This window comes from Serratia sp. (in: enterobacteria), from assembly GCF_051654945.1.
In the GTDB taxonomy this organism is placed as follows: domain Bacteria; phylum Pseudomonadota; class Gammaproteobacteria; order Enterobacterales; family Enterobacteriaceae; genus Chania.
On the sequence record NZ_JBOFZA010000118.1, the window covers coordinates 173,015 to 287,893 of the forward strand.

General features: G+C 54.2%; 104 protein-coding genes, 7 tRNA genes and 1 pseudogene (2 of these 112 only partly in view). 49 read left to right on the forward strand and 63 right to left on the reverse strand.

Annotated features, from left to right (window positions below):
* Positions 1–212, reverse strand: the 5' end (the start) of a protein-coding gene (locus ACRDCA_RS26140; protein WP_438692116.1) for an SLC13 family permease. Its footprint begins 904 nt before the window's first position; the window shows 212 of its 1,116 coding nt (coding positions 1–212); it begins with the start codon at positions 210–212; its stop codon lies off the left edge, out of view.
* Between the two features lie 145 nt (positions 213–357).
* Between ACRDCA_RS26140 and apbE the strand changes: the two genes are divergently transcribed.
* Entirely contained in the window at positions 358–1,389 is a 1,032-nt protein-coding gene (apbE, locus tag ACRDCA_RS26145) for an FAD:protein FMN transferase ApbE (protein WP_438692117.1), read from the forward strand.
* 16 nt (positions 1,390–1,405) lie between these two features.
* On the opposite strand, the gene ACRDCA_RS26150 is transcribed toward apbE, so the two are convergent.
* From ACRDCA_RS26150 to fabB, 8 genes are all read right to left on the reverse strand, one after another.
* Positions 1,406–1,786: a MerR family transcriptional regulator gene (locus ACRDCA_RS26150; protein WP_438692118.1), complete on the reverse strand. Its 381-nt coding sequence runs from the start codon at positions 1,784–1,786 to the stop codon at positions 1,406–1,408.
* A gap of 87 nt (positions 1,787–1,873) precedes the next feature.
* Positions 1,874–2,341: a carboxymuconolactone decarboxylase family protein gene (locus ACRDCA_RS26155; protein WP_438692119.1), complete on the reverse strand. Its 468-nt coding sequence runs from the start codon at positions 2,339–2,341 to the stop codon at positions 1,874–1,876.
* Between the two features lie 131 nt (positions 2,342–2,472).
* Positions 2,473–5,616, reverse strand: coding sequence for an efflux RND transporter permease subunit (locus ACRDCA_RS26160; protein ID WP_438692120.1), 3,144 nt, complete (start codon positions 5,614–5,616; stop codon positions 2,473–2,475).
* On the reverse strand, positions 5,613–7,055 hold the full coding sequence (locus ACRDCA_RS26165) for an efflux RND transporter periplasmic adaptor subunit (protein WP_438692121.1): 1,443 nt from the start codon (positions 7,053–7,055) through the stop codon (positions 5,613–5,615). The genes ACRDCA_RS26160 and ACRDCA_RS26165 overlap by 4 nt, the downstream gene beginning before the upstream one ends.
* Positions 7,055–8,311 carry a TolC family protein gene (locus tag ACRDCA_RS26170; RefSeq protein WP_438692122.1) on the reverse strand — a complete coding sequence of 419 codons (1,257 nt, stop codon included), beginning with the start codon at positions 8,309–8,311 and terminating at the stop codon, positions 7,055–7,057. The genes ACRDCA_RS26165 and ACRDCA_RS26170 overlap by 1 nt, the downstream gene beginning before the upstream one ends.
* Positions 8,312–8,321: 10 nt before the next feature.
* The gene (locus tag ACRDCA_RS26175) at positions 8,322–8,642 is read right to left on the reverse strand and encodes a copper-binding protein (RefSeq protein ID WP_438692123.1); all 321 of its coding nucleotides are present in this window, start codon (positions 8,640–8,642) and stop codon (positions 8,322–8,324) included.
* Positions 8,643–8,713: 71 nt separating this feature from the next.
* Positions 8,714–9,142: a hypothetical protein gene (locus tag ACRDCA_RS26180; protein ID WP_438692124.1), complete on the reverse strand. Its 429-nt coding sequence runs from the start codon at positions 9,140–9,142 to the stop codon at positions 8,714–8,716.
* A 206-nt stretch (positions 9,143–9,348) separates the two neighbouring features.
* Positions 9,349–10,563: a beta-ketoacyl-ACP synthase I gene (fabB, locus tag ACRDCA_RS26185; protein ID WP_438692125.1), complete on the reverse strand. Its 1,215-nt coding sequence runs from the start codon at positions 10,561–10,563 to the stop codon at positions 9,349–9,351.
* 170 nt (positions 10,564–10,733) lie between these two features.
* Between fabB and mnmC the strand changes: the two genes are divergently transcribed.
* Positions 10,734–12,809, forward strand: a complete 2,076-nt coding sequence (mnmC, locus tag ACRDCA_RS26190) for a bifunctional tRNA (5-methylaminomethyl-2-thiouridine)(34)-methyltransferase MnmD/FAD-dependent 5-carboxymethylaminomethyl-2-thiouridine(34) oxidoreductase MnmC (protein ID WP_438692126.1) — start codon at positions 10,734–10,736, stop codon at positions 12,807–12,809.
* Between the two features lie 236 nt (positions 12,810–13,045).
* On the opposite strand, the gene ACRDCA_RS26195 is transcribed toward mnmC, so the two are convergent.
* The 3 genes from ACRDCA_RS26195 to ACRDCA_RS26205 all read right to left on the reverse strand — a co-directional run bounded on the left by ACRDCA_RS26195 (position 13,046) and on the right by ACRDCA_RS26205 (position 14,781).
* Positions 13,046–13,327, reverse strand: a complete 282-nt coding sequence (locus tag ACRDCA_RS26195; RefSeq protein WP_438692127.1) for a YfcL family protein — start codon at positions 13,325–13,327, stop codon at positions 13,046–13,048.
* 32 nt (positions 13,328–13,359) lie between these two features.
* The gene (locus ACRDCA_RS26200) at positions 13,360–13,905 is read right to left on the reverse strand and encodes an elongation factor P hydroxylase (RefSeq protein WP_438692128.1); all 546 of its coding nucleotides are present in this window, start codon (positions 13,903–13,905) and stop codon (positions 13,360–13,362) included.
* 75 nt (positions 13,906–13,980) lie between these two features.
* Positions 13,981–14,781: a sulfite exporter TauE/SafE family protein gene (locus tag ACRDCA_RS26205; protein ID WP_025120733.1), complete on the reverse strand. Its 801-nt coding sequence runs from the start codon at positions 14,779–14,781 to the stop codon at positions 13,981–13,983.
* 263 nt (positions 14,782–15,044) lie between these two features.
* On the opposite strand from ACRDCA_RS26205, the gene ACRDCA_RS26210 reads away from it, so the two are divergent.
* Positions 15,045–15,785, forward strand: a complete 741-nt coding sequence (locus ACRDCA_RS26210) for an aspartate/glutamate racemase family protein (protein WP_438692129.1) — start codon at positions 15,045–15,047, stop codon at positions 15,783–15,785.
* Here the strand turns inward: ACRDCA_RS26210 and hypT are convergent.
* The 7 genes from hypT to prmB all read right to left on the reverse strand — a co-directional run bounded on the left by hypT (position 15,771) and on the right by prmB (position 22,358).
* Positions 15,771–16,685 (reverse strand): hypochlorite stress DNA-binding transcriptional regulator HypT, encoded by a 915-nt coding sequence (gene hypT, locus ACRDCA_RS26215; protein WP_438692130.1) that lies wholly within the window; start codon positions 16,683–16,685, stop codon positions 15,771–15,773. The genes ACRDCA_RS26210 and hypT overlap by 15 nt on opposite strands.
* A 104-nt stretch (positions 16,686–16,789) precedes the next feature.
* On the reverse strand, positions 16,790–17,953 hold the full coding sequence (iadA, locus tag ACRDCA_RS26220) for a beta-aspartyl-peptidase (protein ID WP_438692131.1): 1,164 nt from the start codon (positions 17,951–17,953) through the stop codon (positions 16,790–16,792).
* 10 nt (positions 17,954–17,963) lie between these two features.
* Positions 17,964–18,428, reverse strand: a complete 465-nt coding sequence (locus ACRDCA_RS26225; protein WP_438692132.1) for a YjiG family protein — start codon at positions 18,426–18,428, stop codon at positions 17,964–17,966.
* 2 nt (positions 18,429–18,430) lie between these two features.
* Positions 18,431–19,111: a nucleoside recognition domain-containing protein gene (locus ACRDCA_RS26230; protein WP_438692133.1), complete on the reverse strand. Its 681-nt coding sequence runs from the start codon at positions 19,109–19,111 to the stop codon at positions 18,431–18,433.
* Between the two features lie 307 nt (positions 19,112–19,418).
* On the reverse strand, positions 19,419–20,246 hold the full coding sequence (mepA, locus tag ACRDCA_RS26235) for a penicillin-insensitive murein endopeptidase (RefSeq protein ID WP_438692134.1): 828 nt from the start codon (positions 20,244–20,246) through the stop codon (positions 19,419–19,421).
* 10 nt (positions 20,247–20,256) lie between these two features.
* Complete coding sequence (gene aroC / locus ACRDCA_RS26240) at positions 20,257–21,342, reverse strand: chorismate synthase (protein WP_438692135.1); 1,086 nt, start codon at positions 21,340–21,342, stop codon at positions 20,257–20,259.
* Between the two features lie 83 nt (positions 21,343–21,425).
* Positions 21,426–22,358 (reverse strand): 50S ribosomal protein L3 N(5)-glutamine methyltransferase, encoded by a 933-nt coding sequence (gene prmB / locus ACRDCA_RS26245; RefSeq protein WP_025120735.1) that lies wholly within the window; start codon positions 22,356–22,358, stop codon positions 21,426–21,428.
* A 171-nt stretch (positions 22,359–22,529) separates the two neighbouring features.
* On the opposite strand from prmB, the gene smrB reads away from it, so the two are divergent.
* Positions 22,530–23,060 carry an endonuclease SmrB gene (gene smrB, locus ACRDCA_RS26250; protein WP_438692136.1) on the forward strand — a complete coding sequence of 177 codons (531 nt, stop codon included), beginning with the start codon at positions 22,530–22,532 and terminating at the stop codon, positions 23,058–23,060.
* A 52-nt stretch (positions 23,061–23,112) separates the two neighbouring features.
* Here the strand turns inward: smrB and sixA are convergent, their stop codons facing one another.
* The 4 genes from sixA to ACRDCA_RS26270 all read right to left on the reverse strand — a co-directional run bounded on the left by sixA (position 23,113) and on the right by ACRDCA_RS26270 (position 28,007).
* Positions 23,113–23,595: a phosphohistidine phosphatase SixA gene (sixA, locus tag ACRDCA_RS26255; protein ID WP_438692137.1), complete on the reverse strand. Its 483-nt coding sequence runs from the start codon at positions 23,593–23,595 to the stop codon at positions 23,113–23,115.
* A gap of 406 nt (positions 23,596–24,001) precedes the next feature.
* Positions 24,002–26,170 (reverse strand): fatty acid oxidation complex subunit alpha FadJ, encoded by a 2,169-nt coding sequence (gene fadJ / locus ACRDCA_RS26260; RefSeq protein WP_438692138.1) that lies wholly within the window; start codon positions 26,168–26,170, stop codon positions 24,002–24,004.
* Entirely contained in the window at positions 26,167–27,480 is a 1,314-nt protein-coding gene (gene fadI, locus ACRDCA_RS26265; protein WP_438692139.1) for an acetyl-CoA C-acyltransferase FadI, read from the reverse strand. Before fadI ends, fadJ begins: the two co-directional genes overlap by 4 nt.
* Positions 27,481–27,710: 230 nt before the next feature.
* Positions 27,711–28,007 (reverse strand): YfcZ/YiiS family protein, encoded by a 297-nt coding sequence (locus ACRDCA_RS26270; RefSeq protein ID WP_021806065.1) that lies wholly within the window; start codon positions 28,005–28,007, stop codon positions 27,711–27,713.
* 407 nt (positions 28,008–28,414) lie between these two features.
* Here ACRDCA_RS26270 and fadL point away from each other — a divergent pair, with 407 nt between their 5' ends.
* On the forward strand, positions 28,415–29,692 hold the full coding sequence (fadL, locus tag ACRDCA_RS26275; protein ID WP_438692140.1) for a long-chain fatty acid transporter FadL: 1,278 nt from the start codon (positions 28,415–28,417) through the stop codon (positions 29,690–29,692).
* Positions 29,693–29,795: 103 nt separating this feature from the next.
* Here fadL and ACRDCA_RS26280 read toward each other — a convergent pair whose 3' ends face one another.
* The 12 genes from ACRDCA_RS26280 to ccmA form a co-directional block, all read right to left on the reverse strand.
* Positions 29,796–31,559 carry a flotillin family protein gene (locus tag ACRDCA_RS26280; protein ID WP_438692504.1) on the reverse strand — a complete coding sequence of 588 codons (1,764 nt, stop codon included), beginning with the start codon at positions 31,557–31,559 and terminating at the stop codon, positions 29,796–29,798.
* A 56-nt stretch (positions 31,560–31,615) separates the two neighbouring features.
* Positions 31,616–32,242, reverse strand: a complete 627-nt coding sequence (locus tag ACRDCA_RS26285) for an OB-fold-containig protein (RefSeq protein WP_438692141.1) — start codon at positions 32,240–32,242, stop codon at positions 31,616–31,618.
* 433 nt (positions 32,243–32,675) lie between these two features.
* Positions 32,676–33,434: a phospholipid-binding lipoprotein MlaA gene (mlaA, locus tag ACRDCA_RS26290; protein WP_438692142.1), complete on the reverse strand. Its 759-nt coding sequence runs from the start codon at positions 33,432–33,434 to the stop codon at positions 32,676–32,678.
* Between the two features lie 34 nt (positions 33,435–33,468).
* Positions 33,469–34,683, reverse strand: coding sequence for a c-type cytochrome biogenesis protein CcmI (gene ccmI, locus ACRDCA_RS26295; RefSeq protein ID WP_438692143.1), 1,215 nt, complete (start codon positions 34,681–34,683; stop codon positions 33,469–33,471).
* Positions 34,683–35,150, reverse strand: coding sequence for a cytochrome c-type biogenesis protein (locus ACRDCA_RS26300; protein WP_438692144.1), 468 nt, complete (start codon positions 35,148–35,150; stop codon positions 34,683–34,685). Before ACRDCA_RS26300 ends, ccmI begins: the two co-directional genes overlap by 1 nt.
* Positions 35,147–35,698 carry a DsbE family thiol:disulfide interchange protein gene (locus tag ACRDCA_RS26305; RefSeq protein ID WP_021178627.1) on the reverse strand — a complete coding sequence of 184 codons (552 nt, stop codon included), beginning with the start codon at positions 35,696–35,698 and terminating at the stop codon, positions 35,147–35,149. The genes ACRDCA_RS26300 and ACRDCA_RS26305 overlap by 4 nt, the downstream gene beginning before the upstream one ends.
* On the reverse strand, positions 35,695–37,665 hold the full coding sequence (locus ACRDCA_RS26310) for a heme lyase CcmF/NrfE family subunit (protein WP_438692145.1): 1,971 nt from the start codon (positions 37,663–37,665) through the stop codon (positions 35,695–35,697). The genes ACRDCA_RS26305 and ACRDCA_RS26310 overlap by 4 nt, the downstream gene beginning before the upstream one ends.
* Entirely contained in the window at positions 37,662–38,156 is a 495-nt protein-coding gene (gene ccmE, locus ACRDCA_RS26315; protein WP_438692146.1) for a cytochrome c maturation protein CcmE, read from the reverse strand. Before ccmE ends, ACRDCA_RS26310 begins: the two co-directional genes overlap by 4 nt.
* The gene (gene ccmD / locus ACRDCA_RS26320) at positions 38,153–38,404 is read right to left on the reverse strand and encodes a heme exporter protein CcmD (protein WP_438692147.1); all 252 of its coding nucleotides are present in this window, start codon (positions 38,402–38,404) and stop codon (positions 38,153–38,155) included. Before ccmD ends, ccmE begins: the two co-directional genes overlap by 4 nt.
* A complete protein-coding gene (locus ACRDCA_RS26325) occupies positions 38,401–39,138 on the reverse strand; it encodes a heme ABC transporter permease (RefSeq protein ID WP_438692148.1) in 738 nt (245 codons plus the stop codon). Before ACRDCA_RS26325 ends, ccmD begins: the two co-directional genes overlap by 4 nt.
* A 117-nt stretch (positions 39,139–39,255) precedes the next feature.
* Positions 39,256–39,915 carry a heme exporter protein CcmB gene (ccmB, locus tag ACRDCA_RS26330; RefSeq protein WP_025120751.1) on the reverse strand — a complete coding sequence of 220 codons (660 nt, stop codon included), beginning with the start codon at positions 39,913–39,915 and terminating at the stop codon, positions 39,256–39,258.
* Positions 39,915–40,547: a cytochrome c biogenesis heme-transporting ATPase CcmA gene (gene ccmA, locus ACRDCA_RS26335; protein WP_438692149.1), complete on the reverse strand. Its 633-nt coding sequence runs from the start codon at positions 40,545–40,547 to the stop codon at positions 39,915–39,917. Before ccmA ends, ccmB begins: the two co-directional genes overlap by 1 nt.
* A 236-nt stretch (positions 40,548–40,783) precedes the next feature.
* Here ccmA and ACRDCA_RS26340 point away from each other — a divergent pair, with 236 nt between their 5' ends.
* The 8 genes from ACRDCA_RS26340 (at position 40,784) to ACRDCA_RS26375 (ending at position 46,834) form a co-directional block, all read left to right on the forward strand.
* Positions 40,784–41,707, forward strand: a complete 924-nt coding sequence (locus tag ACRDCA_RS26340; protein WP_438692150.1) for a formate/nitrite transporter family protein — start codon at positions 40,784–40,786, stop codon at positions 41,705–41,707.
* A gap of 97 nt (positions 41,708–41,804) precedes the next feature.
* Positions 41,805–42,656: a MurR/RpiR family transcriptional regulator gene (locus ACRDCA_RS26345; RefSeq protein ID WP_438692151.1), complete on the forward strand. Its 852-nt coding sequence runs from the start codon at positions 41,805–41,807 to the stop codon at positions 42,654–42,656.
* Between the two features lie 212 nt (positions 42,657–42,868).
* The gene (locus ACRDCA_RS26350) at positions 42,869–43,300 is read left to right on the forward strand and encodes a PTS sugar transporter subunit IIA (protein WP_438692152.1); all 432 of its coding nucleotides are present in this window, start codon (positions 42,869–42,871) and stop codon (positions 43,298–43,300) included.
* An 11-nt stretch (positions 43,301–43,311) separates the two neighbouring features.
* Positions 43,312–43,785, forward strand: coding sequence for a PTS system mannose/fructose/N-acetylgalactosamine-transporter subunit IIB (locus tag ACRDCA_RS26355; RefSeq protein WP_025120756.1), 474 nt, complete (start codon positions 43,312–43,314; stop codon positions 43,783–43,785).
* Positions 43,786–43,823: 38 nt separating this feature from the next.
* The gene (locus ACRDCA_RS26360; protein WP_438692153.1) at positions 43,824–44,612 is read left to right on the forward strand and encodes a PTS mannose/fructose/sorbose/N-acetylgalactosamine transporter subunit IIC; all 789 of its coding nucleotides are present in this window, start codon (positions 43,824–43,826) and stop codon (positions 44,610–44,612) included.
* Complete coding sequence (locus ACRDCA_RS26365; RefSeq protein ID WP_025120758.1) at positions 44,609–45,460, forward strand: PTS system mannose/fructose/sorbose family transporter subunit IID; 852 nt, start codon at positions 44,609–44,611, stop codon at positions 45,458–45,460. Before ACRDCA_RS26360 ends, ACRDCA_RS26365 begins: the two co-directional genes overlap by 4 nt.
* A gap of 11 nt (positions 45,461–45,471) precedes the next feature.
* Positions 45,472–46,524 (forward strand): tyrosine-protein phosphatase, encoded by a 1,053-nt coding sequence (locus ACRDCA_RS26370; protein WP_438692154.1) that lies wholly within the window; start codon positions 45,472–45,474, stop codon positions 46,522–46,524.
* A gap of 235 nt (positions 46,525–46,759) precedes the next feature.
* Positions 46,760–46,834, forward strand: a tRNA-Arg gene (locus tag ACRDCA_RS26375).
* 470 nt (positions 46,835–47,304) lie between these two features.
* Here the strand turns inward: ACRDCA_RS26375 and ACRDCA_RS26380 are convergent.
* On the reverse strand, positions 47,305–48,192 hold the full coding sequence (locus tag ACRDCA_RS26380; protein WP_438692155.1) for a LysR substrate-binding domain-containing protein: 888 nt from the start codon (positions 48,190–48,192) through the stop codon (positions 47,305–47,307).
* A gap of 99 nt (positions 48,193–48,291) precedes the next feature.
* Here ACRDCA_RS26380 and ACRDCA_RS26385 point away from each other — a divergent pair, with 99 nt between their 5' ends.
* The 3 genes and pseudogenes from ACRDCA_RS26385 to cutC all read left to right on the forward strand — a co-directional run.
* A complete protein-coding gene (locus ACRDCA_RS26385) occupies positions 48,292–48,918 on the forward strand; it encodes an NADPH-dependent F420 reductase (protein ID WP_438692156.1) in 627 nt (208 codons plus the stop codon).
* Positions 48,919–49,146: 228 nt separating this feature from the next.
* Complete coding sequence (locus ACRDCA_RS26390) at positions 49,147–49,686, forward strand: DUF2058 domain-containing protein (RefSeq protein WP_438692157.1); 540 nt, start codon at positions 49,147–49,149, stop codon at positions 49,684–49,686.
* Between the two features lie 281 nt (positions 49,687–49,967).
* Positions 49,968–52,346: pseudogene (cutC, locus tag ACRDCA_RS26395) on the forward strand (choline trimethylamine-lyase); the annotation flags it as partial.
* A gap of 225 nt (positions 52,347–52,571) precedes the next feature.
* On the opposite strand, the gene ACRDCA_RS26400 reads toward cutC, so the two are convergent.
* From ACRDCA_RS26400 to ACRDCA_RS26410, 3 genes are all read right to left on the reverse strand, one after another.
* Positions 52,572–53,108, reverse strand: coding sequence for a hypothetical protein (locus ACRDCA_RS26400; protein WP_438692158.1), 537 nt, complete (start codon positions 53,106–53,108; stop codon positions 52,572–52,574).
* A 722-nt stretch (positions 53,109–53,830) separates the two neighbouring features.
* A complete protein-coding gene (locus ACRDCA_RS26405; protein ID WP_438692159.1) occupies positions 53,831–56,032 on the reverse strand; it encodes an AAA family ATPase in 2,202 nt (733 codons plus the stop codon).
* 61 nt (positions 56,033–56,093) lie between these two features.
* Positions 56,094–56,534 carry a hypothetical protein gene (locus ACRDCA_RS26410; RefSeq protein WP_438692160.1) on the reverse strand — a complete coding sequence of 147 codons (441 nt, stop codon included), beginning with the start codon at positions 56,532–56,534 and terminating at the stop codon, positions 56,094–56,096.
* Between the two features lie 507 nt (positions 56,535–57,041).
* On the opposite strand from ACRDCA_RS26410, the gene ACRDCA_RS26415 reads away from it, so the two are divergent.
* The 5 genes from ACRDCA_RS26415 to ptsP are packed head-to-tail and all read left to right on the forward strand — an operon-like array spanning position 57,042 to position 63,351.
* On the forward strand, positions 57,042–57,368 hold the full coding sequence (locus ACRDCA_RS26415) for a PTS fructose transporter subunit IIB (RefSeq protein ID WP_438692161.1): 327 nt from the start codon (positions 57,042–57,044) through the stop codon (positions 57,366–57,368).
* Positions 57,369–57,406: 38 nt separating this feature from the next.
* Positions 57,407–58,648 (forward strand): PTS fructose transporter subunit IIC, encoded by a 1,242-nt coding sequence (locus ACRDCA_RS26420; protein WP_438692162.1) that lies wholly within the window; start codon positions 57,407–57,409, stop codon positions 58,646–58,648.
* A gap of 52 nt (positions 58,649–58,700) precedes the next feature.
* Positions 58,701–59,792: an aminopeptidase gene (gene ypdF / locus ACRDCA_RS26425; RefSeq protein WP_438692505.1), complete on the forward strand. Its 1,092-nt coding sequence runs from the start codon at positions 58,701–58,703 to the stop codon at positions 59,790–59,792.
* The gene (gene ypdE / locus ACRDCA_RS26430) at positions 59,782–60,825 is read left to right on the forward strand and encodes an aminopeptidase (RefSeq protein WP_438692163.1); all 1,044 of its coding nucleotides are present in this window, start codon (positions 59,782–59,784) and stop codon (positions 60,823–60,825) included. The genes ypdF and ypdE overlap by 11 nt, the downstream gene beginning before the upstream one ends.
* A gap of 27 nt (positions 60,826–60,852) precedes the next feature.
* The gene (ptsP, locus tag ACRDCA_RS26435) at positions 60,853–63,351 is read left to right on the forward strand and encodes a phosphoenolpyruvate--protein phosphotransferase (RefSeq protein ID WP_438692164.1); all 2,499 of its coding nucleotides are present in this window, start codon (positions 60,853–60,855) and stop codon (positions 63,349–63,351) included.
* A 200-nt stretch (positions 63,352–63,551) separates the two neighbouring features.
* On the opposite strand, the gene ACRDCA_RS26440 is transcribed toward ptsP, so the two are convergent.
* Positions 63,552–64,400 (reverse strand): helix-turn-helix transcriptional regulator, encoded by an 849-nt coding sequence (locus ACRDCA_RS26440; protein ID WP_438692165.1) that lies wholly within the window; start codon positions 64,398–64,400, stop codon positions 63,552–63,554.
* A 276-nt stretch (positions 64,401–64,676) separates the two neighbouring features.
* Here ACRDCA_RS26440 and ACRDCA_RS26445 point away from each other — a divergent pair, with 276 nt between their 5' ends.
* Positions 64,677–65,561: an esterase/lipase family protein gene (locus ACRDCA_RS26445; protein ID WP_438692166.1), complete on the forward strand. Its 885-nt coding sequence runs from the start codon at positions 64,677–64,679 to the stop codon at positions 65,559–65,561.
* A 106-nt stretch (positions 65,562–65,667) separates the two neighbouring features.
* On the opposite strand, the gene ACRDCA_RS26450 is transcribed toward ACRDCA_RS26445, so the two are convergent.
* Complete coding sequence (locus tag ACRDCA_RS26450) at positions 65,668–65,877, reverse strand: glycogen synthesis protein (RefSeq protein ID WP_438692167.1); 210 nt, start codon at positions 65,875–65,877, stop codon at positions 65,668–65,670.
* A 168-nt stretch (positions 65,878–66,045) separates the two neighbouring features.
* Complete coding sequence (locus tag ACRDCA_RS26455) at positions 66,046–66,954, reverse strand: winged helix-turn-helix domain-containing protein (RefSeq protein WP_438692168.1); 909 nt, start codon at positions 66,952–66,954, stop codon at positions 66,046–66,048.
* Between the two features lie 187 nt (positions 66,955–67,141).
* On the opposite strand from ACRDCA_RS26455, the gene ACRDCA_RS26460 reads away from it, so the two are divergent.
* Together ACRDCA_RS26460 and ypdK are read left to right on the forward strand one after the other, a co-directional pair.
* On the forward strand, positions 67,142–67,588 hold the full coding sequence (locus tag ACRDCA_RS26460; RefSeq protein WP_438692506.1) for a hypothetical protein: 447 nt from the start codon (positions 67,142–67,144) through the stop codon (positions 67,586–67,588).
* A 511-nt stretch (positions 67,589–68,099) separates the two neighbouring features.
* Positions 68,100–68,174, forward strand: a complete 75-nt coding sequence (ypdK, locus tag ACRDCA_RS26465; protein ID WP_115650769.1) for a membrane protein YpdK — start codon at positions 68,100–68,102, stop codon at positions 68,172–68,174.
* 68 nt (positions 68,175–68,242) lie between these two features.
* Here the strand turns inward: ypdK and ACRDCA_RS26470 are convergent, their stop codons facing one another.
* The 3 genes from ACRDCA_RS26470 to ACRDCA_RS26480 all read right to left on the reverse strand — a co-directional run bounded on the left by ACRDCA_RS26470 (position 68,243) and on the right by ACRDCA_RS26480 (position 70,710).
* Positions 68,243–68,767 (reverse strand): cytochrome b, encoded by a 525-nt coding sequence (locus ACRDCA_RS26470; protein WP_438692169.1) that lies wholly within the window; start codon positions 68,765–68,767, stop codon positions 68,243–68,245.
* A 48-nt stretch (positions 68,768–68,815) separates the two neighbouring features.
* Positions 68,816–70,048, reverse strand: a complete 1,233-nt coding sequence (alaC, locus tag ACRDCA_RS26475; RefSeq protein WP_438692170.1) for an alanine transaminase — start codon at positions 70,046–70,048, stop codon at positions 68,816–68,818.
* A 119-nt stretch (positions 70,049–70,167) separates the two neighbouring features.
* Positions 70,168–70,710, reverse strand: coding sequence for a GNAT family N-acetyltransferase (locus ACRDCA_RS26480; protein WP_438692171.1), 543 nt, complete (start codon positions 70,708–70,710; stop codon positions 70,168–70,170).
* A gap of 170 nt (positions 70,711–70,880) precedes the next feature.
* Here ACRDCA_RS26480 and ACRDCA_RS26485 point away from each other — a divergent pair, with 170 nt between their 5' ends.
* From ACRDCA_RS26485 to ACRDCA_RS26495, 3 genes are all read left to right on the forward strand, one after another.
* The gene (locus tag ACRDCA_RS26485; RefSeq protein ID WP_438692172.1) at positions 70,881–72,125 is read left to right on the forward strand and encodes a DUF1479 domain-containing protein; all 1,245 of its coding nucleotides are present in this window, start codon (positions 70,881–70,883) and stop codon (positions 72,123–72,125) included.
* 108 nt (positions 72,126–72,233) lie between these two features.
* Positions 72,234–73,925: a LytS/YhcK type 5TM receptor domain-containing protein gene (locus tag ACRDCA_RS26490; protein ID WP_438692507.1), complete on the forward strand. Its 1,692-nt coding sequence runs from the start codon at positions 72,234–72,236 to the stop codon at positions 73,923–73,925.
* Positions 73,922–74,656, forward strand: coding sequence for a LytR/AlgR family response regulator transcription factor (locus ACRDCA_RS26495; protein ID WP_438692173.1), 735 nt, complete (start codon positions 73,922–73,924; stop codon positions 74,654–74,656). Before ACRDCA_RS26490 ends, ACRDCA_RS26495 begins: the two co-directional genes overlap by 4 nt.
* On the opposite strand, the gene ACRDCA_RS26500 is transcribed toward ACRDCA_RS26495, so the two are convergent.
* The gene (locus tag ACRDCA_RS26500; RefSeq protein ID WP_438692174.1) at positions 74,657–74,998 is read right to left on the reverse strand and encodes a DUF2502 domain-containing protein; all 342 of its coding nucleotides are present in this window, start codon (positions 74,996–74,998) and stop codon (positions 74,657–74,659) included.
* Positions 74,999–75,381: 383 nt separating this feature from the next.
* Here ACRDCA_RS26500 and ACRDCA_RS26505 point away from each other — a divergent pair, with 383 nt between their 5' ends.
* The gene (locus ACRDCA_RS26505; protein ID WP_438692175.1) at positions 75,382–76,608 is read left to right on the forward strand and encodes an L-lactate MFS transporter; all 1,227 of its coding nucleotides are present in this window, start codon (positions 75,382–75,384) and stop codon (positions 76,606–76,608) included.
* A gap of 111 nt (positions 76,609–76,719) precedes the next feature.
* Here ACRDCA_RS26505 and glk read toward each other — a convergent pair whose 3' ends face one another.
* On the reverse strand, positions 76,720–77,682 hold the full coding sequence (gene glk / locus ACRDCA_RS26510) for a glucokinase (RefSeq protein WP_438692176.1): 963 nt from the start codon (positions 77,680–77,682) through the stop codon (positions 76,720–76,722).
* 334 nt (positions 77,683–78,016) lie between these two features.
* On the opposite strand from glk, the gene ACRDCA_RS26515 reads away from it, so the two are divergent.
* The gene (locus ACRDCA_RS26515) at positions 78,017–79,264 is read left to right on the forward strand and encodes an ion channel protein (protein ID WP_438692177.1); all 1,248 of its coding nucleotides are present in this window, start codon (positions 78,017–78,019) and stop codon (positions 79,262–79,264) included.
* On the opposite strand, the gene ACRDCA_RS26520 is transcribed toward ACRDCA_RS26515, so the two are convergent.
* A complete protein-coding gene (locus tag ACRDCA_RS26520) occupies positions 79,261–79,953 on the reverse strand; it encodes an aspartate/glutamate racemase family protein (protein ID WP_438692178.1) in 693 nt (230 codons plus the stop codon). The genes ACRDCA_RS26515 and ACRDCA_RS26520 overlap by 4 nt on opposite strands.
* Positions 79,954–80,022: 69 nt before the next feature.
* Positions 80,023–80,481 carry a multidrug/biocide efflux PACE transporter gene (locus tag ACRDCA_RS26525; protein ID WP_438692179.1) on the reverse strand — a complete coding sequence of 153 codons (459 nt, stop codon included), beginning with the start codon at positions 80,479–80,481 and terminating at the stop codon, positions 80,023–80,025.
* A 99-nt stretch (positions 80,482–80,580) separates the two neighbouring features.
* Here ACRDCA_RS26525 and ACRDCA_RS26530 point away from each other — a divergent pair, with 99 nt between their 5' ends.
* Entirely contained in the window at positions 80,581–81,471 is an 891-nt protein-coding gene (locus tag ACRDCA_RS26530; protein WP_438692180.1) for a LysR family transcriptional regulator, read from the forward strand.
* Here ACRDCA_RS26530 and ACRDCA_RS26535 read toward each other — a convergent pair.
* Entirely contained in the window at positions 81,447–83,108 is a 1,662-nt protein-coding gene (locus ACRDCA_RS26535; RefSeq protein ID WP_438692181.1) for an alpha-keto acid decarboxylase family protein, read from the reverse strand. The genes ACRDCA_RS26530 and ACRDCA_RS26535 overlap by 25 nt on opposite strands.
* Between ACRDCA_RS26535 and ACRDCA_RS26540 the strand changes: the two genes are divergently transcribed.
* The 3 genes from ACRDCA_RS26540 (at position 83,107) to ACRDCA_RS26550 (ending at position 84,986) form a co-directional block, all read left to right on the forward strand.
* Positions 83,107–83,262, forward strand: a complete 156-nt coding sequence (locus ACRDCA_RS26540) for a hypothetical protein (protein WP_438692182.1) — start codon at positions 83,107–83,109, stop codon at positions 83,260–83,262. The two genes, ACRDCA_RS26535 and ACRDCA_RS26540, sit on opposite strands and share 2 nt — an antisense overlap.
* Before the next feature lie 91 nt (positions 83,263–83,353).
* The gene (gene mgrA, locus ACRDCA_RS26545) at positions 83,354–84,343 is read left to right on the forward strand and encodes an L-glyceraldehyde 3-phosphate reductase (RefSeq protein WP_438692183.1); all 990 of its coding nucleotides are present in this window, start codon (positions 83,354–83,356) and stop codon (positions 84,341–84,343) included.
* Between the two features lie 256 nt (positions 84,344–84,599).
* A complete protein-coding gene (locus tag ACRDCA_RS26550; RefSeq protein ID WP_438692184.1) occupies positions 84,600–84,986 on the forward strand; it encodes a DUF2502 domain-containing protein in 387 nt (128 codons plus the stop codon).
* 174 nt (positions 84,987–85,160) lie between these two features.
* On the opposite strand, the gene ACRDCA_RS26555 is transcribed toward ACRDCA_RS26550, so the two are convergent.
* The gene (locus ACRDCA_RS26555) at positions 85,161–86,399 is read right to left on the reverse strand and encodes an Nramp family divalent metal transporter (protein WP_438692185.1); all 1,239 of its coding nucleotides are present in this window, start codon (positions 86,397–86,399) and stop codon (positions 85,161–85,163) included.
* Entirely contained in the window at positions 86,377–86,550 is a 174-nt protein-coding gene (locus ACRDCA_RS26560; RefSeq protein ID WP_438692186.1) for a hypothetical protein, read from the reverse strand. Before ACRDCA_RS26560 ends, ACRDCA_RS26555 begins: the two co-directional genes overlap by 23 nt.
* Positions 86,551–86,779: 229 nt before the next feature.
* On the opposite strand from ACRDCA_RS26560, the gene ACRDCA_RS26565 reads away from it, so the two are divergent.
* The 5 genes from ACRDCA_RS26565 (at position 86,780) to ACRDCA_RS26585 (ending at position 93,023) form a co-directional block, all read left to right on the forward strand.
* Entirely contained in the window at positions 86,780–87,967 is a 1,188-nt protein-coding gene (locus tag ACRDCA_RS26565; RefSeq protein ID WP_025122641.1) for a NupC/NupG family nucleoside CNT transporter, read from the forward strand.
* Positions 87,968–88,151: 184 nt separating this feature from the next.
* On the forward strand, positions 88,152–88,919 hold the full coding sequence (locus tag ACRDCA_RS26570; RefSeq protein WP_438692187.1) for an IclR family transcriptional regulator: 768 nt from the start codon (positions 88,152–88,154) through the stop codon (positions 88,917–88,919).
* A 239-nt stretch (positions 88,920–89,158) separates the two neighbouring features.
* The gene (locus ACRDCA_RS26575) at positions 89,159–90,058 is read left to right on the forward strand and encodes a dihydrodipicolinate synthase family protein (protein WP_438692188.1); all 900 of its coding nucleotides are present in this window, start codon (positions 89,159–89,161) and stop codon (positions 90,056–90,058) included.
* A gap of 18 nt (positions 90,059–90,076) precedes the next feature.
* Entirely contained in the window at positions 90,077–91,387 is a 1,311-nt protein-coding gene (locus ACRDCA_RS26580) for an MFS transporter (RefSeq protein WP_438692189.1), read from the forward strand.
* 40 nt (positions 91,388–91,427) lie between these two features.
* Positions 91,428–93,023 carry a UxaA family hydrolase gene (locus ACRDCA_RS26585; protein ID WP_438692190.1) on the forward strand — a complete coding sequence of 532 codons (1,596 nt, stop codon included), beginning with the start codon at positions 91,428–91,430 and terminating at the stop codon, positions 93,021–93,023.
* 53 nt (positions 93,024–93,076) lie between these two features.
* On the opposite strand, the gene ACRDCA_RS26590 is transcribed toward ACRDCA_RS26585, so the two are convergent.
* The 3 genes from ACRDCA_RS26590 to gltX all read right to left on the reverse strand — a co-directional run bounded on the left by ACRDCA_RS26590 (position 93,077) and on the right by gltX (position 94,927).
* Positions 93,077–93,152, reverse strand: a tRNA-Ala gene (locus ACRDCA_RS26590).
* A gap of 63 nt (positions 93,153–93,215) precedes the next feature.
* Positions 93,216–93,291, reverse strand: a tRNA-Ala gene (locus tag ACRDCA_RS26595).
* Between the two features lie 220 nt (positions 93,292–93,511).
* On the reverse strand, positions 93,512–94,927 hold the full coding sequence (gltX, locus tag ACRDCA_RS26600; RefSeq protein WP_438692191.1) for a glutamate--tRNA ligase: 1,416 nt from the start codon (positions 94,925–94,927) through the stop codon (positions 93,512–93,514).
* Between the two features lie 283 nt (positions 94,928–95,210).
* Between gltX and ACRDCA_RS26605 the strand changes: the two genes are divergently transcribed.
* From ACRDCA_RS26605 to ACRDCA_RS26620, 4 genes are all read left to right on the forward strand, one after another.
* A tRNA-Val gene (locus tag ACRDCA_RS26605) sits at positions 95,211–95,286 on the forward strand.
* 34 nt (positions 95,287–95,320) lie between these two features.
* A tRNA-Val gene (locus ACRDCA_RS26610) sits at positions 95,321–95,396 on the forward strand.
* Positions 95,397–95,434: 38 nt separating this feature from the next.
* Positions 95,435–95,510: transfer RNA gene (locus ACRDCA_RS26615), tRNA-Val, on the forward strand.
* Between the two features lie 32 nt (positions 95,511–95,542).
* Positions 95,543–95,618 (forward strand) — tRNA-Lys (locus ACRDCA_RS26620).
* A 378-nt stretch (positions 95,619–95,996) separates the two neighbouring features.
* Here ACRDCA_RS26620 and dhbA read toward each other — a convergent pair.
* Genes dhbA through ACRDCA_RS26640 form a run of 4 tightly spaced genes read right to left on the reverse strand, consistent with a single transcriptional unit; the run spans position 95,997 to position 100,460 of the window.
* Entirely contained in the window at positions 95,997–96,755 is a 759-nt protein-coding gene (gene dhbA, locus ACRDCA_RS26625; RefSeq protein ID WP_438692508.1) for a 2,3-dihydro-2,3-dihydroxybenzoate dehydrogenase, read from the reverse strand.
* Positions 96,755–97,609 (reverse strand): isochorismatase family protein, encoded by an 855-nt coding sequence (locus tag ACRDCA_RS26630; RefSeq protein WP_438692192.1) that lies wholly within the window; start codon positions 97,607–97,609, stop codon positions 96,755–96,757. Before ACRDCA_RS26630 ends, dhbA begins: the two co-directional genes overlap by 1 nt.
* A gap of 3 nt (positions 97,610–97,612) precedes the next feature.
* Entirely contained in the window at positions 97,613–99,241 is a 1,629-nt protein-coding gene (locus ACRDCA_RS26635) for a (2,3-dihydroxybenzoyl)adenylate synthase (protein WP_438692193.1), read from the reverse strand.
* 10 nt (positions 99,242–99,251) lie between these two features.
* Entirely contained in the window at positions 99,252–100,460 is a 1,209-nt protein-coding gene (locus ACRDCA_RS26640) for an isochorismate synthase (RefSeq protein ID WP_438692194.1), read from the reverse strand.
* 193 nt (positions 100,461–100,653) lie between these two features.
* On the opposite strand from ACRDCA_RS26640, the gene fepB reads away from it, so the two are divergent.
* Positions 100,654–101,613 carry a Fe2+-enterobactin ABC transporter substrate-binding protein gene (gene fepB / locus ACRDCA_RS26645; protein WP_438692195.1) on the forward strand — a complete coding sequence of 320 codons (960 nt, stop codon included), beginning with the start codon at positions 100,654–100,656 and terminating at the stop codon, positions 101,611–101,613.
* Here the strand turns inward: fepB and entS are convergent.
* The gene (gene entS / locus ACRDCA_RS26650) at positions 101,600–102,868 is read right to left on the reverse strand and encodes an enterobactin transporter EntS (RefSeq protein WP_438692196.1); all 1,269 of its coding nucleotides are present in this window, start codon (positions 102,866–102,868) and stop codon (positions 101,600–101,602) included. The genes fepB and entS overlap by 14 nt on opposite strands.
* 160 nt (positions 102,869–103,028) lie before the next feature.
* On the opposite strand from entS, the gene fepD reads away from it, so the two are divergent.
* The 3 genes from fepD to ACRDCA_RS26665 are packed head-to-tail and all read left to right on the forward strand — an operon-like array spanning position 103,029 to position 105,929.
* Positions 103,029–104,102: a Fe(3+)-siderophore ABC transporter permease gene (gene fepD / locus ACRDCA_RS26655; protein ID WP_438692197.1), complete on the forward strand. Its 1,074-nt coding sequence runs from the start codon at positions 103,029–103,031 to the stop codon at positions 104,100–104,102.
* A gap of 1 nt (position 104,103) precedes the next feature.
* Positions 104,104–105,129 carry an iron-enterobactin ABC transporter permease gene (fepG, locus tag ACRDCA_RS26660; protein WP_438692198.1) on the forward strand — a complete coding sequence of 342 codons (1,026 nt, stop codon included), beginning with the start codon at positions 104,104–104,106 and terminating at the stop codon, positions 105,127–105,129.
* A complete protein-coding gene (locus tag ACRDCA_RS26665) occupies positions 105,126–105,929 on the forward strand; it encodes an ATP-binding cassette domain-containing protein (protein WP_438692199.1) in 804 nt (267 codons plus the stop codon). Before fepG ends, ACRDCA_RS26665 begins: the two co-directional genes overlap by 4 nt.
* Positions 105,930–105,958: 29 nt before the next feature.
* Here the strand turns inward: ACRDCA_RS26665 and ACRDCA_RS26670 are convergent, their stop codons facing one another.
* From ACRDCA_RS26670 to fes, 3 genes are read right to left on the reverse strand one after another with little or no spacing between them, the layout of a single operon-like run.
* The gene (locus tag ACRDCA_RS26670) at positions 105,959–109,909 is read right to left on the reverse strand and encodes an enterobactin synthase subunit F (protein WP_438692200.1); all 3,951 of its coding nucleotides are present in this window, start codon (positions 109,907–109,909) and stop codon (positions 105,959–105,961) included.
* Between the two features lie 41 nt (positions 109,910–109,950).
* A complete protein-coding gene (locus tag ACRDCA_RS26675; protein ID WP_438692201.1) occupies positions 109,951–110,157 on the reverse strand; it encodes an MbtH family protein in 207 nt (68 codons plus the stop codon).
* A gap of 10 nt (positions 110,158–110,167) precedes the next feature.
* Positions 110,168–111,520, reverse strand: a complete 1,353-nt coding sequence (gene fes, locus ACRDCA_RS26680) for an enterochelin esterase (protein WP_438692202.1) — start codon at positions 111,518–111,520, stop codon at positions 110,168–110,170.
* Between the two features lie 304 nt (positions 111,521–111,824).
* On the opposite strand from fes, the gene ACRDCA_RS26685 reads away from it, so the two are divergent.
* From ACRDCA_RS26685 to ACRDCA_RS26695, 3 genes are all read left to right on the forward strand, one after another.
* A complete protein-coding gene (locus ACRDCA_RS26685; RefSeq protein ID WP_438692203.1) occupies positions 111,825–114,122 on the forward strand; it encodes a TonB-dependent siderophore receptor in 2,298 nt (765 codons plus the stop codon).
* Positions 114,123–114,257: 135 nt separating this feature from the next.
* Positions 114,258–114,800 (forward strand): nucleotidyltransferase family protein, encoded by a 543-nt coding sequence (locus ACRDCA_RS26690; RefSeq protein ID WP_438692204.1) that lies wholly within the window; start codon positions 114,258–114,260, stop codon positions 114,798–114,800.
* A 57-nt stretch (positions 114,801–114,857) separates the two neighbouring features.
* Positions 114,858–114,879: the beginning of a FlxA-like family protein gene (locus ACRDCA_RS26695; RefSeq protein ID WP_438692205.1), read on the forward strand. 428 nt of this gene lie beyond the right edge of the window; 22 of the gene's 450 nt are visible here — the first part of the coding sequence; it begins with the start codon at positions 114,858–114,860; its stop codon lies beyond the right edge, outside the window.

Here is a 114,879-nt window from a genome sequence, read left to right on the forward strand (position 1 = left end):
ATGAAATCGAAATAACCACTGACTTCAACGCCTTTGGTCAACAGCATCAGCCCCAGCAAGGTCATGATGGTGCGCCAATCGACAAAACCGGATAGTGCCCTCAGCGGCTGTGGCCCAATGGCATACAGCAGCATCCCCATTAACAGCAATGCATGCAGAAAACGATCGTGCAGAAATGGCCGCAACAAACTGGTCACCGCATTTGAACTCATGTATTTACTCTTATTTTCCAAGCGAGGACTGGAAAGTGACGTTAGCCGAACCTCTTGAATTACGCCAGTAAAAACGCACGTTGCCCTTTCCATTTGGCCGATTTTGCTTTATACCCGTCCTCTTTCCCTGCTTTTAGGATTTTCTATGGCCACTTTCATTGCCAAAAGGCTGCTGTTTAGCGCGGCAATTATGCTGCTAGCCGCCTGTAACGATGCCAACACCCGCCCCCAGATCGACATCGAAGGCAAAACCATGGGGACGTTCTACAGCGTGAAGGTCAGCGGCACTATCACCGAGAGCAAGCAACAATTACAGCAGGAGATCGATGCGCTGCTGGAACAGGCCAACGACGACATTTCAACCTACCGCCCAGATTCGGTGTTATCCCGCTTTAACCAGAACACCAGCGCCGAGCCGCAGCCTATTCCCCGTGGAATGGCCGATATCATTCTCACGGCTCAGCGCATTGGCCGCGATACCGGGGGCGCGATGGATATTACCGTCGGCCCTTTGGTTAACCTGTGGGGTTTCGGCCCGGATAAGCGAGTCGTTAAGGTTCCCAGCCAACAACAGATCGACGAGGCACGCAAGCATATTGGTTTGCAGCATCTGAAGTTGCTCAGTGACAATCGGGGTGAATGGCTGCAAAAAGATCTGCCGGGTATGTATGTCGATCTCTCTACCTTGGGCGAAGGCTACGGAGTGGATCAGTTGGTGCAGTTAATGGCGCGTAAAGGCATCACCAACTATCTGGTTTCGGTGGGCGGGGCCGTTTCATCACGCGGCGTGAATGGCCAAAACCAGCCTTGGCGGGTCGCTATCCAAAAGCCAACCGATCGGGAAAACGCAGTACAGGCGTTGGTGGATTTACAAGGCTACGGCATCAGCACGGCGGGGAGTTACCGTAACTACTTCGAGCAGGACGGCCAGCGCTATTCCCATGTGATCGATCCCGTTACCGGACGGCCGATTACCCATAAGCTGGTGTCCGCCACGGTGATCGCCCCTACGGCGCTGGAAGCCGATGGCTGGGATACCGGGTTGATGGTGCTGGGTACGGAAAAAGCGCTCAAGCTCGCCGAAGAGAAAGGATTGGCGGTGTATCTGATCACTAAAACCGATGATGGCTTCAGCGCGGTGATGACGCCACAGTTTAAGGCGTTTTTGGTCAAGTAGGGCCGCAACGTCAGATTTAATCTGACGCCAAATCCTGCTCAGCCTGACGGTAATACTCGATCTTGATATGTAAAGCCTGCGCAGATTGGCGCAGGCTTTCAATTTCGTCCATAACATCTGCCAGATGTTCCTCCAGAATCTGGCTGCGCTCCGCCAGTGTTGAGCTTCCAGCGCTGCGTAATTTTGCAAAACTCTTCATCCTGACAATTGGCATACGCGTCGTTCGCAACCGTATCAGAAATTCGATCCAGGCCATATCCGATTTCGCATAGCGTCTCTGGCCACCGGCAGCCCTCCCCACGGGAGCGATCAAACCGATACGTTCGTAATAGCGCAAAGTGTGAACCGTCAGACCAGTACGTTTAGTGACTTCATTAATACTCAGATGGGATTTCATAAGGTACTCCTAAGCAAGGCGACTGTCCCTGTTAGCCTTTCATTTCGATAGCCCGTACCTAACGTAGGCGTTGATTGCCAGGTCAACTCATAGCCGGGGTTTGACGCCTCGTTTATCAAACACCTCTCTGGCAGCACCGATCCCATTCAAGGCACTCGGAAAGCCAGCATAAACGGCCATTTGATTGATAATTTCAACAATCTCATCCGGCTTGCAGCCCACGTTCAGCGCTCCCTCAATATGAACCTTAAGTTGCGGTTGTGCATTACCCAGCGCCGTCAGAGCCGAAATAGTGGCTAGTTCTCTGGTACAAAGGGAAACGCCAGATCTTGAGAATACATCTCCATAACTGAAATCAATAATCCAGTCACCCAGTTCTGGCGAAATATCTCTGAGCGACTCAACAACCCTCTTGCCTTCCTCCCCCGTTATTTTTGCCAGGGTTTCTTCACCTAAGGAACGCCTGCTCTCAGGTTCGGTTGACCATGCGAATGCCGCAAAAATCAATCCAGAAAATATTAATCCTTTATAAAATAGAGTATTTTTCATTATCATTGCTCTTCTCCTTCCTCATTGTTATATGAAGTGTGCAGCCAAGAAAATATCTGCACACCTCTATCTCAGAGGTAGGCTACAGGTTAGAGCGCGCTCTAAGTCAAGCAAGATAGCAATCGTATTGAAGAGTGTTATTCCGCCGCCACACCTTGCTTTTCATCCTTACGGTGCAACAGCGAATAGACCGCCGGGATCACTAACATCGACAGCAATGGCGCACTGACCATACCGCCAATCATCGGTGCGGCAATCCGCTGCATCACCTCCGAACCGGCACCACCGCCCCACATGATCGGCAGTAAACCGGCCATAATGGTCGCGACCGTCATCACCTTAGGCCTGACACGCAATACCGCGCCTTCGCTTATCGCCGCCATCAGTTGCTGGTGGCTCAACGGTTGGCCCGGTTGACGGTATTTCGCCAGCGCCTGATTCAGATACAGCACCATAATGACGCCAAACTCGGCCGCCACCCCGGCAAGGGCAATAAAGCCCACCGCCCCTGCCACCGACAGATTGTAATCGAGCAGATACAGCAGCCAGACCCCGCCTATCAACGCAAACGGCAGCGTCGCCATGATCAGCAACGCGTCACTCACGCTGTTGAAAGTGACGAACAACAGCACGAAGATGATTGCCAACGTCACCGGCAGCACAATCTTCAACTGGGCGCTGGCGCGTTCCAGATACTCAAACTGCCCGGACCAACTGAGCGAAACGCCGGCAGGCAACTTCACCTGCTGTGCCACTACCTGTTGCATCTCCTCCACCGCCGATTTCAAGTCGCGCCCGCGCAGATCGACATAGATCCAATCGGAAAGCCGCGCATTCTCGCTTTTCAACATCGGTGGCCCTTCGCTGATGCGAATATCCGCCAGCTCTGCTAACGGCACCTGCCCCCCTGCCGCCGTCACCACCGGCAGTTCACGCAGCTTTTGCAGCGAATCGCGGATCTCCCTTGGGTAACGAACATTGATCGGGTAACGCGCCCGCCCCTCAATGGTTTCGGCAACGTTTTCCCCGCCCACCAGCGTGGCGACCACTGATTGCAACTCTTTCACCGATACGCCATAACGCGCCGCACGTTGGCGATCGATATCGATATCCACATAGCGCCCACCAGCAAGACGTTCCGCCAGCGCGGAAGTTACACCCGGAACCCGCTTCACTACCTGCTCGATCTGGCTGGCCGCCTGCTCGATATCGGCAATATTGCTGCCGTTGACCTTGATGCCCACCGGGCTTTTGATGCCGGTCGCCAGCATATCCAGACGGTTGCGGATCGGTGGCACCCAGACGTTGGCAATGCCTGGCACTTTGACCACGCTGTCCAGTTCCGCCACCAGCTTGTCCATCGTCATGCCTGGCCGCCACTGGTCGCGCGGTTTAAAGCGAATGGTGGTTTCCAGCATGGTCAACGGTGCCGGATCGGTCGCCGTTTCCGCCCGTCCAGCCTTACCAAACACCGTGTCCACTTCCGGCACGGTTTTGATCAACCGATCGGTCAGCTGCAGCAGCCGTGCCGCTTCGCGGGCCGAAATCCCCGGTAAAGTCGAAGGCATATACAGCAGATCTCCTTCGTCCAACGGTGGCATAAACTCACTGCCCAAACGGCTGAGTGGGAACAAAGTCAGCACCAACAGCAAGGCAGAAATCCCCAGGGTTGTTTTCGGGCGTGCCAGCACCGCTGCCAGCAACGGCTGATACATGCGGATCAGCCAGCGGTTGATCGGGTTGGCATGTTCGTCCGGAATACGGCCACGGATAAAGTAGCCCATCAACACCGGCACCAGCGTGATGCCCAGCCCGGCGGAGACCGCCATGGCATAGGTTTTGGTAAACGCCAGCGGCGCAAACATCCGCCCTTCCTGTGCCTGTAGCGAAAACACCGGGATAAACGACAAGGTAATGATTAATAGGCTACAGAACAGCGCCGGCCCAACCTCAACCGCCGCCTGCTCTGAAATATGCCAGTAATCTTTCGAGGTCGGCTGTTGGCCGGGATGGCGTTGCCGCCACTGCTCCAATACCTTGTGCATGTTTTCGATCATCACGATCGCTGCATCCACCATCGCGCCGATGGCAATGGCTATGCCCCCCAGTGACATGATGTTGGCGTTAACGCCCTGATAGTGCATCACCACAAAGGCTCCGAGGATCCCCAGCGGCAGAGTCACCATCGCCACCAGCGCCGAACGGAAGTGGGACAGGAACAAGGCACACACCACCGCGACCACCAGGAACTCTTCCAGCAACTTGAATGACAGCGTATCAATCGCGTGCTCGATCAGTTGCGATCGATCGTAAACCGGCACGATCTCCACGCCCGGCGGCAGGGTGTGCTGGAGCTGTTGCAGTTTGGCCTTCAACGCATTGATGGTTTCCAAGGCATTCTTGCCGTAGCGCATCACCACAATGCCCCCCGCCACTTCGCCTTCACCGTTGAGTTCCGCCACACCGCGGCGAATTTCCGGCCCTTCACGCAGTTCCGCCACCTGTGACAACAGGATCGGTACCCCGTCACGCGCGGTGATCACCACGTTATTAAAGTCGGCGAGCTTTTTCAGGTAGCCGGAGGTACGCACCATATACTCCGCCTCCCCCATTTCCAGCAGCGCACCGCCGCCTTCCTGGTTGGCATCCTGAATGGCACTCACCACCTGCTGATGGGTAATATTCAGCGCCCGCATACTTTGCGGGTTTAATATCACCTGATATTGCCGCACCATGCCGCCAACGCTGGCCACTTCCGCCACGTTGGGGACGGTTTTCAACTCAAACTTCAGCGTCCAGTCCTGCAAGGCACGCAGATCCGCCAGGCTGTGCTTGCCGGTGCGATCCACCAATGCGTACTCATACACCCAGCCGACGCCGGTCGCGTCCGGCCCCAGCGCCACCTTCACCTGCGGCGGCAACGAGGACTGCACCTGGCTGAGTGACTCCAGCACCCGCGAGCGCGCCCAGTAAGGATCGGTACCGTCTTCAAACAGAATGTAGACGTAGGCATCGCCGAACATCGAGAAGCCCCGCACCGTGCTGGCCCCTGGTACCGTCAGCATGGTGGTGGTCAGCGGGTAAGTGACCTGATCTTCGATCACCTGTGGCGCTTTGCCCGGATAGGTCGCCCGGACGATCACCTGAACGTCGGAGAGATCGGGCAGCGCATCCAGCGGCGCCTTCTGCAATGCCCAGACGCCCCACCCGGCCAGCAATACCGAAGCCAGTAATACCAACAGCCGGTTGCGTATCGACCAGCGGATCACGGAGGCGATCATTGCTGGCCCCCTTGCGGCATGATCTGGCTGATGTGCGAGCCGTTTTCATCCACGCTAAAGTGGAACATCACCTTGCTGCCGATATTAATCCCGGCAGGCAGCCCACCCGCTGGCAGAGTAAAGTCCATGGTCATCGCGGGCCATTGCAACTCTGCGACCGGCTCGTGCGACAGCGTGACGGTAGCGCCATCCACCGCCTCGACCACGCCCACCGTCTGGTATTGCTTGACTCCCTCCTGCGCGGCCATCTGTGGCAAGGCGCTGCGCATGCTGGCTTCGGAATCAATCAGGAATTGGCCTGAAGTCACCACCTGTTGCCCGGTTTGCAAGCCCTGTTTGATTTCTACCCAGCCGTCCTGTGCCAGCCCGGCGACCACCTCAACCGGGGTAAAATGACCGTTGCCTTCCGCCACCAGCACCCGGTTACGATCGCCGTTGCCGATCAAGGCTTCCTGCGGGATAGCCAGCACCGGCTTGGCCCCGACGTTTTGCGCCAGTTGTACCTGCAAATACATGCCAGGCTTCAGGCGTTGTTGGGGATTTTTCAGCACGATACGCGCTTTAAAGGTGCGGGTCAGCGGATCGACGTTAGGTAACAGTTCGCTGACCTCGCCGGTAAAGCGTTCTCCTGGCCAACTGGCGGAGCTAGCGGCCACGGCATCGCCAACCTGCAACAGCCCGGCCTGCGCTTGCGGGTAGTCAATGACCATCCACACCGGGTCAAGGCTGGCCAATTCAAACAGGCCCTGGGTTGCGGTGACCTGCATCCCCTCCCGCGCATCCAGCTTGTTGATAAAACCGCTCTCCGGTGCGCTAACGGTAATGCGGGTCTGTGGTTGGCCGCTGCGTTCAACCTGCCGAATGATCGCTTCCGGCATAAACTGCAACGCCAGACGCTGGCGGGCTGCCGAAGTCAGTGCGCTATCTCCCAGCTTGCGGATCGCCAGATATTCCTGCTGCGCGGCGCTCCAGTCCGGGATCCACAGCTGAGCCAGTGCCTCGCCTTTCTTTACCTGCTGCTGGCTGGCTCGCACATAGAGTTTCTCCACCAGCCCATTGGCCCGCGCGGCAATCACCTGCACACTACGTTCATCGGTAGCGACGCTGCCATAGGCATCCAACTGCAAATTCAGTTCACGCAGTTGTGCTGCCGCTGTACGAACCCCCAGATTCTGCTGCTGACGGGCGCTGATGGTAACCCCACCATCCTCCTGCTGCTCATCGGCATAGCGTGGCACCAGTTCCATATCCATAAACGGCGATTTCCCCGGCTTATCAAACCGCTGGCCGGGCACCATCGGATCGTACCAATACAGTACCTGCCGTTCAGCGCCGCCGCTGGCAGGCTGGGGTGCGGCCTTTTCCCCGGCAAACCAGTAACCGCCCATGGCACCGCCCAATAAGGCGGCTAACAGCGTCAGGCTAAAACGCATTTTCATTACAGTGCCTCCTGCACGGTGAGATAACGGATGGCGGCCCACAGCTGCGCCAGTTCACGCGCGGCCTTACCGGCACTAAGACGGCTATCGAGCAAGGCCCGACGCGCCTCCAATACTGAGGAGAGATCGCTTTTGCCACTGCGGTATTGCGCCAGTTGCAAGGCCACACGCTGCTGTTGCAAAGGGATCGCTTGTTGCTCCTGACGCTGCCATTGCGCCTGCGCAGCCTGATATTGCGCCAGCAGGGTATCCAGTTGGGCCTGATGATCGCGGATCAATAACGTCAGTTGATCGTTGGCTTCCATCGAACGGGAAACGTCGGCGGCATAGTCCTTGTCCTGGCGCTGAGAGCGGAACAGGGGCAAATCGACGGTAAACATCACGCCCGCCATATCCTCATAGCCATCGGCCCGTTTGCCATACGACACCTCTATGCCCACGTCTGGAATGGCTGCCACCTCTGACTGCGCCGATCTCGCCTTGGCCACATCGGCCTCACGGCTGGCCTGCACCACCTCCGGATGCTGTTTGATCGCTTGCCGCAGCAGATCGCTCTCGGCAGGCAGGCGTTCGAAACGCGGCAACGGGCCACCGATCCCTGCAACCTGCTGCCCGGTCAACTGGGTCAAACGTGCCTGAGCGATGGTGACGTCTCGCTGCGCCTCGCTGAGCCGATCCTGCATCGCCAACAGCGTTAAACGTGCATCAATGACGTTAGCGGCAGGCAAACTGCCGCTGGCAACCCCGGCATGTTGGGCAGCAATTTGCCGCTCACTTTCTTTCAGTAACGCCGTGGCGTCTTTCAGCGTCTGCTGGCTCAACGCCAGTTCCAACCAGGCCTGTGCCGTCTGCTGCTGCAAACGGGCGCGGATAGTCGCACTGCTGGCTTCGGTTTTATTGGCTTCGGCACGCAGAGTGTCGGCCTTGCGTTGCCGCTTGGTGCTGCTGACGTAATCCTGCATGATGCCAACCCGCTCCATGGTCATCCCTTCACGGGTCAGACGCCGGGCGTTACCGCCTTGTACCGGCACGTTTTCGATACCGAATTTCAGCTTGGGATCGGGCAATTCCATCGCCGAATCCGCCATATTTTGCAACGCATTGACCTGGTGCTGATTGGCCGAAAGCTCGGCTGAATAGCGTTCTGCCGCTAGCAACGACTGTTCCAGCGTCAGGTCCGCCGCCTGCGCACTCGCCGTCCAACAGGCGAGCAGCAGCCAGCTCACCCGCAATGGGTGAGAAAGTAATCTGGACATGGTGCCCCCGTTAGTCTTGGCTGGCGCGGATGGCGGTCAGTTGATAACCACCGTCAACCTGACGGAAGCTGAACTCCACCGCAGTTCCGGCAGCCAAGGCCGGCAGTGGCGGTTGGGGTTGCAGGAAATTCATGGTCATTGGCGGCCAGTTCAAAGCCGGAATAGCGGGATGGGCGAGCGACACTTTCTGTTCACCCCAGGCCTTAACGGTTCCCTTGGAGTGATAGACAGCCGCGTCTTGGGTGGCATGTTGGTGATGCTGCATCTCCTCGGCGGAGACGAAAGAAGAGAACAACAGGGAAATGAAAATAGCAGTAATCAGGTTACGCATAACGATAGCTCCATAAATTAGACAAACAACAATTCAAGTCGCCGTGCTGGACGGCAAAGCGATGGGTTTGGCTATTCACGGAAGCGGCAGAAGACGATCTCTGCCGGTGGGCCTGCTATCGGAGGGGTTTGCCAATCGAGGCGTGAGAGCTGAGCCTGGGGCTGCGGATCGGCAACCAACAGCTCACTGCTGGCGGGTAATACCGCCGCCAAGGCCAAGTTCCCGTGATCTTGCTGTGCCGAATCTGGCACGCAGTGCTTTTCACACAGTGGCCCTTCGGCCTGCATCATCTTATCGGCCTGCAGATCGGCGGCCTGCATATGCATCGTATGTTGCGTGGCAGGCGCGGCGCTGGTGAGTTGCAGATTGCAGTTATGGTTGGCGATCGCCAATTGACTGTTGAGCAGTAACCAGCAGACGGCCAATAGCCATACGCCGGCCCGCTTCTTGGCGAAGCGCAGACGATGCATAGATATTGAGATGGACGCCAAAGCCGACATGCAACAATTCCACAGTGAGAAACTGCGTCGAGTATATCGGCAGAAAACCGTGACAGGAACGGAATTTACATCCGCTGACAAAGCGGCCCAAGAACCTTCCTGTAAACGGAAAATTCTTTGATTTTAGTCAATTAGCCTCAGCGAAAAACAAAAAAATCGGGCACCGATTACGGTGCCCGATTGATAATACTATCACGCTCTAACGCTTACTTTTGCAGCTTACGCATTACCAGCGTGGCGTTGGTGCCGCCGAAACCGAAGCTGTTGGACATGACCGTGGTCAGCTCACGTTTGGTTGGTTCGGTGACGATATTCATGCCTGCCGCCTTCTCATCGAGGTTCTCGATGTTGATGCTTGGCGCGATGAAACCGTGCTCGACCATCAGCAGGCTATAAATCGCTTCCTGCACGCCCGCAGCACCCAGTGAGTGGCCGGTCATGGCTTTGGTAGAAGAGATCGCCGGGGTGTTATCGCCAAATACTTCACGAATAGCACCCAGTTCTTTCACGTCGCCCACTGGCGTAGAAGTGCCGTGTACGTTCATGTAGTCGATTGGGGTGTCTACGCCCTGCATCGCCATCTTCATGCAGCGCACCGCGCCTTCACCTGATGGAGCCACCATATCGGCACCGTCGGAAGTAGCACCGTAGCCGATGATTTCCGCATAGATATGTGCGCCACGAGCCAGAGCGTGCTCCAGTTCTTCAACCACGACCATGCCACCGCCGCCTGCGATAACGAAACCGTCACGCGCTGCGTCATAGGTACGGGAGGCTTTTTCTGGCGTGTCGTTGTAGCTGGTAGACAGTGCGCCCATGGCATCGAACTCGCAGGCCATTTCCCAGCACAGCTCTTCGCCGCCGCCAGCAAATACCACGTCCTGCTTGCCCAGTTGGATCAGCTCGACCGCGTGGCCGATACAGTGTGCAGACGTTGCGCAGGCAGAACTGATGGAGTAGTTCACACCGCGAATTTTGAATGGCGTTGCCAGGCAGGCAGACACGCCGGAAGCCATCGCCTTGGTCACCATGTAAGGGCCAACGCCGCGCAGGCCTTTGGCACGCATACCGTCAGAGCCGGCAACCTGGTTACGCGGTGAACCACCACCGGAACCGACCACCAGACCGGTGCGATCGTTGGAAACCTGATCGGCTGCCAGGCCGGAATCCTGAATCGCTTGCTCCATGGAAAGATAGGCATAAACCGACGCGTCGCTCATAAAGCGCATCACTTTACGGTCGATCAGACCGGTCGTGTCCAGTTTAACATCGCCCCATACGTGACTACGCATGCCGGAATCTTTCAGCTCCTGAGAGAAGGTGATCCCAGAGCGGCCTTCCTGCAGACTTGCCAGGACCTCCTGCTGGTTGTTACCAATGCTGGAGACAATTCCCAGGCCAGTAATCACTGCACGTTTCATTCGGTACCTCTTCCACAATTTTACATTCGGGATTTTGCATCGCACTTTAGCGTACAGATGTACGCCGAACAAGTCCGATCAGAACAATTTTGCATTATCTTTATCCAGTTTGCACCTCGGGGCTACCGCCGTTAAAATCGCCCTACCCCTTGAATTACGAGCAACCGACCGTGAGCAACGCCCCCATCCAAACCGCAGCGCTAAGCTGGAATGAACAGGGTACACCTGTTTCGAAACAGTTTGATGACGTCTATTTTTCCAACCAGGATGGGCTGGAGGAAACCCGTTATGTCTTTTTGGGGGCCAACCGGTTACCGCAACGTTTCAGCGATCACCCACGTCCCCTGTTTATTGTGGCAGAAACCGGCTTCGGCACCGGGCTGAATTTTTTGACCTTGTGGCAGGCCTTTGCCCGCTTTCGGCAGGCGACACCGGCGGCAAGTGTGCAGCGCCTGCATTTTATCAGCTTTGAGAAATACCCGTTGCAGTTGGCCGATCTGACGGCGGCCCATGCCCAATGGCCAGAACTGGCTCCCTTTGCCGAGGAGTTGCGCACCCAATGGCCTTTGCCGCTGCCGGGATGCCATCGCCTGCTGCTTGCCGAAGGGCAGATCACGCTCGATTTATGGTTCGGTGACGTTAATACCCTGCTGCCACAGTTTGATGCCAGCATGAACGACCAAATTGACGCCTGGTTCCTGGATGGTTTTGCACCGTCCAAAAACCCCGATATGTGGAGTGAGCCGCTATTTGCCACTATGGCGCGATTTGCCCGCCCAGGCGGCACTTTTGCCACCTTCACTGCCGCAGGCTTTGTCCGCCGAGGGTTACAGCAGGCCGGGTTTGAGGTCACCAGATGCAAAGGCTTTGGCCAGAAACGTGAGATGCTCACCGGCCAGCTCCCCGCCGACACCCCGGCAAGCGTCAATCCAGCCCCGTGGTTCCTGCGCCCCGCAGCAAAAAATACTGACGATATCGCCATCATTGGCGGTGGCGTTGCCAGCGCGCTCACCGCGTTGGCCTTATTACGCCGTGGGGCCAAGGTCACGCTGTATTGCGCTGATGCACAACCAGCCGAGGGTGCATCGGGCAATCGCCAGGGAGCACTGTATCCCTTGCTGAATGGTCGGGGCGACGCGCTGGAAAACTTCTTTAGCGCCGCCTTCCCCTTTGCCCGCCGCCAATACGATGCTCTGTTGCAACAACAGGTCGAATTCGATCACCAATGGTGCGGCGTCAGCCAATTGGCCTATGACGAGAAAAGCGCCGGCAAGATCGCCAAAATCCTGGCCGTTGCCTGGCCGGATATCCTGGCACAACCGGCCGATCGCGCAACACTGACTGCCATGTGTGGGATCGATACGGGGTTTGGTGGCATTCACTATTCACTCGGCGGTTGGCTGTGCCCCGCAGACCTGACGCGCTCCGCCATTGCCCTGGCCGAGCGATACGGGCTGGTTTGTCACTATAACCATACGCTCTCGGATCTGAGCCACAACGCCGAAAACTGGCAGCTGCATTTTGCCGAAGCTGAAATCCGCCAACACGCGACTGTGATCCTGGCTAACGGGCACCAGCTTTCTGCTTTGGCACCTGGCGCAGCATTGCCTGCGTATGCGGTGCGTGGCCAGGTTTCCCATATTCCCACTACACCAACGTTAAGTGAGCTAAAGCAGGTGCTGTGTTACGACGGCTATCTGACGCCAGTGAATCCCAACAACCAACAGCACTGCATTGGTGCCAGCTACCAGCGCGGCGAATCAGGCACGCAATACAGCCAGGCAGAGCAGGAGGAGAACCGCGAGCGTTTACTGCGTTGTTTACCAGAACAGAGCTGGCCGCAACAGGTGGATGTCAGTGGGCAACAGGCTCGCTGTGGCGTGCGTAGCGCTGCGCGGGACCATATGCCAATGGTTGGCGCAGTACCGGACTATCAAGCCACCCTGGCCCTGTACGGCGACCTACAGCGGCAACGCCAGCGCGGTGAAGAGATTGCCCCCGCACCGATGTACCCAGGATTGTTTATGATAGGGGCACTAGGCTCACGCGGCTTATGCTCGGCACCGCTGGCCGCAGAAATTCTGGCTGCGCAGCTATTTGGCGAACCCTTACCTGGGGATAGCAAGATGCTGGCAGCGTTGAACCCCAACCGCATGTGGGTCAGAAAGCTGCTGAAAGGAGGCGCCCCATCCCCTCACCCCAACCCTCTCCCACAGGGCGAGGGAGCTGATCGGTGTCGTGGGTAAGTCTGTGCGGCTTCGGAAAGTGAGGGGAATATCAGCAAGCTCGATCGCTCCCCTCGCCCTGTGGGAGAGGGAGCTGATCGGTGTCGTGAGTGAGTCTGTGCGGCTTCGGAAAGTGAGGGGAATATCAGCTGATCGGCGTTGTGGGTAAGTCTGTGCGGCTTCGGAAAGTGCCGGAATATCAGCGAGCTCGATCGATTCCCTCTCCCTATGGGAGAGGGTTAGGGTGAGGGCCAGGTTTATTCGGTGGGCAACGCGGTCTGATACAGTTTTTCCCACATGCCCAGCACCAGCACCTGATCCGGAGGGGAAAGTTCCCCTGCCTTGATGGCCTTGTCCAGGCTGCTCTCAACCCGGACCTTGAGTTGCTCGGCACTGTGTTCGTCGTGTTCTTCCATTTCTGCCACCGCCAGGGTCAGATGACCGCGCAGGTAGCCACCGGCAAACAGTTCATCATCGCTGGCGTGCTCTACCATGTCATCAATCAGCGCCAGAATGCGCGCTTCAAATTCTGCGATCATCAAATTTCCTCGTTAAAATACAGGTTCTGGCCTCAGAGATCTTCCGGGTAGGGAAAATGCTCGGCCGCCAGCGGAGGCGTATTGTAAAACGATTGCAGCGCCTGAATAAAGCGCGCAGGTCGTGTGGGTATTCCCCGCTCCAGCAATTCCAGCACCCGGGTGCGAACCTTACGCTGGAAACCGATGCGATCCGGCTCGCAGTCCCCGCTGAGATTGTCGCAGCTGACGTTGAACGGGAAACCGGCCGCGACGCAGAACATCCACTCCAGCGCCTGCGGATTGATCTCGACCACTTCAAATTCACTTTGCGTCTGAGCATCGCGCCCGTCCGGGCAATACCAGTAACCGAAGTCCACCAGCTTGCGGCGTTCGGCACCGGCGATGCACCAGTGGGAAATTTCATGCATGCCGCTGGCATAGTAGCCGTGTGCAAAGACGATGCGGTGATAGGGCAACTCATCATCGGCGGGCAGATAGATGGGTTCATCGTCGCCTTTGACCAGGCGGGTATTGAATTCATCGCTAAAGCACTGATTAAAAATTTCAATCAGTTGCGGATACTGGTGTGTGTCTGACATAAAAAACTCGAATAACCACAAAATTAAGGTGGCAATTATACCCGATATCGTTGAGCTTGCCGCGCTTTTGAGATGTTAAAAATGCAACGCCAACCACTGCTGGATTTCCGCGCCATGATTGTCGTACAGCAGTTTGCAGCTCATGATCAAGGAAACCACCACGATCATCGGCCGGATCAGCTTCTGGCCCTTGGTCAGCACCATGTGCGCCCCAAGGCGGGCACCGAACACCTGCCCCACCAACATTACCAACCCAAGGCTCCAAATCACTTTACCACCGATGATAAACAGCACCAGGCTGCCCAGATTGGAGGTAAAGTTCAGCACCTTGGCATGGGCGGTCGCCTTCGCCAGGTTAAAACCACACAGCGTCACATAGGCCAGGGCATAAAACGAACCGGCACCCGGGCCGAAGAAACCGTCGTAGAACCCGACGCAACCCCCGGCAACCAGGCCAAAGGGTAAAGCCGACAACCGGCGTTGGCGATCGCTTTCCCCCAGCCGTGGCGTCAGCAGGAAATAGACACCGATGCCAATCACCAACAGAGGCAGCATTTGGCGCAGGATATCGGCCCGCATATGCTGTACCAGGATCGCCCCGATCACCGAGCCCACCAGCGTCAGGAAGATGGTCAGCTTCTGGGTATTGAGATCGACGGCCCGACGGCGGACAAAATACAGGCTGGCGGAAAACGATCCGCCAACCGACTGCAATTTATTGGTCGCCAGCGCCTGCGTGGGGGGAACCCCCACGGCCAGCAGAGCCGGTACGGTCAGCAACCCACCACCACCCGCGATCGAATCGATAAACCCGGCGAACATTGCTACCAAAAACAGTATCCCGAGCAATTCGGGACCTAACACCAGCCCATCCATAAGTCGTCTGCCTGCAAGAGTGGAGCCATACCAGAGACCAATTGCTAGCAGATTTGCCTAGTTGGTTGGCACTCACGGATCTATCGGTTTTTCTTTGCCGCACACAGTACGCTTTAAACCGGCAAAAATAAACGCCCTGCCCACCCGTGGCCGGCTATGCATTTTACGCATTGACGCTAAGAAATCGGCATTTTTCTTTTAACTTCAGATTGATAGCTTGGAGGTATGGAACCCGTAGCCCGAATTGAAGAGAGCAAAATACGATGGAACACACCATTGGCATATTAGGCGGCATGGGCCCGGCCGCCACCGCCGATATGCTCAGCAAATTTGTCCATTTCCGCCATGCCCATCGAGATCAGCAACACATCCCGGTGATTGCCTGCTCGATCCCGGATATTCCCGATCGCAGTGCCTGTCTGTTGGCTGGAGGCCCTTCCCCTTATGACTATCTGGAGCGCTACCTGCATCTGCTGGAACACGCCGGAGCCGAATGCATCGTTATCCCCTGCAATACTGCACATTTCTGGTATGAGCGTCTGCATGCCGCCGCCAGCGCCGAGATGATCAGCATCCTGGATGCCACAATGAGTGAATTGCCACTCACCAGCAGAGCGGTAGGGCTGTTGGCAACGGATGCCACGCTGGCCACTGGCCTCTATCAGCAAAAGATTGAGCAACGGGGCTTGACCTTACTGGCCCCATCGGGAGCACGGCAACAAGCCGTGATGCAGGCGATTTATGCGTTAAAAGGCGGGGATGAAGCAAGGGCACAGACGCTGTTGTTCCCACAGATTGCGCACCTGATCGCAGCCGGGGCCGATACCTTGATTATGGGTTGTACCGAAATTCCCCTGGTGATTGGCAACCAGACCGCACGGTTTGACTGCCATTTTATCGACTCCACCGCCGCACTGGTCAGGGCAGCCATCCGCTGGTATGAAGGCAAGCAAGGGGAGCTCACCCCGCCAGCTGTTTGCCTGGCCACGTCAACCGTTGGCTGATGCAGTTTCGCATTCGAAGACCTGGCGCAAATCACGCCAGAAGCGTTCGGCGGTCTGGCTCATGCGGGTGTCCATCCGGTAGGCATAAGCATAAATCGGGATCACCAACTCGTTATCATCCAGGCAGATCAACCGCCCTTGTTCCAACTCCTGAGTGATTGCATAGGCCGGCAGCCAGGCCACGCCGGAGCCATCCAGCGCAACCTGCTTTAACAGCTCACTCATCGAAGAAACAAACACCGTGGAGAAGCTCAGGCTGGTCGATTTGGCCAACGCCCGATTGACCAGTCGCCCCATATAGGATGCCTGGCTGTAATTAAGCAGCGGGAAATCGGACTGTTGCAGGGAATAACGCGCCTGCCCTTGTGCATCACAGGCACACACAGGAAACAACGAGGACTCGAACAGCCGGATATGGGCAAAAGGCAATTGCAGCAGGTTTTCATCATGGTAGGACAGGATAAAATCACTCTGCCCTTCGCGCAATTTGTGAACTGCGCTATCGACATCAATCGCCTCAACCGCATAGGTAAAATGATCCGGCATCTGGCGCACCAGCGCAGGCAGCAACCCCAGAGACAACGAATGTGCGGCCGCTATCTTGATTTTATGCTGGATAAAATCGCTGCCGCCGCGCAGTTCGGTCAGATTACTTTCCAGCTGCTGCAACAGATTCCTGACCTGCGAGTGGAACACCTTGCCCTGCTCAGTCAGTTGCAACGGAGAGACAGCCCGGTTGAACAGCTTGACGCCCGCAGCCTGTTCCAACGCAATGATGCGACGGCTAAAGGCCGGTTGCGACACGTTACGCCGCACCGCCGCCTGCGAAAAGTTGCGGCACTCCTCTAGTGTCAGAAAGTCATATAGCCATTTGGTTTCTATATTTTGCACAATATGCATGGCGGATCCCGTTACCGCATCATCAGTGTGGTTATTCTACCTAGACAGGTAAAATAACCACCATCCTATCTGCACAACGATCCGCTATCTCCCAACCAGGAAAGCTATTCGAAGGTCCCCTTCACACAGGCTTTGCCGCCAACCACCATACAACGCCCACCGGCATAAACGCGTTCGAGGGTCAATTCAGGGGTCAACACGATAAAATCGGCATCTCTGCCAACGGCAATTTCCCCTTTATCCGACAGGCCGAGGAAAGCCGCCACGCTGCAGGTAAATGGCTCCAATGCCGCCGCCAGCGAATAGTCATAATGCTGTACCAGCGCTACCAGGGTTGCCAACAGGCTGGCAAATCCGGCGACGCCAATGCCGCTCAGATTACCTTTAGCATCAAACACTGGCTGGCTACCGTTACCGTCTGAACTGACCGTCAACTGCGACATTGGTACCCCTGCCTTGCGGGCCATATCGATGGCCTGAGCGGGGGCAATAGGTTGCGTAATGCCGCTGGTGATATCGATATGGCCGCCCTGACGCGCAAAAGCCAATGCCGCCTCAAATAACGCTTCGCTGCGGTTAACGTGAGTGGGCAACAGTTTGCCAATCGGCACGTCGCCGTTTTCCAGGATCCGGTACAGCGGTTCCAGCAGCTTATTACTGCTGCCCATATGGAACACGCTGATGCCCGCTTTGCCGCCCAGTAGCCCACCCACGCGGGCCTGCGCCGCCATATTGGCCAGAGTATGTTCATCGGGGGCCGATGAACGGTGATCTGATACGGCACATTTCACTCCGATCACCCGGTCGATCAAGGCAACGTCACGTTCAACGCTGCCGGTAATAGTGGGTGAAGGCAGCCGATAGGCACCGGTCAGCATATAGGCGGTGATCCCTTCTTCGTTCAAGGCCCGGGTCTTGGCCAGCAGGCTTTCCGGGTGCCGGGTTACCGCGTCGGTGCCTAGCAGCCCAATCGCGGTAGTAATGCCGGCTTCCACCAGACGTGAAAGAGCGACCTCTGGCGTCCGCGTTGTTGGCCCGGCTTCGCCACCGCCGCCAATCAGGTGTATATGCTGATCGATCAGACCCGGGCAAAGCAGTTGGCCATGTAGCTCGATCACTTCACAATCCGGCACAACATCGCTGGCGATATCAGGCGCGATGGCAATGATCTTCCCTCTGGCAATCAATACATCCTGAACGCCCAGATCTGCCGGGGCATAAAGGTGCGCTCCGCGCAAAAGCTTAAATTCCGCTGCTGAAAAATTCATCGTCAAATCCTTAGCTAACCAACAATTGCATCACCCAGATCGACAGCAATGCGTTCAGGATGCAGACCCCAATGATATGGGGATAATATTTGGCATTCACTTCCGCCGTACCCAGGCAACGACCGACGTTTTGTACCGGGTTCCCCATCAGATAGATAGCGGGCAACAGGACGGTAACATCATGGCCACTTAGCGTTCCCGCCGTCGCCAGGCTGGCTGCTACCCCAACCGCGCCCCCCATGCTCATCAACGAAGCCAACAGCACCGTGGCGGCAACACCAGGCAAACCCCAGACGGCCATCACCGGTTCACAAACCCGACCCACCAGATCCAACAGACCGGTGATCTTGAGCGCCTGAATAATCACAAACGCCATCACCACGTTAGGCAACAGGTTGGTAGTGGCAATGGTGAATCCGCGCCGCGCACCGTCAATAAACAGATCCATGACATTTTTTCTGACTTGAGTTGCCATGATTAATGCTCCTTATTAACAGCGCGGCGTTCAGAAACGGAAATAAATACCCGCAGGAAATTCGCTCCGACAAACTTGAATAACAGAATCACCACCAAAGGTAAGATCACCGAAGTTCCGAGAAAAGCGAATACCGCCACTCCGGAGGAAAAATAGTTGGTAATAATAGCGCTACCGCTGGTTTGATAAGCGGCGAACACTACCTTTTCCCCTTCGGTTATTTTCCCTTCCTGGCCCAGTTCTTTGGTCATCCCTGCCGCTGCATCGGTATTTTGCAGGTTGGCGATCAGCGCCAGCGAGCAGATACCAGGGATGCCCAGCAGGGGGCGCAGGATCGGCGTCATCAACTGTTGTGCCGCTCGCAGGCCGCCCAGGCCGTCGGTTATCGCGATGATCCCCAATGACAGGATCACCGAGGGCGTCAGTTCCAGAGCAAACAGAAAGCCATCTTTGGCCCCGGTACCGCCGGTACCCCGAAACGTCAGGTTAGCCTGACCGGCAACGCTATTCCCATGGCCAAAAGAACCGTTTAATACGGTAAAATCAAATACCCGCCACCAACCTTCGCTGCCGGCAAATATGCCAGAGAAAAACAATATCGTCAGAAAAAAGGAGAGATAGCCCGTCCAGGTGACCTTGGGTTCACCCACCGTTTCCGCTAATGCAGTATCCTGCTGCGCCATAGTTATTATCCCGTCTTAAAAAGTTTTTATCATGGTGCAGAAAATAGCTTTCTGCCCAGGCGTAGTTATTATTCGAAGTAACATCACCTGCTCTGCCAGCAAGTTTTTTGACCATAGCACGGGGGTGATTAGCGGGAAAAATGCAAGAATGTCATTCGCTATGCGTTTTATGCATAACTGTAGAGATGCTTAATTATGGGTGGATTAAAACAATAACGCCTCATTAAGAGGCGTTGATCACACGGCAATATTGCTGAATGGATGTTCAAGCGGGGCACCGTATGCTGCGCCCATCAAGTCAGGATCCTCAGCGGTTGGCGAAGTGGCTATCCAGCAGCGCCTGGCAGGTTGGCGGCAGCGGAGGCGGCTCCTTCTTCACCGGGTTGGCGTTCGGCTGATGCGGTTTGAACCAGCTGGCCAACTCGGCACCACAACCGTCACCTACCGGCGGTGCGTCCTGATCCAGACACTCCAGACTGCCCGCCGGGCAACGCAAGCGTACGTGCATGTGCGCACGATGGCCGAACCAGGGGCGAACCTTATGCAACCAGCCGCGATCGGCACCCGCGTCCTGACATAGACGCTGTTTGATCGCCGGGTTAACAAAGATCCGCGTTACTTCGCTGTCCTGCGCCGCCATCTTGATCAAGGATTCGATCTGCGGTTGCCACTGGCGATCCACCACCTGTTTACCGTCGCCAGACACCAGATCGATCGGCTGCGGCTTCAGGAGTTGCTGCGCGCTCCAACGTTGACGCGGCAGCTGCAACCAGATGTCCACGTCCAGGCCGGATTGATGGCTGGCATGGCCGCTGCTGAAGCGTCCACCGGCTGGCATCGCCATATCGCCGATCAACACCGTGCCCAGCGCTTTCTGGTTGGCCTGACTGCTCAAACGTTGAATAAACGCCAGCAAATCGGGATGACCAAAGTAGCGCCGTTGGTCGGTGCGCATCACCTGATAGTCCGGTGAGTTAAGCGGCAACGGGTGCGCTCCAATGATACAACCGTTGGCGAAACCGCCGACAGCTTGCGCAGTTCCGCTAACCGGGTGGTCGATCTTTTGCCACGGCGTGAGCGCCAAGGCGGAGCTGGAAGCGATCAACGCCACCACGCCGAACATCCATTTTTTCATCGCTATTCCCTTACCAGCGTGGCACATCGGAAATCACATCACCGTTTTGCGCACGCTGGCGCAGCAGATGATCCATCAGCACGATCGCCATCATCGCTTCGGCGATCGGTACCGCGCGGATCCCGACGCACGGATCGTGACGGCCACGGGTGACCATTTCCACCGCTTCACCCTGACGGTTGATCGTGCGGCCCGGCACCATGATGCTGGAAGTCGGCTTCAGCGCCAGATGCGCAATCACCGGCTGACCGCTGCTGATGCCACCAAGAATGCCGCCAGCGTGGTTGCTCTGGAAGCCCTCAGGGGTAATTTCATCGCGGTTTTCACTGCCACGCTTGGTCACCACGGCAAAGCCGTCGCCGATTTCCACGCCTTTGACCGCATTGATGCTCATCAGCGCATGGGCCAGATCGGCATCCAGACGGTCAAATACCGGTTCACCCAAGCCTACCGGGACGTTTTCCGCCACTACGGTCACTTTGGCACCAATGGAGTCGCCCTCTTTCTTCAGCGCGCGCATCAGTTCGTCCAGCGCTTCCAGCTTGTCCGGATCCGGGCAGAAGAACGGGTTCTGTTCCACCTGATCCCAATCTTTCAGCTCGCAGTTCACATCACCGATCTGTGCCAGATAGCCGCGCACCTGTACGCCAAACTTCTGGGCCAGATATTTTTTGGCAATAGCACCGGCGGCAACACGCATCGCGGTTTCACGCGCCGAAGAACGGCCACCACCACGATAATCACGCACGCCGTATTTCTGTTCGTAGGTGTAATCGGCATGACCTGGGCGGAACACATCCTTGATCGCGCCGTAATCTTGCGAACGCTGATCGGTGTTTTCGATCATCAGGCCGATGCTGGTGCCGGTAGTCACACCTTCAAACACCCCAGAAAGGATCCGCACCTGATCCGGCTCACGGCGCTGAGTGGTATAGCGCGAAGTGCCGGGGCGGCGACGATCGAGATCGTGCTGCAAATCGGCTTCTGTCAGCGGAATGCCCGGCGGCACACCGTCTACGATACATCCCAGCGCCACACCGTGAGATTCACCAAATGTGGTGACGCGGAAAAACTGCCCAATACTGTTCCCTGCCATCACGGCTCCTTACCGTTGGTTGTCATCCCGTTCGGCGTGCAAACGGGGCATACAGGCCCGCCAAGGCGGGCCCAGCTTGTTGGTTAGCTGCGATAGAGGCTGAAGTGATCTTTGCAATCAATCAGCTGCTGTTTGGTCAGCATGAATACGCCGTCCCCGCCGTTATCAAACTCCAGCCAGGTGAACGGAATATCCGGATATTGTTCCATCAGATGTACCATGCTGTTGCCCACTTCACAAATCAGCACGCCGTCATCGCTCAGGAAGTCTGGCGCACAGGCCAGAATGCGGCGCACCAGCTTGAGGCCGTCGCTGCCTGCTGCCAGGCCCAGCTCCGGCTCGAAGCGGAACTCTTGCGGCAGGTCGGACATATCTTCCGCATCAACATAAGGCGGGTTGGTGACGATCAGATCGTATTGGATCGCCGGCACATCGCGGAACAGATCGGAGCGGATCGGGATCACCTGATGTTCCACGCCGTGCGCCTGGATATTGCGCTCGGTGACGGCCAGCACGTCGGTAGAGATATCTACCGCGTCCACTTCTGCTTCCGGGAAAGCGTAGCCGCAGGCGATAGCGATACAGCCGCTGCCGGTACACATATCCAGGATATGGCGTGGCGGGTGTGGGATCAGCGCGCTGAAGCGATCGTTGATCAGCTCACCAATCGGTGAACGCGGCACCAGCACGCGCTCATCGACATAGAATTCCATATCGCAGAACCAGGCTTTATTGGTCAGGTAGGCGACCGGGATGCGCTCGTTGACACGGCGGATCACTCGCTCAACGATGCGGTGACGCTCGCTGGAGGTCAAACGCGCGGTGCGCATATCTTCAGGAATATCCAACGGCAGGAACAGGCTGGGCAAAACCAATTGCACGGCTTCGTCCCACGGATTATCGGTTCCGTGGCCATAGTAGATATCGGCGGCGTTAAAACGGCTTACGGCCCAGCGCAGCATATCCTGAATGGTGTGCAGCTCATTCACTGCTTCTTCGACGAAAATTTTGTCCAATTTGCCCTCCGGCAGGCACGATGATTCATGATTTAGCCCTGTAGTTTGCCATGAAGCCTGCGACAAATCAGCAGCTATACCATTCTCGATGCCATTCAGTACCAGTTTTGCGTCGACAGACGCCTTCGAGCAGGTAAACTAGCGCGATAAATGACAGGCGATGAGAGAATAATGAAGAATAAGCACCCTCTGAGCAAAGATGAACTGTTGCTCTTTAGAGAGTCGGTAGCCGGTGCAAAGAAGCTGCCGCAGGACACCATCGTCCACCCAAAACCTAAAATGAAAACCAGGCAGATTGCGCCACAGCGTCTGTTGCAAGAGCAGGTGGATGCCAGCTTTTACTTTTCCGATGAGTTTCAGCCACAGCTGGATGATGAAGGCCCGACGCGCTATGTGCGCCCTGGCTATAGCCATTACGAGTTGAAGAAGCTGCGACGCGGGGATTATGTGCCGGATCTGTTCCTGGATTTGCACGGTTTGACACAGATGCAGGCCAAGCAGGAATTAGGGGCGATGATCGCCGCCTGCAAGCGTGAACACGTGCATTGTGCCTGCGTGATGCACGGCCACGGTAAACACATCCTCAAGCAGCAAACGCCGTTGTGGTTGGCTCAACACCCAGACGTGCTGGCGTTTCACCAGGCCCCTAAAGAATGGGGTGGCAGCGCGGCGGTTTTGCTGTTGGTGGAGTTGCCGGAGTAGAAATGACAAAGGGCGATGATCAACATCGCCCTTTTGCTGTAGCAAGGTTTTTTCAGACCTTGGCCATCACCTGTGACGGGCTGACCTGCCATTCAAACTTGCCGTTACTGCCATCTTCGGCCAGATCGACATTAGCAATGGCCGAGGTAGCAAACATGGGCGGGCATTCCCCAGGGCACAGTTCAGCCACCAGATAACCTACCAGCGGTAGATGGGAAACCACCAACACCGCACCGACACCTTCTTTCGCCAGCGCCTGCAGATAGCAGCTCACCAGCCCGGCATCGCCCCCCGGAGTCAACTCCGGCAGTACTTCTTCGCCTTCAGGTAGCGTTAACGCTTCGCGTACCGTTGCCAGCGTCTGCTCGGCCCGCAAATAGGGGCTGACCAGCACTCGTTCAATATCCACAGACTTGGTGTTCAACCAGGCCGCCATCTGACGTGACTCATCACGGCCACAAACAGTAAGAGGTCTTACCGAATCGCTGGCTGCATCGAGTGCCGCCTCTCCGTGACGCATAATCAAAACTTGCATATTGCACCGCTGTTGTTGACAAAATAACGCTATACAGAAACGCCGAGCGTGCTGTATCGCCGAGTTGTACTCAAGAGCACAGGCCAGCTTCAAACGATAACGCGCCGTCTCTCTATGGCGGCCGGGCATTTTGCCTGAAAGTTGGCGTAAAGAAAACGCTGTTTTTTTACCACGTTTACGCCCTTACCCCCATTCATCGCTGACATAACAACCAATTCAACGGGTTAAAATTTGACCTGGTTGCTATGAAATTTTTGGTAGCGTTGAGTTGTCACTTGCCAAAACGCTACGTTACCCCTCCCCAATCTCCCTGTACAGCCTCCGGGATTGCCCTAATTGCAAGGAGTGATAGCGATCACAGTGCGGCCCTGATCAAACTGTAGCGCAAACCGGGCCGTCATGCTGGTTAACTGCCTTGCGGATAGAAGCGTTCGCCTTGTTCGGCCATGCGCTGCAAGCGTTCGCAAGGAGCAAAATAGTCACCATATTGCTGTTGCAGATAGCGCAGGGTTTTCACCACCTTCTCCGCGCCCAGCTCGTCCATATAGCGGAACGGGCCACCAAGGAACGGCGGGAAACCAATGCCAAATACCGCGCCGATATCGCCATCGCGTGCGCTGCGGATCACGCCTTCATCCAGGCAGCGCGCCGCCTCGTTGAGCATCATCGTTACACAGCGTTGGGCGATCACCGGATGTTGAATATGCGCCTTGGCGGTGATCCCCAATAGCGGATAAATGCTGCTGTCCGCGCTCTTGCGTTTCTGGCGTGTTTTGCTGCCCTCGGCCGGATACAGATAGAAACCACGTCCATTCTTACGCCCTTTGCGGCCATCTTTCAGCACCGCGTCGAACGCCGCCGGAGCGGCGAAACGTGGACCCAGCTCTGCCGTCAGGATCGGGATAATCTTGGTGCCGACGTCGATACCCACTTCATCCAGCAGCATGATGGGCCCCACCGGGAAACCGAAATCGACCAGGGCTTTGTCCACCGATTCGATCGGCTCGCCTGCCAGCAGGCAGCGCGCCGCCTCATTAATATAAGGAGCGAGAATGCGGTTGACGTAAAAGCCAGCACGATCGGCGACCACGATCGCCGTTTTCCCCTGTTTATGGGCCAACGCCACGGTGGTAGCGATGGTTTGTTCGCTGGTGGTGGCATGCGGGATCACCTCGACCAGCGGCATTTTGTCCACCGGACTGAAGTAGTGCAGACCAATAACCTGCTGCGGCCTGGCCGCTTGCGCTGCGATCTGGCCGATCGGCAATGATGAGGTATTGGAAGCAAATACGGTATGCGGCGCAGCATATTGTTCAATATCGGCCACCATTTGCTGCTTGAGGGCGATATCTTCAAATACCGCTTCCACCACGATGTCGACCCGCTCAAAACCGCTGTAATCGGTGCTGCCGGAAATCAACATCATCTGTTTCTGCCGTTCTGCCGGGCGCATGCGTTTGCTGCGTACCCGCTTGCCCAGCAGATCCCAGGTGTACTTCAACGCGTGGTTGATCCCTTGATCGTTCACGTCTTTGATACGCACCGGCAGCCCGCCACGTGTCGCGGTGACGCAGGCGATACCGCCGCCCATCAAACCACCACCAAGCACACCAACACGCTGAATGTCATGGGGCTGAGCATCCCCACCACGCTCTTTTTTCAGCGCCGTGGAGGCAAAGAACAGGCTGCGTAAAGCGGCAGACTGAGATGACATAGCCAGCTCACCGAAGGCACGAGCCTCCGCTTCATAGCCGCTGGCACTGCCCTGATCCAGACCGGTGCGCACCACCTGAATAATGCGTTCCGCTGCCGGGTAGTTGCCGTGGGTTTTCTCCAGGGTCTTCTTGCGTACGATGCTGAACAGCAGGCTTCGGCCCAACGGACCATTGAGCAGGCGTTCCTGCCACGGTAACGCACGGCGCGACTTCCAGCCCTGTTTTACCCGCTCAATAGCGGTTTGCAGCAGAATGGATTGCGGCACGGCCTCATCCACCAGGCCCATACGGAGCGCCTGGCGAGCACGAATGTGCCTGCCCGTCAGCATCATATCCAGCGCTTTGCTGGCCCCAATCAGGCGGGGTAAACGCTGGGTACCGCCAGAGCCAGGCAACAAGCCTAGCTGTACCTCCGGCAGGCCGAGCGCCGTCTTATCATCCAGCGAACAGACTCGGCTATGACAGGCCAAAGCCAACTCCAGCCCGCCGCCAAGGCAAGCGCCGTGGATGGCAGCCACCACCGGCACCGGAAACGCGGCAATCTGTGCCAAAGTGCTCTGCCCTTTCTTCGCCAGCGTCTGTGCCTCTTGCGCCGTATGACACGCGGCGATCATGGTGATATCTGCACCGGCAATAAACGAGTCCGGCTTACCGGACAAGATCACCAAGCCTTCCAGAGTGGCGAGTTGTTGTGCCTTGAGCAGCACGTCGTTGATCTGCTCGACAAACTCCGCCTTCAGCGTATTCACCTTTTCGCCCGGCACATCAATGGTGATCACGCCAATATTGTCCGGACGTAAGGTCAGATGAAAGGCCGAAGGCCTGGCACGCTGTTCGTGCAATGCGTTCTCGAAACTCATTGGTCTACCTCCACGATCATCGCCGCCCCTAAGCCACCCGCCGCACAGGCAGTAGCCAGCCCCAACCCACCACCACGCCGTTTAAGCTCGTGCAGCGTCTGAGTGATCATGCGCGCGCCGGTCGCGGCGAACGGATGACCATAGGCGATAGAGCCACCCAACACGTTGAATTTTTCCATATCGACCTCGCCGATCGCCTGCTCACGCCCCAGCTTCTGTTGGGCAAACTCGGTGCTGGCAAACATTTTCAGGTTGGCCAGCGTTTGTGCGGCAAAGGCCTCATGCATATCGATCAGGGCCAAATCGGCCAGGGTGATACCAGCACGTTCCAGCGCCAACGGCGTGGCATAGGAAGGGCCGAGCAACATATCTTCCCAGACGTCAATGGCGGCAAAGGCAAAGCTACGCAGGTAACCCAGCGGCTCCAGACCCAGTTCTTTCGCACGGGACTCGCTCATCATCAGCACCGCAGCAGCACCATCGGTCAACGGCGTGCTGTTGGCGGCCGTAACGGTGCCGTGGCGGCGATCGAATGCCGGTTTCAAGCGAGCGTAAGACTCCAGGCTGGAATCTTTGCGGACGTTGTTATCCTCGGCCAGCGGCGTTTTATACGGCGGCACATAGGCGGTCATCACTTCATCGCGCAACAGCCCCTGCTCCCAGGCCTTGGCGGCCAACTGATGGGAGCGATGCGCCAGGGCATCCTGCTGCTCGCGCGTAATGCCATGGGTTTTCGCCATTTGCTCGGCGGTATCTCCCATACGCAGGCCGGTCGAGTATTCCGCCACGGCAGGCGGCACTGGCATCAGATCGCGGAACTTGAGCTTGCTGAATAATTTCAGGCGTTGTGACAACGTGCGAGCCTTATTGACGTCCACCAGCGTACGAGCCAGCGCCTTGCTGACGCCGATCGGCAACACGGAAGACGAGTCAGCGCCTCCGGCAATACCGACGCTGATGCTGCCAGCCATGATGCTTTCCGCCACGTTGGCAATCGCCTGGAAGCTGGTGGCACAGGCACGCGAAACGCTGTAGGCATCGGTATGCACGCTCATGCCGGTACCAAGCACGATTTCCCGGGCAATATTGGGCGCCTCCGGCATTTGCACCACCTGGCCGAACACCAGTTGCTCGATCAAGGCAGGATCGATGCCACTACGCGCCAGCAGCTCGCTGACCGCAAACTTGCCAAGATCGACCGCAGGGATGCCGTGATAAGCGGTCGCCTGCTTGGCGAAAGGGGTACGCAGCCCTTGAACAATGGCGATACGGTCGCCGAGACGGGTAACCAGCGGCAATGCCTTACTCATAAACACTCCTGAAGAGAGGCCGTCAATACAACGGACGAAAAGAGGTCTGACCTGATGAGGTCATTGTTAACCAAATGTTTACATTTGGCAAACCAGCAGAAGTGAAAACTGAGAGCAGGAGCAACTTTTGGTGAGGGGTAAAACGGGGCTGATACCAGCAGGGGCGTGTAGCTTGCCCCTGATGGCGAAGGGCGCAGTAAATAAGGCGCCCTTACACGGTCTGACGGGGATTAACGCAGGCCGAGTTGGAAGATCATGGTTTCAGCCTGGCAGGAGAAGGTGAAATCCACATCCAATTGCACGCCGCCGTCAACCGGTTTAATGCTACTGCTGATGTCACAAGGATCGGACTCTACGCCGCGCGCCTTTTCAGTCAGTGCTGCCAGGGTTTGCTCTGCATCCTGTTGATTGGCAAACACTCGGCTGTAGGAAGCGGTGCAATCGGTGTTATCCATCACGGTTCCGACATCGACACAGCAGCAGGCCGCAGTTTCCTGAGCGTTACACTTATTGATTGCATCTGACATAATTGAAATCTCCTCACGGGCCGCCATTACGCTCGCCCAAATAGCCATTTATGATCTGGCGCAAATAAACAAAATTCTGTGTTTATTTTACGCCTCGGGCTTGCCAATCACTAGCCTTACTTTTTGTAAGCATTTTAAGTGACGGAAATCACATAAATAAATCCCCTGTTGGTAAAAAAACATAAGAGTTTTGTTACTCGCTGGTCAATTTTTGTTATGTGGATCTCTTTTCTGATATCAATTTGGAAATATTTCAAAAACAAACTTGCAACATCTTAACAGGTCGGACCTATAATTCAGCCACTGGTCTGATTTGTCAGATTGATAACGGACCCTACAATCGCGCGCTCCATGTTACTTTGTGTAACATTGTTTAAATAATAAACACATAAAATGAGGTTTTGGTCATGAGCCAGAAAAACCTATTCACTAAATCAGCTCTCGCAGCTGCAGTGGCAATTATTTCTTCAAACGTGTATGCCGCAGGATTCCAGCTGAACGAGTTTTCGGCAGTTGGTTTAGGGCGAGCCTATTCTGGTGAAGGCGCAATCGCGGATACCGCCGCATCAGGGAGCCGTAACCCGGCAACCATGATGATGTTTGACCGCCCCTCTTTCTCAACAGGTGTGGTCTTTATCGATCCTGATGTAGACATTTCAGGCACTTCCCCTTCAGGCCAGAGCCTGGATGCAAAGAATATCGCGCCCACCGCCTGGGTGCCGGACCTGCACTATATCCAACCGCTGAACGAACAGTGGGCCGTCGGTGGATCCGTCACCAGCAACTATGGCTTGGCGACCGAATTCAATGACAGTTACACCGCGGGCCCTTATGCCGGGAAAACCGATCTCACCACCATCAACCTGAACCTTAGTACCGCTTACCGTCTGAACCGCCATTTCAGCTTTGGATTGGGCTTTAATGCGGTCAACGCGGATGCCAAACTTGAGCGTTATGCCGGTGAAAGTGGCAAACGTCTGGGACTGCCAGCCGATACACAAATCTCCAAACTGGATGGCAACGAATGGGGTTACGGTTGGAATGCCGGTATTCTGTACGAAGTGGATGATAACAACCGCTACGGTTTCACTTATCGTTCAAAAGTAAAAATCAAGTTTGATGGCGATTACAGCAGTCAGCTGCCTTCAGCCCTGAACCCAGCGCAGCCCGTTACCGGTTTGCCATGGGGCACCAACGGCAACACCATCCCGGGTTCTCTGGATCTCAACTTGCCAGAAATGTGGGAAATCTCGGGTTATAACAAAGTGGACCCACAGTGGGCGATCCACTACAGCATGACTTATACCAGCTGGAGCCAGTTCCAGGAGTTGAAAGCTACGGGTAACAACGGCCAAGTACTGTTCCAGAAGGATGAAGGCTTCCGTGATGCTTACCGCATCGCGCTGGGTACCACTTACTACTACGACGATAACTGGACCTTCCGTGGTGGTATCGCCTTTGATGATAGCCCGGTTCCGGCACAAAACCGCTCCATCTCAATCCCGGATCAGGACCGTACATGGGTGAGCGCCGGGGCAAGCTATGCCTTCAACAAAGATGCTTCTGTTGACGTGGGTATTTCGTACATGCACGGACAAAGGGTCACCATCAACGAAGGGCCATACACCTTCCGCTCTGAAGGTAAAGCCTGGCTGTACGGTGCTGGCTTCAACTACCGTTTCTAATCTGTTTTCCTCTACAGAAAAGCAAAAAGCGGCGGGATTATCCCGCCGCTTTTTTTCTTACCGGGCGCAACATACAGCGCTCCGGTCATGCATCGCTACCCATTCAAGACAAGCTTACCGTGGTGATTGTTGGCTCGTTTGACGGTTCGTACGACAGCACTTTCTGTTCCACACTCTCTTGCTGTAACACCGGTGCGACAGGCTGCGCCTGCGGCAATGCTGCGGTCAGTGCCTGCAACGAACCGCCTGAGATACCGATTTCCTGTAACAGGGAATCGATCACCGGGGCATGCGTACGGTAAGCCAGAGCGGCAGACATCGCCTGCTCGGCCAGATTACCTCCACCGACCGACGCCGTCGAAGCCCCTGCTGCACCGCCAGAACGGTTTAATCCATCCACCTGCATGATCTTGATGCCTTCGATGGCCTTCATTGGCTCAACAGACTTCTCAATAATCGCCGGCAGCGCCTGCAACAGCGCCAGTTTGAACTTCAGGCTGGTCTGATCGTTGGAGAGCATGTTGACCGCTTCGTTCAACGCGCGCTGGGCTTCCGCCTCGGCCAGGCCTTTCTTGCGTGCGGCTTCGGCCAGTTCGATGATGGCGGCGGCTTGCAGCTCGGCGGCTTCTTTTTCCGCACGGGCTTTCAGCGTTAACTGCATCGCCTCGGTTTCCGCTCCCTGGCGGGCTTCGATCAGCGCAACCTGCTTGGCACGATCGGCTTCGGCTGTCTGGCGCGTGGTTTCCACGTTTTGCTCAGCCTTCACCGCTTCCGTCAAGGCGTCATTGGCGCGCGCCTGTGCCTGAGACTGCTGCTCAGACTTGGCGGCAATGGCGATAGCCTTATCCTGTTCGGCGATTTCCGTCACTTTGGTCTGCTCGATGGCGGCCATTTCAGTGACCTTGCTCTGCTCGATCTCTTTGACGCGGATTTCACGGTCTGCCTCTACCTTACGAGTACGTACCGCCTGCTCACGCTCGATTTCCGCTTCCTGGATCTGCCGCTCGGCGGAAATACGGCTCTGTTCGGCCTCGCGGCGACGTTCCGCTTCAAACGTGGCAATACGGGAGCTTTGCTCAGCGGTGCGGGTTTTTACCTGCTGCTCCTGCTCTAGCGACATAAAGGATTCTTGCTGCTCGATCTCCAGCTTGCGTGACAACGCATCGCGGTTTTTCTCGCGCACAGCGACTTCCACGTCTTGCTCTACTTCGTTACGTTCGCGACGGCGACGTTCGGTTTCCTGCGTCAGCTTGGTCAGACCTTCGGCGTCGAAGGCGTTGTTAGGATCGAAATACTCTTTCGACGTCTGGTTAAAGTTGGTCAGCGACACGCTTTCCAGCTCCAGGCCGTTTTTCGCCAGATCTTCCGACACCGTACTCTGCACACCCTGCACGAAGTTTTCGCGCGTATCTTGCAGGTCTTGCATGGTCATCTGCGCCGCGGTGGAACGCAGGGCGTCAACGAACTTGTCTTCGACCAACTGACGCAGATCTTCTGGCGACTGGGTGCGCTGGCCCAAGGTCTGTGCTGCGGTAGAGATCCCTTCAATGGTTGGCTGCACGCGAACGAAAAATGCCACCACCACATCCACACGCATTCTGTCCTTGGTGATCAGGCTGTCGTGCATGGCACGGCTGACTTCCAGCTTCAGGGTCTTCATGTTGATGGCAATAATCTCATGAAACACCGGCAGGGAGATGGCACCGCCGCTCAGCACCACCTTGAGGCCACCCAAGCCGGTACGCACCAAAGATTGTTCCGCAGAAGCACGCCGATACAGGCGCGAGAAAATCAGCCCGATGATCAGCAGGACAACGAAAATGCCACCTGCAATCGAACCCCAAAACGTAAGACCATCATTAATCATCACAAAGGTTACCTCTCCATCAAGGTGGTTAAAATAATTCCGTTAAAAACCGCTTGCTACAATAGGTCCGGCCAAGGGTTGGCACTGCCGCTGAATCGGGATCCGGAGATGCGGGCCGTGACCAGCACTTTAGCCCCACGGGCAAAGGCAACGTCGGCCTCGTCCGGCTCAATCAAAATGTAATGGGTACGCCCATGCTGATCGGTCAACCGGGCTTCTGCCGGGGAGCCAGCGGTAGCCGTTGCGCCGGTCATCACCGCCAGGCGGCCAACAAAGCTATCCGTGGAAACCGCGCTGCTTTCGTCGCGCGGCAAGTAACGGGCAATACCACGCCCGCACCAACGTACGCAGAACAGCGCGGCGATCAAGGCAACCATCACCGCCAGCCACACCGGTAGCTCACCGCCTGCCAGCCACTGCACTATCAGGCCACTCAGGGAAAACCCGCCAAGGAGCAGCACCAGGATGACCAACAGCGGCAAACGCCCGATATGCAACCAGCTCAGAGCATGAGCGAAGACGTTCTCGCCCAGGGTAATATCTGGATGGGAGTCTAAAGCCGCATCAAAATGGCTGGAAAGGGAAGCACCGAGAAACACCGCCAGCGTTTCCAGCACGCCGATAAACAGCAGCAGGAGCAGAGCGATCAAGAAGGGGGCATTGCCTGAAGATAGTATGTCCATAATGGCGTTCTCCGTGCGCATCACAGCGTAAATGTCGCGGCGGCAGAGAACTGGCAGGAAAGAGTCGCGGTAAAAAAGTGATGATGCAATCCGCTATAAACGCTCCCTGTTTCACACAAACTGGCTCTCTGGCCGCAGGCTCTTCCTTCAAGTGACAGGAAGCTGAGTCCTGTCACAGATTTTAACATTTACGGCTCTGTTCGCCCAGATAATCCGTAGTTCTGAGTACTGATATCCCCCGAACGATCTCCCTCACCCCAAGGAGAGGGAGGTGGCACGGTGATGTCATCAAGTTCAGAGATCAGTTTGTTGGTGATGCGATGTCGCTGTCGGGGCCAGTGTCAAATCGTGGCACAAACGATCCCCTCTCCCTGTGGGAGAGGGTTAGGGTGAGGGGCAGAAGCTAATGGGAAACCGCTGCCCAAAGCAGGCCTTAGTTGGCGTCAATCTCGTCCAGATCGCCCTGAATTGCCTTGGCATTCGGGTTTTCCTGCGGCTTGAGCACCCCGCCCTGTGCCAGGAAGTCATGGCGCTGGAAGTAGGCGTCACGCATCATCATGTAAGGATCGGAGGAGTTGCGCAGCAACCCATCGGAATCCAACAGTTGCGCACGGGTTTCGATCCCTTCCACTACCCATTTACCCGCCGACATCCAGAAGGTGAGGTAACTCAGCACCGGATAAACGCTGTCCGCCCAGTCACCGCCGTCTTCACGAATGGTGAAGCTGCCGTAGACCGGTAAGTGAACATACGGGCCGTAACCGACGCCGTAGTTGCCCAAGGTGCCACCGAAGCGACGTGGTTCTTCACGCGCCAGTTTCGGGTTGGCCATACTGGCCACGTCGATCAACCCGCCCATCCCCAACAGGGTGTTCAGGAAGAAGCGGTTGAAGTGGATCATGCCCTGATAGGGGTTACCGCGCAGAAATTCGTTCACCATGCTGGCTGGCTCTTCCAGGTTGGAAGTAAAGTTGCTCAAGCCATTACGCGCAGGCGACGGGACGTAATCGCGCCATGCTACCGCGACCGGGCGCAGCACGTAGGGATCCATCACGTTATAGTTGAAGTTAAACATCGCCCGGTTAAACCCTTCAAGAGGATCGGAACGCCCTTGCTGATCGTCACCAGGCGAACTGGCACACCCCACCAATAACACCGTTGCAAAAGCCAGCCCAGTCAGGCGAAAGTTCATATATTTCTCCATGAAAACCCTTGGATTCTTTTTATCAGGGAACCTGTTTATCTATCTGAACGCTGACCTGCTCCTTGCCGCTATAGGCTTGCAGCGCACTATCGCCAAACCAGTCGCCCGGCTGTGGCGTTGCCAAACCATCCTGTGAAAGCCTGACGTGCACCTTCACCTTCTGCTGAGCCGAAAGCAGGCGCTCAGGCATCATGGCGTTGCTGTCATCCAATGTGAATGCCAGCGGGAAACGGCTAAGAGGCAATTGCTTGACCGCCACCGGCACCGGGTTAGTCCCATCGGTAACCGAAACGATCAGCGTTCCTTGTTGTGGTAATGCTTTTGCCGCCTCTGGCGACAGCGTGACATTGACGGAGAGTTTAACAGTTTCTACGCCCACCTGAACTTTTGCTTGCTCAATGCTGCGCTTTATCACTTCGACACGCTGGTCGTCGGCAGGCAACAGTTTCAGCATCACCTGCCAGGCACCGATCGCCTGTTGGTAATCGCCCTGCTCAAAGGAGTTAAACGCCAACAGGCTCAACACCCGTATGTTGGTGTGATCCTCTGCCACCATGGTGCGCAGCATCGCGGTCGCCTGCTTGTTGTCTTCCGGATCGCCAGAGCGGGTCAGCACTTCGGCATAGCCGAGGCGAACTTCCATATTGCTCGGATCCAGGCTGTAAGCATGGGCAAAAGCCTGCGTCGCCGTCGTCGCGTTATTCAACGCCATACCGACACGGCCAAGCATCATCCAGTCATTCAGATTGCGGTCATCTTGTTGCAGTGAGGTACGTAACCCCAAGCCAAGACGAGCGATCTCTTCCATGCTGAGCGGCTCGGCACGTTCATTGGCCACCCGCGCGCGTAGCTCCGGCATCTGGGATTCTACCTGATGCCAAGCCATAACCTGAGCCAATCCGCCGGTTTTCAGATAAAAGCCAACCGATACCACGATAAGCACCGCGACGCCAGGCACTAAAGCCCAACGATTGATCGGCCGTACAGGCTGCTCATCCGCTTGCCCGGGGATATCGTTCAGCAGGTTCTGTTGCAGCTCTTTGACCAGTTCAGGGCGTTCGGCAACCACCCCTTGATCTTCATCCTGCGCCAGTTCGTCAAGACGATCCTCGTAAAACGCCTTGTTGAGCGTATCGCGGCTGGCCGCCGTGTTTTCTTTGCCTTCGCGCATCGCTGGCACCACCAGTAATGCGGCGGCACCGACCAACAACACTATAATTATCAGCCAAAAAGCCATTAGGGTTTCTTCCTGTCAGTCTCTTTCAACAACGCCGCAAGACGCTGCTGCTCCTGCTCGGAGAATTCCTGGTTGACTGCGCTCGCCCGACGATGACGGGTGCGCAATATCACTACCGCCCCACCAATCAGCACAAACAGCAGCGGCCCGACCCACAAGATCAAGGTTGCTGGGGTCACCGGGGGTTCATAGGTCACAAAGTTGCCGTAGCGCGCCACCATATAGTCGATGACCTGCTGCTTATCCTGCCCCTGCATCATCAGCTCATACACCTTGGTGCGCATATCCGCCGCGATGATGGCGTTAGAATCGGCAATGCTGTTGTTCTGGCATTTCGGGCAGCGCAGCTGTTCGGTCAACTCACGGTATTGCTGTTCCTGCTCTACCGAATTGAACTTGTAGGTATCGATGGCTGCGGCGGCACTGAAGCTGAGCAATGCCGCCACCAGTAAGGTTATCAGCCTCATGCGTCGCCCCCGTATTTACGGTATAGCGGCAGCACTTCCTGCTGCCAGACACGCTCGTTCATGTCCCCGGCGTGGCGGTAGCGGATAATACCTTCACCATCGATCAGGAAGGTTTCCGGTGCGCCATAAACACCCAGATCCAGCCCCAGCATGCCGTCGCCATCGTACAGGCTCAGCGCATAAGGGTTACCTAACTGGTTGAGCCAAACCACCGCCTTCTGACGATCGTCTTTATAGTTAAGGCCTACTACCCGGATGCCCTTGGCCGCCAGCGTATTGAGATACTCATGCTCTGCCCGACAGGTTGGACACCAGGTCGCCCAGACATTGAGCAGGATCGGTTTGCCCGTGCGCAGCACCGCCTGATCGAAGGTTTTACCTGGGTGCTCCAGGGACTCCAGCTTGAAGGTCGGCACCGGTTTACCGATCAGTGCAGACTCCAGCATGGTGGGATCTTCGCCACCGGCGTTACGCGTCAGCTGCACCAACAGGGCCACCACCAACAACAGGAACAGGATTAACGGGATAAATAACAGTTTGCGGTTCATGCCTGCTCCCCTTGTTTGGCTTCACGTTTGAGTTTTTTACTCATGCGATAGCGCGGATCGAGAATACACAGTACGCCGCCGAGCGCCATAAACACCCCGCCGAACCAGATCCAGCGGACAAAAGGCTTGTAATAAAGCCGCACGGCCCAGGAACCATCATCCAGCTCTTCACCCAACGCGGCATACAGATCGCGCGTCAGGCCACCGTCAATAGCCGCTTCCGTCATCATGCTGCGCGCCACGCTGTAATAACGTTTTTCCGCATGTAATGTGGCTTCGGCCTTGCCATTACGGGTGACATCGATAATCCCGACGCCGCCGGTATAGTTTGGCCCACGAATGTCGTGAACATCGCGGAAAACAAAGCGATAGTCATGAATTTCTACGCTATCACCGGCCTTCATGCGCACATCACGTTCTACGCTGTAGTTCTGGCTGAACGCGATACCGATCACCGTAACCGCGACACCCAGATGGCCCAATACCATGCCCCAGTGGCTGCGGGAAAGATGCTTCAGCCCCTGCCAGAAACCGTGGCGATGGGTAGCCCGCTCATGCAGCTCCATCAGGGTCAACAGGATCACCCAGATGGCCATAATCAGCCCGACTACCGTCATGCCGGCGATGCTGTCTTGCAGCAACCAAGGCAACAGGATCGACAGTACCAGCGTGATCACCAGCGCCACACCCAGGCGACGCCAGAGCTTGGTGGGTTCATCACGACGCCAGCGCACCAACGGCCCGATGCCCAACAGCAGCGCCAGCGGTGCCATCAGCCAGGTAAACATGGTATTGAAGAACGGCTCGCCGATGGAAATGCTGCCCAGCCCCAACTGTTTATGCACCAGCGGCAACAACGTCCCCAACAATACCACCAGCGTGGCGGCAATCAGCAGGACGTTATTGCCCAGCAGGAAGGTCTCCCGCGAGAAGGTTTCATGCTGCACCCGGCTACGCACTTGCCCGCCCTTCACGGCGTACAGCAACAGCGAGCCGCCAATCACGATCACCAGATAGGCGAGGATAAACATCCCGCGCGCCGGATCGGAGGCAAAGGAGTGAACGGAAACCAACACGCCGGAGCGTACCAGGAAGGTCCCCAACAGGCATAAGGAGAAAGCAGTGATCGCCAGCAGCACCGTCCAGGCTTTGAACGTGCCACGCTTTTCGGTAACCGCCAGCGAGTGCATCAAGGCCGTACCGGCCAGCCAAGGCATAAAGGAGGCGTTTTCGACCGGATCCCAGAACCACCAGCCGCCCCAGCCCAGCTCATAGTAAGCCCACGCCGACCCCAGCACGATGCCCATGGTCAGGAAGACCCAGGCCGCCGTGGTCCACGGACGCGACCAACGCGCCCAGGCGGTATCGAGCCGCCCGGCCATCAGTGAGGCGATGGCGAAGGCAAAGGCTACCGAGAAACCCACATAGCCCATATACAGCAACGGCGGGTGGAAGATCAGCCCGATGTCTTGCAACAGCGGGTTAAGATCGCCACCGTCGATCGGGAAACTTGGCAAGGTACGGGTAAACGGGTTGGAGGTCATAATGATAAACAGCAAGAACCCGGCGGTGATCATCCCCATCACCGACAACACACGCGCCACGGCATCCTGCGGCATTGCACGGCTACACATGGCAACCGCCAGTGACCAGCAGCTCAGCAACAGCACCCACAGCAGCAGGGAACCTTCGTGCGCGCCCCACGTCGCCGCAATGCGGTAATACACCGGTAGCTTGGTATTGGAGTTGGCGGCCACATAGGAGACCGTAAAGTCATTGGTAATAAATGCATACACCAGGCAGGCAAATGCCAGGGCGATCGCGGCAAACATGCCGTAGGTCAACGGGCGGGCGACCGCCATCATGCGCCTATCCTGGCGCGCCGCTCCCCATTGTGGATAAAGGCTCAGCAGCAACGAAATCGCCAACGCCAGGCACAGCAGAAAACTCCCGAGTTCCGGCATCATGACTTGTTGCCCCCGTCCGGTGAATCGCTATAGGTAGCGGCCGGGTTTTTATGATTTTCTTTCATGGCATCCGCGACTTCTGGTGGCGTGTATTTTTCATCGTGTTTGGCCAGCACTTCACGCGCATTGACCACGTTACCTTCCCCCAGCACGCCCTGTGCCACTACGCCCTGCCCCTCACGGAACAGATCCGGCAAGATACCGTTGTAGGTGACTTCGATGGCTCCGTGGGCGTCATACACCTTGAAGCTCACCTGCAGGCTTTGCTGATCGCGTTTGACCGAGCCCGGCATGACCATGCCGCCAATGCGCAACCGTTGCCCCACCTCCGGCTTTTCATGCTTTTCGCCCTTGCCTTGCAGGATCTCGCTCGGGGTATAGAACAGGTCAATATTGGAGCGCAGGGCATACAACATCAGCGTAGCGGTCAATGCGACACCAATCAGTACGACAATGGCCAGATAGAGGCGGCTTTTACGACGTGGATTCACTGTGATTTCTCCCGCGAGTTAGCAGACTGCGGTATGGCCGCTGTTTTCTTTAGCTGTTGTGACTGACGGATACGCCGTTCCCGCGACTCTTGGCGGCTAACCTCGGCCAGTAGCTGCTTGCGTTGCCATAGTGTGTGAAGCAGCAGCCCGAGCAGGGGAAGCAGGGTTGCGGCTACGGCCAGCCAAACGTAAAACGCGTAACCGCCCATGGCGAAAAACGCCTGCCAGGAACTGAATGCGGTATTCATGACTGACGCTCCTTGTTAACCAATTCGGCGACCCAAGGGCGCTGACGTTCCTGGATCAGTATCAGGTTGCGCAGGCGCATCAAGGTCAGCGTAATAAAGAACAGCAGGTAACCGAAGATGGCCCAACACAGCGGGTAACGCATGCTTGGCGCAATGCTCTGCTGCATATTGGTTGAGCCCTGGTGAAGGGTGTTCCACCATTCGACCGAGAAGTGGATAATCGGAATGTTGATCACCCCCACCAGCACCAGAATACCGGCGGCTCGCCCGGCCAGACGGCGATCGTCAAAGGCGTTATACAGCGCAATAATGCCCATATAAAGGAACAGCAATACCAGCTCGGAGGTCAGGCGCGCGTCCCACACCCACCAGGTGCCCCACATCGGTTTGCCCCAGGCGGAGCCGGTAACCAGCGCAATAAAGGTGAACACCGCCCCCACCGGAGCCATGGCCGCCACGACGGTATCGGACATTTTCATCTGCCAGACCAGGCCGATAAACGCCGCTATCGCCATTGAGCCATAAATGCCCATCGACCAGATGGCCGCCGGCACATGAATGTACATGATACGGAAGCTATCACCCTGTTGATAATCTTTGGGCGCGAAGCCAAAGCCCCACACCCAGCCGACCAGCAGACAGATGGCGCCCGCTATCCCCAACCAGGGGACAAAGCGGCCACAGACATGGTACAGCCGTTCCGGCCTGGCAAATTGATGTAACCATTTCCACATTGTCGTCATTGCTCACGGTAATAAATCATTCGGTTGCCGCCCCCTTCTGGCAGAGCGGCGAAAGTCTTGCGCGCGGAAAAGGCTCTTACAGGCATTCATCCGCGATTAAAAATCCAGCTAGTGTATGCTTACACGCAAGGCAGCTGCGGTGGCAAACGGTGCCAGTGTAATGCTGCCCGCCAACATCGCGCCCAGGATGGCCAGATAGCCGTCGATCGGCATCCCCATCGAGGCGGCATCGATCGCCGCAGTCGCAAATATCAGTACCGGGATATACAACGGCAGCACCAGCAAACTCAGCAGCACGCCGCCCTTACGTAACCCCACCGTCAATGCCACCCCGATAGCGCCAATCAGGCTCAGCGTTGGAGTGCCCAGCAATAGGGTCAGCGCCATCGACAACCAGGTATTCACATCCAGCGACAGCAACAGCGCCACCAGTGGTGACAGGATCAACAGCGGCAATCCGGTCACTACCCAGTGAGCACACACTTTGCCTAACACCGTCATTGGCAGCTGCGTTGGCAATAAGAGGAGCTGTTCCAACGAACCATCGAGGTAGTCATCACGGAACAATCGCTCCAGCGAAAGCAACGAGGCTAACAGCGCCGCGACCCAGATAATCCCCGGCGCAATGCGCGCCAGCAATTGCGGTTCTGGCCCTACGCCCAACGGAAACAGCGTGATCACGATCAGGAAGAACCACAGCGGGTTAACGATCTCGGAACCTTTCCGAAAGGCAATTTTCAGTTCCCGCCGCAGTATGATGAAGAACATCAGGCGATCTCCGCGCTAGTCTGTGTCAGGCGGATTTTCCTTACCGCCTGCTGGGTACCGGTTAAATCCTGATGCGTGGTCAGCAGCACCATGCCGCCCTGTTGCGCATGTTGGCCGAACAGCGCGGTCAGTTCCATCACGCCTTGCTTGTCTATGGCCGTCAAAGGTTCATCCAGGATCCACAGCGGGCTGTTGCTGAGCCAGAGCCGTGCCAGCGCTACCCGCCGCTGTTGCCCGGCGGAAAGCTGCGCCACCGGCAAATCCTCATAGCCAACCAGACCCACATTCTCCAGCGCCTGCCAGATGGCCTGACGATCGGATGACTGCTTAACGGCCTGGTAAAACTGCAAATTCTCAAACGGGGTCAGCATGGACTTAATCCCCGGCTGATGCCCGAGAAACAGTAAATCCAGATGATATTGCTCACGGCGATGGCGCGTATTTTCACCCCGCCACAGCACTTCACCCGCGTCTGGCTGCGCCAGCCCGGCCAAAATGCGCAGCAGGCTGGTTTTGCCTGCCCCATTCGGGCCTTCCACCTGAATAATGTCCCCCGGGTTCACCGAAAAGCTCAACCTGTCAAACAGAGTACGTTCATCTCGTACACAACTAAGATTTCTGGCTTCCAGCATGGAGGACTCATATTTTTCTTTGGGATACCGAATCATAGCATAAGCCACTGTGCGCTCGAAGCCCGCAGCCTAGCTTGAATGTACTCCATTAGGGGTAATATTGCGCATCAGATCAAAATTGCGTAGAAAAAATCAGCAGTGTTAAAATTTGGTTACTTTTTACTGATTTTTCTGTCGCACTTTCTATCGGCCCATCAGCAACTACGCTTAGTTATCAGCCGAAAGGAGAATGACCATTGAGCGAACCCACCCACAGCGATAAAAACAGCGTTAAGGTCGAAAGCGAAGAGCACGATCGGGGCAAATCCACCATCGAGGTCGATGAGGAAAAGCTGCCCTCCCGCGCCGCCGCCGTGCATGAGCAAATCCGCATGGAAGGGGAAAAAGAGCTGGAACGTGATTGGCTGGCGCTGTTGTTGTCGGCCCTGGCGGCGGGTTTGTCGATGGGAGCCTCCCTGGCGGCGAAAGGGATATTCCATGCCCGATTGCCGGACGACCCGAGCCGGTTTTTCATTGAGAATATCGGCTATACCTTCGGCTTTATCATCGTCATCATGGCTCGCCAGCAGTTGTTTACGGAAAACACCGTCACGGCGGTGTTACCTATCATGCATAAACCGACGCCGAAGAACTTCGCCATTCTGTTCCGCCTTTGGGGAATAGTGCTGTCTGGCAATCTGCTCGGCACCGGTCTGGCCGCACTGGCGTTTATCTATATGCCCATTTTTGATGAGAATACCCGCGCCGCCTTCACCAGCCTGTCTGAAGAAATCATGCATAACACGCCCGGCGAGATGTTTGCCAACGGCATCCTTGCGGGCTGGATCATCGCTACCATGGTGTGGATGTTCCCGTCTGCCGGGGCTGCCAAAATCTGGGTGATCGTGCTGATGACCTATCTGGTCGCGATTTGCGATCTTACCCATATCGTGGTTGGCTCCGTCGAGATCCTGTATCTGGTGTTCAGCGGTGCTCTTCCCTGGCAGGAGTTTTTCTACCCGTTCGCCATCCCGACGTTGGCTGGCAACATCATCGGCGGCAGCTTTATCTTCGCCCTGATCAGCCATGCGCAGATCCGCAATGATATGAGTGACAAGACCAAGGCCGAACGCCTGAAGGCACAGCAGAAGGAAAAGCCTGAGGACAAAACGGAACATTAGTATTGCCGACGTCACCGGCGATTCGCCGTTTGATAAGGTGGGTGCGAAATTGTATTATAAACAACGAATAACATTCTTACCCGGCGAAAGGTGTTAGATGTTCGACTTAAAACTCAGAGAAGTTAGCAACGGCTTATCGACCAAAGAGCGTGGCGTAGCCGACTATATTATTGCGAACAAACCCTCGCTGAAAAACATGAGTATCCAGACGCTGGCAAAAGCCAACAACGTCAGCACCACCACCATTCTCCGCCTCTGCCATAAGCTGGGGTATCAAGGATTCAGCGATCTAAAAATCGATTTGATCACCGCGTCAGGCTCTTCCAGACCCGATAATGTGTTGCAGGAAGATATTAACCTGGATGACTCAATAGAAACGGTGAATGGCAAAATTCAGCAGATAGAAAAATCTTCTATTGATGAAACGCACGCCATGATGAATACCGAGCAGTTGGCCAAAGCCAATAAACTTATCAGAAACAGTAACAAAGTGGTGATCTACGGTGCGGGCAGCAGCGGGTTGGTAGGCAAAGAGCTCGAATACCAGCTGATCAAGATAAAGAAAGACGTGAGCTGCCACCTGGACTACAGCATTCAATTCAGCATCGTCAATACGCTGGATCAGCACGATCTGCTGATCATTATCTCTCACTCCGGTGAAAATCAGGACGGCGTCAAGCTGCTCACCCTGGCGCAACAACTGGGTGTTCCCTCTATCGCCATCACCAAGATGGGCCAAAGCCGCATCTCCGGCCTGGCCGACGTGCTGCTGCATACCATCTCCACGGAAAGCGTTTCCCGCCTGATCCCTATCCGCTCCAAGATGTCGCAGCTTTCGGTGATCAACATGTTGGTGACTAATCTGTTCATCCAGCAATATGACGAGCGCCTGCTAAAACAAATCCAAACCCGCGCAGAACGTTTTTACAACCAAAACAACAAGCCTTAACCCTACTGCGCCCGATTGCTATCCACTTCCCGCTAACTATCCCACCACCGCCTCACGCCACAGCCAGCCTGATCACCAAAGGGTGATCGCCTTCTCAGAACGCAGAAAATCCCCTGTTCACGGTGTCCATTTCAGTTTAAAGGTAATAGTATTACTAAAAATTAAAACACAAAAAGTAACAATGTTACTTAACGAGTTAACCAGGAGAGACGATGCAGACTGAAATCCCTGTCATATTAGTGAGTCATGGCCCCTTTGCCCAAGGCGCGCTGACCTGTGCCGAAATGCTGATCGGCAAACAAGACAACGTTGCGGTGGTTTCTATTCAGGAAGATACCAATATCAATGATGCGCGCGTCACGCTGTTTGATACCTATCAATCGATTAACCAGGGCAACGGAGTGGTGATCCTGGTGGATATGATGGGTGGCTCACCGTGTAATTTATCCTGTGAGCTGTTACTGACCCACCAAGACGTGTTGTTATTCTGCGGTTTTAATATTCCCACCCTGCTTGAGGTTTTCAGCAATCGCGATTTGCCATTAAGTGAGATTGGGAAAGTTATCGAGGACGTTTTCCCACATAGCTGCTTTAACGTTGGTACGGCGCTACAGGCCGAACGGGAACAATCAACCGAACTTTAAGGAAAAATACCATGCCAATTAATTTAGCCAGAATTGATGACCGTCTGATCCACGGCCAGGTGATCACCACATGGGTTAAAAACCATGATATTGAACAGATCCTGATTATTAATGACAAGGTTGCCGGCGATAGCGTGCAGCAATCCGTGATCAGCATGTCGGCACCGCCGGAATTAAAGGTTCAGGTGTTTGGCGTGCAGAAATTTATCGAGGTACTGAAAAAGGCAGAAATTAAAAGACGCACCATGCTGTTGTTCACCAACAGCGTCGATGTCAACACGCTGGTCGAGGGCGGGCTGAAAATCGACAAGCTGAACGTGGGCGGTATGAGAATGCAAGAAGGCCGAAAGAGCCTGTCACGGGCCGTGGCGGTCACACCAGAAGAAGAACAGGCATTCAGGTCACTGCTGGCGAGCAATATTGCGGTGGAAATACAAATGGTGCCGAAAGATCCCATTGTAGAGCTGAAAACATTAATCGATTGATTGGGTAACCTTTTACACAATCGCTGGGGGATACAACCATGTTAATTGAAGCAATCCTGGTGGCCATTTGGGCAGGCATCTGCTCAATGGATGACGTCGGGCCACAAATGCTGCGGCGGCCACTGTTAACCGGTACGGTAGCGGGCATTATTATGGGGGACATGGTTCAGGGGCTGGCGATCAGCGCCACGCTTGAACTGATGTGGATGGGTATCGGTAACGTAGGCGCTTACTCTGCCCCCGATATCATTGCGGGCTCGATCATCGGCGTCGCTTTAGGTATCGCCTCCAAAGGCGGGATTGCGGCAGGTATCGCACTCGCCGTTCCGGTCTCCATTCTTTGCCAACAGTTGCTGATCGTCTGGCGCTCTTTCGCCAGCTTCTTGAACGTCTGGGCCGAAAAATCAATTCAATCAGGTGATTATAAAGCCCTGGTCAAGGTCCACTATTTCTCGACGCCGCTGTGGTTCCTGATCCGCGCCGTTCCCTGCTTCCTGGCCATTTACTTTGGCGGTGACCTGGTCAGCAAAGTTCTGGAGGCGATACCGGCCAGCATTTTAACCGGGATGGGCGTCGCGTCTAAAATGATCCCCGCCATCGGCGTGTGTATCTTGTTGCTGATGCTGTTAAAAGGCCGGATGTGGTTCTTCTTCCTGCTGGGCTTTATTCTGACCACCTATTTAAAACTACCGATTATCCCGATTACCTTTATTGCCCTGGCCTTTGCCGTGCTTTATGACATGGCATACACCAACGGCATGAATACTCCAGCCCCAGAACAAAACAAAGCCACCGCCACGGACACCGAAGAAGAGTATGACCTATGAACCAGACAATTTCATATAATGGTGTTAGCCCAACCACTCAGGATAAAAAGCTGACCAAGGCCGATTTAAACCGTATTTTCTGGAATATTCAGACCATGTCGTTCTCATATAACTATGAGAAGCTGCAAACCATTGGTTTTGCACACTGCATGATCCCGGTGCTCGACAAACTCTACGCCGATGCCGATAAAGAAACCCGCGTACGGGCCATGAAACGGCACCTGGAGTTTTACAACTCACAGATTAACACCGGCGCACTGATTCTGGGCGTCACCGCCGCGCTGGAAGAAAAAACCACCGAAGAAGAGAAAGAAGCGGTGGTTTCGGTAAAAGCAGGTTTGATGGGACCCTTGGCCGGTTTGGGCGATAGCCTGTTAAAATTCACCTGGTTACCGATCTGTGGCAGCATCGGTGCCGCCTTTGCCCTACAGGGCAATATCATCGGCCCGATACTGATGTTTATCCTGTTTAACCTGGTCAATATCGGCTCGAAATATTTCTTCATCCATTACGGTTATAACAAGGGCGTTGATTTAATCGAGCAGTCCAAAAACTCCAACATCATCCAACGTATTTCGAACGTCGCCAACGTGGTCGGGGTGATGGTGCTAGGCTCGCTGATAGCCACCACCGTCAAGATATCGACCCCCTTGGTGATCGCCGTTGGCGAACAGTCAATAAAAGTGCAGGAGATGTTTGATAAGGTAGCGCCTAATCTGCTGACTTTGCTGTTTTCCCTGGGCATATTCTTCCTGGTCAAACGGTTTAAAGGAAAATATACGGTATCACTCATCATTGCCATGATGGTATTCGGCGTCATTTGCTCAATGTTTGGCATTTTAAGTTAAAGGGAGTAGTAATGAATTCGCAGACTCAGTTATCCGTCAACAGAAAAAACAACAACCAACTCGAGATAAGCTTTAATTTAACTGCACAGCCCGTATCGCTATATTGGACCAAAGAAAATGATGTCAACAGCCAGGAGCGCTACTTGATTACGGCCAATGCGACCAGCCCCTACCTGTTGGACGATCCGTTAAAAGCCAAACAGCGCGTTTATTTTATTATCGAGCAAGGAGGCCAATCTTATCTTGGTGCTGAAAGAACTCTACCTATTGAGGGTTTAAACAACTTCCGGGATTTTGGCGGCTACGCGGGTGCCGGTGGCAAACGGGTAAAATGGGGTATGCTGTACCGCTCGAACCACTTGCACCGCCTCAGCCCGCAGGCCGTGACGTACATCGAATCGCTGCATATTCAAACCATCATTGATTACCGCAGTGCCAACGAAATAGCCAAAAGCCCCAACGACTTTGTGGGTGAGAGAAGAACCTGCCACCTGGATGCGGCGGCACAAACCGCAGAGCTGGCGGCACAGTTTTCCGCCGAACCCAGTAACGAAGATCGCATGCTGATCGAAAGCGTTATACGCGATATCCCCGCAGAGCTGATCAATGGGCAAGGTGAACAGGTTTTAGAGCAATATCGCAACTTCGTGACCAGCGAAAAATCTAAAACCGCGTTTAAAGCCATGATTGAGGTGTTGCTGGATAAAGACAATAGCCCGCATATTCAGCACTGCCGTGGTGGCAAAGACCGCACTGGCTATGGAGCTTTACTGGTTTTATCTATGCTCGGGGTCGCAGAAGAGGACATCATTGCCGATTACATGTTAACCCAGGCCAACCGGCTGGAGCGTAACGAGGTAAAAATGGCCGCCTATCGCCAAATAACCGACGACCAGAAGGTACTGGATTACCTGCATACGCTGATTGATACGCGCGAGTCGTTTATTGTTGAGGTGTTCAACACCATGAAACAGCACTCTGGTAGCGTAGCGGATTACATCAAGCAGGAGTTAGGTTTTGGCGAGGCTGACTTTATTCGGATGCAGAAAAACTTTTTAATTTAACCCCTTAAAAACCGATAAATCCTTCCTACCACGCGGCAGCTGTGGGGCATTGCTACACGCTTCGTTCCTGCCGCTCGCCCCTCGCCAATCGCTCAACGCTTACCTCCAATACAGGCTGATGGGCGCTCAGCTGGAAAAAATGGGCTAAAAACTGCGAAAACCGATGATATTTCAGACAATCAGGCCAATAACCCCTTAAACCCTGGCGCAAAAATAGGTATACTGCGCCCGCTGTGTCCCCTTAGTTAAATGGATATAACGAGCCCCTCCTAAGGGCTAGTTGCAGGTTCGATTCCTGCAGGGGACACCATTTCACAGTACGTCCTCTTCCATAGCTCCCGTAGAACCTGTTCAAATCCAGTCACTGCCTAACATTGCGGCTCGCTACAGTCCGTTGATAGCACACCATCACGGGTAAATAACGGGTAAAAAATTTCGGCGACCCTTTTTTATCCACACCGGCTGTGAATCAGGTTTGGGCTTCAAGAATTAACGGTGTCGTGGCTTAAATAGCCCCCTCAACCTGAAAATAAATCACTTTGCCATGAAATTGTAGCAAACCAAGAATAAACCCCGGGGTGTTTCTTATTTTACTGGCAATTTTTCTTATATTTGAATTCATCCTTAAATAAAGCAGCGAGTTTCTCCCTAGCGACTTACGCCGTTCCCCCTTATCAAGCCTCGGCTGCGCGCTACCCAGAAGGCTCGAGATGAAGATGTTCCGGATACCGATCTTGTCACGCCTGATGATTTGATGCGGTAAACAACGTTGCATGGAGTTTATCCGTACTCCGCCATCACCGCATCGATAAAACGGCGCAGTTTCTGCGTAGGATAACGATTAGGCGAATACAGCAAATACATTTCGCGCGCAGGTGCCTGGTAATCGGCTAAAACCTGTATCAACTGGCCGGAGGCGATATAGCTACCGAGCACCACTTCCGCCCCCAAAATAATGCCACCGCCGCCAAGCGCAGCGGACAGCAGCGCTGTCGCATTATTTGACTGCAAACGGCTGTTCACCTCGGCGGCATGCTGCTTCCCCCCTTTGGTGAAAGTCCACTCCTTCTCTGACGAACGAGACCAGTAGGTATATCCGAGACATTGGTGATCGATCAGCTCTTCGGGCCTGACAGGAGTTCCAAATTCAGCCAAGTACCTCGGGGATGCGCAAGCAATTAATTGATAAGGTTTGAGTTTACGGGCGATCAAGGCCGAATCCGCCAACGGCCCAATGCGGATGACCGCCTCAAACCCTTCATCGACAAGGTCTACATAGCGATCGCTCAACGTCAATTCAACCTGCACATCCGGATAACGCCGCATGTAATCAACCACTAAAGGTGACATACCGTATGCACCAAATGTGACGGGTGCATTGACCCGTAACACTCCGCGCGGCATGGCGGTCATCTCCTGGGCAACCGCCTCAGCCTCATCCGCTGCGGCGAGCACCACTTTGCAGCGCTCATAAAACATCCGCCCAACTTCTGTCAGGTTTTGCCGCCGGGTTGTGCGGTTTAGCAACCGCGTCCCCAGATGCTCCTCCAGCATGCTGATATGTTTACCCACCATCTGTGGTGAAAGGTTCAACACCTCACTCGCGGCAGCAAAAGAACCGCAGTCCGTCACCTTAACAAACACCAACATGCATTTTAGCCGATCCATGATCCCCTACTTTTACTTTCTAGTGACGCAACTTTCCTTCTATTTATCACGTAAAGATAAGGAATTACAGTAGCCGGACCTAATCAAGGAGTTTACCTCATGAAAATTGGCATCATCGGCGCAGGCCTTATCGCACGTTCACTCGCGGAACATGCATTAGCTAACGGGCATCAGGTCATGCTCAGTAATTCACGCGGACCGGAAACATTGTACAGCCTGAAAGTGGCTCTCGCGTGTGAAACAGGTACGGTGCAGCAGGCCGTGGAATTTGGCGATATCGTCGTGATTGCCATCACGTTCAAACACTATGCGACGGTTCCTGCTGAAGCTCTGCGCGGTAAAATCGTGATCGATACCAATAACTACTATCCCGAACGCGACGGTCATTTTGACGAGCTGGATCAACAGCTCACCACCACCAGCGAAATGCTCGCCCGTCATCTGTACGCATCTCACGTTGTAAAAGCATTTAACTCCATACGCGTCATCGATCTGGATAAAGATGGCCGCCCACAAGGCGATGAGCATCGCCGCGCCCTGCCGATTGCCGGGGACAATGAAAATGCCAAAAGGCAGGTCAGTGAGTTGATCGATCAGTTTGGTTTCGACGTGGTTGATGCTGGTGTACTGAAAGAAGGCTGGCGATTTCAGCGCGGGTCGCCCCTGTATTGCGAATGGTTCAGCCTGCCACAACTGAAAAAAGCGTTGACGGATTTGACTCGATAACAGCAAGGCACTGACAGACCTGGGGAAATCTCGTCATAGTAATGGGCTGGACCTCCAGGTCTGATCATCCATGCAACAGCCACCAGGTTCATGTTGTCAGAAGGAAACAGTGTGCTGACAAAGGGAAGGTAAATATACAATATTATCAGTATGATGCGTCAATCTGGCACAACCCCGCAGGTTAAGGGTATAATCCTGTACATTATTTCACTGATTTCAGAAACCAACATGACAAAACTCACCTTACAAGAGCAACTGCTTAAAGCTGGATTGGTAAACAGTAAAAAACTGGCGAAAGTGGAAAGAACGGCTAAAAAATCGCGAGTTCAGGCTCGTGAGGCCAGAGAAGCGGTAGAAGAAAACAAAAAAGCCCAGGTTGAGCGTGATAAACAGCTCAATGAGCAGCAAAAACAGGCCGCCTTGGCTAAAGAATATAAAGCTCAGGTAAAACAGCTGATTGAAATGAACAGAATTGTTATTTCACATGGCGATATTGGTTATAACTTTACCGATAATAACTTAATTAAAAAAATCTATGTCGATAAAGCGACCCAGGCTCAGTTGATTAGTGGCCGTCTTGCCATTGCTCGTCTGATCACCGATAAAAATCCTGATGGCGAATACGCGATTATACCCGCGGTCGTGGCTGATAAAATTGCGCAGCGTGATGCGAGCAGTATTGTATTAAATGCCGAGCTGAGCAAAGAAGCTAAAGATGAAGAAGATCCGTACGCCGACTTTGTCGTGCCTGATGATTTGATGTGGTAAGCAATACTCAAAAATGAGTCGCTGCTCTTGCGTGGCTCCCTTGCCCTGATCCAGGGCAAGTACCAAACAACTCCCCGTACTTTCACCGGCATCCAGACCATACGGATCGCTAAATATCGCCTCACCCTCAGTGAAAACACATATTCACCGGCGTGATCTTCCCGTTTGTTCAGAACAATACGCTAAATGACCTCGCCAACTGGATTCACCTTCCTTTTAAATCCCTACTATCTATAGTGATTCTCAACGCCTAAGGCCAATTTTCTAGGAGAATCAGTATGACCAGCACGCAAACGGAACTCCCTCATCGGCTTCAACAGCTCAAAAATGCCTATCTGCAAGCAAAACCCTCTATCGTTATCCACCGCGCGCTGGCCTACACCGAGGTCGCCAGGGATTTCCCTCATCTTCCCAAAGATCTACAGCGAGCAAAAGGCTTTCGCCGAGCTTGTGAAACGGCCCCGATACTGATTCAGGATCATGAACTTATCGTAGGGCATCCCTGTGGCAAAGCCCGTGCTGGAGCCTTTTCTCCCGATACGGCATGGCAATGGGTGCGTGATGAACTCGATACTATCACGACCCGCGAGCAGGATCCGTACTTCATCAGCGATGAGGATAAACGGACCATGCGCGAGCAGATTTTCCCATTCTGGGACGGTAAATCCGTTGCTGAAGCCTGTGAAAAACAGCTCAGAGAGGCTGGGATCTGGGAGTTTGGTGCAGAAGCTTGCGTGAGCGACCTCACCTACCACGTCTTCAGCGGCGGTGGCGATGCCAGCCCAGGTTACGACATCATTCTGTTTAAAAAAGGGATATTGGGCATTAAAGCCGAGGCTGAAAGCCGTCTGGCGGCCATTTCATTCGGTGAGAGCGATGAACAATCCATCTCTTTCTATCAGGCGGCAATTGAATGCTGTGAAGGGATCCTGACTTACGCTAGCCGTATCTCAAACCATGCCCGTACTCTGGCAAGCCAAGAGCAGGATCCGCAAAGAAAGGCTGAATTGGCAGCAATTGCCGATATCAACGCACGGGTTCCGGCGCACCCTCCTCAAACGTTCCATGAGGCACTCCAGGCGATCTGGACGATCCAGTCACTCTTTCTGCTGGAAGAGAATCAATGCAGTACCTCACTTGGCCGCCTTGATCAGTATGCCTTGCCTTGCTATTTAGCCGATAAAGAGTCCGGAAGGCTGAGCGAACAACAAGCTTTAGAGCTGATGGGCAGCTTTATTATCAAATGCTCTGAAATGATCTGGTATACGCCCGAAGCCACCGCCACCTATTTTGCTGGCTATATGCCGTTTCTGAACCTGTGCGTAGGGGGGGTGAAGCGTGATGGAGGAGATGGCACCAACGATCTCGCCTATTTGATCATGGACACCGTCGCAAAGATAAAAATGTATCAACCTTCGCTGGCATGCCGTATCCATAATCAATCACCGCAGCCCTATCTGGAAAAAATACTGGATATCATCAAAGCCGGAGCCGGAATGCCCGCCTGCCACTTCGATGATGCGCATATCAAAATGATGCTGCGGAAGGGATTTAACTTCGATGATGCGCGTGATTACTGCCTGATGGGCTGCGTCGAACCACAGAAGTCCGGGCGCATTCATCAATGGACGGCCGGTGGTTTTACCCAATGGCCTATCGCAATCGAGCTGGCACTGCATCGTGGTGTGTTGCCATCCTATGGCAGCATGCAGGGCATAGATACCGGCCCATTAGAAGATTTCAGCGACTATGAGAAATTTGCCGCTGCAGTGAAGCACCAACTGACTAAAATCATCACCACGACGGCCGCAGGCTCCGTGATTATTCAAAAAACCGTGCGTGACCTTGCCCCAACGCCTTATATGTCGCTTTTTGTCGACGGCTGTATGCAAAGCGGCAAAGACGTGCTCGCCGGTGGCGCAGTGCTTTATGACGGGCCGGGGACCATTTTTGCCGGGCTGGCGACCTACGCAGATAGCATGGCAGCCATCAAAAAGCTCGTTTACCAACAGCGGAAATATACGCTCACCGAGCTCAGGCAGGCGCTGGATGCAGATTGGCTGGGCTATGAATCGTTACGCACCGACTGTCTGGCCGCGCCTAAATACGGCAATGACGACAACTACGCCGATCACATTGCGGCGGATATCGTTGATTTTACCGAGAGGACGATGAACCAGTATCCGTCCCTGTATGCCAGGCATATTCACGGTACGCTTTCCCAATCGTTCAATACCCCACTGGGTGGCATGATCGGTGCCACACCTGACGGACGCGCCGCCTATGCTCCCCTTTCTGATGCCATGAGCCCATCCCAAGGTGCAGATCACCAAGGCCCCACGGCCATCATCAAGTCGGTATCGAAAATCAACGTAGAAGCGATGAGCCTCGGCATGGCACATAACTTCAAACTCAGCAGTGGAGCACTGGATACGCCAGAGGGCCGCGCAGGATGGATCACGCTGCTACGTACGGCATCCATTCTGGGGAACGCGCAGATGCAGTTTAACTGCGTGGACAGAGAGACATTGCTGGATGCGCAACAATACCCGGAAAAGCATCGCGACCTGATTGTCCGTGTCGCCGGCTACAGCGCCTTCTTTGTTGAGCTGTGTCAGGATGTACAAAATGAGATTATCAGCAGGACAACATTGCAGTAAGGAACTTTAGACTTGAGACGGGCGCTGCGTGCGGCTAATCGGCGCAGCATTTCCCCGTTGAACATATGTAAATGAAATACTCCATAGATTCCGACATCACTATATATAATTAGCGCATTACCTCTTTCACGTTTAGACAATATATTATGCAAGATAATGCGCTGAGAAAATCGATATCGATTAGATAGCTCAGCCGAAAATTTATTTTGTGTAATAAAACTATTGTTATTTTATTCTTTTAATAGATATCCCCGAGTTTGGGCCTGGGGGGACCCCTAACGCACTCTCCACTCCAGGATTCGAACGCAAATCATTGAGAATTTCTTGAGGAATAAAATACTTTCCAATGATTGCTTCTGACTCTAAACGTGGATTGACAGACGCCCTAGCGCGATACGCTTCAACACGCTCCCCACCTTCAGAAATTACAGCTGCGCATAACCCCCTAGCATACAGTCGATTGAACTCACCTTCAGCTATAGTTTGTGCGGCTGTAATAGGTACTCGCGCCTGCATTAACTCCGTACTTTTAGGTTTCCTTTTCTGGTAAAATTGAGCAAGAATCCCTCTAGCTTTAATCTCATTTTCTAGCCAGACATCATCATATTGAACAGCTTCTTCCAATAATAAAGGCCATGCAGCTTTTCCATGTTCAGACAAGAAATTACTACAATGAAAATTATCATTTACCTTATCAAACACAACCTCTTCTGCCATACACTGCCTAGTTTTCTCATTCAAGTCCATGAAATTAAGCGCCATTTTCTCCTCCATAAAAACATGCCATCACTCTAGTTATTATTAACACACGCCATGATACCTCACCGTGATCAACTTCATATTTTGGGCATATGTAGAATTAATTATTTATCAAACAAATAACTAAGCAGTAATAATTCACTATGACTTTATTGCAATGTAATTCGTTTCAAATAAAATAATAAGCATAAGATAAATAAAAAGCAGGAACTCCCCCCCCAAAGAAAAATAACAGATAGCATCGGACACAGAGCCTTCCTTCTTGTGAAGAGCAATATTTACATTAGATAAACATTCTGAACACTTCTTAAAAACAGCAAATTATGAAGTGTAAAACCAAAATATCAGTAAAAAATAGCCTTTTTCTCTTATAGTAAACCAGAAATTAGCATGTATAATTTACTACAAATTTTATTCCGCCAGTTCAACCAACATTTGTATTTCAAAAAAACATTGACAAACACTCTGTTTAACCATACGATTTCTATGCCATTGAGGCACTCTTTTCCTGCTTGATATCCCATAGAATGCTTGCTTTGCACTTGGGGTGTAAAGGCTATCAATAGTACATTGAGAAAAGATGGAGTAAAGGCCATGTTACGTGAAAAAGTTGTGCTGGTTCGCCAGTACGATCGTTTCCGCAACGGGCAGTGGGAGACAGTGTGCCAGCACCTGCGCTCCCTGCCTCGTAGCTAATTCTGAGCTGCCTCAATGGTAACCCTATCTTAGGTTTCAGTAGCATCCTCTTTATCTATGCCTAACATTTTATTGAAGTGTTGCTCATCGTTAGTTTTCTTAAAAATACTTTCGAACATTTCTAAATATTTACTCACCGAAACCTGCCCAACATTGCTTATATTCACCGAATCGAAGTGTGAGCCTCTATTTATGTATCGATAAAAGGTTTTATAATTTATATCTTTCTCCAAGCTAGCTAATTTATCAAGTTCCTCGCTAAGTTTCTCCATTTTACATGAAAATGAGAAGTAGTATTCCAATATTTTCCTCATCACATTTGGTAATACTACTGAATTAACCCTCCCATTCTTGACGTCTTTCAAAATCATCCAAAGTGATTCATATTCATTCTTTATATCATCATATCCAATAGGTAGTATATTGCTGTATCTATCTTTTACTATTCTGTAAAGTTGATACTTCCTGTAAAACTTTTCTTTTTTTATATTACTAAGTTTTATTAATTCCTGGAAGAAGAAAAGATTATGTGTGAGAATAATCAACTTACTGTCCTTAAGTTTGTTTATTATACGATATTGGATGAGTGATGATATTTCATAGATGTAATCATGAGACAAACTAGAGATTGGATCATCTATAACAATTAGTTTCTCTTTGGTTGAGTCTACCTCATTATCTAAACGACCATCGCATAACTCAAGGAAATATAAGAAAGTAATCAATGTTTTTTCCCCTTCGCTAAGAGTTTTATATACATTACTTACTGAATCATCACTTCGACATATTTGAAATAAATTTCCTTTCGGAGTTTTCTTTATCTTGAAGTGAGATATCCCGAGAGAATTCAACGTGCTATTGATTTTATTAATTGTATCATCTATATTGGATACCTGTTTTCTCAAGTATTCTGTTTGTGTATTAATCTCATGAATTTTATCTTGAATTGATTTTTTCTGAATAATTAACTTTTCACACTCCACATTCAACTCATTGACTTCAGAGTTTTTCTCTTCAATAAGATAATTGAAAGTATTTCGCAATGACTTCCATGTGTCATTTTCAAGTTCTTTCATACTATTATCATAATCCTCAACTTTACTATTTATGATACTAATTTCATTATTGTATTTTTTTATACTACTTATGAGGATATCCAAACTCGAATTGTCGATAACCGGTTCAATATTTAACGATGGCTTTTCTATTTTTCCTTGTATGCTTTTTAAGTTAGAGTCAAATATAACATTTGCTTGCTCAAGAACTTTCAATAGTTCCTCTGCATTGGAGATATAACTACAGGAAGCAATGCTTGACTTAATTAACCTATTAAATTCATTTACCATGATATTATATTCTGACAATAATCCTTTTAATTTTTCTATTGTATCATTGTATGTCTCATCGAATATGTTTTTTATTTCATTATGAAACTCATCGTTAATTGTATTTTCTTGGCAAAATGGACATTGTCTATCGACTAAATATGGCAACCCCGCCCTTACCCAATCTGTATTTCCTAACCGTTCAATTAATAATGCCAAATAACTATTCCCTGATGATATCAACGATGTGGATAGTAATTCAAGCTGGCTCTTTGTAAATAAAGGAGGGTCTGACATTATTAAAATAGGATATTTTACATTCTTATTATCTTTCAACTTTATGTAATCACATATGATATCAGAAAATGCAATATCCTTCGCTTCTTCTTGTTGATTTAAACGTTGAAAGAAACTTGCTTTTCGCAAATACCCCGTTAATAATCCTGCTAGCCCACCATTCCGTTCTCTAATTTTTGATGATTTATTCCATATTTTTTCTTGGCAAGAGTCTGTGATTTTTTTTATCATTTTTATTTTACTTTCAATGTCTATATCTAGACTGGCAACCTCTTCCTTTAGTTTATAAACGTTTTCTTCATTAGTATTTATAGAATCCATAATACCTTTATTTTCTTGACTTAACGTAAAAACACCCGGTTGTTCGGGCTTATTATAAAATGAATCCTCAACAAATTGGCTGTTATAAACTATGTACCTATACTTGTCGCTATCACTAAACGAACACTGGGCATATGATTCATCGTCAGGATTGTAAAAATATCCAGATATAGTGGATTTACCGGATCCATTTTGACCATAGAATAAATTTGTTTTTTTAATTAAATTGATCTCAACAAAATCCTCACAACTATAACTCTTTACTGCTTTTATCTTTAAGACAGTCATACCCCCTCCTTCTATTACATTATTATTTCACGCTTGTTTTACTCAATTGAAACACATTATATTAAATATCATGCATTTCAGCTTGAGGTATATATGATACTACCATTGTTTTTATAGGATAAATTTTCAATCCCCTCTTAAAACTACCATTCCATATATCATTATGATTTTCATGAAATAATTTAAAGGATCCACCTGTAAATGAAAGCCGAGAGAGTAGCAATGGATAATAGCTATTCCACATATTTCTTATCTCAAGCAAGGTTTTATTTTGATGATACGGAGCTGTACATCTATATTTATGCTGCATGGAACGTACTCTTTTGAGTATTATTCCCTGCTCATAAAAATATTGAATATAATGCAGATATAAACCGATTAATAAGTGACATAGCGGATAATTAGAAATAAACGCATTGAGATTTAACCTAAATTTAACAAATTCTGACTCACGAAGATGATTAGCTCGCTCATTATAACAACTTACTATCTCTATCCACATCTTCCTTGCCTACTTTAACGCCTCAAGTTCCAAAGTCTAGATTTGATTGGTATTTTAAATAATACTCACTAGCATACTTAGTACCCTAAGATAGAACCCGACAGGCAGCCTTTCCGAGCGCCATTTGTAAATCAATATTAATACCTTTTTTTTTCATACTAATCAACCCTCGAGCACTTTCATAAAAGGAACTATTCTTTCCAAAAATATTTTCTGATGAGCCGGATTCAGCGGAGTGGGAAACCAAACGTCTCCCCCTAAATGGTTCACAAAAGAACAAACTTCATTTACCAACATAAGAGAATATCTACAGCCGATGTATCAACCATAACGCTGCTCCCAATTCTTAGCTATCTCCCCATGTGACCCACATCGCACTTCCCGATCTGCGTGATAAAAATCCAGCAAATGTGCGTTTTATCCTGTAACCCTCTGCCGTTATCCACCGACATACTCAGGTTGAGTTTTTTAACCACACCAGCAAATCGCAACCCTCCAGAGGCCATCATGACTAAAAAATTTATTGCCCTATGCGCATGCCCAATGGGGCTGGCTCACACCTTTATGGCGGCTGAAGCCTTGTCGGATGCCGCAAAAGCGGCAGGCTACGACGAAATTAAAATCGAAACCCAGGGGGCGGACGGTATCCAGAACCGCCTGACCGCCAAGGATATTGCCGAGGCTGACGTCATCATTCATGCCATCGCCATCACCCCAGAGGATAACGAGCGGTTCGAAGGCCGTGATGTGTATGAGATTTCGCTGCAGGATGCCATTAAAGATGCCGACGGCACCCTGAGCGAAATTGAAGCAATGATCCGCTCCGGGCAGTAATAAAAATAACCGCGTCGGTACAGCAATAAGGTGGATTTATGGCCATTAAAAAACGTAGCGCAGTGACCACTTCGGCGGCCCCAACGTCCTCTGGGTCAACTGCCGCCGCTCCCGAACCCAGTTTCTGGAGCGAGCTTCCTCAGCACATCATGTCTGGGATCTCGCGCATGATCCCTACGCTGATCATGGGTGGGGTGATCCTCGCGATTTCGCAGCTGATTGCCTACGTCTGGCTGGAACTGCCGCCGGATATGGGGATTCTGGATGCGATGAACTCCGGGAAGGTCACGGGTTTTCATTTGTCATTACTGAAGTTTGCCTATCTGTCTGAATCATTCGGTGGCCTGCTGTTCAGCTTTGCCATCCCGATGTTTGCAGCTTTTGTCGCCAACTCGATCGGCGGCAAGCTGGCCTTCCCTGCCGGGTTTATTGGCGGCCTGGTCGCCACCCAGCCAACCCTGTTGCTGGCGCTGGATGCCAATACCCTGCAATGGGTCACCACCAAGCCCGTGCCGTCCACCTTTATTGGCGCATTGATTATCTCGATTGCCGCCGGTTATCTGGTGAAATGGCTTAACAAGAAAGTCCAGTTGCCTTCCTACCTGCTGGCGTTTAAAACGACGTTTCTGCTGCCAATCTTGTCCGCCATGTTTGTCATGCTGGCCATGTACTACGTGATCACCCCGCTGGGCGGCTGGATTAACGCTGGAATGCGCACCTTGCTGTTGGCCGCTGGCAATGCCGGTACCATGGCGTATGCGGTAGGGATTTCTGCGGCCACCGCCATCGACCTTGGAGGCCCGATTAACAAAGCTGCCGGCTTTATCGCCTTAAGCTTTACCACCGACCACGTCTTGCCGATCACCTCCCGTGCGGTGGCGATTGTCATTCCGCCTATCGGGCTGGGTCTGGCAACCATGATCGACCGCCGGTTGACCGGTAAACGCCTGTTCAGCAGCCAGCTCTATCCGCAAGGTAAGACGGCCATGTTCCTGGCATTTATGGGGATCAGCGAAGGGGCCATTCCTTTCCTGTTGGAAAACCCGCTAGCCACGCTGCCTGCTTATATGGTGGGGGCTATCGTCGGTTCCAGCACCGCCGTCGCGCTGGGGGCGGTACAGTGGTTCCCGGAATCCGCGATCTGGGCCTGGCCGCTGGTGACTAATCTCGGAGCCTACATGTTCGGTATTCTGGTCGGCGCGATCGTGACCGCATTGATCACCCTACTGATCCGTAATTCGATGTATGCCCGTGGCAAACTGACCATCGATGCTATCTAAGGTTACCGCTGGCGGTGCCCGCCGGGTACTGCCAGCCTGAAGGACAAACATGATGAGCCCACTATCGGCAATACGCAGCCTACTGGCCAGCCAGCAATTAGACGCCGTGCTGATTAGCTCACGGCAAAACAAGTTCTGTCATACCGGCCTGCTAAGTTCCTCGGGTTATGTGCTGATCACCGCACGTTCCCAACACATTATCGTTGATTTCCGTTATTACGCCGAGCTGGCGGCCAAGACCACGCACTATCAGCTACATTGCAGCGATGCGGCCCATTCTCCCTGGCAGATTATCAATCAGATCGTGGCCGCCGAAGGGTTGCAACGGATCGGCTTCGAAGGCAATCACCTGAGCTATGACGAAAGCCAACGCCTCGCCAGCCAACTCGCAGGGTCGTTGCAGTCCACCAATCTTGATGGCTTGCGCCGGATTAAAACGCCGCAGGAAATTGCTACCATCAGGCAGGCCTGCCGCATTGCCGATAACGCCTGTGAACATATTCGCCAGTTTATTCAACCTGGCATGACCGAGCAGCAGGTTGCCGCCGAACTGGAGTGGTTTATGCGCCAGCAAGGGGCAGAAAAACCCTCGTTCGACACCATCATTGCCAGCGGTGTGCGCGGTGCCATGCCGCATGGCAAAGCCTCCGACAAAGTGATTAACGCCGGTGAACTGGTTACGCTGGATTTTGGCGCGCAGTATCAGGGCTATTGCTCGGATATGACCCGTACGTTTTTAGTCGCTGCGGCCGCAACGCCCCATCCGCTGTATGACATCTACCAGATTGTGTTGCAGGCCCAGTTGGCTGCGATTGCCGCAATCCGCCCAGGCGTGCCTTGCCAGGTGGTGGATGCCGCCGCCCGCGAGGTGATCAAGGCCCACGGCTACGGTGAACAGTTCGGCCACAATACCGGCCACGCCATCGGCATCGATGTCCATGAAAACCCACGTTTCTCCCCTAGCGATACCACCCTGTTGCAGCCTGGTATGTTACTGACGGTAGAACCGGGAATTTACCTGCCCAATCTGGGTGGTGTGCGCATCGAGGACGTCGTGCTGGTCACCGAGAGCGGCTGTGAAGTGTTGTATCAAATGCCGAAAACCTGGCTGACCACCGGTGAGGACCTGCCCCGTGAACATTGAGTTACTGAAACAGTTATCCGAAGCCGATGCGATTGCGGCCTCGGAGCAAGAAGTCCGCCAGATCCTGCTTGAGCATGCACGGCGCTATCAGCTAAAGGTGGAGTTCGACCGCCTGGGATCGGTGCTGATCCGCCTGAACGAATCAACCGGCCCCAAGGTGATGCTCTGCGCCCATATGGATGAAGTGGGCTTTATGGTGCGTAATATCACCAAGGAAGGGGCCGTAGAGGTCATTCCTATCGGCAATGTAAGGCAGCTCGCCCGCTTTATGCAGCCGGTGCGTATCACCACGGCGGATGGTCGCAAGCAGCATGGTTTGCTGGATGCCGATCTGTCCGGCAGCGAGGCGCAAAATATGCGGGTCGATATTGGTGCCAGCAGCGCGCAGGAAGTTGCCGATGCCGGAGTGCGCATTGGTGACCGGGTGACCTTTGCTACCTCGTTTCAAAAGCTGGCGGGCGAGTCGCGGGTCATGGGCAAAGCGTTCGACGATCGTATCGGCTGTTGGTTATTGATCGAGTTGATGCACGCCTTGCAGCAGCAACCTTTGGCCTGTGAAGTCTGGTTGGTTGCCTCCTCAAGTGAAGAAGTGGGGATGCGCGGCGGTAAAACCGCTGCCCAGCGCATTAACCCGGATCTGGCGCTGGTGCTGGATACCGCCAACTGGTCGAAGAATTTTGACTTCAGCGCCGCCAATCATCGGCAAATCGGCCAAGGGCCGATGCTGGTGATGTATGACAAAAGCCTGCTGCCCTCCCCCCGGCTACTCGGCTTGATTCAGGATACGGCGGCCGAGCAACGCATCCCGCTGCAAAGCGATATGTTCAGCAACGGCGGCACCGACGGCGGCACCATCCATTTAACCGGCCAGGGCGTGCCAACCGCCGTGATCGGCGTGCCGACCCGTCATGGCCACTGCGCGGCATCGATAGCGGATATGAACGATCTGTACCATGCCCGGCAGTTGTTGCTGGCCCTGGTTGGCCGTATCGATAGTGATATTTTTCAGCAACTCACTGACTTTTCTTGCTGAATGCGTGTGTAATAAGGGAGATGAACCATGCTCAAGATAGACTTTCTCTGCCCGTTGCCGAATGGCCTGCATGCCCGCCCCGCCTATGAGTTGAAGGAGCAGTGCAACCCGTTCGACAGTGAGATTATCTTTATTAACCACCGCTTGCAGCAGCAGGCCGATGCCAAAAGCTCCCTGGCGCTGATCGGCACCGGGACGCTATTTAACGATCGGTGCAGTTTGCAGATCCAGGGCAACGATGAGGAAAAAGCCTTTCGTTTGCTCGATAGCTATATTCGCCACCGTTTTGCCGACAGCGACAGCGAGCCGGAAATCCCGACGCTGGTGAACAACACACAGCCGTTACCGCCGTCTCTGGCCCGCTTTAATCCACAGTTGATTACTGGCCGTGGCCTGGCTGCGGGAATTGGCCATGGGACACTGCTGATCGGCGGTCACTCCAACCTGGATATTTACCGCACGCAGCCCGCTACCGTGCAGGATAAAGTACTGTTAGAGCACAGCGTGGTGACACTGGCAGAACAGCTTAATGCCCGGCTCGCCAGTCTGGAAGGCCAGAGTAAAACCATCATCAACGCGCATCTCTCCCTGATCCAGGACAAAGAGTTCACCCGCAATATTCTCCAGCATATGGAACAGCTCAAATGTAGCCTGGCAGAAGCGGCGATTGAAAATATGGAGCAGGTCTGCGGCAAACTGGCGCTGTCGGCCAGTGAGTATCTGCGCGAGCGTGTCTCGGATATTCAGGATATCACCGGGCAATTATTACAGGTGGCCTATCCCCAGGTGCGGGTGACCGGAGCCATTCATTTACAGCGACCAACCATTATTGCTGCCGATGACCTGACCCCCAGCCAGTTTTTGAGCCTCGATAAAACCTTGCTGGGCGGCCTGATCCTGGCAAAAACCGGGCGGACTTCACACACCCTGATCCTGGCCAGGGCTTACAACATCCCAGTATTAACCGCGATAGAAATTGAGGCGCTCAGATCGTTCGACGGGCAGGAAGTCTTTATCGATGGCGATCGTGGTATCGTCGTCACAGAACCGAATGATGGAGTCCGAGGTTACTTCCAAACCGCGCTACAGCTGGAGGAAAAACAGCAGAAACGGCTGTTGGATCAGGCTGGCAGACCGGCACAAACCAAAGACGGACATCTGCTGGGGATTGGTGCCAATATCGGTACCGCCCATGAAGCCCCCGCCGCCTTCAGCTATGGCGCACAATGTATCGGGCTGTTTCGTACCGAAATGTTGTTTATGGATCGTGACCAGGCGCCCGACGAGCAAGAGCAGTTTGAGGCCTATCAGCAGGTGCTGATGAACGCGGGCGATCGTCCGGTGATTTTCCGCACCATGGATATCGGCGGCGACAAGCGCATCAGCTACCTGAATATACCGCAGGAAGAAAACCCGTATCTGGGCTATCGCGCGGTACGGATATATCCCGAGTTTGCCAACCTGCTGCGTGTGCAGCTGCGGGCCATTCTGCGCGCCGCCACCTATGGCTATGCACGGTTGATGATCCCAATGGTGCACTCGCTGGATGAAATCATTTGGCTGAAACAGCAGATTGCCGCTGCCAGTGACTCGCTGAAACAGGAAGGATTGCGCCATGTCGAGCGCATCGAGCTGGGCATTATGGTAGAAGTGCCGTCGGTCTGTTTCATCATCGATCACTTCTGTGATGAAGTGGATTTCTTCAGTATCGGCTCCAACGATATGACGCAGTATCTGTATGCGGTGGACCGCAATAACCAGCAGGTCGCCCACCTCTATAATCCGATCACCCCGCCGTTCCTGCGGATGCTGAAGCAAGTTATCGACACCGCACATCTGCGTGAGCGCTGGGTGGGGCTATGCGGCGAACTGGGAGGCGAAACGCGCTATCTGCCTCTGCTGCTTGGCCTTGGGCTAGATGAGATCAGCATGAGCGGTGGCCGCATTCCGGCGGTCAAAGAGTTGCTGGGGCAACTGCCGTTGGCGACCTGCCAAGCGCTGGCGTTGCAAGCCTGCGAGTGCCGGAATACGGCCGAAATTGAGGCGTTACTGGATGCGCTGGTGCTACCTGCGGAGCAAAAAGCGCTGCTGGCGATCGAAAACATCATCATCCCGGCGGAGTTTGCCAATAAGGAACAGGTGATCCAGTACCTGTGTGGCAACCTGTATATCAATGGGCGCACCGATCATCCTCAGGAACTGGAAGACGATATCTGGCAACGCGAGGATATTGTGACCACCGGCGTCGGCTTTGGCTTTGCCATCCCGCACACCAAGTCATCCCAGGTGAAGCATTCCAGCATCAGCATTGCGCGGCTGGCGCAGCCGATTGACTGGCAATCGGAAATGGGCGAAGTCGATTTTGTGATTATGCTGACATTAGGCGCGCAAGATGGCGTCAGCCATGTGAAAGTATTCTCACAGTTAGCCCGCAAGCTGGTGAAGAAGGACTTCCGCGCGGCGATGCGCGAAGCGTCCTGTGCGGAAGGCGTGCTGGCACTGTTGCAAAACGAGTTAGAATTTTAACTCGCTGCGCCGAATAGTGTTACAGGAGAGAGTCATGCAGAACGCCGACACGCCGTAAACCCATCCATGGGGGCTCGCAATCGCGCGTCCTGCGCTCAACGGTCGGCTAACCTGCAATGACTCTCCCCTGTCTCAGACTTTAGATGTAGCGGTATTAAACGCATTATTCTGGCCGCTCAATGAATACCGCGATGTCAGGTTTATAAAAACCGGTCGCGGTATTCGCTGGGTGTCATGCCAAACTGCTGTTTGAACTGGCGGCAAAAGTAGTCGCTATCGCGGAAACCGCAGCGCTGCGCAATCTCATTGATATGCAGATGATATTTTTGCAGGATCATCTTCGCCTTCCCCAGCCGCACCCAGCGTAAATAACTGACGAAATTCATCGTTCCCTCTTCACGAAATATCCGCGACAAATGATTGGGGGATATTTTAAACAGCGCGGTGATACGGTCGCGAGTGATATCGTTAGCGTAGTTCTCCTGAATATACATGCAGATACTTTTGTATAAAAACTGGCTACGCGTGACCTTATCCGCCAACGGCGTGGCGATTTGCGCACGGCAAACGAACAGCAGGCTTAAAATCAGATGGCGGCCAATCTGCGGCTCATGGGCCCTGGCAGACAGATAGTGGAGCGCCTGGATAATGTGCTCCAGTTCACCGGCATTCTGTTGTGGCACCTCAACCTGACGCAAGCGCTGGGGGCCCGCCTTGGCCACTCGATGATCAATCAGTTGAAAGCCTAGCCAAGCAGGAGCAAACAGAATACTTAACAGCAGAACATCTTTACCCCAGCAAGGCTGATGCCAGCTGTAAGCCGGTAGCCAAAGGGTATCGCCGTGTTCCAGCGTAACGGGCCGCTCGCCCTCCCCCCAGATTGGATACTCCCCCCTGAGCACCACCAGCAGGCGAGGGAAAGCTATCGTGGCCTCTCCCTGCGGAGCCGGAGCGGTCTGGCAACCAAAATGACTAGATTTGATTTCTTGCGCATTGAGCACCAGCCCACTCAATAACTCTAAAAAAAAGCGCTGTTCTTCTGAGGGCATAATGTTCCTTCGCGCTGGATCCAAGATTAGCCTGCGTAAACTTGCAATTGGGTCAGTTTATCACCCGCCGCAACCCAATACCAAAACGATCAAACTTATTCCAGTCATCAGAGGATGGCAATATGACAGCATAAACGAGTTAAAATGATTAGGCCTTTATTTATTGCTTAGTCGTTGTATGAAAAACCACACAACAGCAATGACGTGTCGATATTATAACAATAATTTAACCTCCATATTGACCACCTGGTCATATCATCTTCGGAGGTATTTATTATGTCTACTACCAACAAACTGAAATATCCCATTATTCTCGTTCATGGTTTCAGTGGCTTTGACAAGATTGCCGGGATCTATCCTTATTTTTATGGTATCGAGCACGCGCTGGAAAAAGCCGGTGCGACGGTATTCACCGCATCAATTTCTGCTGAAAATGCTAATGAAGTGCGTGGTGAACAATTACTGCAATTTGTGCAACGAGTGATCCTGCTAACCGGAGCAGAAAAAGTTAACCTGATTGGCCACAGCCAAGGTTCGCTGGCCTGTCGCTATGCCGCGGCAAAGCATCCAGAGTGGGTAGCCTCTGTTACCTCGGTGTGTGGGGTAAACTTCGGCTCTGAAATTGCCGACCTGGTTCGTTTAGCCGTGAAACCTGGCTCTCTGCCTGAAGCGTTGGCTGGCACAGTGATGGATGCGGTTGGTTCATTTCTCTCCCTTATTACCGGCCACCCCTGTTTACCGCAAGACAGTGTCGCGGCACTGGATGCACTTACCAGCGAAGGCGTAGCCAAATTCAATGCCAAATACCCGCAGGGTTTACCTGACACATGGGGTGGCGAAGGTAAAGAATTTGACAACGGCGTCTATTATTACTCCTGGGGCGGGATCATTAAATACAACCCGCTTGATCAGGGTCTCAATAACCTTGACCCATTGCATGCAGCGCTAGTGGCTCTGTCACTTCTGTTCGCCAAGGAACACTGGCAGAATGATGGATTGGTCGGGCGCTATTGTATGCACCTGGGTAAAGTTATCCGTTCCGATTATTCCATGGACCATATGGATGCCATTAATCAAACCGCGGGTATTGTCACGCCCGATGCAGACCCGATTAAACTGTTTGTTGACCACGTTGCACGTTTGAAATCGAAAGGGTTATAAAGGAGACCTGCGTTTTGCCGTTCAAAAATCAGCGTTCGGTGGGTTTGGGTCACGATAAAGTACGAGTTGGTTGGAAAGGCCCCGAATCCGGGGCCTTAGGGGAGCGTTAAGCTGACTGGGTCTGTTTCTTATAGATCGAACGATAGTGATTCAGCCGTTCAAAGAAGTTTTCACTCTGCTCCCGCGACATATTACCCGCCACGTCATTGGCATTCACTTCACGCCCCTGAAACTCCAGGAATGCCACCGTAGATGCGAGAAAATCCATATTGCTGGTGTTCTTGGCATAGACATAGCACTTTTCTAAAGTTTCCATGATCTCCTCCTCAACATTTACAGTGAAGTTGATGTGCCACAAGCAAGATGACGATCGCTCATTAAATGCGCTTCATATCTAAGAATACTCTCAACGAGTAAAAAAAATACCCCATACGTGCGCTATGAACAAAAAACGAACATAGATCACAGAAATATCTCGTTACGTTTATTGCAACAACGGCAAACTGTCGCTCTCCAAACCTGAGCAGAACTCTATTTTGTGTTCGCGCACTATGGTGCAGCGCACAAAAAACAAGCGGGAAACGCCAGAAATTAAAGAGCGTACCTGGTTGCTGCGGATCACCAGCAGATACTCATCTGCCCGACATTCGGCTTTACGCTGCTCGACATAAGACAACATGTCCTGATTCAGGCTGGGACTGGGAACGCCTGATTGTGTGGAGGTCGACATAAACACCTTGCAAGTCCCCGCTTTGCCGAGGAAGACCTCCTGCCTGGCCAGCGAATTGGTGGTATACATGGTGGTGCCAATTCCCAGGACAAAGACGAACCCGGCAATTGCCCCGATCAGTCCCCAACCTAGACGTTTCTTGTTGGATGGCGCTGGAACATCCGTGCTTACTGGCAGATAGGGTTCATCGTCGGTCTCCGTATCTATAGCCCTATCCCCATCACTCCCGGCCACCGCTTCCACATCCAGATCGCCCTGAGCTTGCACATACGCTTCCTCGCCCATCTCCAGCGAAGGGACAAGCGGAGTATAATGTCCATCCTCTTCCTGGCGGGATTCGACCAGGATCTCCCGGCGCAGCATAAACCCCAGCCTTGGCACGGTGACAATCACCTCATCATCGATCCCCATCACCTTAAACACCCGACGTAGTTTGCTTACGCACTGATTAAGGTTGTTATTGCTGGAAATCATGCCGTAATCGTCCCATACCTTTTTAAAAATCACTTCACGCTCAACAGGCCTGCCGTAGTGAGCGATCAGTAATAGCAACAGACGTTTGGCAGGATTGGCAATAGGTGTGGGTTCGTCGGAAAAGTCGCTTGGCCCCAGTGTTCCGCTGTCATCATCAAACAGCACACGGTCGTTAAATCTAAATTTCATGGTAATCCCGACTATTGTTAGGCTTATGGGGTAATTCTGGCAGGAATTCCTAATAAATCATTAGCCAGAGAGCAAAAAACCCTAGTTCGATGACCGTCCGTTCGACACCTTTCCGCGCCCCAAACTCTGGCATTGTTGCCGCCAACCGGTCACAATGCGCCTCACTCCCCTCCAAGCAGGAAATATGATGCCTTGCCACTATCCCGCCCATTACGCCTTCGATAGCGAAAGCGATGCCTGGCAAATTAACTTTCGCGATTTCCCCGAACAGCAGGCCGCCTGCTATAAACGTGAGGACGTCGAACTGGAGGCCCAGGAAAGTTTGCTGACGGCGATCGCCATGCACATGGAGGAAGGCCTTCCAGTACCTGCGGCCTCCCCGTTGCAGGCTGGTGACATCGCCCTGCATTTGCCAGTGCTGGTGAAATTAAAGCTGGAACTGCATAACCGGATGTTGAGCAGCAATACCTCCAAGGCGCTACTGGCTCGCCAAATGGGACTCAATGGCGCACAGATCGATCGGTTGCTGGATGTCGCTTATGCCTCGAAAGTTGAGGCCCTTGAGCAAGCCCTGTTTCTGCTGGGCTACGAAGTGCATACCACGGTAGCGACGATCCGCCAAGCGTCAGAATAAATAGTTTGCCCGGAGAGTAAATTTTTACCGTTTTGCGCCGATAGGGTTATTACCTTACTACCGATTGCAAAAGTGAAGGCTAAAAATGGAACTCAATCGTCGTCATATCTGGGCCGCTATCCTGCTTTCTTGCCTGGTGTTCTGGGCTATCCTGATTGCCAGCGTCAGCGCCGTGGCCTGATCCATCGCTTAAAAAATAACAACAACAAAAAGCCCGAGTCATCGGGCTGATAAAGCCGTCCTTATCTATTCGGCAGGGTAAAAAACCGCTAAAAAGTGTGATCAAAAACACAGTATTGATATGGACAGGATTTTGGGAGTACATTAGCGCCGATCCTGTTGTGATTCCTGGTTAACCTCAAGGAACTTGAATCACAACGACCGGTAAATCGTCGCTCAGGACGTGGCTCTTTCTGCTTGAAGAACCCGCCACCAGCCGTTGATTTACCACAAAATACTCAGACAACAATCGGGATCGTTGGCTTGCGAGGACTCCACAAGGAGTTGTTCCGTGAAATATTTGCTGATGGGCGTTTCATTCATGCTGGTTGCATGGGTAGGCACCTTCATGCTGATGGTTGCTTAACCGCAATCTCGCCAGGTACAGAGATAAAGGGGCGCAGAAGCGCCCCTTTGTTGTTTCTACATTACGGGCTATTTGCCGGGCATCATCCGGCGCAAGGTGTCATCACCACGGACATAGTGATGGTAAATCGCGGCCAGGGCATGGACACCAACAATAAAATACCCCGTCGTTGCCAAGGTTTCGTGCACCATTTTCAGCGTGCGGCGTATCCCCGCATCGGGCGTAACCCACTGCGGCACCTGCCAACCCAGCAGCATCCACTGTTTGCCACCGTAGGACAGCGTCAGGAAGCCTAATATCGGCAGCGATAGAAACAGCAGATACAGCAGCCAATGAAAAATCTTCGCCCCTAACGCCTGCCATTCCTGTAAGGCCGGCGTGATTGGCGGCGTAACATGGCGCTGGCGCAGCCCAAGACGGATAAACATCAGCACAAACACCGACAGGCCAAAGTTAAAGTGCAGATCCTTCACCAACGCCACGCTGTCATCCGGCACCGAGTCCTTCAGCAGCATGGCACTGTAGGTCAGGATCACCATCACCAACGTCAGCCAGTGCAGGATGATCTGTGATTTCGCAAAGCGAGCGGCCATAGAGACTCCCAATAAATAAGACGGTAATCGCTGTCCCCCCCCGCGAAATTACTTGGTTGCAGATGGCGTAGTTTTAGCGGGCTTGATCAGCCCATCGGCACGGAACATCGCCTTGATACCCCGCACCGCCTGGCGGATACGATCCTGATTTTCAATCAAGGCAAAACGCACATGGGTATCGCCGTAATCACCAAAACCGATCCCCGGGGATACGCATACTTTTGCTTCCGCCAACAAACGCTTGGCGAACTCCAACGAGCCCAGATGCGCGTAGGGCTCAGGAATTTTCGCCCACACGTACATCGAGGCTTTCGGGTTCTCTACCATCCAGCCCGCCTCATGCAGCCCTTTCACCAGCACGTTACGGCGCTGGCGATACTGCTCGGCAATGTCCAGCACGCACTGCTGGTCACCTTCCAATGCGGCGATCGCGGCTACCTGGAGAGGCGTAAAGGTACCGTAATCGTGGTAGCTCTTGATCCGAGCCAATGCGTTAACCAATTCAGGGTTACCCACCATAAAGCCAATACGCCAACCGGCCATATTGTAGCTTTTCGACAGGGTGAAAAATTCGACCGCAATGTCTTTGGCGCCCGGTACCTGCATAATCGAAGGCGCTTTCCAGCCGTCGTACACGATATCGGCATAGGCCAGATCGTGGATCACCAGCACGTCGTACTGTTTCGCCAACGCCACTACCCGCTCAAAGAAATCCAGCTCTACGCACTGCGCGGTCGGGTTGGACGGGAAGCCCAGGATCATCATTTTTGGCCGTGGAATGGTTTCACGAATGGCGCGCTCCAGCTCACCAAAGAAATCCACGCCGTCCACCAGCGGCACGGAACGCACCTGCGCACCGGCGATCACCGCACCATAAATGTGGATCGGGTAACTTGGGTTCGGCACCAGCACCGTATCCCCATGATCGAGAGTTGCCAACATCAGGTGCGCCAAGCCCTCTTTCGAGCCGATGGTGACAATGGCTTCGCTTTCCGGATCGATATCGACCTGATAGCGTTCCTGATACCAGTGCGAAATAGCCCGGCGTAAACGCGGAATACCGCGTGAGGTCGAGTAGCCATGCGTATCGTCACGCTGGGCTACGGTACAGAGTTTCTCTACGATATGCGGCGGCGTCGGGCCGTCCGGGTTACCCATGCTGAAATCGATAATATCTTCACCGCGACGGCGTGCGGCCATCTTCAGTTCGGAGGTGATATTAAAAACATAAGGGGGCAGGCGTTCGATGCGCGTAAAACGGCGCGGGTTGTTATCAGACATAGCTACCTCGAAGAGACGTTAGCGCCCGGACCATCCGAGCGACGCTGGCCACAGAATGGCCGAACATCGAACATAACTCAGCCTTATCGGGCTGTCGAGTCCCCCCGATAACATTTTTTTTACCGATTGGCCGCCGCGAACTCCGCAGCCAGCAGCCCCAGTTGCCAATCATTACACCACCGGCCCCCCATGCGGAAATTATCACGCAACGTCCCTTCCAACTGGAAACCACTGCTCTCCAGCAGGCCCCGTGAAGCCAGATTCCCTTCCGTCACCATGGCATACATTTTGTGAAACCCGCAGGCATTGAAGGCAAAATCCAACACCACCCGCAGCGACTCTTTGCCATACCCTTTCCTTTGCCCTTCCGGCAGACTGCCAAAGCCCACTTCGGCCTGCTGGCAAGGCGACCATTCGGGACGAAACCCGGTCATGCCCACCGCTTGGCCAGTGCTTTTTTCCCTCATCACCAGGCACAACCAGCGGTCACAATGCTTATCCCATGGGAGCAAACGCGCTTCGAAACGCTCGCGGATCTCATGTTCCGGCAACGGGTCGGCAATGTAGCGGATCACCTGCGGATCCTGGAACAGGCGCAGGAATAACGGCCAGTCATCCGCCGTTAGCGACGTCAGCAGCAAGCGAGGTGTTTCCAATTTCATCAGCTAAATCTCCGAAAAACGAAAAAGAGGAAGTTACGAATGAAAGATATCCCTTTATTTTCCCCTATTAAATCCAGATAATCATTAACGAGATTACAACAAAACAGCAACTCTATAACGCTACCCTACTCACCACCATCCTCGCCCAACGGCGGGCACAGGAGAACACCATGGCTTCATTACGCATCGATGATATTCCTGCCGCAATAAAACGCGTCAAGCAGCAGTTACGCCAAGCCCTGCCCAACTATCGCGAAGTCTTCCTGGCGCTGGAAGACAATATTCGCCAACAGGTAGAGCAAATCCGTCAGGAGCTGGCCAACGGCCAGGATCCGGTGCCGCAGGTGGATGCCGAAGATATTCTGCAACAACGCGTCAGCGAGCAACAAAAATCGCTGATTAAACAGCGCGGCGTATGTGCGATCCGAGGCGTATTCCCACGCAGCAAGGCCGAGGCCTGGAACCAGGAGATCGGCAATTATCTCGAACGTAACAACTTCGTCGAACGCCTGAAAAATGCCGCCGAAGATAATTACTTTGGCAAACTGGCTGCCAGCAAGCCGCAGATTTACGGCATTTACTGGTCGAAACCTCAGGTCGAGGCGCGTCAGGATCAGCGTATGCACGCTGTGCAGGTGTTCCTCAACAGCCTGTGGGCAACCGAGAGCAACGGCAAGCAGCACTTTGATCCGACGCGCGTCGCTACCTATGCCGACCGGACCCGCCGCCGCCCGCCAAACTCCTCTTCGTTGGGCCTTTCCCCCCATGTTGACAGCGGCACCATCGAACGCTGGCTGGACGAGAATTTCCGCTATGTCTATCGCCACGTCTTCTCCGGCAACTGGCAGCAATACGATCCCTTTGCCGCCGATGGCCGCACCGACGTGCGCGAGATCGCCTCACCGGCGGTGTGCTCCATGTTCCGCACCTTCCAGGGCTGGACAGCGCTGACGCCGCAACGTACCCACGCCGGCACGCTGAATGTGGTGCCGATCGCCAACGCCATGGCCTACATCCTGCTGCGCGCCCTGCAAGACGATGTGGCGGATGACGATCTGTGCGGGGCCGCCCCTGGCCGGGCGCTGTCGATCTCGGAACAATGGCATCCCCTTTTATTAAGTGGGTTATCCCCTATTCCCGATCTGGAGCCAGGTGATACGGTATTCTGGCACTGTGACGTGATCCATTCGGTAGAGAACGAGCATAACGGCGAGTTCGACAGCAACGTGATGTACATCGCCGCCGCACCGGGTTGCGACAAGAACGATGCCTATCTGCAACGACAGTTGCCAAGCTTCCTGTCGGGTAAAAGCCCGGTGGATTTTGCTGCGGATGATTTCGAAGTGGATTTCATTGGCCGCGCCACCGTTGAGCTGCTGACGCCGCTCGGCAAGGAGCAACTGGGTATCAAATAGTACTGATAACCGCGGTGTGCTCCGGCCACCGCGGTCATTGCCGGGCTGTGATATACTCTGTGCTCCCGTTGATCGCAGTGAGCCGCCGTTGTGCACCCTGTTTTTGAAATGTTGTTAGCGGTCTTCGATCGCGCCGCCCTGATGTTGATCTGCCTGTTTTTCCTCACCCGCACCCGGCTGTTTCGCCAGCTGTTGCAAAAGGAAGATCATACTCCGCTGGAACTGGCAGCAGTCACGGCCATCTTCTCGCTGTTCGCCCTGTTCAGCACCTATTCTGGCATCAACGTCGAAGGCTCCCTGGTTAACGTACGGGTGATCGCCATCATGGCCGGTGGCATTCTGTTTGGCCCCTGGGTCGGCATCATCACCGGCATTATCGCCGGATTGCACCGCTATCTGATCGATATCGACGGTATTACCTCGGTTCCCTGCCTGATCACCAGCATCATTGCCGGGATTAGCGCCGGTTATATCAACCTGAAAGTGAAGAAAAGCCAGCGTTGGCGCGCCGGGATCCTCGGGGGTATGCTGTGCGAGTCGCTCACCATGCTGCTGATCGTTGCCTGGGCCAAACCCACCGAACTCGGGCTGGATATCGTGTCTAAAATTGCCCTGCCGATGATCCTCGGCACGGTGTGTATCGGCCTGATCGTGCTGCTGGTGCAAAGCGTCGAAGATGAAAAAGAGGTGATTGCGGCACGCCAAGCCAAGTTGGCGCTGGATATCGCCCGCAAAACGCTGCCCTATTTCCGTAATATCAACGGTGAATCGCTCACCACCATCTGCGAAATCATCCGCCATGATATCAATGCCGACGCGGTCGCCATTACCGATACTCATCATGTTTTGGCTTACGTTGGAGTTGGAGCCGAGCACTATCCACTCGGGCGGGCGGGGCTGAGCCGCGTTACGCTGGAAAGCATCCAACACGGCAAAATCATCATCAAAAACAACCTCGAGAACCAGACCGCACCGCAGATCCATTCCCAACTGGTGATCCCGCTGTGGGAAAAGGGCGAGGTGACCGGGGCGCTGAAGATTTACTACTGCCATGCCCATCAGATCACCAATACGCTGAAGGTGATGGCCGTTGGCCTGTCGCAGATTATCTCCACCCAGATGGAAGTTTCGCGCATCGAGCATCTGCGCCAAATGGCGGATAAGGCCGAAATGCGCGCGCTACAAAGCAAAATCAACCCACACTTCCTGTTTAATGCGCTCAACGCCATTTCGTCGTCCATCCGACTAAATCAGGATACCGCCCGCCAGTTGATCATCAACCTGTCGCGTTATTTGCGCTATAACCTGGAACTGAACGACGAGCTGATCGATATCCGTAAAGAACTGCATCAGATCCAGGACTATATCGCCATCGAACAGGCCCGTTTCGGCAGCAAACTGACGGTGATTTATGACATCGACGACGATATCGCCGTGCGTATTCCCAGCCTGCTGATCCAGCCGCTGGTGGAAAATGCTATCGTGCACGGCATTCAACCCTGCAAAGGCAAGGGCGTGGTGGTGATCGCGGTGAAAGATCGGGGCGATCGGGTCAAGATTTCGGTGAAAGATACCGGCCACGGCATCGATCCGCTGGTGATCGAACGCGTGGCACGCAATGAAATGCCAGGCCACAACATCGGCCTGCTCAACGTGCATCATCGGGTTTCACTGCTGTACGGCGAGGGGCTGCGCATCCGTCGGCTGGAGCCGGGCACGGAAATCGCCTTCTATGTCACCAAAAATGGCAATAAACTGCATGCGGAAAACAGCCCATTACCTGTCGGGGAAAAGTCATGAAAGCCATTATTGTGGAAGATGAGTTTCTCGCCCAGCAAGAGCTGACTTATCTGATCAACAAACACAGCAATATCACCATCGAAGCCACCTTTGAAGATGGCCTGGACGTGCTGAAATACCTGCAGAACCATCAGGTCGACGCCATTTTCCTCGATATCAATATTCCGTCGTTAGACGGCGTATTGCTGGCGCAGAACATCAGCAAGTTTGCCCACCGCCCGTCGATCGTGTTTATCACCGCCTATAAAGAACATGCGGTGGAGGCCTTTGAGATCGAGGCGTTCGACTACATCCTCAAGCCGTATCATGAAGCCCGCATCATCACCATGCTGCAAAAGCTGGAGGCATTGCATAACCGGCCAGCGCAGTCGCAGGAGCCTAGCGCACCGGCGAATCGTACCAGCCACAGCATTAACCTGATCAAAGACGAACGCATCATCGTCACGGATATCAACGACATCTATTATGCCGCCGCCGATGAGAAGGTCACGCGGGTGTATACCCGGCGCGAAGAGTTTGTGATGCCGATGAATATCACCGAGTTTTACCAGCGGCTGCCGGAGGAGTTTTTCTTCCGCTGCCACCGTTCGTATTGCGTCAACCTGTCCAAGATCCGGGAAATCGTGCCGTGGTTCAACAACACCTATATTCTGCGGCTGAGCGATCTGGACTTTGAAGTCCCAGTCAGCCGCAGCAAGGTAAAAGCGTTTCGCCAGCTGATGCGGTTATAGTTACCAACGTGGGCCTCTAGGGCCGTGATCCCGTTGATAATAGCGTGGCGGCGGTGGTGGCGGCATGCGGTGATAACGTGGGCCATCACGCCATTCACGACGTGGGGGGCCGTAGTACACCGCCCTTGGTGGCGGGCCGTAATATCCGCGCGGGCCATAATGCTCGTGCCACCAGCGCGGTTCACGCCAACGGCCACCATCCCAGTAATGACCCCGGTCATCACGATCGCCGATATGCAGCGACATTCCAGGCACGTTGATGCCGATAGACACCTCCGCATGGCTCACCGCCGGCAGCGACAGCGGCAACAACGCAACCAATAACAACAGCACTTTTTTCATCAGGTCTCTCCCAGAGAATGGAACGGATCCATTTAACCGTCACAGTAGTTCCGCACCGGTACGTTCTCTATAGGACGAAAGCCCAATTACGCCTTTCAGGCATATCCTTCACAATTACCACACAGTTGCCACGCCGAGCTGGCCCTATTTCTGACATAACCTTGATGTAGATCACGCCCGTCAGGCCGCATTCGAGCAGCTTTTTAGCCCTTATTCGGCAACTCATGCGGCGATAATGGCATTTCATTCCTCGCCAGCGGCAGTTCATTCCCGATCCGCCATTGGCTACTCCTGCCCCCTTTATACTAGGCCCATACCGCAGGGCTCTGGTTGCCTTGCTAATTTTGCCAACGGGCAATGCCAATACAGGAAGGAGACCGGCCATGAACAGCAAACCGGCAAATCGCAGCTTAATCGTTCTCGGCACCATCATCTGTCAGATGGGCCTCGGTACTATCTATACCTGGAGCCTGTTCAACCAGCCGCTGGTGGACAAGTTCCACTGGGGACTTGGCGATGTCGCTACCACCTTCTCGATCACCAGCTTCTTCCTGGCCTTCGCCACGCTGTTCGCCGGTAAGCTGCAAGAGCGTTTCGGTATTCGCAATCTGACGCTGTTCTCCGGCGTGCTGGTCGGCCTGGGTTTAATTGCCAGCGCCCACGTACAATCGCTGGACATGATTTATCTGCTGGCGGGCGTGGTGGTCGGTTTTGCGGTAGGTATCGCTTATATCTCGACCCTGTCCAACCTGATCAAATGGTTCCCTGACAACAAGGGGCTGATTTCCGGCATCTCCGTCGGGGCATTTGGTAGCGGTAGCCTGTTGTTCAAATACGTTAACGCTGCGCTGATTAGCGGTGCCGGTGTCTCTGCCGCCTTCTTCTACTGGGGCGTGATCGTGATGGCGCTGATTGTGCTGGGTTCCCTGCTGCTGAAAGAGCCTGCACAGGTTAACCAAACTGCCAACCACCACGTGCTGAGCAACGATTACACCGTGCGCCAGATGCTGGCCAGCAAAGAGGCCTACCTGCTGTTCGTGATTTTCTTCGCGGCCTGTATGAGCGGTCTGTATCTGATCGGCATTGTGAAAGACATGGGCGTACAACTGGCCGGGATGGATTTGGCCACCGCCGCCAACACCGTTTCCGCCGTGGCGATCTTCAATACCGCAGGCCGCATCATTCTGGGTACCCTGTCGGATAAAGTGGGCCGTATGCGTGTTATCAGCTTCACCATGCTGGTCACCATTCTGGCGATTGCCGCACTGAGCTTCCTGACGCTGAGCCATACGCTGTTCTTTATCTGCGTCGGCGCGGTTGCCTTCTGCTTCGGTGGTAACATTACCGTGTTCCCGGCGATTGTCGGTGACTTCTTCGGTCTGAAAAACCACAGCAAAAACTACGGCATCATTTATCAGGGCTTTGGTCTGGGCGCGTTGGCCGGGTCGTTTGTTGCCAACCATTTCGGCGGCTTCCACGCGACCTTTATGGTGATGGGGACGCTGTCGGTGATTTCACTGTTGATTACATTGTTTATCAAGGCACCGAAAGCGGTTGAACAGGAAGAAGAGTCTCACGCAGAACCGGTATTTGCCAAAGCAAACGGCTAATATCCCCCTCACCCTAACCCTCTCCCACTGGGAGAGGGGGCCGTTCGAGAGGGTCTGAAACAGTAGTGATTTTCCGAGATTGCCTCTTTACCTTCACCTGAGCAGGGGCAATTACAGATGCATCCCCAGCGTCTGACGCAGATGGGCACCCGCCCCCAACAACCCCGGTTGGGCATGAGTGATCATAAACACCGGAATTTCACGCACGTAGTCTTTAAAACGGCCTTTATCTTCAAAGGCGGCACGGAACCCGGAAGCCTTGAAGAACTCCATAAAGCGCGGCACGATGCCCCCGGCAATGTACACGCCGCCAAACGTCCCCAGATTCAACGCCAGGTTGCCGCCAAAGCGGCCCATAATCACGCAGAACAAGGACAAGGCTCGGCGGCAATCGGTACAGCTATCCGCCAGCGCACGCTCGGTAATGTCTTTGGGCGCATACTTCTCTGGCAGGCGCTTGTCCGCCTTGACGATGGCACGGTACAGATTCACCAGCCCAGGGCCAGACAACACTCGCTCCGCAGAGACGTGGCCTACCTCGCCGCGCAGCACTTCCAGGATGATGTCCTCTTCTTCACTGTTCGGCGCAAAGTCTACATGGCCACCCTCGCCCGGCAAGCTTACCCAGCGGCGGTTGACGTGCACCAAGTGCGCCACCCCAAGGCCGGTTCCCGCACCGTAAACGGCTATCGGTTTATCTTTTTGCGCTTTACCACCGCCAAACTGCAAAACGTCGTCTTCAGACAACATCGGGATCGCCATCGACACCGCGGTAAAATCGTTAATCACTTCCAGATGTTTTAAGCCCAGGCTCTGTTTCATCGCTTTGATGGAGAAGGCCCAGGTGTGGTTGGTCATGGCGACCCAATCCTCCGTGACCGGGCAGGCGATGGCGATGCAGGCATCCTCGACTTCGATCTGTAGCTCGGCCAGGTATTGGCGGATCACCGCTTCCAGGCTAGTGAACTCCAGACCAGAATAGGTTTTCGCCTGGGCGATCTCGCCCGTCTCGACAGTGCACAGCGCCAGGCGGGCATTGGTACCGCCAACATCACCTACGAGGGCATAGGTCATCGGTGTTTCTCCATAAAATGAATAATGCGAAATTGCCTACACTGTAAAATCACGCCGCCCAAACAACAATCAGCATTCTGCGGCCCACTGCTCAATAGCGATCCAGATCACAAAAATCGTTTCAGCCAGCACACTTTTCACCGATTTATACCGGCGGTTACAGATTGGCGCAAAAAACGTGAGATAAAACCACTGGCGTGTAACCGGGCATTAGCGAAATCGCTGCGTTGGCGCTATATACTATGCAAACCATTTCTTCCGGTGCCTGGCGATCCTGCTGGCGCTACTCTTTATTTTCCCTGTCAATCAGGGACGCTACGACAAGGGATCCTGCATGCTGCATCCGCGCGCCAATGCTATGTTGGCTTTCGCCCTGCCCGCGATCGTTATCGGTTCAGCCTCCAGCCTGATACTTATCCTGCTGATGGAAAGTGCCAACGTATTGCAGGATCTGCTGTGGACTCGCCTTCCTGACCTGCTCAATATCGATAGCCACTCTCCCTGGTGGACCATCGGTATGCTGACACTCACCGGCATCGCCGTTGGGCTGATCGTACGCTACGTGCCGGGCCACGCCGGCCCAGATCCGGCCACCGAGTCGATGATTGGCAAGCCTTTGCCGCTGGCCGCCGTTCCTGGGCTGGCGTTAGCCTTGATGGTCGGTCTGGCGGGCGGCGTCAGTTTGGGGCCAGAGAATCCGATCACCGCCATCAATATCGCCTTGGTGGTCGCACTGGGTGCCAGGCTGTTACCCAAGGTGCCGAGAATGGATTGGATCATTCTTGCCGCCGCCGGCACCATTGGTGCGATGTTTGGCACACCGGTTGCTGCCGCCCTGATTTTCTCGCAAATGCTGGGAGGAAATAACGAGGTTCCGCTGTGGGATCGGCTGTTCGCACCGCTGATGGCCGCCGCTGCCGGGGCCGTCACCACCGATATGTTCTTTACCCCGGATTTTACCTTGCAGCTCGACCCTTACACGGTAACCCGGCTGCGCGATATCTTCAGCGGCTCGATCGTGGCGTTGATCGCCATTGCCCTCGGAATGGTGGCAGTCTGGTGCTTCCCGCGTATTCACCGGATGTTCCATTCGCTGAAAAATCCGGTATTGATGCTCGGGCTAGGTGGCCTGCTGCTAGGCATTCTTGGGGTGATTGGGGGTAACATTACCTTGTTCAAAGGGTTGGATGAGATGAAACTGTTGGTGGTCGGCGATAGTTTCACCACCAGCCAACTGCTGGTGATCACGCTGACCAAGCTGGCGGCGCTGGTGGTGGCAGCGGCGTGCGGATTCCGTGGCGGGCGTATTTTCCCGGCGGTATTTATCGGTGTCGCCCTGGGGTTGATGCTACATCAGCATGTACCGGCGGTGCCGGCAGCCATCACCGTTTCCTGCGCCATTATGGGGTTGGTATTGGTGGTCACTCGTGACGGTTGGCTAAGCCTGTTTATGGCCGTAGCTGTGGTGCCGGAACTGCACCTGCTACCGGTGCTGTGTATCGTGATGTTGCCCGCCTGGCTGGTGCTGGCGGGCAAGCCTTTGATGCTGGTAGTCAAATACCAGCCTCCGCACGAGGATTAAGCTAACGCATACGCAGCTGCTGCGTGCGCATGAATGGCCGTGGTGTCGAATACCGGCACTGCGGCATCTTGTGCGCTCACCAACAGGCCGATCTCGGTGCAGCCAAAGATGATCCCCTCAGCGCCCTGCTGTACCAGCTTGGCAATGATCCGGCGGTATTCGGCGCGGGAGGCATCCACGATCTTGCCCAGGCACAGCTCTTCATAAATGATGCGGTGGACAATTTCGCGATCGGCGGCATCCGGGGTAACCACTTCGATAGCAAAATTATCCTGCAAACGCCCACGGTAAAAATCCTGCTCCATGGTAAAACGCGTGCCGAGCAAACCGATGCGGCGGATATTTTGTTGTTGTACCTGCAATGCCGTGGCATCGGCAATGTGGATCAGCGGCAGGCCACTGGCTTGCTCTACCGCATCCGCCACCTTATGCATGGTATTGGTACAAATCACGATGGCCTCGGCACCGGCAGCACGCAGCGAAGCAGCGGCCTCTGCCAGCAAACGACCGGCACCTTCCCAATCCCCTTGGTGCTGCAAGCGTTCCACCTCATGAAAATCCACGCTATAGAGCACGATTTTGGCCGAATGCAGGCCGCCCAGGCGCTGTTTCACCTGCTCGTTGATCATTCGGTAGTAGGGGATGGTGGATTCCCAACTCATGCCGCCCAATAATCCCAACACTTTCATCCGGTTCTCCTTGGCTGTGACGATCTATCACCCAGACATTACCCGAGAACGCCCTGACTGACGACGCAATTATTTACTGCGCGAGCTGCTGGCCTGAGCCTGACGCGGTGCAAACCAACGCTGGCGCAGGGTATCGTAGGCCCAGTTATACGCCATGGTATAGGGCAGGAAGAACAGGAAGAAACCGATCTCCAACACAAAGGCCTGCCACAGCGAAATATTGAGCATCCACGCCGCGATCGGCAGGCCAATCAGCACGAACCCGGCTTCAAAACCAAAGGCGTGACCAATACGCACTTTCAGCGTTTTAGCCACGCGACTCACCGGCCACAGCCGATCAAAGATCGAGTTATAGACGATGTTCCACAGCATGGCGACGGTAGATAACATGATTGCCAGCGTTCCGACCTGCGCCATGGAGCGGTTAATCAGCCACGATCCTATAGGGGCACAGATCATCACGGCGATAGCTTCGAACCCCACGGCGTGAACGATACGCTCAGCCAACGACTTGTTTTGCAATTGCATACTTCACCTGCTTTATGTTCATTAGTGAAAAAGTCAGGTGATTATCATCGTTTTTTTGCGTAGATTAAAAATAGGATCCATCGATAAAGTAGATATATCATGCGCTATTCCCCAGAAGCTCTGCTGGCCTTTGTTGAGGCCGCCGCGTTAGGCTCGTTTTCTGCCGCAGCACGTAAGCTGCGCAAAAGCCAGTCCACTATCAGTACCGCGATTGCCAACCTGGAGGCCGATCTTGGGTTGACGCTGTTCGATCGGCAGGCCCGCCAACCGGTATTGACGGAGGCTGGTCGCAAGGTGCTGGGCCACGTGCAGGAAATTCTCGCGGCCAGCGAGCGCCTGGATGCGCTGAGCATCCGCTTGGGGGACAATATCGAGCCGCGGCTGACCATCGTGTTTTCCGATACCTATCAGCCTAACCATCACGACAACCTGCTGAAACATTTCGAGCGGCGTTATCAGGATATCGAGCTGGAATGCATGATCGCCGAAGGGGAGGATGTGCTGGATCTGCTGCAGACTGGCCGTGCTCACCTGGGCATGCTGGAGGTACAAGCCACATATCCCCCAGAGATCGCCGTTGCCAGGCTGCCGGAACAGACCGAAATGGGATTGTTTGTTGCCCATGATCATCCGCTGACCGCTATACCGGTGCTCACTCAGGCACAGCTTGCCAGCAGCCGCCAACTTTACTTAAACACCTATACCAGCAATAACGCGCTCAAACCGCTCGGACGAGCGTGGTCGGCTCCCAGCTACCTGATGCTGTTGGAGATGGCGGAACAGGGAGCGGGTTGGGCAATACTGCCGCATTGGCTGGTCAAGCAGTACGGCCATCAACGTCTGACAGAACTGAAAATGCGTGGCTGGCCACAAACCATCTCGGTCGATGCCGTATGGTCCAAGCTAACCCCGCCGGGACCGGCGGGGCTGTGGTTATTGGATCGCCTGTTGGAAAACGCCGCCGATCAAGCCGCCGCATTACGCGACTGAATGGCCCGTGATACGCTATCGAGCAGTTCAGGAATATCCATTTTCGGCAGCACTACCTCGATAAATGCCAGTTGCTCGCTGCCGCCAACCTCCCCCAGCGCCGCACGCAGTTGCTCAGGCTCGGTTACCCGCAGGCATTTCACCTGTTGATCGAGCGATAATGCCTGCGGTAGCCGCGTCCAGTTCCACTGTGCGATATCGTTATAACGTTGTTCAGGCCCGTGGATGGCCCGTTCTACGCTATATCCGTCATTATTCAGCAGGAAGATCACCGGCTTTTGCCCATCGCGCAGCATGCTGCCCAACTCCTGCACGGTAAGCTGGGCGGCTCCATCGCCAATCAGTAATACCACCCGGCGATGCGGTTCGGCAGTCTGGGCCCCAAACGCCGCCGGTAAGGTATAACCAATCGATCCCCACAACGACTGCACGATAAACCGGCACCCCTGTGGCAGCGTCAGCGACGCCGCACCAAAGCAGGCGGTGCCCTGCTCCGCAATCAGGATATCCCCCGGCTGCAAGAAGTCCTGAATCTGCTGCCAGAAAGCATGCTGATCCAGATTGTTGGCATCGGGAGCCGGCAGCGATGGCCGTTTGAACGCCGGTAATTGCCACTTATCGGCTAACGATAATGTCAGTTGGTGTAAGGCCTTCACCGCATCGCGCATCGGGATCTGGCTGAAAACCTGCTGGCCCACCCGTGCCTCGAACGGCTGAATATCGATACATTTATCCACGGGCAGGTTATGACTAAAACCGGCGGTGATAGTATCGGTGAAACGTACCCCGACGTTAATCACCACGTCGGCACCTTCAATCTGCTGCTTGATCTGCGGATCGCTGGCGGCGGCGGCATAGGTCCCGGTGAAGTAGGCATGGCTTTCATCCAACACGCTTTTGCCTAACAGCAGCGTGGAGTGGGGAATATTGACCTCATTCATCCAGTGTTCCAGCACCGGTTCGGCACCAAAACGCTCGGCCAGGAAATCTGCCAATAGCGAAACCCGCTGTGCGGACTGCAATTTTTGCCGCGCGGCGGCGATAAAGGCCTGTAGGGAAACGTCAGAGAGGTTGGGCTGACGCAATACCAAAGGTGCCGGGCGCGAAGTCAACGGCGCTTCGGCAACGTCACTTGGCAACAGCAGGTACACCGGGCGGCGCTCGTACAATGCAGTCGTCAATAGGCGATCGATTTCCGCTTCGGCATTGCTGGCCGTCAGGCTGGCCTGCGCGATGGTGACCTCTTTCGCCATGCGGGCGAAATGTCCGAAGTCGCCATCCCCTAAAGAATGATGCAGTAAATCCCCGGCACGTTGAGCGCGCAAAGCCGGAGCGCCAACAATGTGGATCACCGGCAGGTATTCGGCATAGCTGCCAGCAATCCCGTTTACCGCACTTAGCTCACCCACGCCAAACGTGGTCAGTAATGCCGCAGCCGGTTTGCAGCGCGCATAGCCATCGGCAGCATAGGCGGCGTTAAGCTCGTTGGCACAGCCTACCCAGGTTATCTGTTGATGATCGATGACGTGATCGAGAAATTGCAGGTTGTAATCGCCTGGGACGCCGAAAAAATGTCGAATGCCAATCTGGGCTAGCCGATCGAGAAGGTAATCTGCCACCGTATAGTTCTTGCTCATGATGATCACCTATGCAACGGTAGAATTGTTAGCATTAAGTATTAGAGATGTTGGAAAAATTTCGAATTTTATCGGCAAGAGAGATTGGAAACCCCGCTTTACATCTGCGCACCAACGGCAGGCAGTAGAGGAAAATCATCAGCAGCTTGAATAAAATGACTGACAATTTGCGTGATCGGGCACTCTGACAGACCAAGTGGAAACGCATACACTGAATGTTATTTCCCGCCGTCGATGAGGATGTTATGGTTTATCAAGCTGAGCCTGCCCGCTACCAGAATATGGAATATCGCCGCTGCGGCCGCAGTGGGCTGCAACTTCCGGCCGTGTCACTCGGTCTGTGGCACAACTTTGGCGATAGCACGCTGTATGACAATGCGCGCAGCCTGGTGCATCGCGCCTTCGATCTTGGCATTACCCACTTCGACCTGGCCAATAACTATGGGCCACCGCCGGGTTCCGCCGAGGAGAATTTTGGCCGCATTTTGCATCAGGATCTCCAGCCTTATCGCGATGAGCTGATCATCTCTTCCAAGGCGGGCTACACCATGTGGCCTGGCCCATATGGTGACTGGGGGTCGAAGAAATACCTGGTCGCCAGCCTGAACCAAAGCCTGCAACGCATGCGGCTCGACTATGTGGATGTTTTCTACCATCACCGCCCCGATCCGGATACGCCGCTGGAAGAAACCATGGGGGCGCTGGATTTGTTAGTCCGCCAAGGGAAAGCGCTGTATGTCGGGTTATCGAATTACCCGGCCGAGCGAGCGCGCCAGGCCTTTGCCATCTTGCAACAGCTCGGCACCCCTTGCGTGATCCACCAGCCAAAATACTCGATGTTTGAACGCTGGGTAGAGCCCGAGTTGCTGGATACGCTGGAAGAGCATGGCGTAGGCTCCATCGCCTTCTCACCGCTGGCCGGCGGCATGTTGACCGACCGCTATCTGCAAGGCATTCCGCCAGATTCCCGCGCTGCCAGCGGCAGCCGTTCGCTCACCCCAGAGCAGATTACCGAAGCGAAACTGCAGAAGGTTCGCCTGCTGAACGCGCTGGCAGAACAGCGCGGACAGAAACTCTCGCAGATGGCATTGGCCTGGGTATTGCGTAACGATCGCATTACTTCCGTATTGATCGGTGCCAGCAAAGTCAGCCAGATCGAAGATGCGGTGGGCATGTTGGCCAACCGTAAGTTCAATGCAGAAGAGATCGCCAAGATTGAGCAGGTCCTGATGTAATCGCTTACAGACCGCCGGTGGCTGGCCGGCGTTTTTTTGACCTGACGCTTCAGATAACTCCCAATCCCCCTTGCTCTCCACGGCTTTCAGAATTCCCCCAAAGGCGTGAACGCCCCACGGCGCTACTATCCCCAGATAATTACCTCATGGATTTGACGCATGGCGTTAAACAACGAGGAATAACCATAATTTAGCGTGGCCAGAACCTATACCGATGAACGTGCTTCATTATCGGTACCCGGCCAAGGAGTCCTGCATGTTTAAACCTCTGATTACCACAGCCCTGCTGGCGGTGCTTTTTATGCCCATAGCCCATGCCAGCAGCGTTAATATCGATTTGCTGCCAGGTGTTTCGTTGCAGATTGGTGACCAGGATAAACGTGGAAATTACTGGGACGGTTACGACTGGCGCGACCGTGACTGGTGGTATGGCCATCAGGGGCGTGATTTAGGAGAGCGCAGCCGCCGGGGTTACTATTGGGATGGCTATCGCTGGCGTGACCGTGATTACTGGCACAAAAATTATTACTACCATGACGGGCGCTATCGCAAGGCCGATAAATACTATTACAAACAGTATAAAAAACAGCATCATAAAAACAAACATCATCACAAGCATCACCATCACGATCATGATGATTGACCCCTCACCCCACTCCCTCTCCCACCGGGAGAGGGAGCTGTCCGGAGTTTTTGATTGACCCGTGCGCCACTCCGGAACTCGGGTTATATAAGAAGAAAGGTGAGGTATTACGCGAGAAAATCAGCAAGCTCGATCGGTCCCCTCTCCCACAGGGCTGAGTGAGGGGTAACGCAATCAAAACAGGCTGCTGACCAGCAGATAGCCATTTAGCCCAACGACCACCAGCACAATCAGTTTGCCAACATTCTGGATCAGGCGGCTGTTGACCATCTCCCCCATCAGTTCACGGTTGCCGGTAAACGCCAGCAGCGGCACCAACGCCAGAGCAATACCAAAGCTCAACAGCACCTGGCTCAGCACCAGAATACGTGTGGCATCCATCCCCAGCATGATGACAATAAACGACGGCATCATAGTGATCACCCGCCGTACCCAGATGGGAATATAGAAGCGGACAAACCCTTGCATCACCACCTGCCCTGCCAAGGTACCCACCACGGTAGAAGAGAGGCCCGCAGCCACCAGACTCAGGCCAAAGATGGTAGCCGCCGCATTACCTAGTAACGGTTGCAACGTCAGATAGGCTTGGTCGAGATCGGTAATACCGCTGTGGCCGTTGAAATGAAACGCCGCCGCGGCGGTGGCCATCATCGCCAGGTTAACAAAACCGGCAATGGTCATGGCGATCGCGACGTCCAGCTTGGTGGCCGAATAACGTGCGGCTTTGGAGTCTTTACCCCCGGTCTGCGTCAGCGAGGAGTGCAGATAGATCACATGTGGCATGATGGTTGCCCCCAACACCCCCGCAGCGAGAAACACCGCATCACCATTCGGTAAATCCGGGATCGCCATCCCTCTGAGCAAGCCGCTCAGCTGCGGCTGAGAAAAGACCAGTTCCACAATATAGGCCATCGCCACAAACAGCAGCAGGCCGCCAATCACCAATTCCAGTGGCTTCTCACCGCGCTTTTGCAGCATCAGGATCAGGAAGGTGGCAATACCGGTGAGGACCGCGCCTTCCAGCAGCGTAACGCCCAGCAGCAGTTTGAAACCAATCGCCGCACCGATAAACTCGGCCAGATCGGTGGCCATTGCGATAATCTCCGCCTGTACCCAATAGGCCCAGACAGCCGGGCGCGGGAAGCGATCGCGGATATGTTCGGCGAGGTTTTTGCCGGTAGCAATACCGAGTTTGGCAGACAGCAGCTGGATCAGCATCGCCATGACGTTGGCCCACACCACCACCCACAGCAGCGTGTAGCCGAAAGAAGCGCCGGCTTGAATATTAGTGGCAAAGTTACCGGGGTCGATATAGCCGATGGCCGCGATAAACGCAGGCCCCATCAAAGAAAGTTTGATCTTCCTGGACGGGCGGCTGGAGGTAGAATTGTTAACCGCGCGACTGTTCAGCATAGCGAAAACCCTTACTAATTTTAAGCTCACCTTCATCTTTACTTAAATGATAATGATTATCAAGTGCATTTGCAGCGATAATGGTTATCTCTGCGATAGCCAAAAACGAAGGTTTTATCGAACAGATCGCATGAAATCCTGGCGTTTCCATCTACTCTAGATCACAAGGCGCAGAGCAGATCACGCTTGATAATAAAATTAGCACAAAAATGCCACGAATACGCATTTTTATTAACATCTTGATCTTTGGTGCTTTGCCGTCATAGTTTAGGACTATCTCCACTATGACTTTCCATATTTGCAATGAATGTCTCGTTTTTAAACTTGGCGTTACATAAAATGACAACCGAAATTCAGCCTGCCTCAAATTTGGAGCAAACATGTCCCATATTGCGCACTTTGCGTTAGCGTTAGTGGTGGTTGCGATCCTGGCCCTGTTAGTATGCCGCGATCGTAAAAGCATCCGCATCCGCTATGTTATTCAGTTGTTGGTTATTGAAGTGTTACTGGCCTACTTCTTCCTGAACTCGGAAGCCGGGTTAGGCTTTGTAAAAGGCTTTGCAGCAATGTTCGACAAGTTGCTCGGGTTTGCGGGGCAAGGGACTGATTTTGTGTTCGGCGGAATGGGTGACAAGGGTCTGGCCTTCTTCTTCCTGAAGGTCCTGTGCCCAATCGTGTTCATCTCTGCCCTGATCGGTATTCTGCAATACATCAAAGTGCTGCCGTTTATCATCCGCATCATCGGGACCGTGCTGTCTAAAGTGAACGGTATGGGCAAACTGGAATCCTTCAACGCCGTCAGTTCGTTGATCCTGGGCCAGTCTGAGAACTTCATTGCCTACAAAGATGTGCTGGGCAAGATGTCTGAAAAACGCATGTACACCATGGCCGCTACCGCGATGTCGACAGTTTCCATGTCCATCGTTGGCGCATACATGACCATGCTGGATGCCAAATATGTGGTGGCGGCGCTGGTACTGAACATGTTCAGCACCTTTATCGTCCTGTCACTGGTCAACCCTTACGACACCAGTAAAGAAGAAGAGCTGCACCTCGGCAATCTGCACGAAGGCCAAAGCTTCTTTGAAATGCTGGGCGAATACATTCTGGCCGGCTTCAAGGTGGCGATTATCGTTGCCGCGATGCTGATTGGCTTTATCGCTCTGATTGCCGCGCTTAACGGCCTGTTCAGCGCCGTCCTCGGCCTGAGCTTCCAGGATCTGCTGGGCTACTTCTTCTATCCGTTTGCCTGGATCCTTGGCGTGCCTAAGCACGAAGCGTTGCAGGTTGGCAGCATCATGGCGACCAAACTGGTTTCCAACGAGTTTGTGGCCATGATGGAACTGCAGAAAATCGGTGCTGAGCTGTCTCCACGCAGCATGGGTATTCTGTCCGTGTTCCTGGTGTCCTTCGCCAACTTCTCTTCTATCGGTATCGTTGCTGGTGCGATTAAAGGGTTGAACGAGCATCAGGGCAACGTGGTTTCACGCTTCGGCCTGAAGCTGGTTTACGGCTCTACCCTGGTCAGCCTGCTGTCAGCAGCCATCGCAGGCCTGGTTCTGGGCTAACAGCTTGAGGATCGACAGGTTTTAGTCTTAAGACGCCCGATGAAGTTTATCGGGCGTTTTTTATTGGCGGCCCCGTCGTCCTTGCCCGCATAGCCCCCATAAAAACACTGGAATTTCATTGGTATATGCTGTGTAATGGCATTGCCCGATTGCCGTTGATGATCCTGGACTTGCTGAGATAAAAATGGATACATTGCATAAACCTACCGAGCGCGTGTTGTTGATATTGGAAACTCTGGCAAACGATGAGGGAATGACACTCTCCGCCTTGGCATCTAGAACCGGTATTTCCAAAGGGACAATATTCCCCATTCTCAAATCGCTCCTCTCACGCAAGTATATTAATCATAACGAAAAAACCGGACTGTATACGCTCGGTATCTCCTGTGCAGTCCTGGCCAGTGCCACTTTTGAAAAAGAGTATTGGCTCAGGATGATCAACGCCGAAATGCGCAACGTCGTGAGCGCCTGCAATGAAGTTTGCCAGATGGGCGTGCTGGATGGGGCCCATGTGCTTTATATCGATAAAATCCAGGGCGAGCAGACCGTGCAACTGGTCTCCAAAATAGGTACCCGACTGCCAGCCATTTTTTCCGCGCTGGGCAAGGCGATGCTGTCCCAAAGCACGGATGAAGAGATTATGGCGCTGTATCCGCATGGGTTTACCCCTGTCACGTCACGCAGCGTGCCAAACGCTCAGAAATTACGTGAGCAGCTCAATGATGTCGTTATCAAAGGCTATGCCATGGACGACAGGGAAATTAACCAAGACACGGTATGTTTTGCCGTCCCGCTGCAGCAAAGAGGGCGGATGTTAGCGGCGATCAGCGTTTCTCTGCCTTACTTTAGAGCCACTCAGGAAAAGAATGAGCAAGTTTTAGCGTCCCTGATGCTGGCACGGCAAAAAATAGAAAACACCCTGGATAAATTACCCGAGATAAGCAATTTCTGAGTTACCCCCGAGCATTCCCGCCGCAAAAAGCGTCATGAAACTTGTGATGCTGCACACAATATACGCATTTAATCATCGATAAATACCCGGATACTGGGTTTAAAAACTGCATATCCAACTGATATTTAATAAAAAAAACCACAAACCAGGGTTAATTGACATCTTTTTAATCACATGCTTTTCTATGTCAAATTCGTAAATAAGAACAACGTTTGTATATACGAACAACAAGGAGACCTATGAAAAGCAGTTACCTTACCCCAGTAGTGACGGTATTTGACGATCGCGGGCGGCTCGATCCTGAGCAAAACCAGCGTCTGTACGATTACATCAAGGGTTATGTCACCGGATTTGTGGTGATGGGCAGCACCGGCGAATTTTTCTCGCTGGATATGAAGCTCTCCAAGCAGCTCATTCAGTTGGCAGCGGAATTTGATCGTGGCAGCATGAAGGCCTATGCCGGTGCGAGCAGAATGGCGATTGCCGAATCTGTCGAACTTGCCAACTACGCTCAGGAGAATGGCCTGGACGGCGTCATGATCATCAGCCCCTATTACTTCCGGCTTTCTGATGAGAGTATTTACGCCTATTACAGTGAGATAGCCCGTCAGACAACGGCCAAGATCTTCATTTATAATTTCCCCGATCGAACAGGATACTCGATAACGCCCGAGGTTTGCCTGAGATTAGCCGACCGTTATCCTAATATTGTGGGCCTGAAGGATACGATCCCAGATACCGCACACACCGCTCAGGTGATCGGTAAAATCAAGTCCAGGATCCCCCATTTCGAGGTCTATGCCGGCTATGACAATAACTTTGCCCACAACGTGTTATCAGGGGGTGACGGCTGCATTGGCGGGCTTTCCAATATCTGCCCAGAGGTTTTCCAGGCATGGATGGCCGCGTTTGACCGCAACGATCTCGCAGCGGTCGCCACGTATCAAAGAAAAGTCGATGGCTTGATGGATATTTATAACGTCAACGACCCCTTCATTCCCACCTTCAAGAAAACGCTGCAACTGCGTGGCGTGATTGATTCGGTATATTGCACTCCCCCATTCAATGAGCTGCAAGATACACAGACGGAAGAGATTTTAAAAATATTTTCCCGCGCCGATATTAATCTACCACGTTAATTCCATTACGGAGGATTTATGAATACGCTTGCTGCTTATGATAATCCTGAACTGAACTCTGCGATAAAAAAGTCGTGGAAACGCTTAGTGCCATTAATGTTTATTCTGTACTTTATCGCCTTTCTTGATCGGGTCAACGTGGGGTTTGCCAAAGAGGCGATGCAGGTTGATATCGGTCTGTCAAACTCTGCATTTGCTCTTGGGGCTGGCATTTTCTTTGCGGCCTATGCCCTGTTTGGCATTCCCGCCAACCTGATCCTGAATAAAATTGGCGCGCAAAAATGGTTAAGCATCACCACGGTATTCTGGGGCGTGCTGTCTGCGCTGACGGGCCTGGTGCAAACTGAAACACAGTTTATCGTTTTGCGTTTTTTATTGGGGCTGGGGGAAGCGGGTTTCTATCCCGGCATTCTATTACTGGCTTCCATTTATTTTCCTAACAAGGTCAGAGCTTCGGTCGTCGGTATCTTTGTGCTTGGCGTTCCCCTCGCCCTCACGCTTGGTTCCCCCCTTTCTGGCGCCTTATTGGAAATGCACGGTTTCCTGGGAAAACCGGGTTGGTTCTGGATGTTCTTTATTGAGGGGCTACCGGCCGTATTCATGGGGATTTTTGCCTGGTTTTATCTGGATGACTCACCGGCAAAAGCGCGCTTCCTCAGCGCCAGCGAAAAGAAAGCCCTGATAGATCAATTGACTCTGGAGCAACAGCAAACCGAAACCAGCAGCGTAACAACGGCGCTGAAAAGCATCAAAGTTTGGCATCTGGCGCTGATCTACGGCACGATCCAAATCAGTGTCTATGGCTTGATGTTCTTCTTGCCTTCACAAGTGGCAACGCTGATGGGATCGACCTTAGGGTTTAAGGAGTCGCTGGTGGCAGCTATTCCCTGGGCCTGTTCAGCCGTAGGCGTTTATTACATTCCGCGCCTGTCAGACAAAATGCCTACCCGACGGGTCAGTATTTCCGTCAGCTGTATGGTGGCTGCAGCCATTGGCTTGGCGGTGTCCGCCTATGCCGGGCCCGTCCTGGCGATAGCCGCGTTGTCTCTGTCAGCCATTGGTTTTCTTTCGGTCCAACCTATTTTCTGGACCTTCCCACCGCAGATCGTCTCGGGTTCAGCATTGGCTGCCTGTATCGGTTTCTGTACCACCATGGGGGCCTTCTGTAGCTTCCTGGCGCCATTGATCCGCGTCGAAGTGGATAAATGGTTTAACAGCGATACCGCTGGGCTGTTGGCATTGTCGTTAATCACGGTGTGTTGCGCATTATTGATCGCCGCTCTGGCCAAAAGAAAAAACGTAGAGGCGGTTGCGCTGCAACATCATTAATCCCTGCTTAAGCGGTCACAAAATAATAAAGGATCATCGTATGCAGACCATCTTGAAAATTGACCCTACAGATAATCTTATTGTTGCCCTGAAAGATTTAAAGAAGGACCAACGGGTCACCTGGGATCAGCAAGAATATATTTTAAACAGCGATGTTAAAGCCAAGCATAAATTTGCCACTCAGGACGTCGCAGTAGGGGACATTGTTTCCCTGTATGGTGTGCCGGTCGGTAAAGCCACCAGGCCAATCGCCAAAGGGGATGCCGTTACCACCGACAATATCAGCCATTATGCGGCGCCGGTCACTCTGGAAGATGAGACGACATACCACTTCGAAAACCCGGATATTTCGGCCTGGCAGAACCTTACGTTTCGCGGCATCGTGCGTGACGATGGCCGGGTTGGCACGGCGAATTATTGGCTGGTGCTGCCGTTGGTATTTTGTCAAAACCGCAACGTGCAAAAAGTCACGGATGCCATGAATGAAGCATTAGGCTACAGCAATAATAACCTCAAGAACTTTGCCCATCAGATTGCTTCCGGTAGCGGTAATTCCCCGGAGGTTTCACGGCCCTTCCCCCATTTGGACGGGGTCCGCTGTATTACCGTGACCTCCGGTTGCGGCGGCGCTACCTCAGACAGTATGACCATGTGTGAGGTATTGGCTGCCTATGCGGATCACCCTAATGTGATGGGAGTGACCGTATTTGCATTGGGCTGTGAAAAGGCACGGATTGTCGATTTTCAGCAGGCACTAAAGCAGCGCAATCCGGCGTTCGACAAACCGGTTATCTACTTCAAGCAGCAGGAGTGGAGCAGCGAAGAGAAAATGATGCAGGATGCGTTAACCTCGACCTACCACCTCATCCGGGACGCGCCAATCGTGGAACGGGTGGATGTTCCGCTCTCCAGACTGAAGATCGGGGTTAAATGCGGAGCTTCCGACGGTTTTTCAGGGATCAGCGCCAACCCGGCCATGGGGGTGGTATCTGACCGGCTGATTGCCCTTGGCGGAGCTTCAGGGTTAGCTGAGTTCCCGGAACTGTGCGGTGCCGAAGGCGATATTGTCAGACGCTGCGTCAGCCTGCCGTTGAAAGAGAAGTTTCTTGCATTGATGCAACGTTACGAGGCCGTGGCCAACTTCTTTGATACGTCGATTGCGGACAACCCCAGCCCTGGCAATATTGCCGATGGTTTGATCACGGATGCAATTAAATCTGCGGGTGCAGCCAAGAAAGGAGGCCGGGCACCGATCACTGCGGTATGTGATTATGCCGAGCCCATGCCGGATACCGGGCTTTCACTGGTCTGTACTCCCGGGAACGATGTCGATGCAGTTACCGGGCTAGTGGCCGCAGGCTGTAACGTCGTGATCTTCTCTACCGGACTGGGAACGCCGACCGGTAACCCGATCGTGCCGGTATTAAAAATTTCGACCAATTCAGCGATTGCAGCAAGGATGCCTGACGTCATTGATTATGACTGCGGCGGCGTGATTGAAGGTCAGCCACTGTCCTCGATTGCCGATGGCCTGTTTACCAAAGTTATCGAAACCGCCAGTGGGAGTTACCAGGTGAAGGCCGATCGGTTGGAACAGTATGATTTTATGCTGTGGAAACGTTCATTGGATCTCTAGCCAAGAGAGGGTGAACAGCAAAAAGCCGACCCTAAGGTCGGCTTTTCAAATGGTGGTGGAGCTAGACGGGATCGAACCGTCGACCTCTTGCATGCCATGCAAGCGCTCTCCCAGCTGAGCTATAGCCCCACAAAAGTGGTACGCGTTAACCGTGCGTTACGGTATTCCCCCAACCTTCCTGAGATAAAAGGTTGGTGGAGCTAGACGGGATCGAACCGTCGACCTCTTGCATGCCATGCAAGCGCTCTCCCAGCTGAGCTATAGCCCCAATCCACAAACACAAAATCCTGTGAACGGGGCGCATAATATGAAACCCCAGAAACCCTGTCAACGGCTAAATTGAATTCCTCGATCAAGCGCTGAAAAAGCCGCCAAATCAGCGCGTTTAATGCTAAAAAACCGCCGCTTTGGGCAGAAAATAAACCAGCTATAAAAAAGCCCCGCGAATCGCTTCGCAGGGCTTTATCGGTTTATTTAACCGTTAGGGGTCAAGCTTGGGCTTCACGCTCGGCAATATAGGCCAACGCCTGGTCAATACGTTTGAGGGAACGAGCCTGGCCGATAGCATGTACGGTAACGTCCATACCCGGCGACTGACCAGCGCCAGTGACCGCGACACGCAATGGCATCCCTACCTTGCCCATACCTACGCCCAACTCGTCTGCGGTGCCCTGAATGGCATCGTGTACGTTTTCTGGCGTCCAGTTGGTAATGGCGGCCAGTTTAGCGCGTACGGCCTCCAACGGCTGGCGTGCGACCGGGCGCAGGTGTTTCTTCGCCGCATCGGCGTCAAACTCGCTGAAGTCCTGATAGAAGTAATGGCAGGATTCCGCCATTTCCTTCAGCGTTTTACAACGCTCGCCCAGCAGCTTGACCAGATCTTTCAGCTCTGGGCCGTTACGGGTTTCAATCCCCTGCTGCTCAACGTGCCATGCCAGATATACTGCTACTTCTTCCGCTGGCATGTGGTTGATATAGTGATGGTTTAACCATTGCAGCTTTTCGGTGTTGAAGGCACTGGCAGATTTATTGATCGCATCCAGGGTGAAGAACTCTTTCATCTCATCAATAGAGAAGATTTCCTGATCGCCATGGGACCAACCCAGACGCACCAGATAGTTCAGCAACGCCTGCGGCAGATAGCCGTCATCACGATATTGCATTACGCCAACGGCACCGTGGCGTTTAGACAGTTTTTTACCGTCATCACCCAGGATCATCGATACGTGAGCATATTCTGGCACCGGTGCACCCAGCGCTTTCAGGATATTGATCTGACGTGGCGTGTTGTTGATGTGGTCTTCGCCACGGATCACGTGGGTGATTTCCATGTCCCAGTCATCGATCACGACACAGAAGTTATAGGTTGGTGCACCGTCGGTACGGCGAATGATCAGATCGTCCAGTTCCTGATTGCTGAATTCGATCGGGCCACGGATTTTATCGTCGAAAATGACCGAGCCTTCCTGCGGGTTACGGAAACGTACCACGTGTGGCTCGTCGGCCGTATGGCTGCACTGGCTATCGCGGCAATGGCCGTCATAGCGTGGCTTCTCGCCATTTTCCATTTGCTTCTCGCGCAGCGCTTCCAGGCGTTCTTTCGAGCAATAGCATTTATAGGCCGTTCCCTGTTGCAGCATGTCATCAATCACCGCGTTGTAGCGATCGAAACGCTTGGTCTGGAAGTACGGGCCCTCATCCCAATCCAGGTTTAACCAGTTCATGCCATCCATAATTGCGTCGATAGCCTCCTGGGTGGAACGTTCGAGATCGGTATCTTCGATACGCAACACAAACTCACCACCGGAATGGCGGCTGAACAACCAGGAATAGAGCGCAGTACGGGCGCCGCCGACGTGTAGATAGCCGGTTGGGCTTGGGGCGAAACGGGTTTTGATTTTCATTGGGTTCACTGCCTTATTACGCAACGCGTGTCAGCGGAGTGCCGACGATTGCTCGGAATTTAAAATAGTGGGCGACATTCTACCACTCCATGCTAATTCCTCAACGCCGACACGCGAATGGCCTGTGGGCTTTGCGGCCCGTTCCGCATGATAATGTGCAAAGAATGGTCATGGCCGACGATAAATATCGCATCCTGTCTAAATTTGCGGCGAACGATTGAAATCATTTTAAAAACCGTTGACTCACTTTCAACTATCCCTATAATGCGACTCCAACAAGACTGGGTGATTAGCTCAGTTGGTAGAGCATCTCCTTTACACGGAGGGGGTCGGCGGTTCGAGCCCGTCATCACCCACCATCTTGTTAACGCAGTAAGAAATGAGAACGAATGAGGGTGATTAGCTCAGTTGGTAGAGCATCTCCTTTACACGGAGGGGGTCGGCGGTTCGAGCCCGTCATCACCCACCATCATTCTCTCGTTTAGCAGTACCTGGAAGTCCTGAAGTGGGTGATTAGCTCAGTTGGTAGAGCATCTCCTTTACACGGAGGGGGTCGGCGGTTCGAGCCCGTCATCACCCACCATTTCAGCTTCAACAAGCAGTACACCACTTTGTGGGTCGTTAGCTCAGTTGGTAGAGCAGTTGACTTTTAATCAATTGGTCGCAGGTTCGAATCCTGCACGACCCACCACCATTCAGAAAAAGGCGCCTTTTGGCGCCTTTTTCGCATATATAACTCCCCACCATCGTACTGTCTCCCCTACCACATACGCAACGAAGGGTCGTGTGGGTGAGAACCTGCGTTCAGGTTCGAGTCTCGCTTGCGAGACAACGGCGGCGGCCGGTCATCCTGCACGACCCACCGTACGGGTGCCTGATGCACGCACCTTCGTCTTTTGACCTACCTATTCAAGCCAAGGTGATATCTCCCTCACCCTAACCCTCTCCCCAAGGAGAGGGAACAGTCCGTGCCAAAGATTAACTTCTGAGCCTAATATCAGCATCGGTCCCCAAAAACAAAAAGGGAGCCCAACTTGGCTCCCTGCGGTTTCAAAACATCGGCAACAACTCAAGCCGCCAGCGTCGCCCCACCATCAATCACAATATCCTGCATCGTGATATGGCTAGCCCGGTCGGATGCCAGGAACAGGATCGCATCGGCAATCTCCTGCGGCTGGGCAATCTTGCCTAACGGGATACCCAACTTAAACTGTTCGGGGAAACCTTTGATCATATTGCTTTCGCCGTGTTCGTCCTGCCACATGCCACGCAGCATCGGCGTATTTGTCGAACCAGGAGAAACCAGGTTACTGCGCACGCCGTAAGGTGCCATCTCCAGCCCGACAGTTTGACACAGGCTGCGCATAGCGGCCTTGGAGGCACAGTAAGCCGCCATGCCAACGCGTGGTACATGGGCCGCGTTAGAGGCGATGCTAACGATAGCCCCCTGCTGCTGGCGGCGGAAAACCGGCAAGGTATGGCGGAACAGGTTAAATGCCCCACCGGCGTTCACCGCCATGCAGGCCATCCAATCCGCATTGCTGGTTTCATCGGTCAGCCCCATGCGCAATACGCCAGCCCCATTGACCAACACGTCCAACCGCTCATGCTCCGCCAACAAACGTTGGCAAACGCTATCTACCGCATCAGCATCAGTAATATCCAGCACTTCGGTGCGGAACGGGTAGTCCAGATCGCTGAAATGCAGATCGAAACCGATCACTTCGGCTCCGTGCTGGGCAAATGCCAGCGCGGTTTGATAACCAATCCCCGCCCCGGCACCGGTTACCCAAACGCGTTTGCCGCTAAATTCCAGTTCGCCAGCCATCATGCTCTCCTTTCAGAAAGCAGCGCCCACCAGCTATCGATGGTCGGTGATTTGGCCAATGCGATAAAATCGATATCTTCACGAATTTTACGCCAGCGGGTGGCCAACTCCATGATACGCACCGAATCCAGACCGTAATCGATCAGGTTTTCGTCATTACCAATGTCTTCGCTATCTTCATCGAGCAGCGGGATAATTTGCTGGCGCAGCACGTCAATGCTGGCAATGCCAGGCAGCAGATCGGCAGTCGTCACCACGCGGCCACAACGCCCGGCGGTATAGCGCAGCGCCATCAGATGTTCCTCGCGGGAGAAATCCGCCAGACCATCGGCTACCATAAACGGTTTGATATTACGCATAAAGGCATCAATTGCCGTGGTCATACAGCCGATATGTGCGTACACGCCACAGATAATCAGTTGATCGCGTCCGCTTTCCTGCAAGATCTCTTGCAGTGGAGAGCGATGGAAGGCGCTATAACGCCATTTCACCAACACCGTATCGTCCGCATCTGGTGCCAGTGCGCTGACCACCGCCTGCTGTTCAGGGTGCTTATTCAGCCCCGGCCCCCACATATCATTGAGCAAGGCACGGTCTTCATCACTTTGCTGATTAGGCTGCGCGGTATAAAACACCGGGATGCCCTGTTGTTTGCAGTAGCGGCGCAGAGCCGCGATGTTCTCAACGACCTGTTTGATCAGCGGGCTGTCTTCACCCCAGAAATTGAGGAAATATTGCTGCATGTCGTGGATCAACAGTGCCGCGCGCTGTGGTTCGAAGGCCCAGCTCACCTTGTTAACCGGCAGTTCACTCGACGCTGGCAACGCATAATCGTTAAGTTTAGGGATCGCCATGACTTATTCTCCTGTGGCCTGAGCCAGTTGTTGTGCTTCCAGACGTTCACGCAGCAGTTTTTTATCGACTTTGCCGACCGGGGTTAGCGGCAGTGACTCAACCTGAATAAAGCGGTCGGGCAATTTAAATTCGGCCACGCCCTGCTCACGCAGGTGGCGGCGCAGTACCACGGGTTTGACGGCCTCGTGCGCGATCACGAAGGCGCAGCTTTTTTCACCCATCAGCGCATCCGGCATCGACACCAGGGCGGCGTTAATCACCGCAGGGTGGCGCAGCAGCAGGTTTTCAATCTCTTCTGCGGCAATCTTTTCACCACCGCGGTTGATTTGGTCTTTCTGCCGTCCTTGCACCTGGACATAGCCGTCCGCCGTCAGGCTGATCAGATCGCCAGAACAGTAGAAACCGTGCTCGTCAAAAGCTTCGGCATTGTGCTCCGGGCTTTGGTAATAGCCACGGAAGGTGTAGGGCCCGCGCGTCATCAGGCGGCCAGTCTCTCCCACCGGTAGCGGGTTGCCCTGCTCATCAGCCACCCATAACTCGTCGTCCGGACACATTGGCGTGCCTTGGGTAGTGAGAACGTGTTGATCGTCATCATCCAGCAGCGTGTAGTTCACCAGCCCTTCGGCCATGCCGAACACCTGCTGCAACTGGCAACCGATCTCATTGCGTATCCGAGCTGCCAGGGTTTCCCCCAGTTTGGCTCCACCAACCTGCAACAGCGTCAGGCTGGCCAACGGTTGATTGCTGCCCCACTCTTCAATCGCCTGTAGCCACAGGGTAACGGCTGGCGGCACCAGCGCGGTGACCGTGATCTGATGTTGTTCAATCAGCTTGAAGCATTGAGCCGCGGCAGGATCGCTGGCAAACACCACCAACCCGGCACCATAGAACACCCCTAACACTCCCGGAGAACTCATCGGATAGTTGTGAGCCACCGGCAAGGCACACAGGTAGCGGGTAGCGCTGTCAAAGCGGCAAATCTCCACGCTGCGGCGAATGCTGTAGTAATAATCGTTATGGGTGCGCGGGATCAGCTTCGGCGTCCCGGTGCTGCCACCGGATAACTGGAAAAATGCCACTTGGTCGGCAGCCGTTGGTGCCGGTTCAAAAGCACCCAGTTCCTCTTCCAGCCAGGCGGCCAACGCTTGTTCACCTTCGGCCTGATTACGCAGCCCGACCACTCGCAGCGAGGAATGCTGTTCCCTGAAGGTATCCAGGAACTGATCCTGCACGAACAGGGCATGATCGCGATCGGCAATCAACAGCGCAGGCTTGATTTGGCTGGCATAGGCGTTCAGTTCGCTGCGCTGATGGCTGAACAAGGCGTTCACCGGCACCACACCAATTTTCAGCAGGGCAAAGAACACCACATAGAATTCAACCACGTTGCCAAGCTGTACCAGCGCGGTATCGCCGGATTGCAGCCCACGCCGTAACAGGGCGGCGGCCAGACGATCGGAAAGCTGCTCCATCTGGCGGTAACTTAAGCTGCGCTGCGCGTCAATCATGGCAATAGCGTCATTGTCTGCCTGACGAGACAAGATGTCGGTCAATGGCCGATCGATCCAATAGCCACGTTCGCGGTAACGGCGCGCGAGCGCTTCCGGCCAGGGGGTAAAAGCAATAGTCATGGGGAACTCTCTATCCTTGATTGAGGCCAAACGCACGCAGAATGGTGCTGAGTTTGGTGCCGGTTTCGTGCCATTCGGACTGCGGTGAGGAATCTTGTACGATGCCCGCACCAGCAAACAGGCGTACCTGATTACCCTTGACGGTACCGCAACGGATGGTAACGACCCACTCCCCGTTGCCTTCGGCATCACACCAGCCAACGATGCCGCCAAACAGCTGGCGATCAAATGGCTCAAGCTGTTCGATAAGATCCCGCGCTGCCAACGTTGGGGTACCGCACAATGCCGGCGTTGGGTGCAGCAGGCAGGCCAGCGACAGGGCATTTTCTGCCCGTTCGGCCACTTCTCCGTCGATTGGCGTCGAAAGATGCCATAACGTGGTGGTACTCAGCAGTTCGGGGATCGCAGGAATATGCAAATGACTGCAACGCCCAGCCAACACCTGACGCATGCCTTCGGTCACAATCTGATGTTCATAGCGATCTTTGCCGGAAAGCAGCAACTGCTCGCTGACTGCTCTATCCTGCTGTGGATCACTTTCGCGTCGTGCTGAACCTGCCAGCGGATTGGAATGGAACTGGTCGCCAAATTTACGCAGCAGCAGCTCCGGGCTGGCTCCCACCAGCGCCCCCTCTTCCAACGGCACGTGGAAATGAAAACCGTGAGGATTCTGGGCAATGATGCGCGTCATCAACGCTGCGTGGTCCACCGGCTTGCTGGTTTCAATATCCAACAGGCGAGCGAGCACCACCTTATCCAATTGATCGCCGGCCGTGGCCTGTACGGCATCGCTGACCATCTGCATAAACTGCGGCTGCGCTGGCAATTCAGTTTGGTGAACTATCTCGGGGATCGCTCCTGTCGCAGGTGCCAGATTGGCCAGCAGGGTTTCACGATCGAACCATTGCGTCTGTTGCGGGATAAACAGTGCCGAGGGTTGACGAGTATCGAACGGGATCGCGCCGCACAACAGCGGATCCTTGATGCCAGCCTTGCGGGCCTGCGTAAAGGCCTGCTGTATCGCCTGCTGAAATTGGCCTTGCAGATCATCGCCATCAACCGCTGGCAAAGTGATGCGGGCAAAGCATCCCTGGGTGCTCAGACTGCGAAAAGGCGAGGTAAAAAAGAAACCTGAAGTGGGTGATACGGTGGCGGACTGTGCCAGATCTACACCCTGTTGCAGGTCCTTTTGCGCAGCGCCCTTAACGGCTACGTCCATAGGTACTTCCTCTCGTTTCATCAATAATAACCAATATAATAATGATTATCATTTGTATTGCATCGCGATAAAGTACCTGCCAGAACTGAGCATGTCAATAAACGTAAGCTCTTCTGCTAAGCCACATTAAGGGGTAAACTTGCTGGCTTTAGACCAGTGAATAATTATCATTCAGATTAAAAGGATCTCATTGATGTCAATTTCCCTGCGGCTCAGCCTGGCGCTGTTTGGCCTGCTGACGCTGAGCGTGGCCCAAGCCGGGAGCCAAGCCTGGCCACGCAGTATCGAAACCTCGCACGGCGTTATTACCCTTAATCAACCACCGCAGCGTATCGTCTCCACCAGCGTGACGGTTACCGGTACACTCTTGGCGATCGACGCTCCGGTGATCGCCAGCGGAGCCACCAGCCCAAATAATCGCCTGTCGGATAAGCAAGGTTTTTTCCACCAGTGGGGAGAGATTGCAGCTAAACGTGGGGTGAAGCGGTTGTATATCGGTGAACCCAATGCCGAAGCAATTGCCGGTGAGGCACCGGATCTGATTATCATGTCTGCAACTGGGGCTGACTCTGCGGTGCGCCTGTACGATCAACTGTCGGCTATTGCTCCAGTGCTGGTCGTCAACTACGACGATAAAAGCTGGCAGGAACTGGCCGAAATACTCGGCGTCGCTACCGGCCATGAAGCGCAGGCGGAGAAGATCGTCAGCGAGTTTGATCGGCGGGAAAAAACGCTCAAGCAACAGATGACATTGCCACCACAGCCCATTACGGCACTGGTGTTTCGCGGCGATGGCAAGAACGCCAACCTGTGGACCGCCGAGTCGTCTCAGGGGCAACTGCTGCAACAGCTAGGCTTTACGCTGGCTACCTTACCGCCAAAACTCAACGCCAGCACCAGCCAAGGTGCGCGCAAAGATATTATTCAGCTCGGTGGTGAAAACCTGGCGGAAGGCCTGAATGGCCAGACGCTGTTGCTATTCGCCAACGATGAAAGCGACGCACAGCGGCTGATGAGCAACAGTTTCCTGGCTCATCTGCCTGCGGTGGAGAACAAGCGGGTTTATCCCCTGGGGAACGACACTTTCCGCCTGGATTATTACAGCGCCAGCAACTTGCTGACGCGTCTGGAACAGCTGTTTATTTCCCCGTAGCTTCGGCGGCGGGTTGGAGTTTTTCACTCTGCCCGCCCATGCTCACGTTGCGCAGGCTCCGCATGGCAAACGCCAGCACCACGGCCAGCAGCGCTGCACCAAAGCCGAAGCTGGTCGAACTCATCGCTGGCAGCATAAACGCCCCCATCGCGCCAAGCAGCAAGGCACCAAGCGCATCCCCCACCACATTCTGCGCGGTCCACAGGCCATTAATCCGGCCCAGAAACGCATCCGGCGTCAGGTTCTGTATCAAGCCATATTGCAGCAGGGAGTTCAGCGCGCTGAGGTAGCCAAACACGACCAGGCATAGCAGCGCCATGCTGTACCAAGGCATTAGCCCAAACAGCCCAATGGCGGCGAAAGCCGCTATCGCCGTTATCAACATCATCCAGCCCGGCCGTGCTACCTGAGCGACCCTGCCACTGGTAAATGCACCAATCGCCGCACCTAATGGCACCGCCGCATACATGATCCCCAGGCTCTGGGTGGTGACCTGCCACATGCCCGAGATGGCCGGATATAACACGCGAACCGCGCTGGCCATGGTCATCAGCGCGCCAATCAGCGCCACCATGCCAATCACTTTGTTCTGGAACAGGAAGGTGAAGCCACCGATCAACGCCCGCAACGGATGCTCACGCGGCTGAGGCGGCGGCGGTAACTGCGGCAGTTTGAGGAGCGGTATCAAGGTAATCAGAGTACCCAAGGCTGCCAGCGCATAGTTCCAACTGATACCGGCCCCGGCAATCACCAAACCACCAATAGCCGGTGACAGGATCGAGCCAAAGCGCACGGTCAGCATGCTGATGGCACCGGCCTGCACGATATTCTCACGGCCAACGATGGCTGGTGTCGCGGCCAGCAAGGCCGTTACCCCCACAGCACCAAAAAATCCGTCCCACACCGCTAGCAGATAAATGGCCGTCAACGACGGCGCAGGCAACGCAGCATTGAGGCACAGCCCCAGAAAACCCACGCCACAGGTTGAACGGGCGAACAGGATCAAACGACGGCGTTCATAGCGGTCAGCCAACACACCGCCCATCAGCAAACCGGCAAACATGCCGCTACCCGCCAGGGTCACCGCCAGCCCGACCAACAGGGTTGAACCGGTTAACGCCTGGATCTGCACCGGAATGGCGATCGCCATCAGGCCCAATGCCAGGATCGAAATAAACCGGGCGCAGAATACGGCACGAAACGCGGGGTTGGTCTTGAGCAGGCCAAAATCGAGCAAAATAGAGGGTTTATTCATTTTGTTATCACCACAACTTATATCCTTGATCTTCCACAAACAACGGCTTGATATTCGGGAAGTACAGCGCTAGTGCTGGTCAGGCTGCCATGCTACCATAGATAAATACAATCAATAATGATAATAGATATCATTTATGTTCAGTTGAAAACGGACTGTCATGTTTCGGCCTACACCTAATTGTTCTTCTCCACTCCCCGATCACAGGGGCAAGCTGTTTCTGGGTTTATCCCGCTCCTTCTGGCAGCGCCTGTTTGGCCTGCTGTGCGCTTTTGCCGTGCTGTTGGTAATGATGATGCTCAGCCTGTCGCTAGGGGCTAAATCCATTCCTTTCGCCAACGTGATGGCCGCACTGAGTGGCCAATGCAGTGGCGCTGACTGCGTGATCATTACCGAAGCCCGCCTGCCACGTACGCTGATCGGCGTCTTGGCCGGCATCGCACTAGGGCTGGCTGGCGCGCTGATGCAAACCCTCACCCGCAACCCGCTGGCGGACCCTGGCATTTTAGGGGTTAACTCCGGTGCCGGTTTCGCCGTGGTGTTGGGCATCACCTTCTTTGGCGCGGCCACCGTCAGCCAGTATCTGTGGTTTGCCTTTGCCGGTGCGCTGTTTGCCTCACTCTTGGTGGCGCTGGTGGGGGCATTGGGTGGCAGCCGCGTTAATCCTGTCCGCCTGACGCTGGCCGGGGTGGCACTGGCGGCCGTGCTGGAAGGGATGAGCACCGGCATTGCCCTGCTCAACCCTTTGGTGTTCGATCAACTGCGTTTCTGGCAGGCTGGCTCACTCGATATTCAGAGTATGGCCGTGGTGCGCACCGTGGCATGGCCCATCCTGCTCGGCACCCTGATCACCCTGTGGCTGAGCAAAGCGCTGAACAGTTTGAGCATGGGGAGTGAGCTTGCAGCGGCGCTCGGCACCGGGATTATCCGCACCCAGTTGCTCGGCCTGTTAGCGATTACGCTGCTGTGTGGCGGCGCTACCGCCGCCGTTGGCCCAATCGCCTTTGTCGGGCTGATGATGCCCCATATTGCCCGCCGCCTGGCGGGTTCCGAATTAAGCTGGATGCTGCCCTGGACGCTGGTTTTGACTCCGATCCTGATGCTGAGTGCCGATTTACTGGGGCGTTTTCTGGTGGCTGGCGAACTGCGAGTCTCCATCGTACTGTCCCTGATCGGCGCGCCGATGTTGATTATGCTGGTACGCCAGCGCCGTATGTTCCGGCGGGGGGGATAAGATGAGCCTGTTGGTTTCCCGCCAGATCCTCAACAAAAAACCACTGCGGCTGGCTCGTCCGTTGGCAACTGCCCTGCTGTTGTTATTCGCCTGCCTGGCGCTGGCGGTCTATGCCCTCGGTTCTGGTACCTTGCAACTCAGCGCTGCACAGGTGATAGATGCGCTGCGCGGCGAAGGCCCAGCCAACTTTGCGGTGATCGTCACCCAGTGGCGTTTACCTCGCGTCGCCATGGCCTTGCTGCTAGGTGCGGCGCTTGGCCTCAGCGGTGCGATTTTCCAGTCACTACTGCGTAACCCACTCGGCAGCCCAGACGTGATCGGCTTCAATACCGGTGCCTATAGTGGCGTGCTGGTCGCCATTGTGCTGTTTAACGGCGGGGTTATCGGCATAACCTCTGGAGCGTTGGCCGGTGGCCTGTTAACCGCCGGGGTGGTTTATCTGCTGGCCTGGAGTCATGGGGTCGAAACCTTCCGCCTGATCATTGTCGGGATTGCCGTTCGCGCCTTGTTGATGGCGGTCAATACCTGGATGATCGTCAGCGCCTCGCTGGAAGCGTCGATGGCCGCAGGATTGTGGAACGCCGGCTCCCTCAACGGTATCACCTGGGCAAAAAGCCTGCCGGTGCTGGCGGTGCTGCTGCTGGCGTTACTGCTATTGCTGACCTTGACGCGGCGTATGCGAATGCTGGAAATGGGTGATGATACCGCCTGCGCACTCGGCGTAGGTGTTGAACGTTCCCGTCTACTGCTGCTACTGACGGGCGTGGTGCTAACCGCTGCCGCCACCGCCGTGGCTGGCCCGATTTCCTTTATTGCCCTGGTTGCCCCGCAGATTGCCCGCCGCCTGTGCGCCAACCAGAACGTCCTGCTGCTCACCGCGCTGACCGGTGCCTTATTATTGCTGGCGGCCGATGTGGCAGCGCAGCGCCTGTTTATGCCTTATCAGTTGCCGGTCGGCGTGTTGACCGTCAGCATTGGTGGCATCTATCTGATTTGGTTATTAATCCGCGAGTCACGAAACAAATGAATGCTGAAACCTCGTTAACCGCACCGCTGCGTGCCGAAAACCTGACGCTGAGCTACGACAAGAAAATCGTCGCGCGCGATCTTTCAGTGTCGATTCCTCAGGGCGAACTGACGGTGATTATCGGGCCGAACGCCTGTGGTAAATCCACTCTGCTGCGCACCCTCAGCCGTTTGATGCAACCCCAGGCCGGTTCGGTGTGGCTGAATGGCCGACAAATCAGGGAATATCCCACCAAGGAGGTGGCGCGCCAGTTGGGCCTGTTACCACAAAGCTCGATAGCCCCAGGCGATATTACGGTGTTCGATCTGGTTGCCCGTGGCCGCTACCCTCATCAGAGTCTGTTCAGCCGCTGGCAGGAAGAAGATCAGCAAGCCGTGGAGCAGGCCATGCGCTCTACCGGCGTCGCCCAGTTGGCCGACCAAGCGGTCGATACCCTTTCCGGCGGGCAACGCCAGCGGGTGTGGATTGCAATGGTGTTGGCCCAGCAAACTCCGCTGCTGCTGTTGGATGAACCGACCACCTGGCTGGATATCACCCACCAAATCGATCTGCTGGAGCTGCTGCGCCAACTGAACCGGGAGAATAATTACACGCTGGTAGTGGTGCTGCACGATCTCAACCACGCCTGCCGCTATGCCACCCATCTGATCGCGATGCGTGACGGCAAAGTGGTGGCCGAGGGCGCGCCAAAAGATATTGTCACGCCGGAACTGATCGAAGAGGTTTACGGACTGAAGTGCGTGATCATCAACGATCCGGTTTCACATACGCCGCTGGTGGTACCGCTGGGGAAAGAGTAAATCGGCCTCCGCTAACGGAGGCCATGCCATTACAACGCCCGCAGTACCCGGTTCAACAGTGGACCGAGCACCTTGAACGACGCCGGTGAAACGATATCCACATGCGCACAGTCCAGTTCAAACACCTGCAACGCATCAACATACTCCGCCCAGGTCTGCTGCACGTCCATACCTGCCTGCAAGGTGCGCTTAGCGACAAACAGCGTCGCCTGCCCCTGGAATTGCGCCGTGTGGGTGCGTGACAGCAGCCTGACCGAATCCGCGTAGTTGGCTTCGATATTGTCAAACATCGCCACCCGCGTCTCGCCCAGTGCCGGATCGAGCGTATCTGCCGATACCGCCAGGAACTGCTCGCGCTCACGCTGCACCTCTTTGAGCACGTTGTCGTCCAGCATCACGTCCCAGTTCTGGGTTTCTGGCGGATAAGTATCCAGCAAGCCCAGGAAAGCGACCTCCTCACCCCGCGCCTGCAAGCGGGCCGCAATACCCTGAGCCAGCGTCCCTCCCAGCGAATAGCCGATAAAGTGATACGGGCCATGCGGCTGTACCTGCAATACCGTGGCCAGATGCGCGTCGCAGACCTGATCCATATCCTCACCCAACGCTAACGGGCCATCTGGCCGAGGGGACTGAATGCCCACCAGCGACCAATGCTGATCGATATATCGCGGCAGCACACTGAACTGCCATGAGAAACCAGAAGCCGGGTGCAGGCAGAACAACGTCGGGCCTTCGGTGACGCGCAGCGGTAACACGCTGTCGAAGCCACATTGGTCGGCCTCTTCCTGCGTGCGCTCTTCTGCCAGCAATTCAGCCAGTTGCTCCACTTTGGAAGCCACCATCACCTGCCCGACCGAGACCGCTTTACCCAGCTCGCACCGCAACTCCGCCGCCAGACGCATCGCCAGCAACGAATGCCCGCCCAAGGCAAAGAAGTCATCATCGGCAAACACCTGTTCGCGCTGAAGCAAACGGGCAAAAACGGCCGCGATCTCACTTTCCAGACCCGGCTCTGGCTCACGCCCGGACTTGCTTGCTCCGGTTTTTGGTTGAGGTAAGGCTTTGCGATCGAGTTTACCGTTAGCGCTCAGCGGCAATTCGGCCATTTCAACCAGCGCGATCGGCACCATATGCGGCGGCAAGCGATCGGCTAATGCGGCCCGCAAGGCTTCGCTGTCCAGTTGCACATCAGGCTGAGGAACCAGATAGCCCACCAATTGCCGAGCGTCTCCGCCCATCGCATCGACGACCGTGCCCTCCAGAACCAAGGCATGGGCCACCGCCTGACGCACGCCAGGTAGTGACAGCAAGGCGTGGTCGATCTCACTGAGTTCAATCCGTTGGCCGCGAATTTTCAGCTGATCGTCGCTACGCCCCAGATATTCTACCGCGCCGTCTGGTAGCCAGCGGGCAACATCACCGGTGCGATACATGCGGCCACCGTCACCCTGCGGATCGGCCACAAAACGGCTGGCGGTCAGATCCGGCCTGGCCAGATAGCCATGCGCCAGCTGTACACCGGTCAGATAAAGATCGCCCGCAACTCCCGGCGGCACGGGCCGTAGGCGTGCATCCAGAATACGTAAACCGGTATTCCACACCGGTAAACCGATAGGAACGTTGGCGCCCGTGACTGCGGCAAGGGCATCACCAAAGGCTGGATGCCAGGTCACATCCACTGCCGCCTCGGTCGGGCCATACAGATTATGCAATGGAACCTGAGTGCGGCTCTGCCACAGGCGGCACAGCTCTGCCGGTAACGCTTCACCGCTACAGAACACCTGACGCAATGGTTGGCAATGGGCGATGGCGGTTGCGCTATCCAGTGCGCCGACGAAAGCCGCCAACATCGAGGGAACAAAGTGCATGGTCGTAACTTTATGCCGATCGATTAGCGTTTGCAGCTGCTGAGGATCGCGATGCGCCTCCGGTGGAGCCATCACTAACTGTGCGCCCACCATCAACGGCCAGAAGAATTCCCACACCGAAACGTCAAAGCTGCACGGCGTTTTTTGCAGCACCACATCATCTGCCGCCAGCGGGTACTGATGCTGCATCCACTGTAAACGGTTAACGATGGCCTGATGGCCAACCAGCACGCCTTTTGGCCGCCCGGTCGAACCGGAAGTAAAGATGATATAGGCCGGATGATGCGGCGTTGGGCCTTGAATAGCGCCCGATGCAGTTGCATCGGCGACCAACGGCGCATCGTATAACAGCACTTCGCCCTGCCCCACAAAGCGTGCTTGTTGTGAAGCGTCGGTGATGATCAAGCGTGGTGCCGCGTCCTCCAGCATCATGCTGAGGCGTTCATCTGGATAGCCGGTATCCAATGGCAAATAGGCGGCCCCCGCCTCAACAATCGCCATCAACGCCAGCGACAGAAAGACCGAGCGCGGCAATGCCACCGCCACGATGTCGCCCGGTTGCACCCCCTGCGCCACCAAACGCTGGGCGAGCGCGATCGTCTGTTCGCGAGTTTCGCGATAGTTGAACCGATAGTGTTCATCCGCCAGCGCCGGGGCATGTGGAGTTTTATCTGCTTGCTCGGCTAACAGACCGCTAAGGGTCTGCGCTGGCACCGGGTACGCAGTGTCGCTTACCTTGGCCAACAGAGCGTGATCTTTTTCACTCAGCAAATCGGCTTCGCTCACCGGCAATGCCGCTTGGGCCGCAAACTGCCGTAGCAACAGCGGTAAACGCTGTAAGTGTTCCGTCAGTTCGGCCAGTTGATAACGCTCGGCATTGGCTAACAGCTCAATCTTCAGCGTACCGGCCTCGTCGATAAACAAGGCGATTTCCAGATCGCGCACCGGGCCTGAAGCCAGATCGTGAGTGATCCCCTCGATGCCGGCAAAATCGAGCTGGTAATCGAACATTTTAAAGTTGAAAACGGTGCCATACAGCGGTTGGCTATCGCCAATCCGCCCCAGATCGCGCTGTACCTGCTCGGCATCATAGCGCTGATGGCGACGGGCAAACTTCAATTCCCGGCTGATTTGCGCGGCGATATCAGCCAACGTTGCCTGCGGCGCAACGTGCATCTCCACCGGCAGCACGTTAATGACCGGCCCGGTGGCACAAAGAGCGGCCGACCCCATGCGGCGCATAAAGATAAACCCGGCGCTGTAGCGGGTTTGGCCCGTCAGGCGAGCGACCCACACGGCCACCAGCGCCATTGCCATATCGGCAGCGCTGAGTTGTTGTTGCTGGCCTGCGCTGACTAGCGGCGCAAAATCCTGCGCGGCACAGAACTGCGCCAAGCGGTGAATACGCGTAGAGGGTGCCTGCCCGGCCAACGGCTGCGGGCACAGGGTGGCAGGCGTAGGCAACTGCCGTGCTTTGTTTAACCAAAACTCGGCGTCACGCTGGTAGCCCGGGGACTGCTGGTACTGTTGATATTCCGCGACCACGTCGCTGAACGGCGTAAACGGTGTAGGTTCCGGCTGCTGGTGTTGGCAAAGGCGGGTGTAGATATTGGCGATACGGCGAGCGATGGCGGTAAAGCTAAAGCCATCAACCACCAAATGGTGGTAACGCTGATACCAGAACCAGCGATCGTCGGCCAGACGCATCAAGATATGGCGATAGAGCGGCTTGCCGCTGCTCACACGTAATTCGGCACCCAGATCGATCTGCATCAGCGCATGTGCCGCCGCTTCAGTATCCGCTGAGTCGCTTAAATCAACCCATTCCGCCGCCGCAAGCGGCATTGTGGCGTCGTAATACTGCATCGGCACGCCATCACGCTCAATGAAACGCAACCGTAAGGTGTCCACTTCGGCCAAGCCTACAGCGATCGCCTGTAACAGGACGTCTTTCTCCAGCGGGCCGTTCAGTTCGATATAATGGGCGACCGCATAGGCATTACCGTACGGCGAAATTTGATCGGCAACCCAAATACCGGGCTGCGCCGCCACCAATGGCAACTCAACGGTAGCAACCTGTTGCCCGGTGGATAAAATAGAGGTTTCTGACACGACGTTTGCTCCAGTTGTCGATATTTGCTTCGGCGATCCCATCAAGCCTGAGGCTGTACTGCGGGCCGCATATCCTGCCAATGTTGCTCCAGCCATTGGATACAGTGCTCACGGGAGTCTGGGCCGAAGACGCTGACCCAGCCTGTCGGGATGGCGCTGAAATCCGGCCACAGGCTGTAAAGCCGCTGGTCATTACGCAGGACATAGCAAATTTGCTGCTCATCATCGAACGGGTTCAAGGTTTCCATTACTTGCTCCTTAAGCGTGAAGAGGGTCGGCCGAGGGGTTAAGTTCAGCAAGGCGGTTGGCCTTATCCGCCCAGTGCGCCAGCAAGCCATCCATCAGGCCGCCGCGCCAGCACAAGGCATCATGCCCTCCCTCTACCAGCCGATATTGCACCTGATGTCCGGTGGCGCTTAACAAGGCCGCCATCTGGTCGTTAACCCGGTGGACCAGTTTTTCATGCGCTCCGGCTTCTAAAAATACCTTCAGCTTGCCACGAGCACCCAATTGCCGTTCTTCTACCTGGCGGATCAGCCAGCAGGCATCCTCAGGCACGCTCGGCAATTGCAACATATCGCGGCGAGGCCACCAGAAAGAGCCCGATTGGCTGATGGTGGCACCAAAATATTCCGGCCAACGCAGGCCCGCGTAGAGCGAGCCCAGGCCACCAAAACTTTGCCCGGCGACCACGGTGCTGGCAGCCGCACGGCTGTGCGGTGCCCAGTCGGCCAGTTGCGGTAACAGCTCTTCCTGCAATGCCAGCCAGAATTCGTCGTTACAGGTCAGTTCCCGCGCACGGTGTTGCTGGTCGATCACATCGATCAGCAGGTAGACCGCTTCTGGCAATTGGCCAGCACGTGTCAGCTGCATCAGTGGATCCCAAACCGGCATCTGCTGTGCCCAGAATTGGCCATCGAGCAAAATAGCCAATGGCCGCTCCGCCGGATGACTTTCACCGGTGGTGTAAACCCAGACGTGGCGGGAAGTGCCCAATCGTTGGCTATGCCAGGTGTGCCGTTGCAGTTTGGCAGGGGGAGCAGGCGTGCAGCGCCCGCTGGTCACTGCATAGTTGTCGAAATCTTGCCAGGCTGGCTGCTGGGGAGCCTGCGGCATATGCAGGCCAGAGAGATAATGCCCCCCCACGCCGGGCCAGGCGCGGTAAGGATTAAGCAGATCGTGAGTTGCGCTGGCAAACACCTGTTGCCACCAATGGCGGGTGGAATGCATGTTGGCATGGGTATTGCCCCCCTGCGGTTCGAACGGACGATCCACCATGCTGGGGATAAAACAGTAGCTGCCGCGCCAGTCGCCTTGCAGCTCGGTTTGCCAATACCAGACATCCGATCCGGTTAACCGCTGCAAACTCTGCGGGGGTGACGATTGATGATGATCGGTGAGGCAGTTGATATGGATCCAGACACGCCGATAAGCCGAGGTCAATTCGCCTCCCTGAGGGTCGCGCCATAAGAACGTCACCTTCCATCTGCCATTATCCAGCGGCTCCACCAAAGGGGTGCCACGCCGAGCGATGTCCAGCCACCAACCGTGGCTCCCTGCATGCTTGCTCGCCAATAACGTACTGCTTGCTGGTTGTTGTTCAGTTTTCAAAACGCCCACTCATTGTGTTGTTGGCAAGGCACGCCGTGCGACTCACCGGTTCCCAAATGCCAAACGGCACAAGGAATACTATTGATAATTATTTGCATTTGCAATAGTGTATACAGGCTCTGAATAGAGCCGGCATTCTTCAACAGGGATGGGTGCCGCATTATTGAACAGCGTCTTGTGGTCAGCCTGCCTGGCTCATAGGCTCCGTTGCAATTTTCGACTACACAATAAAACTACAACAAACCGTTCTGTACCGGCTTTCACACAGCACCGCGTAAGGAAGGTTGTTAGGTAGGAACCTAAAATGAATCGGAAAATATCTCGTTATTCTTTAGCCACACTCATCGGGTTAGGATTGGGCACGTCTGCATTTTCCGTTACGGTCAATGCCGAGCAAACGGCCACCGCCTCAGACAGCGCCGCGCTGCCTGAGAAAAGTAAACAAGAAGCCGCCGCTGAAGATGTCATTGTAGTCACCGCTGCCAAACAAAACCTTCAGGCTCCCGGCGTTTCCACCATCACCGCCGAAGAAATCAAACGACGCCCTCCCGCTCGTGATATCAATGAGTTGATCCGCACCATGCCGGGGGTAAACCTGACCGGTAACTCCACCAGCGGCCAGCGCGGCAACAACCGCCAGATCGATATCCGCGGTATGGGGCCAGAAAATACCTTGATCCTGATCGACGGCAAACCAGCCAGCAGCCGCAACTCGGTGCGCCAGGGTTGGCGTGGCGAACGTGATACCCGTGGCGATACTGCCTGGGTACCACCGGATATGATCGAGCGTATCGAAGTGCTGCGCGGCCCCGCGGCTGCCCGCTATGGTAACGGCGCAGCAGGCGGCGTAGTCAACATCATTACCAAGAAGACCACCCAGGAACTGCACGGCACCCTGAACGGTTATTTCAACGTGCCGCAGCACAAAGATGAAGGCTCGACCAAGCGCACCGATTTCAGCCTCTCTGGCCCGTTAAGCGATCAGTTGAGCTTCCGCCTGTTCGGTGGCTATAGCAAAACGCAGGCCGACGCCTGGGATATTAACCAGGGTCATCAGTCCGAGCGTACTGGCACCTATGCCAATACCCTGCCAGCAGGTCGTGAAGGGGTTGTCGACAAGAATATCGACGCCCTGTTGCACTGGGAATTTGCCCATCTGCAATCGTTGGAATTCCAATATGCCTATGGCCGTCAGGGCAACCTGTACGCCGGGGATACGCAAAACACCAATACCAATGCGTTGGTACAAAGTAATTACGGTAAAGAGACCAACCGTATGTACCGCGAAACCTATGCGGTCAATTATCGTGGTGCATGGGACAGCGGCGTAAGCACCACCAACTACATCCAGTTTGAGCGTACCCGCAATACCCGTTTAGCCGAAGGCCTGGCCGGGGGTACCGAAGGGATCTTCTCCAGCGACAGCTACAACACCACCCGCCTGGACGATTTCCTGGCGCACAGTGAAGTCAGCATTCCGTTCGATATGTGGGTGCCACAAACCGCAACGCTGGGTACCGAGTGGAACCAGCAGAAGATGAAGGATCCCTCTTCAACCACCCAGTCGTTGACCGGCACCAATACCGGTGGCGCCATTCCTGGTACCGATAGCACCAACCGCAGTCCGTATTCCTCCGCAGATATCTTCTCGCTGTTTGCCGAAGACAATATCGAGCTGACCGATACCACGATGCTGACTCCAGGCATGCGCTATGATCACCACTCCGAAGCCGGTAACAACTGGAGCCCAGCGCTTAACCTGTCACAGGAATTGGGCGATCTGTTTACCTTGAAAATGGGCATCGCTCGTGCCTACAAGGCACCCAACCTGTTCCAGAGCAACGGCAATTACATTCTCTACAGTAAAGGCCAAGGCTGTGCCGCCAGCGCGACGGGCACGGGATGCTATCTGGTGGGTAACGACGATCTGAAGGCCGAGAACAGCATCAACAAAGAGATCGGGCTGGAATTCCACTATGAAGGTTGGCTGGCCGGTATTACCTACTTCCGTAACGATTATCGTAACAAGATCGAGGCTGGCTACTCGCCAACGGCTTCTACCGCCAGCAAAACCGATATCTATCGCTGGGAGAACGTGCCTAAAGCGGTGATCCAGGGCCTGGAAGGGACGTTGAACGTGCCGGTTAGCGAAACGGTAGCCTGGAACAACAACGCCACCTACATGATTGAGAACGAGAATAAAACCACCGGTGATTACCTGTCGATTATTCCCAAGTTCACCATCAACTCAACCCTGAGCTGGCAGGCTACGCAGGATCTGTCGTTGCAAACCACCGCCACCTGGTACGGCCGTCAGAAGCCGAAGAAGTACAACTACCGTGGGGAACCAACCACTGGCCCGGAAACCCGTGAGGTTAGCCCTTACGCGATCTTTGGCCTGAGCGGCACCTATGCGTTGACTAAAAATATCAGCGTGACGACGGGGATCGACAACATGTTCGACAAACGCCAGTTCCGTTCCGGTAACTCACAAAACGTCGGTAACCCGATCACCGGGGCCGTTAATATCTACGGCGCAGGGGCTGCAACCTATAACGAACCGGGCCGGACTTACTTTATGAGTCTGAACACCCAGTTCTGATGATGCTGTTTACCTGACCAAGTGGGGTTCGTCAGTCATCTCAGCGCGGCGCATTTGCCGCGCTTTTTTTTTGCCATTTTCGCTATCACGCTACCGCGGGTTTCGGGTTACAGTAGCGGCGACAAAGGAGAACCCATGGATCCACGGCAACAAATTATTGATTGGTTACGCCAAGACAGCGAACGTATGCAGGCATTGTGTGCCGCCCGGCGGCTTGGCCTGCACGACTGGTGCCTGGGGGCGGGTTTTGTACGTAATCTGGTGTGGGACCGGCTGCATGGCTTTACGACCAGCACGCCGCTCAACGATATCGATGTGATCCATTTCGATCCGCGCCATTATGACGCCGAGCGCGACCAGATGCTGGAGTCACGCCTGCTGGAATGGCTGCCACAGCCTTGGTCGGTAAAAAATCAGGCGCGTATGCACCTGCGCAGCAACCGTGCCCCCTATCGCAACAGCGAAGATGCCATCAGCTACTGGACGGAGATCGAAACTGCCGTGGGTGCCAGATTGCAGGCCGACGACAGCATCCAACTGGTCGCCCCTTTTGGCCTACAGGCGCTGTTCAACCATACCATCACCTTCAACCCCAAGAGCAACAACCTGGCCGCATTCGAACAGCGCGTAGCGGAAAAGCGCTGGCTTGAGCACTGGCCAAAGCTAAAGCAGGGCTAAAGGTAAAGTTTCACCCTCCTCTGCCGATACTTCCTGCAGGATACCTGGGAGAAATTTATGTCGGTTAATATTACGATGA

What these genes read in the sequence shown, in the direction of transcription:
- apbE (WP_438692117.1), top strand. Translation starts at nt 358, where the DNA reads ATGGCCACTTTCATTGCCAAAAGGCTGCTGTTTAGCGCGGCAATTATG.
- ACRDCA_RS26150 (WP_438692118.1), bottom strand. Translation starts at nt 1,786, where the DNA reads ATGAAATCCCATCTGAGTATTAATGAAGTCACTAAACGTACTGGTCTG.
- ACRDCA_RS26155 (WP_438692119.1), bottom strand. Translation starts at nt 2,341, where the DNA reads ATGATAATGAAAAATACTCTATTTTATAAAGGATTAATATTTTCTGGA.
- ACRDCA_RS26160 (WP_438692120.1), bottom strand. Translation starts at nt 5,616, where the DNA reads ATGATCGCCTCCGTGATCCGCTGGTCGATACGCAACCGGCTGTTGGTA.
- ACRDCA_RS26165 (WP_438692121.1), bottom strand. Translation starts at nt 7,055, where the DNA reads ATGAAAATGCGTTTTAGCCTGACGCTGTTAGCCGCCTTATTGGGCGGT.
- ACRDCA_RS26170 (WP_438692122.1), bottom strand. Translation starts at nt 8,311, where the DNA reads ATGTCCAGATTACTTTCTCACCCATTGCGGGTGAGCTGGCTGCTGCTC.
- ACRDCA_RS26175 (WP_438692123.1), bottom strand. Translation starts at nt 8,642, where the DNA reads ATGCGTAACCTGATTACTGCTATTTTCATTTCCCTGTTGTTCTCTTCT.
- ACRDCA_RS26180 (WP_438692124.1), bottom strand. Translation starts at nt 9,142, where the DNA reads ATGTCGGCTTTGGCGTCCATCTCAATATCTATGCATCGTCTGCGCTTC.
- fabB (WP_438692125.1), bottom strand. Translation starts at nt 10,563, where the DNA reads ATGAAACGTGCAGTGATTACTGGCCTGGGAATTGTCTCCAGCATTGGT.
- ACRDCA_RS26195 (WP_438692127.1), bottom strand. Translation starts at nt 13,327, where the DNA reads ATGATCGCAGAATTTGAAGCGCGCATTCTGGCGCTGATTGATGACATG.
- ACRDCA_RS26200 (WP_438692128.1), bottom strand. Translation starts at nt 13,905, where the DNA reads ATGTCAGACACACACCAGTATCCGCAACTGATTGAAATTTTTAATCAG.
- ACRDCA_RS26205 (WP_025120733.1), bottom strand. Translation starts at nt 14,781, where the DNA reads ATGGATGGGCTGGTGTTAGGTCCCGAATTGCTCGGGATACTGTTTTTG.
- ACRDCA_RS26210 (WP_438692129.1), top strand. Translation starts at nt 15,045, where the DNA reads ATGGAACACACCATTGGCATATTAGGCGGCATGGGCCCGGCCGCCACC.
- hypT (WP_438692130.1), bottom strand. Translation starts at nt 16,685, where the DNA reads ATGCATATTGTGCAAAATATAGAAACCAAATGGCTATATGACTTTCTG.
- iadA (WP_438692131.1), bottom strand. Translation starts at nt 17,953, where the DNA reads ATGAATTTTTCAGCAGCGGAATTTAAGCTTTTGCGCGGAGCGCACCTT.
- ACRDCA_RS26225 (WP_438692132.1), bottom strand. Translation starts at nt 18,428, where the DNA reads ATGGCAACTCAAGTCAGAAAAAATGTCATGGATCTGTTTATTGACGGT.
- ACRDCA_RS26230 (WP_438692133.1), bottom strand. Translation starts at nt 19,111, where the DNA reads ATGGCGCAGCAGGATACTGCATTAGCGGAAACGGTGGGTGAACCCAAG.
- mepA (WP_438692134.1), bottom strand. Translation starts at nt 20,246, where the DNA reads ATGAAAAAATGGATGTTCGGCGTGGTGGCGTTGATCGCTTCCAGCTCC.
- aroC (WP_438692135.1), bottom strand. Translation starts at nt 21,342, where the DNA reads ATGGCAGGGAACAGTATTGGGCAGTTTTTCCGCGTCACCACATTTGGT.
- smrB (WP_438692136.1), top strand. Translation starts at nt 22,530, where the DNA reads ATGAAGAATAAGCACCCTCTGAGCAAAGATGAACTGTTGCTCTTTAGA.
- sixA (WP_438692137.1), bottom strand. Translation starts at nt 23,595, where the DNA reads ATGCAAGTTTTGATTATGCGTCACGGAGAGGCGGCACTCGATGCAGCC.
- fadJ (WP_438692138.1), bottom strand. Translation starts at nt 26,170, where the DNA reads ATGAGTTTCGAGAACGCATTGCACGAACAGCGTGCCAGGCCTTCGGCC.
- fadI (WP_438692139.1), bottom strand. Translation starts at nt 27,480, where the DNA reads ATGAGTAAGGCATTGCCGCTGGTTACCCGTCTCGGCGACCGTATCGCC.
- ACRDCA_RS26270 (WP_021806065.1), bottom strand. Translation starts at nt 28,007, where the DNA reads ATGTCAGATGCAATCAATAAGTGTAACGCTCAGGAAACTGCGGCCTGC.
- fadL (WP_438692140.1), top strand. Translation starts at nt 28,415, where the DNA reads ATGAGCCAGAAAAACCTATTCACTAAATCAGCTCTCGCAGCTGCAGTG.
- ACRDCA_RS26280 (WP_438692504.1), bottom strand. Translation starts at nt 31,559, where the DNA reads ATGATTAATGATGGTCTTACGTTTTGGGGTTCGATTGCAGGTGGCATT.
- ACRDCA_RS26285 (WP_438692141.1), bottom strand. Translation starts at nt 32,242, where the DNA reads ATGGACATACTATCTTCAGGCAATGCCCCCTTCTTGATCGCTCTGCTC.
- mlaA (WP_438692142.1), bottom strand. Translation starts at nt 33,434, where the DNA reads ATGAACTTTCGCCTGACTGGGCTGGCTTTTGCAACGGTGTTATTGGTG.
- ccmI (WP_438692143.1), bottom strand. Translation starts at nt 34,683, where the DNA reads ATGGCTTTTTGGCTGATAATTATAGTGTTGTTGGTCGGTGCCGCCGCA.
- ACRDCA_RS26300 (WP_438692144.1), bottom strand. Translation starts at nt 35,150, where the DNA reads ATGAGGCTGATAACCTTACTGGTGGCGGCATTGCTCAGCTTCAGTGCC.
- ACRDCA_RS26305 (WP_021178627.1), bottom strand. Translation starts at nt 35,698, where the DNA reads ATGAACCGCAAACTGTTATTTATCCCGTTAATCCTGTTCCTGTTGTTG.
- ACRDCA_RS26310 (WP_438692145.1), bottom strand. Translation starts at nt 37,665, where the DNA reads ATGATGCCGGAACTCGGGAGTTTTCTGCTGTGCCTGGCGTTGGCGATT.
- ccmD (WP_438692147.1), bottom strand. Translation starts at nt 38,404, where the DNA reads ATGAATACCGCATTCAGTTCCTGGCAGGCGTTTTTCGCCATGGGCGGT.
- ACRDCA_RS26325 (WP_438692148.1), bottom strand. Translation starts at nt 39,138, where the DNA reads ATGTGGAAATGGTTACATCAATTTGCCAGGCCGGAACGGCTGTACCAT.
- ccmB (WP_025120751.1), bottom strand. Translation starts at nt 39,915, where the DNA reads ATGTTCTTCATCATACTGCGGCGGGAACTGAAAATTGCCTTTCGGAAA.
- ccmA (WP_438692149.1), bottom strand. Translation starts at nt 40,547, where the DNA reads ATGCTGGAAGCCAGAAATCTTAGTTGTGTACGAGATGAACGTACTCTG.
- ACRDCA_RS26345 (WP_438692151.1), top strand. Translation starts at nt 41,805, where the DNA reads ATGTTCGACTTAAAACTCAGAGAAGTTAGCAACGGCTTATCGACCAAA.
- ACRDCA_RS26350 (WP_438692152.1), top strand. Translation starts at nt 42,869, where the DNA reads ATGCAGACTGAAATCCCTGTCATATTAGTGAGTCATGGCCCCTTTGCC.
- ACRDCA_RS26355 (WP_025120756.1), top strand. Translation starts at nt 43,312, where the DNA reads ATGCCAATTAATTTAGCCAGAATTGATGACCGTCTGATCCACGGCCAG.
- ACRDCA_RS26360 (WP_438692153.1), top strand. Translation starts at nt 43,824, where the DNA reads ATGTTAATTGAAGCAATCCTGGTGGCCATTTGGGCAGGCATCTGCTCA.
- ACRDCA_RS26365 (WP_025120758.1), top strand. Translation starts at nt 44,609, where the DNA reads ATGAACCAGACAATTTCATATAATGGTGTTAGCCCAACCACTCAGGAT.
- ACRDCA_RS26370 (WP_438692154.1), top strand. Translation starts at nt 45,472, where the DNA reads ATGAATTCGCAGACTCAGTTATCCGTCAACAGAAAAAACAACAACCAA.
- ACRDCA_RS26380 (WP_438692155.1), bottom strand. Translation starts at nt 48,192, where the DNA reads ATGGATCGGCTAAAATGCATGTTGGTGTTTGTTAAGGTGACGGACTGC.
- ACRDCA_RS26385 (WP_438692156.1), top strand. Translation starts at nt 48,292, where the DNA reads ATGAAAATTGGCATCATCGGCGCAGGCCTTATCGCACGTTCACTCGCG.
- ACRDCA_RS26390 (WP_438692157.1), top strand. Translation starts at nt 49,147, where the DNA reads ATGACAAAACTCACCTTACAAGAGCAACTGCTTAAAGCTGGATTGGTA.
- ACRDCA_RS26400 (WP_438692158.1), bottom strand. Translation starts at nt 53,108, where the DNA reads ATGGCGCTTAATTTCATGGACTTGAATGAGAAAACTAGGCAGTGTATG.
- ACRDCA_RS26405 (WP_438692159.1), bottom strand. Translation starts at nt 56,032, where the DNA reads ATGACTGTCTTAAAGATAAAAGCAGTAAAGAGTTATAGTTGTGAGGAT.
- ACRDCA_RS26410 (WP_438692160.1), bottom strand. Translation starts at nt 56,534, where the DNA reads ATGTGGATAGAGATAGTAAGTTGTTATAATGAGCGAGCTAATCATCTT.
- ACRDCA_RS26415 (WP_438692161.1), top strand. Translation starts at nt 57,042, where the DNA reads ATGACTAAAAAATTTATTGCCCTATGCGCATGCCCAATGGGGCTGGCT.
- ACRDCA_RS26420 (WP_438692162.1), top strand. Translation starts at nt 57,407, where the DNA reads ATGGCCATTAAAAAACGTAGCGCAGTGACCACTTCGGCGGCCCCAACG.
- ypdF (WP_438692505.1), top strand. Translation starts at nt 58,701, where the DNA reads ATGAGCCCACTATCGGCAATACGCAGCCTACTGGCCAGCCAGCAATTA.
- ptsP (WP_438692164.1), top strand. Translation starts at nt 60,853, where the DNA reads ATGCTCAAGATAGACTTTCTCTGCCCGTTGCCGAATGGCCTGCATGCC.
- ACRDCA_RS26440 (WP_438692165.1), bottom strand. Translation starts at nt 64,400, where the DNA reads ATGCCCTCAGAAGAACAGCGCTTTTTTTTAGAGTTATTGAGTGGGCTG.
- ACRDCA_RS26445 (WP_438692166.1), top strand. Translation starts at nt 64,677, where the DNA reads ATGTCTACTACCAACAAACTGAAATATCCCATTATTCTCGTTCATGGT.
- ACRDCA_RS26450 (WP_438692167.1), bottom strand. Translation starts at nt 65,877, where the DNA reads ATGGAAACTTTAGAAAAGTGCTATGTCTATGCCAAGAACACCAGCAAT.
- ACRDCA_RS26455 (WP_438692168.1), bottom strand. Translation starts at nt 66,954, where the DNA reads ATGAAATTTAGATTTAACGACCGTGTGCTGTTTGATGATGACAGCGGA.
- ACRDCA_RS26460 (WP_438692506.1), top strand. Translation starts at nt 67,142, where the DNA reads ATGCCTTGCCACTATCCCGCCCATTACGCCTTCGATAGCGAAAGCGAT.
- ACRDCA_RS26470 (WP_438692169.1), bottom strand. Translation starts at nt 68,767, where the DNA reads ATGGCCGCTCGCTTTGCGAAATCACAGATCATCCTGCACTGGCTGACG.
- alaC (WP_438692170.1), bottom strand. Translation starts at nt 70,048, where the DNA reads ATGTCTGATAACAACCCGCGCCGTTTTACGCGCATCGAACGCCTGCCC.
- ACRDCA_RS26480 (WP_438692171.1), bottom strand. Translation starts at nt 70,710, where the DNA reads ATGAAATTGGAAACACCTCGCTTGCTGCTGACGTCGCTAACGGCGGAT.
- ACRDCA_RS26485 (WP_438692172.1), top strand. Translation starts at nt 70,881, where the DNA reads ATGGCTTCATTACGCATCGATGATATTCCTGCCGCAATAAAACGCGTC.
- ACRDCA_RS26490 (WP_438692507.1), top strand. Translation starts at nt 72,234, where the DNA reads ATGTTGTTAGCGGTCTTCGATCGCGCCGCCCTGATGTTGATCTGCCTG.
- ACRDCA_RS26495 (WP_438692173.1), top strand. Translation starts at nt 73,922, where the DNA reads ATGAAAGCCATTATTGTGGAAGATGAGTTTCTCGCCCAGCAAGAGCTG.
- ACRDCA_RS26500 (WP_438692174.1), bottom strand. Translation starts at nt 74,998, where the DNA reads ATGAAAAAAGTGCTGTTGTTATTGGTTGCGTTGTTGCCGCTGTCGCTG.
- ACRDCA_RS26505 (WP_438692175.1), top strand. Translation starts at nt 75,382, where the DNA reads ATGAACAGCAAACCGGCAAATCGCAGCTTAATCGTTCTCGGCACCATC.
- glk (WP_438692176.1), bottom strand. Translation starts at nt 77,682, where the DNA reads ATGACCTATGCCCTCGTAGGTGATGTTGGCGGTACCAATGCCCGCCTG.
- ACRDCA_RS26515 (WP_438692177.1), top strand. Translation starts at nt 78,017, where the DNA reads ATGCTGCATCCGCGCGCCAATGCTATGTTGGCTTTCGCCCTGCCCGCG.
- ACRDCA_RS26520 (WP_438692178.1), bottom strand. Translation starts at nt 79,953, where the DNA reads ATGAAAGTGTTGGGATTATTGGGCGGCATGAGTTGGGAATCCACCATC.
- ACRDCA_RS26525 (WP_438692179.1), bottom strand. Translation starts at nt 80,481, where the DNA reads ATGCAATTGCAAAACAAGTCGTTGGCTGAGCGTATCGTTCACGCCGTG.
- ACRDCA_RS26530 (WP_438692180.1), top strand. Translation starts at nt 80,581, where the DNA reads ATGCGCTATTCCCCAGAAGCTCTGCTGGCCTTTGTTGAGGCCGCCGCG.
- ACRDCA_RS26540 (WP_438692182.1), top strand. Translation starts at nt 83,107, where the DNA reads ATGATGATCACCTATGCAACGGTAGAATTGTTAGCATTAAGTATTAGA.
- ACRDCA_RS26535 (WP_438692181.1), bottom strand. Translation starts at nt 83,108, where the DNA reads ATGAGCAAGAACTATACGGTGGCAGATTACCTTCTCGATCGGCTAGCC.
- mgrA (WP_438692183.1), top strand. Translation starts at nt 83,354, where the DNA reads ATGGTTTATCAAGCTGAGCCTGCCCGCTACCAGAATATGGAATATCGC.
- ACRDCA_RS26550 (WP_438692184.1), top strand. Translation starts at nt 84,600, where the DNA reads ATGTTTAAACCTCTGATTACCACAGCCCTGCTGGCGGTGCTTTTTATG.
- ACRDCA_RS26555 (WP_438692185.1), bottom strand. Translation starts at nt 86,399, where the DNA reads ATGCTGAACAGTCGCGCGGTTAACAATTCTACCTCCAGCCGCCCGTCC.
- ACRDCA_RS26560 (WP_438692186.1), bottom strand. Translation starts at nt 86,550, where the DNA reads ATGGAAACGCCAGGATTTCATGCGATCTGTTCGATAAAACCTTCGTTT.
- ACRDCA_RS26565 (WP_025122641.1), top strand. Translation starts at nt 86,780, where the DNA reads ATGTCCCATATTGCGCACTTTGCGTTAGCGTTAGTGGTGGTTGCGATC.
- ACRDCA_RS26570 (WP_438692187.1), top strand. Translation starts at nt 88,152, where the DNA reads ATGGATACATTGCATAAACCTACCGAGCGCGTGTTGTTGATATTGGAA.
- ACRDCA_RS26575 (WP_438692188.1), top strand. Translation starts at nt 89,159, where the DNA reads ATGAAAAGCAGTTACCTTACCCCAGTAGTGACGGTATTTGACGATCGC.
- ACRDCA_RS26580 (WP_438692189.1), top strand. Translation starts at nt 90,077, where the DNA reads ATGAATACGCTTGCTGCTTATGATAATCCTGAACTGAACTCTGCGATA.
- ACRDCA_RS26585 (WP_438692190.1), top strand. Translation starts at nt 91,428, where the DNA reads ATGCAGACCATCTTGAAAATTGACCCTACAGATAATCTTATTGTTGCC.
- gltX (WP_438692191.1), bottom strand. Translation starts at nt 94,927, where the DNA reads ATGAAAATCAAAACCCGTTTCGCCCCAAGCCCAACCGGCTATCTACAC.
- dhbA (WP_438692508.1), bottom strand. Translation starts at nt 96,755, where the DNA reads ATGGCTGGCGAACTGGAATTTAGCGGCAAACGCGTTTGGGTAACCGGT.
- ACRDCA_RS26630 (WP_438692192.1), bottom strand. Translation starts at nt 97,609, where the DNA reads ATGGCGATCCCTAAACTTAACGATTATGCGTTGCCAGCGTCGAGTGAA.
- ACRDCA_RS26635 (WP_438692193.1), bottom strand. Translation starts at nt 99,241, where the DNA reads ATGACTATTGCTTTTACCCCCTGGCCGGAAGCGCTCGCGCGCCGTTAC.
- ACRDCA_RS26640 (WP_438692194.1), bottom strand. Translation starts at nt 100,460, where the DNA reads ATGGACGTAGCCGTTAAGGGCGCTGCGCAAAAGGACCTGCAACAGGGT.
- fepB (WP_438692195.1), top strand. Translation starts at nt 100,654, where the DNA reads ATGTCAATTTCCCTGCGGCTCAGCCTGGCGCTGTTTGGCCTGCTGACG.
- entS (WP_438692196.1), bottom strand. Translation starts at nt 102,868, where the DNA reads ATGAATAAACCCTCTATTTTGCTCGATTTTGGCCTGCTCAAGACCAAC.
- fepD (WP_438692197.1), top strand. Translation starts at nt 103,029, where the DNA reads ATGTTTCGGCCTACACCTAATTGTTCTTCTCCACTCCCCGATCACAGG.
- fepG (WP_438692198.1), top strand. Translation starts at nt 104,104, where the DNA reads ATGAGCCTGTTGGTTTCCCGCCAGATCCTCAACAAAAAACCACTGCGG.
- ACRDCA_RS26665 (WP_438692199.1), top strand. Translation starts at nt 105,126, where the DNA reads ATGAATGCTGAAACCTCGTTAACCGCACCGCTGCGTGCCGAAAACCTG.
- ACRDCA_RS26675 (WP_438692201.1), bottom strand. Translation starts at nt 110,157, where the DNA reads ATGGAAACCTTGAACCCGTTCGATGATGAGCAGCAAATTTGCTATGTC.
- ACRDCA_RS26685 (WP_438692203.1), top strand. Translation starts at nt 111,825, where the DNA reads ATGAATCGGAAAATATCTCGTTATTCTTTAGCCACACTCATCGGGTTA.
- ACRDCA_RS26690 (WP_438692204.1), top strand. Translation starts at nt 114,258, where the DNA reads ATGGATCCACGGCAACAAATTATTGATTGGTTACGCCAAGACAGCGAA.